Source organism: Donghicola tyrosinivorans, assembly GCF_003003355.1.
Lineage (GTDB): Bacteria > Pseudomonadota > Alphaproteobacteria > Rhodobacterales > Rhodobacteraceae > Donghicola > Donghicola tyrosinivorans.
In genome coordinates this window covers 57,672-170,018 of record NZ_PVTQ01000004.1, presented here as the reverse complement: position 1 = coordinate 170,018, position 112,347 = coordinate 57,672, and the positions used below count along the sequence as shown (strand labels likewise).

At 60.5% G+C, this 112,347-nt stretch carries 109 protein-coding genes and 4 tRNA genes (2 of these 113 running past the window's edge); 50 read left to right on the top strand and 63 right to left on the bottom strand.

Annotated features, from left to right (window positions below; translation table 11 throughout):
- From rpoD to CLV74_RS07760, 3 genes are all read right to left on the bottom strand, one after another.
- Positions 1–659, bottom strand: partial view of an RNA polymerase sigma factor RpoD gene (gene rpoD / locus CLV74_RS07770; RefSeq protein WP_106263669.1) — the beginning only. It extends 1,327 nt beyond the left edge of the window; 659 of the gene's 1,986 nt are visible here — the first part of the coding sequence; the start codon lies at positions 657–659; its stop codon lies beyond the left edge, outside the window.
- A 119-nt stretch (positions 660–778) separates the two neighbouring features.
- A complete protein-coding gene (dnaG, locus tag CLV74_RS07765) occupies positions 779–2,755 on the bottom strand; it encodes a DNA primase (RefSeq protein WP_106263668.1) in 1,977 nt (658 codons plus the stop codon).
- Positions 2,756–2,955: 200 nt separating this feature from the next.
- Positions 2,956–4,386, bottom strand: a complete 1,431-nt coding sequence (locus CLV74_RS07760; protein WP_106263667.1) for a Glu/Leu/Phe/Val family dehydrogenase — start codon at positions 4,384–4,386, stop codon at positions 2,956–2,958.
- A 284-nt stretch (positions 4,387–4,670) separates the two neighbouring features.
- Here CLV74_RS07760 and CLV74_RS07755 point away from each other — a divergent pair, with 284 nt between their 5' ends.
- From CLV74_RS07755 to CLV74_RS07745, 3 genes are read left to right on the top strand one after another with little or no spacing between them, the layout of a single operon-like run.
- Positions 4,671–6,368 carry a Tad domain-containing protein gene (locus CLV74_RS07755; protein ID WP_106263666.1) on the top strand — a complete coding sequence of 566 codons (1,698 nt, stop codon included), beginning with the start codon at positions 4,671–4,673 and terminating at the stop codon, positions 6,366–6,368.
- Positions 6,365–6,901 carry a TadE/TadG family type IV pilus assembly protein gene (locus tag CLV74_RS07750; protein ID WP_106263665.1) on the top strand — a complete coding sequence of 179 codons (537 nt, stop codon included), beginning with the start codon at positions 6,365–6,367 and terminating at the stop codon, positions 6,899–6,901. The genes CLV74_RS07755 and CLV74_RS07750 overlap by 4 nt, the downstream gene beginning before the upstream one ends.
- A 4-nt stretch (positions 6,902–6,905) precedes the next feature.
- Positions 6,906–7,529: a TadE/TadG family type IV pilus assembly protein gene (locus tag CLV74_RS07745; protein WP_170108004.1), complete on the top strand. Its 624-nt coding sequence runs from the start codon at positions 6,906–6,908 to the stop codon at positions 7,527–7,529.
- A 4-nt stretch (positions 7,530–7,533) separates the two neighbouring features.
- Here the strand turns inward: CLV74_RS07745 and CLV74_RS07740 are convergent, their stop codons facing one another.
- A complete protein-coding gene (locus tag CLV74_RS07740; protein WP_106263663.1) occupies positions 7,534–8,022 on the bottom strand; it encodes a hypothetical protein in 489 nt (162 codons plus the stop codon).
- Positions 8,023–8,449: 427 nt separating this feature from the next.
- Between CLV74_RS07740 and CLV74_RS07735 the strand changes: the two genes are divergently transcribed.
- Positions 8,450–9,361, top strand: a complete 912-nt coding sequence (locus CLV74_RS07735) for a pirin family protein (RefSeq protein WP_106263662.1) — start codon at positions 8,450–8,452, stop codon at positions 9,359–9,361.
- A 53-nt stretch (positions 9,362–9,414) separates the two neighbouring features.
- On the opposite strand, the gene CLV74_RS07730 is transcribed toward CLV74_RS07735, so the two are convergent.
- Entirely contained in the window at positions 9,415–10,002 is a 588-nt protein-coding gene (locus tag CLV74_RS07730; protein WP_106263661.1) for a TetR/AcrR family transcriptional regulator, read from the bottom strand.
- 133 nt (positions 10,003–10,135) lie between these two features.
- Between CLV74_RS07730 and CLV74_RS07725 the strand changes: the two genes are divergently transcribed.
- From CLV74_RS07725 to CLV74_RS07700, 6 genes are all read left to right on the top strand, one after another.
- Positions 10,136–10,357 (top strand): hypothetical protein, encoded by a 222-nt coding sequence (locus tag CLV74_RS07725; protein ID WP_106263660.1) that lies wholly within the window; start codon positions 10,136–10,138, stop codon positions 10,355–10,357.
- Between the two features lie 109 nt (positions 10,358–10,466).
- The gene (locus CLV74_RS07720) at positions 10,467–11,753 is read left to right on the top strand and encodes a homoserine dehydrogenase (RefSeq protein ID WP_106263659.1); all 1,287 of its coding nucleotides are present in this window, start codon (positions 10,467–10,469) and stop codon (positions 11,751–11,753) included.
- Positions 11,754–11,902: 149 nt separating this feature from the next.
- Positions 11,903–12,868, top strand: coding sequence for a class II fructose-bisphosphatase (gene glpX, locus CLV74_RS07715; protein WP_106263658.1), 966 nt, complete (start codon positions 11,903–11,905; stop codon positions 12,866–12,868).
- A gap of 6 nt (positions 12,869–12,874) precedes the next feature.
- Positions 12,875–14,623, top strand: coding sequence for a single-stranded-DNA-specific exonuclease RecJ (gene recJ / locus CLV74_RS07710; RefSeq protein ID WP_106263657.1), 1,749 nt, complete (start codon positions 12,875–12,877; stop codon positions 14,621–14,623).
- 116 nt (positions 14,624–14,739) lie between these two features.
- Positions 14,740–14,814: transfer RNA gene (locus CLV74_RS07705), tRNA-Glu, on the top strand.
- A 166-nt stretch (positions 14,815–14,980) separates the two neighbouring features.
- Positions 14,981–15,055: transfer RNA gene (locus CLV74_RS07700), tRNA-Glu, on the top strand.
- A 117-nt stretch (positions 15,056–15,172) separates the two neighbouring features.
- Here the strand turns inward: CLV74_RS07700 and CLV74_RS07695 are convergent.
- The 5 genes from CLV74_RS07695 to CLV74_RS07675 form a co-directional block, all read right to left on the bottom strand.
- Positions 15,173–15,778: a response regulator gene (locus CLV74_RS07695; protein ID WP_106263656.1), complete on the bottom strand. Its 606-nt coding sequence runs from the start codon at positions 15,776–15,778 to the stop codon at positions 15,173–15,175.
- A 139-nt stretch (positions 15,779–15,917) separates the two neighbouring features.
- Complete coding sequence (locus CLV74_RS07690) at positions 15,918–16,862, bottom strand: GGDEF domain-containing protein (RefSeq protein ID WP_106263655.1); 945 nt, start codon at positions 16,860–16,862, stop codon at positions 15,918–15,920.
- 6 nt (positions 16,863–16,868) lie between these two features.
- Entirely contained in the window at positions 16,869–17,441 is a 573-nt protein-coding gene (locus CLV74_RS07685; RefSeq protein ID WP_106263654.1) for a heme NO-binding domain-containing protein, read from the bottom strand.
- 147 nt (positions 17,442–17,588) lie between these two features.
- Positions 17,589–18,290 (bottom strand): HAD family hydrolase, encoded by a 702-nt coding sequence (locus CLV74_RS07680; RefSeq protein WP_211299021.1) that lies wholly within the window; start codon positions 18,288–18,290, stop codon positions 17,589–17,591.
- Entirely contained in the window at positions 18,287–18,565 is a 279-nt protein-coding gene (locus CLV74_RS07675) for a DUF3572 domain-containing protein (RefSeq protein WP_106263652.1), read from the bottom strand. The genes CLV74_RS07680 and CLV74_RS07675 overlap by 4 nt, the downstream gene beginning before the upstream one ends.
- An 84-nt stretch (positions 18,566–18,649) precedes the next feature.
- Between CLV74_RS07675 and CLV74_RS07670 the strand changes: the two genes are divergently transcribed.
- Positions 18,650–20,020, top strand: a complete 1,371-nt coding sequence (locus tag CLV74_RS07670; protein WP_106263651.1) for a diguanylate cyclase — start codon at positions 18,650–18,652, stop codon at positions 20,018–20,020.
- Here CLV74_RS07670 and CLV74_RS07665 read toward each other — a convergent pair.
- The 4 genes from CLV74_RS07665 to CLV74_RS07650 all read right to left on the bottom strand — a co-directional run bounded on the left by CLV74_RS07665 (position 20,007) and on the right by CLV74_RS07650 (position 22,168).
- Positions 20,007–20,522 (bottom strand): periplasmic heavy metal sensor, encoded by a 516-nt coding sequence (locus tag CLV74_RS07665; RefSeq protein WP_106263650.1) that lies wholly within the window; start codon positions 20,520–20,522, stop codon positions 20,007–20,009. The two genes, CLV74_RS07670 and CLV74_RS07665, sit on opposite strands and share 14 nt — an antisense overlap.
- Positions 20,523–20,524: 2 nt before the next feature.
- The gene (locus CLV74_RS07660) at positions 20,525–20,905 is read right to left on the bottom strand and encodes a hypothetical protein (protein WP_106263649.1); all 381 of its coding nucleotides are present in this window, start codon (positions 20,903–20,905) and stop codon (positions 20,525–20,527) included.
- Positions 20,892–21,476 (bottom strand): RNA polymerase sigma factor, encoded by a 585-nt coding sequence (locus CLV74_RS07655; protein ID WP_106263648.1) that lies wholly within the window; start codon positions 21,474–21,476, stop codon positions 20,892–20,894. Before CLV74_RS07655 ends, CLV74_RS07660 begins: the two co-directional genes overlap by 14 nt.
- A 110-nt stretch (positions 21,477–21,586) precedes the next feature.
- Positions 21,587–22,168, bottom strand: a complete 582-nt coding sequence (locus CLV74_RS07650; RefSeq protein WP_106263647.1) for an EF-hand domain-containing protein — start codon at positions 22,166–22,168, stop codon at positions 21,587–21,589.
- Positions 22,169–22,397: 229 nt separating this feature from the next.
- Here CLV74_RS07650 and CLV74_RS07645 point away from each other — a divergent pair, with 229 nt between their 5' ends.
- Positions 22,398–22,799 (top strand): DUF983 domain-containing protein, encoded by a 402-nt coding sequence (locus CLV74_RS07645; protein WP_106263646.1) that lies wholly within the window; start codon positions 22,398–22,400, stop codon positions 22,797–22,799.
- Complete coding sequence (locus CLV74_RS07640) at positions 22,754–23,503, top strand: NUDIX hydrolase (protein ID WP_106263645.1); 750 nt, start codon at positions 22,754–22,756, stop codon at positions 23,501–23,503. The genes CLV74_RS07645 and CLV74_RS07640 overlap by 46 nt, the downstream gene beginning before the upstream one ends.
- Here CLV74_RS07640 and CLV74_RS07635 read toward each other — a convergent pair.
- The 3 genes from CLV74_RS07635 to CLV74_RS07625 form a co-directional block, all read right to left on the bottom strand.
- Positions 23,500–24,390 (bottom strand): EamA family transporter, encoded by an 891-nt coding sequence (locus tag CLV74_RS07635; protein ID WP_106263644.1) that lies wholly within the window; start codon positions 24,388–24,390, stop codon positions 23,500–23,502. The two genes, CLV74_RS07640 and CLV74_RS07635, sit on opposite strands and share 4 nt — an antisense overlap.
- Positions 24,391–24,523: 133 nt before the next feature.
- Positions 24,524–25,564 carry an aldo/keto reductase gene (locus CLV74_RS07630; protein ID WP_106263643.1) on the bottom strand — a complete coding sequence of 347 codons (1,041 nt, stop codon included), beginning with the start codon at positions 25,562–25,564 and terminating at the stop codon, positions 24,524–24,526.
- A 108-nt stretch (positions 25,565–25,672) separates the two neighbouring features.
- On the bottom strand, positions 25,673–26,098 hold the full coding sequence (locus CLV74_RS07625) for a DsrE family protein (protein ID WP_106263642.1): 426 nt from the start codon (positions 26,096–26,098) through the stop codon (positions 25,673–25,675).
- A gap of 111 nt (positions 26,099–26,209) precedes the next feature.
- Here CLV74_RS07625 and CLV74_RS07620 point away from each other — a divergent pair, with 111 nt between their 5' ends.
- Complete coding sequence (locus CLV74_RS07620; RefSeq protein ID WP_106263641.1) at positions 26,210–26,827, top strand: ImuA family protein; 618 nt, start codon at positions 26,210–26,212, stop codon at positions 26,825–26,827.
- A 135-nt stretch (positions 26,828–26,962) separates the two neighbouring features.
- Positions 26,963–28,672: a methionine--tRNA ligase gene (metG, locus tag CLV74_RS07615; RefSeq protein ID WP_106263640.1), complete on the top strand. Its 1,710-nt coding sequence runs from the start codon at positions 26,963–26,965 to the stop codon at positions 28,670–28,672.
- A gap of 102 nt (positions 28,673–28,774) precedes the next feature.
- On the opposite strand, the gene CLV74_RS07610 is transcribed toward metG, so the two are convergent.
- From CLV74_RS07610 to CLV74_RS07600, 3 genes are all read right to left on the bottom strand, one after another.
- Positions 28,775–28,859 (bottom strand) — tRNA-Leu (locus tag CLV74_RS07610).
- Positions 28,860–28,922: 63 nt separating this feature from the next.
- Entirely contained in the window at positions 28,923–29,462 is a 540-nt protein-coding gene (locus CLV74_RS07605; protein WP_106263639.1) for a tetratricopeptide repeat protein, read from the bottom strand.
- A 32-nt stretch (positions 29,463–29,494) separates the two neighbouring features.
- Positions 29,495–29,971 (bottom strand): Lrp/AsnC ligand binding domain-containing protein, encoded by a 477-nt coding sequence (locus tag CLV74_RS07600; protein WP_106263638.1) that lies wholly within the window; start codon positions 29,969–29,971, stop codon positions 29,495–29,497.
- A gap of 212 nt (positions 29,972–30,183) precedes the next feature.
- Here CLV74_RS07600 and CLV74_RS07595 point away from each other — a divergent pair, with 212 nt between their 5' ends.
- Positions 30,184–30,951 (top strand): rhomboid family intramembrane serine protease, encoded by a 768-nt coding sequence (locus CLV74_RS07595; protein WP_106263637.1) that lies wholly within the window; start codon positions 30,184–30,186, stop codon positions 30,949–30,951.
- 59 nt (positions 30,952–31,010) lie between these two features.
- On the opposite strand, the gene CLV74_RS07590 is transcribed toward CLV74_RS07595, so the two are convergent.
- Together CLV74_RS07590 and CLV74_RS07585 are read right to left on the bottom strand one after the other, a co-directional pair.
- Entirely contained in the window at positions 31,011–31,802 is a 792-nt protein-coding gene (locus tag CLV74_RS07590; RefSeq protein WP_106263636.1) for an inositol monophosphatase family protein, read from the bottom strand.
- 71 nt (positions 31,803–31,873) lie between these two features.
- Entirely contained in the window at positions 31,874–32,779 is a 906-nt protein-coding gene (locus tag CLV74_RS07585) for a LysR family transcriptional regulator (protein ID WP_106263635.1), read from the bottom strand.
- 93 nt (positions 32,780–32,872) lie between these two features.
- On the opposite strand from CLV74_RS07585, the gene metF reads away from it, so the two are divergent.
- On the top strand, positions 32,873–33,739 hold the full coding sequence (metF, locus tag CLV74_RS07580; RefSeq protein WP_106263634.1) for a methylenetetrahydrofolate reductase [NAD(P)H]: 867 nt from the start codon (positions 32,873–32,875) through the stop codon (positions 33,737–33,739).
- A 55-nt stretch (positions 33,740–33,794) separates the two neighbouring features.
- Positions 33,795–34,253 (top strand): PaaI family thioesterase, encoded by a 459-nt coding sequence (locus tag CLV74_RS07575; RefSeq protein ID WP_106263633.1) that lies wholly within the window; start codon positions 33,795–33,797, stop codon positions 34,251–34,253.
- Here the strand turns inward: CLV74_RS07575 and CLV74_RS07570 are convergent.
- On the bottom strand, positions 34,245–35,336 hold the full coding sequence (locus tag CLV74_RS07570; RefSeq protein WP_106263632.1) for a DUF2235 domain-containing protein: 1,092 nt from the start codon (positions 35,334–35,336) through the stop codon (positions 34,245–34,247). The two genes, CLV74_RS07575 and CLV74_RS07570, sit on opposite strands and share 9 nt — an antisense overlap.
- A 416-nt stretch (positions 35,337–35,752) precedes the next feature.
- Between CLV74_RS07570 and CLV74_RS07565 the strand changes: the two genes are divergently transcribed.
- Positions 35,753–36,190 carry an Lrp/AsnC family transcriptional regulator gene (locus tag CLV74_RS07565; RefSeq protein ID WP_106263837.1) on the top strand — a complete coding sequence of 146 codons (438 nt, stop codon included), beginning with the start codon at positions 35,753–35,755 and terminating at the stop codon, positions 36,188–36,190.
- Between the two features lie 89 nt (positions 36,191–36,279).
- Here CLV74_RS07565 and folD read toward each other — a convergent pair whose 3' ends face one another.
- The 15 genes from folD to CLV74_RS07490 all read right to left on the bottom strand — a co-directional run bounded on the left by folD (position 36,280) and on the right by CLV74_RS07490 (position 51,097).
- Positions 36,280–37,182 (bottom strand): bifunctional methylenetetrahydrofolate dehydrogenase/methenyltetrahydrofolate cyclohydrolase FolD, encoded by a 903-nt coding sequence (gene folD / locus CLV74_RS07560; RefSeq protein WP_106263631.1) that lies wholly within the window; start codon positions 37,180–37,182, stop codon positions 36,280–36,282.
- Positions 37,183–37,186: 4 nt separating this feature from the next.
- Positions 37,187–37,462 carry a chorismate mutase gene (locus tag CLV74_RS07555; RefSeq protein ID WP_106263630.1) on the bottom strand — a complete coding sequence of 92 codons (276 nt, stop codon included), beginning with the start codon at positions 37,460–37,462 and terminating at the stop codon, positions 37,187–37,189.
- Positions 37,463–37,565: 103 nt separating this feature from the next.
- The gene (locus CLV74_RS07550) at positions 37,566–39,242 is read right to left on the bottom strand and encodes a formate--tetrahydrofolate ligase (protein ID WP_106263629.1); all 1,677 of its coding nucleotides are present in this window, start codon (positions 39,240–39,242) and stop codon (positions 37,566–37,568) included.
- 95 nt (positions 39,243–39,337) lie between these two features.
- A complete protein-coding gene (locus CLV74_RS07545; RefSeq protein ID WP_106263628.1) occupies positions 39,338–39,937 on the bottom strand; it encodes an MOSC domain-containing protein in 600 nt (199 codons plus the stop codon).
- A gap of 159 nt (positions 39,938–40,096) precedes the next feature.
- On the bottom strand, positions 40,097–42,019 hold the full coding sequence (gene ftsH, locus CLV74_RS07540) for an ATP-dependent zinc metalloprotease FtsH (protein WP_106263627.1): 1,923 nt from the start codon (positions 42,017–42,019) through the stop codon (positions 40,097–40,099).
- Positions 42,020–42,098: 79 nt separating this feature from the next.
- Entirely contained in the window at positions 42,099–43,340 is a 1,242-nt protein-coding gene (gene tilS, locus CLV74_RS07535; protein ID WP_106263626.1) for a tRNA lysidine(34) synthetase TilS, read from the bottom strand.
- Positions 43,337–44,185: a tol-pal system protein YbgF gene (gene ybgF, locus CLV74_RS07530; protein ID WP_106263625.1), complete on the bottom strand. Its 849-nt coding sequence runs from the start codon at positions 44,183–44,185 to the stop codon at positions 43,337–43,339. Before ybgF ends, tilS begins: the two co-directional genes overlap by 4 nt.
- 33 nt (positions 44,186–44,218) lie before the next feature.
- Positions 44,219–44,740: a peptidoglycan-associated lipoprotein Pal gene (gene pal, locus CLV74_RS07525; RefSeq protein WP_106263624.1), complete on the bottom strand. Its 522-nt coding sequence runs from the start codon at positions 44,738–44,740 to the stop codon at positions 44,219–44,221.
- Between the two features lie 65 nt (positions 44,741–44,805).
- Positions 44,806–46,140, bottom strand: a complete 1,335-nt coding sequence (gene tolB, locus CLV74_RS07520) for a Tol-Pal system beta propeller repeat protein TolB (RefSeq protein WP_106263623.1) — start codon at positions 46,138–46,140, stop codon at positions 44,806–44,808.
- A 45-nt stretch (positions 46,141–46,185) separates the two neighbouring features.
- Entirely contained in the window at positions 46,186–47,328 is a 1,143-nt protein-coding gene (locus CLV74_RS07515; protein ID WP_106263622.1) for a cell envelope biogenesis protein TolA, read from the bottom strand.
- A 15-nt stretch (positions 47,329–47,343) separates the two neighbouring features.
- Positions 47,344–47,805, bottom strand: a complete 462-nt coding sequence (tolR, locus tag CLV74_RS07510) for a protein TolR (RefSeq protein WP_106263621.1) — start codon at positions 47,803–47,805, stop codon at positions 47,344–47,346.
- A gap of 3 nt (positions 47,806–47,808) precedes the next feature.
- Positions 47,809–48,504, bottom strand: coding sequence for a protein TolQ (gene tolQ, locus CLV74_RS07505; protein ID WP_106263620.1), 696 nt, complete (start codon positions 48,502–48,504; stop codon positions 47,809–47,811).
- A 115-nt stretch (positions 48,505–48,619) separates the two neighbouring features.
- Positions 48,620–49,024: a tol-pal system-associated acyl-CoA thioesterase gene (gene ybgC / locus CLV74_RS07500; protein WP_106263619.1), complete on the bottom strand. Its 405-nt coding sequence runs from the start codon at positions 49,022–49,024 to the stop codon at positions 48,620–48,622.
- 113 nt (positions 49,025–49,137) lie between these two features.
- The gene (locus CLV74_RS07495) at positions 49,138–49,770 is read right to left on the bottom strand and encodes a hypothetical protein (RefSeq protein ID WP_106263618.1); all 633 of its coding nucleotides are present in this window, start codon (positions 49,768–49,770) and stop codon (positions 49,138–49,140) included.
- A gap of 130 nt (positions 49,771–49,900) precedes the next feature.
- The gene (locus CLV74_RS07490) at positions 49,901–51,097 is read right to left on the bottom strand and encodes a pyridoxal-phosphate-dependent aminotransferase family protein (RefSeq protein ID WP_106263617.1); all 1,197 of its coding nucleotides are present in this window, start codon (positions 51,095–51,097) and stop codon (positions 49,901–49,903) included.
- A gap of 124 nt (positions 51,098–51,221) precedes the next feature.
- On the opposite strand from CLV74_RS07490, the gene CLV74_RS07485 reads away from it, so the two are divergent.
- The 4 genes from CLV74_RS07485 to CLV74_RS07470 all read left to right on the top strand — a co-directional run bounded on the left by CLV74_RS07485 (position 51,222) and on the right by CLV74_RS07470 (position 55,208).
- On the top strand, positions 51,222–51,914 hold the full coding sequence (locus tag CLV74_RS07485; protein ID WP_106263836.1) for a tyrosine-protein phosphatase: 693 nt from the start codon (positions 51,222–51,224) through the stop codon (positions 51,912–51,914).
- Between the two features lie 52 nt (positions 51,915–51,966).
- Positions 51,967–52,719, top strand: coding sequence for a CAF17-like 4Fe-4S cluster assembly/insertion protein YgfZ (gene ygfZ, locus CLV74_RS07480; protein WP_106263616.1), 753 nt, complete (start codon positions 51,967–51,969; stop codon positions 52,717–52,719).
- Positions 52,720–52,853: 134 nt separating this feature from the next.
- A complete protein-coding gene (locus CLV74_RS07475; protein ID WP_106263615.1) occupies positions 52,854–54,341 on the top strand; it encodes a SulP family inorganic anion transporter in 1,488 nt (495 codons plus the stop codon).
- 12 nt (positions 54,342–54,353) lie between these two features.
- A complete protein-coding gene (locus CLV74_RS07470) occupies positions 54,354–55,208 on the top strand; it encodes a universal stress protein (RefSeq protein ID WP_106263614.1) in 855 nt (284 codons plus the stop codon).
- Between the two features lie 99 nt (positions 55,209–55,307).
- Here the strand turns inward: CLV74_RS07470 and efp are convergent, their stop codons facing one another.
- Positions 55,308–55,871 carry an elongation factor P gene (gene efp / locus CLV74_RS07465; RefSeq protein WP_106263613.1) on the bottom strand — a complete coding sequence of 188 codons (564 nt, stop codon included), beginning with the start codon at positions 55,869–55,871 and terminating at the stop codon, positions 55,308–55,310.
- 225 nt (positions 55,872–56,096) lie between these two features.
- Here efp and CLV74_RS07460 point away from each other — a divergent pair, with 225 nt between their 5' ends.
- Positions 56,097–56,420, top strand: coding sequence for a DUF6280 family protein (locus tag CLV74_RS07460; protein ID WP_106263612.1), 324 nt, complete (start codon positions 56,097–56,099; stop codon positions 56,418–56,420).
- A gap of 137 nt (positions 56,421–56,557) precedes the next feature.
- Here the strand turns inward: CLV74_RS07460 and CLV74_RS07455 are convergent, their stop codons facing one another.
- The 3 genes from CLV74_RS07455 to CLV74_RS07445 form a co-directional block, all read right to left on the bottom strand.
- Positions 56,558–57,589 (bottom strand): hypothetical protein, encoded by a 1,032-nt coding sequence (locus CLV74_RS07455; protein WP_146134915.1) that lies wholly within the window; start codon positions 57,587–57,589, stop codon positions 56,558–56,560.
- Between the two features lie 75 nt (positions 57,590–57,664).
- Positions 57,665–59,104, bottom strand: a complete 1,440-nt coding sequence (locus CLV74_RS07450) for a TolC family outer membrane protein (RefSeq protein ID WP_106263610.1) — start codon at positions 59,102–59,104, stop codon at positions 57,665–57,667.
- Positions 59,105–59,163: 59 nt separating this feature from the next.
- The gene (locus tag CLV74_RS07445; RefSeq protein ID WP_106263609.1) at positions 59,164–59,814 is read right to left on the bottom strand and encodes a protein-L-isoaspartate O-methyltransferase family protein; all 651 of its coding nucleotides are present in this window, start codon (positions 59,812–59,814) and stop codon (positions 59,164–59,166) included.
- A gap of 143 nt (positions 59,815–59,957) precedes the next feature.
- Here CLV74_RS07445 and CLV74_RS07440 point away from each other — a divergent pair.
- Positions 59,958–60,031 (top strand) — tRNA-Cys (locus CLV74_RS07440).
- Positions 60,032–60,092: 61 nt separating this feature from the next.
- Here CLV74_RS07440 and CLV74_RS07435 read toward each other — a convergent pair.
- Positions 60,093–60,710, bottom strand: coding sequence for a glutathione S-transferase family protein (locus CLV74_RS07435; protein ID WP_106263608.1), 618 nt, complete (start codon positions 60,708–60,710; stop codon positions 60,093–60,095).
- Positions 60,711–61,420: 710 nt separating this feature from the next.
- Between CLV74_RS07435 and CLV74_RS07430 the strand changes: the two genes are divergently transcribed.
- The 5 genes from CLV74_RS07430 (at position 61,421) to CLV74_RS07415 (ending at position 68,658) form a co-directional block, all read left to right on the top strand.
- Entirely contained in the window at positions 61,421–62,986 is a 1,566-nt protein-coding gene (locus CLV74_RS07430) for an OpgD/OpgG family glucan biosynthesis protein (RefSeq protein ID WP_106263607.1), read from the top strand.
- 26 nt (positions 62,987–63,012) lie between these two features.
- A complete protein-coding gene (locus CLV74_RS22765) occupies positions 63,013–63,159 on the top strand; it encodes a hypothetical protein (protein WP_170108002.1) in 147 nt (48 codons plus the stop codon).
- A 9-nt stretch (positions 63,160–63,168) separates the two neighbouring features.
- Positions 63,169–64,965, top strand: coding sequence for a glucans biosynthesis glucosyltransferase MdoH (gene mdoH / locus CLV74_RS07425; protein WP_106263606.1), 1,797 nt, complete (start codon positions 63,169–63,171; stop codon positions 64,963–64,965).
- Positions 64,952–66,208: an OpgC family protein gene (locus CLV74_RS07420; protein WP_170108001.1), complete on the top strand. Its 1,257-nt coding sequence runs from the start codon at positions 64,952–64,954 to the stop codon at positions 66,206–66,208. The genes mdoH and CLV74_RS07420 overlap by 14 nt, the downstream gene beginning before the upstream one ends.
- Before the next feature lie 158 nt (positions 66,209–66,366).
- Complete coding sequence (locus CLV74_RS07415) at positions 66,367–68,658, top strand: histidine kinase N-terminal 7TM domain-containing protein (protein ID WP_106263604.1); 2,292 nt, start codon at positions 66,367–66,369, stop codon at positions 68,656–68,658.
- Here CLV74_RS07415 and CLV74_RS07410 read toward each other — a convergent pair.
- The 10 genes from CLV74_RS07410 to CLV74_RS07370 form a co-directional block, all read right to left on the bottom strand.
- The gene (locus CLV74_RS07410) at positions 68,636–70,642 is read right to left on the bottom strand and encodes a sensor histidine kinase (protein WP_106263603.1); all 2,007 of its coding nucleotides are present in this window, start codon (positions 70,640–70,642) and stop codon (positions 68,636–68,638) included. The genes CLV74_RS07415 and CLV74_RS07410 overlap by 23 nt on opposite strands.
- Positions 70,635–71,996: a sigma-54-dependent transcriptional regulator gene (locus tag CLV74_RS07405; RefSeq protein WP_245888485.1), complete on the bottom strand. Its 1,362-nt coding sequence runs from the start codon at positions 71,994–71,996 to the stop codon at positions 70,635–70,637. Before CLV74_RS07405 ends, CLV74_RS07410 begins: the two co-directional genes overlap by 8 nt.
- A 41-nt stretch (positions 71,997–72,037) precedes the next feature.
- Positions 72,038–72,163: a hypothetical protein gene (locus CLV74_RS23365; RefSeq protein WP_281260647.1), complete on the bottom strand. Its 126-nt coding sequence runs from the start codon at positions 72,161–72,163 to the stop codon at positions 72,038–72,040.
- A gap of 18 nt (positions 72,164–72,181) precedes the next feature.
- Positions 72,182–73,420: a formate dehydrogenase subunit gamma gene (locus CLV74_RS07400; RefSeq protein ID WP_106263601.1), complete on the bottom strand. Its 1,239-nt coding sequence runs from the start codon at positions 73,418–73,420 to the stop codon at positions 72,182–72,184.
- Between the two features lie 104 nt (positions 73,421–73,524).
- On the bottom strand, positions 73,525–74,124 hold the full coding sequence (fdh3B, locus tag CLV74_RS07395; protein WP_106263600.1) for a formate dehydrogenase FDH3 subunit beta: 600 nt from the start codon (positions 74,122–74,124) through the stop codon (positions 73,525–73,527).
- 11 nt (positions 74,125–74,135) lie between these two features.
- Positions 74,136–77,030 carry a formate dehydrogenase subunit alpha gene (locus tag CLV74_RS07390; protein WP_106263599.1) on the bottom strand — a complete coding sequence of 965 codons (2,895 nt, stop codon included), beginning with the start codon at positions 77,028–77,030 and terminating at the stop codon, positions 74,136–74,138.
- A gap of 69 nt (positions 77,031–77,099) precedes the next feature.
- Complete coding sequence (locus CLV74_RS07385; RefSeq protein ID WP_106263598.1) at positions 77,100–77,294, bottom strand: ubiquinol-cytochrome c reductase iron-sulfur subunit N-terminal domain-containing protein; 195 nt, start codon at positions 77,292–77,294, stop codon at positions 77,100–77,102.
- Positions 77,295–77,380: 86 nt separating this feature from the next.
- A complete protein-coding gene (locus CLV74_RS07380) occupies positions 77,381–77,989 on the bottom strand; it encodes a TorD/DmsD family molecular chaperone (protein ID WP_106263597.1) in 609 nt (202 codons plus the stop codon).
- An 8-nt stretch (positions 77,990–77,997) separates the two neighbouring features.
- The gene (locus CLV74_RS07375; RefSeq protein WP_106263596.1) at positions 77,998–78,627 is read right to left on the bottom strand and encodes a DUF3306 domain-containing protein; all 630 of its coding nucleotides are present in this window, start codon (positions 78,625–78,627) and stop codon (positions 77,998–78,000) included.
- Positions 78,624–79,187 carry a DUF3305 domain-containing protein gene (locus tag CLV74_RS07370; protein WP_245888484.1) on the bottom strand — a complete coding sequence of 188 codons (564 nt, stop codon included), beginning with the start codon at positions 79,185–79,187 and terminating at the stop codon, positions 78,624–78,626. The genes CLV74_RS07375 and CLV74_RS07370 overlap by 4 nt, the downstream gene beginning before the upstream one ends.
- A gap of 340 nt (positions 79,188–79,527) precedes the next feature.
- Between CLV74_RS07370 and CLV74_RS07365 the strand changes: the two genes are divergently transcribed.
- Positions 79,528–81,480: a 4Fe-4S binding protein gene (locus CLV74_RS07365; RefSeq protein ID WP_106263595.1), complete on the top strand. Its 1,953-nt coding sequence runs from the start codon at positions 79,528–79,530 to the stop codon at positions 81,478–81,480.
- Here CLV74_RS07365 and CLV74_RS07360 read toward each other — a convergent pair.
- Complete coding sequence (locus CLV74_RS07360; protein WP_146134914.1) at positions 81,474–82,217, bottom strand: cytochrome c family protein; 744 nt, start codon at positions 82,215–82,217, stop codon at positions 81,474–81,476. The two genes, CLV74_RS07365 and CLV74_RS07360, sit on opposite strands and share 7 nt — an antisense overlap.
- A 65-nt stretch (positions 82,218–82,282) precedes the next feature.
- On the opposite strand from CLV74_RS07360, the gene CLV74_RS07355 reads away from it, so the two are divergent.
- The 6 genes from CLV74_RS07355 (at position 82,283) to CLV74_RS07330 (ending at position 87,370) form a co-directional block, all read left to right on the top strand.
- Complete coding sequence (locus CLV74_RS07355) at positions 82,283–82,480, top strand: DUF6494 family protein (RefSeq protein ID WP_106263593.1); 198 nt, start codon at positions 82,283–82,285, stop codon at positions 82,478–82,480.
- Positions 82,477–83,541 (top strand): iron-sulfur cluster carrier protein ApbC, encoded by a 1,065-nt coding sequence (apbC, locus tag CLV74_RS07350; RefSeq protein WP_106263592.1) that lies wholly within the window; start codon positions 82,477–82,479, stop codon positions 83,539–83,541. The genes CLV74_RS07355 and apbC overlap by 4 nt, the downstream gene beginning before the upstream one ends.
- A complete protein-coding gene (locus tag CLV74_RS07345) occupies positions 83,538–84,272 on the top strand; it encodes a biotin/lipoate--protein ligase family protein (RefSeq protein ID WP_211299020.1) in 735 nt (244 codons plus the stop codon). Before apbC ends, CLV74_RS07345 begins: the two co-directional genes overlap by 4 nt.
- Before the next feature lie 3 nt (positions 84,273–84,275).
- A complete protein-coding gene (locus CLV74_RS07340; protein WP_106263591.1) occupies positions 84,276–84,755 on the top strand; it encodes a DUF6505 family protein in 480 nt (159 codons plus the stop codon).
- Between the two features lie 100 nt (positions 84,756–84,855).
- Positions 84,856–85,119: a hypothetical protein gene (locus tag CLV74_RS07335; RefSeq protein WP_106263590.1), complete on the top strand. Its 264-nt coding sequence runs from the start codon at positions 84,856–84,858 to the stop codon at positions 85,117–85,119.
- 13 nt (positions 85,120–85,132) lie between these two features.
- Positions 85,133–87,370: a glycosyltransferase family 2 protein gene (locus tag CLV74_RS07330; RefSeq protein ID WP_106263589.1), complete on the top strand. Its 2,238-nt coding sequence runs from the start codon at positions 85,133–85,135 to the stop codon at positions 87,368–87,370.
- Here CLV74_RS07330 and CLV74_RS07325 read toward each other — a convergent pair.
- The 4 genes from CLV74_RS07325 to CLV74_RS07310 form a co-directional block, all read right to left on the bottom strand.
- Positions 87,354–88,154, bottom strand: a complete 801-nt coding sequence (locus CLV74_RS07325) for an ABC transporter substrate-binding protein (protein ID WP_106263588.1) — start codon at positions 88,152–88,154, stop codon at positions 87,354–87,356. The two genes, CLV74_RS07330 and CLV74_RS07325, sit on opposite strands and share 17 nt — an antisense overlap.
- Entirely contained in the window at positions 88,151–88,864 is a 714-nt protein-coding gene (locus CLV74_RS07320) for an ABC transporter ATP-binding protein (protein ID WP_106263587.1), read from the bottom strand. The genes CLV74_RS07325 and CLV74_RS07320 overlap by 4 nt, the downstream gene beginning before the upstream one ends.
- Entirely contained in the window at positions 88,858–89,562 is a 705-nt protein-coding gene (locus tag CLV74_RS07315) for an ABC transporter permease (RefSeq protein ID WP_106263586.1), read from the bottom strand. The genes CLV74_RS07320 and CLV74_RS07315 overlap by 7 nt, the downstream gene beginning before the upstream one ends.
- 128 nt (positions 89,563–89,690) lie before the next feature.
- Entirely contained in the window at positions 89,691–90,191 is a 501-nt protein-coding gene (locus tag CLV74_RS07310) for a DUF2478 domain-containing protein (protein WP_106263585.1), read from the bottom strand.
- 90 nt (positions 90,192–90,281) lie between these two features.
- Between CLV74_RS07310 and CLV74_RS07305 the strand changes: the two genes are divergently transcribed.
- Genes CLV74_RS07305 through CLV74_RS07290 form a run of 4 tightly spaced genes read left to right on the top strand, consistent with a single transcriptional unit; the run spans position 90,282 to position 94,344 of the window.
- Positions 90,282–91,151 carry a formate dehydrogenase accessory sulfurtransferase FdhD gene (locus tag CLV74_RS07305; protein WP_106263584.1) on the top strand — a complete coding sequence of 290 codons (870 nt, stop codon included), beginning with the start codon at positions 90,282–90,284 and terminating at the stop codon, positions 91,149–91,151.
- On the top strand, positions 91,144–91,752 hold the full coding sequence (gene mobA, locus CLV74_RS07300) for a molybdenum cofactor guanylyltransferase MobA (RefSeq protein ID WP_106263583.1): 609 nt from the start codon (positions 91,144–91,146) through the stop codon (positions 91,750–91,752). Before CLV74_RS07305 ends, mobA begins: the two co-directional genes overlap by 8 nt.
- Entirely contained in the window at positions 91,749–92,243 is a 495-nt protein-coding gene (gene mobB, locus CLV74_RS07295; protein WP_106263582.1) for a molybdopterin-guanine dinucleotide biosynthesis protein B, read from the top strand. The genes mobA and mobB overlap by 4 nt, the downstream gene beginning before the upstream one ends.
- Position 92,244: 1 nt before the next feature.
- A complete protein-coding gene (locus CLV74_RS07290; protein WP_106263581.1) occupies positions 92,245–94,344 on the top strand; it encodes a molybdopterin-binding protein in 2,100 nt (699 codons plus the stop codon).
- Here CLV74_RS07290 and CLV74_RS07285 read toward each other — a convergent pair.
- Entirely contained in the window at positions 94,341–94,568 is a 228-nt protein-coding gene (locus tag CLV74_RS07285; protein ID WP_106263580.1) for a sulfurtransferase TusA family protein, read from the bottom strand. The two genes, CLV74_RS07290 and CLV74_RS07285, sit on opposite strands and share 4 nt — an antisense overlap.
- A gap of 159 nt (positions 94,569–94,727) precedes the next feature.
- Here CLV74_RS07285 and CLV74_RS07280 point away from each other — a divergent pair, with 159 nt between their 5' ends.
- Together CLV74_RS07280 and fdhF are read left to right on the top strand one after the other, a co-directional pair.
- Positions 94,728–96,419 (top strand): NAD(P)H-dependent oxidoreductase subunit E, encoded by a 1,692-nt coding sequence (locus tag CLV74_RS07280; RefSeq protein ID WP_106263579.1) that lies wholly within the window; start codon positions 94,728–94,730, stop codon positions 96,417–96,419.
- A gap of 2 nt (positions 96,420–96,421) precedes the next feature.
- Entirely contained in the window at positions 96,422–99,190 is a 2,769-nt protein-coding gene (fdhF, locus tag CLV74_RS07275) for a formate dehydrogenase subunit alpha (protein WP_106263578.1), read from the top strand.
- A 95-nt stretch (positions 99,191–99,285) separates the two neighbouring features.
- Here fdhF and CLV74_RS07270 read toward each other — a convergent pair whose 3' ends face one another.
- Both CLV74_RS07270 and CLV74_RS07265 read right to left on the bottom strand, forming a co-directional pair.
- Positions 99,286–100,989, bottom strand: a complete 1,704-nt coding sequence (locus tag CLV74_RS07270) for a methyl-accepting chemotaxis protein (protein WP_106263577.1) — start codon at positions 100,987–100,989, stop codon at positions 99,286–99,288.
- A 263-nt stretch (positions 100,990–101,252) separates the two neighbouring features.
- A complete protein-coding gene (locus CLV74_RS07265) occupies positions 101,253–102,380 on the bottom strand; it encodes a sensor histidine kinase (protein WP_106263576.1) in 1,128 nt (375 codons plus the stop codon).
- A 423-nt stretch (positions 102,381–102,803) separates the two neighbouring features.
- Here CLV74_RS07265 and CLV74_RS07260 point away from each other — a divergent pair, with 423 nt between their 5' ends.
- Both CLV74_RS07260 and CLV74_RS07255 read left to right on the top strand, forming a co-directional pair.
- Positions 102,804–103,238 (top strand): universal stress protein, encoded by a 435-nt coding sequence (locus CLV74_RS07260; protein ID WP_106263575.1) that lies wholly within the window; start codon positions 102,804–102,806, stop codon positions 103,236–103,238.
- A gap of 17 nt (positions 103,239–103,255) precedes the next feature.
- Positions 103,256–104,800: an alanine/glycine:cation symporter family protein gene (locus CLV74_RS07255; protein WP_106263574.1), complete on the top strand. Its 1,545-nt coding sequence runs from the start codon at positions 103,256–103,258 to the stop codon at positions 104,798–104,800.
- 75 nt (positions 104,801–104,875) lie between these two features.
- Here CLV74_RS07255 and CLV74_RS07250 read toward each other — a convergent pair whose 3' ends face one another.
- Together CLV74_RS07250 and CLV74_RS07245 are read right to left on the bottom strand one after the other, a co-directional pair.
- On the bottom strand, positions 104,876–105,673 hold the full coding sequence (locus CLV74_RS07250) for a sugar phosphate isomerase/epimerase family protein (RefSeq protein WP_245888483.1): 798 nt from the start codon (positions 105,671–105,673) through the stop codon (positions 104,876–104,878).
- A complete protein-coding gene (locus CLV74_RS07245) occupies positions 105,673–107,364 on the bottom strand; it encodes an FAD-dependent oxidoreductase (protein WP_106263572.1) in 1,692 nt (563 codons plus the stop codon). Before CLV74_RS07245 ends, CLV74_RS07250 begins: the two co-directional genes overlap by 1 nt.
- A gap of 114 nt (positions 107,365–107,478) precedes the next feature.
- Here CLV74_RS07245 and CLV74_RS07240 point away from each other — a divergent pair, with 114 nt between their 5' ends.
- The 5 genes from CLV74_RS07240 to CLV74_RS07220 all read left to right on the top strand — a co-directional run.
- A complete protein-coding gene (locus tag CLV74_RS07240) occupies positions 107,479–108,405 on the top strand; it encodes a LysR family transcriptional regulator (protein WP_106263571.1) in 927 nt (308 codons plus the stop codon).
- Between the two features lie 118 nt (positions 108,406–108,523).
- Entirely contained in the window at positions 108,524–109,528 is a 1,005-nt protein-coding gene (locus CLV74_RS07235) for a Bug family tripartite tricarboxylate transporter substrate binding protein (protein ID WP_106263570.1), read from the top strand.
- A gap of 134 nt (positions 109,529–109,662) precedes the next feature.
- Positions 109,663–110,238, top strand: coding sequence for a tripartite tricarboxylate transporter TctB family protein (locus CLV74_RS07230; protein ID WP_106263569.1), 576 nt, complete (start codon positions 109,663–109,665; stop codon positions 110,236–110,238).
- Positions 110,235–111,749 (top strand): tripartite tricarboxylate transporter permease, encoded by a 1,515-nt coding sequence (locus tag CLV74_RS07225; protein ID WP_425430972.1) that lies wholly within the window; start codon positions 110,235–110,237, stop codon positions 111,747–111,749. Before CLV74_RS07230 ends, CLV74_RS07225 begins: the two co-directional genes overlap by 4 nt.
- Positions 111,746–112,347, top strand: partial view of a shikimate dehydrogenase family protein gene (locus CLV74_RS07220; RefSeq protein WP_106263567.1) — the 5' portion only. The gene runs 247 nt beyond the window's last position; 602 of the gene's 849 nt are visible here — the first part of the coding sequence; it begins with the start codon at positions 111,746–111,748; the stop codon falls past the right edge of the window. The genes CLV74_RS07225 and CLV74_RS07220 overlap by 4 nt, the downstream gene beginning before the upstream one ends.

The window sequence follows — 112,347 nt, the reverse complement described above, 5'->3', positions numbered from 1 at the left end:
TCATATTCCTGTTCGTTCGAGCGGTTCGCGCCGCCCTCACCCGAGACCGAAGCCGCGTCCACGACGGTCTCTTCTTCGTCTTCCTCGCCGTTGCCGCGACCGAAGGTGGTTTCCAGATCGATCACGTCGCGCAGCAGAATGTCTTCGGACAGAAGTTCGTCACGCCAGATGGTGATCGCCTGGAAGGTCAGCGGGCTTTCGCACAGGCCCGCGATCATCGTGTTGCGGCCTGCCTCGATGCGCTTCGCGATGGCGATCTCACCTTCGCGCGACAGCAGTTCCACACTGCCCATCTCGCGCAGGTACATGCGGACGGGGTCGTCCGTACGGTCCAGCTTTTCCTTTTCGGCGCCAGCCAAAGCAACCGCGCCACCGCGGTCGGTCGTCACCAGTTCGGTGCCGCCCTTGTCCTCTTCCTCGGCCTCTTCGTCGTCCTCGATCACGTTGATGCCCATTTCGGACAGCATCGACATAACGTCTTCGATCTGCTCCGAGGACACCTGATCCGGCGGCAGCACCTGGTTCAGCTGGTCATAAGTGATGTAGCCCCGCTCCCGCGCTTCGGCGATCATCTTTTTGACCTGGGCCTGGCTCATATCAAGCGAGACGTCCTGATCCTGATCGTCGTCCTTACGGTCTTCGGTATCTTTGGCTGCCATGTGGTCTTTGCTCCTTGGCGGGCGGTGATTCGCGAGGCGGATTGAAACGACTCAATAACCGCTCCAATTGATTCGCGCACCCTATGGGACGCTCTTTTTCGCCCGAATCACCTGTAAGATCAATCTTTGCCCGTTTTTGTGAGACGCGCCAGCAGGTCTGCGAACGCATCTTTCTCATCCCGATTGATTCGCACCCCGTTGGGCGCGGTCTCATATTCGGCCGTATCCTCTTGTTGGGCGCGCGTCGCCCGATCAAAGGTCAGCGCCGCCTGTCCCAGACGCCAGGTTACGGATTCACCGGCCTCCATCGACAATTCCTCACTGGCCTCATCGATTTCCGCCATGAGCCCCCGCTGAGCGGTCAGTTTGGCCGCCTCTTCCGCAAGGGTCATCACCGCAATGTCCTGATCGCCCGCCTGCCGCACGGACGGGCAAATGGTGATGTGGCGCTGCGCAAACAGGTTTTCAAGAGCCTCATGGCCGATTCTGCCCGCCACCTCGGCCCGCAAGTCGGCGCAATCGGTCTCACAATCCAAAAGAGCGTCGCGAATGCAGCGCAGATCGTGGTTCCGGCATTCCATCCGCTCAAGGATGTAGGCGAACCGTTCCAGCGTGCCGGGATTGGCGATCAGGGTCGCCAGAATGATCCCTTCGCGCAGGAAGACCTGAAAATCCTCATCGCCAGCCACCAGAGGTGACAGTTTCGTGCTGGCCAAAGGCACCGGTGCCGGCTGCCAGCGCCCGCCCCGTCCACCCGTCCGCGCACCGGGTTGGAACGCAGGACGCGCGCCCTGATTGCCGCCACCACGGTTACCACGGAACAGCGTCCAACGCAGTTCCTTGACCTCTTCGCCGTAATGGCCCTTCAGGCTGGGGTCCTTGATCTGGCCGATTTCGTCCCGCAGGCGCTTGTCCAGCATGGCTTTGCGTTCGGGGCTGTCAAAGACCTGCCCTTCGGTAGCCCGCTGCCACAAAAGGCTGACCAAGGGCATCGCCCCGTCCAGCAGCTCTTTCATGGCACCCGCGCCCTTGGCCTTGATCAGATCGTCAGGGTCCTGCCCTTCGGGCATCAAACAGAACCGCAAGGCGCGGCCGGTCTCAAGCAGAGGCAACGCCACGTCGATCAAGCGATAAGCCGCCCGCAGGCCCGCCTTATCCCCATCCAGTGCAATCACCGGCTCGGGGCTGATCCTCCACATCAACTCTAGCTGACCGGGTGTGATCGCAGTGCCCAAAGGCGCCACAGCGCCGCCGAAACCGGCCAGCGACAGGGCGATCACATCCATATAACCCTCGGCCACGATCAGCGGCTGGCCCTTGCCCACCGCTTCCCGCGCAGGAGCGTGGTTATAAAGACTGTGCCCCTTGTCGAACAATTCGGTCTCGGGGCTGTTCAGATATTTCGCCCGCGCATTAGGGTCCATCGAGCGTCCGCCAAAGGCGATGCAGCGCCCGCGCCCGTCGCGGATCGGGAACATGATACGGCCACGGAACCGGTCATAGGGCGCCCCGCCCCCTTCCGGCTCGGCGCATAGTCCGGCGGCCACCACCAAATCGGCTGCAATCCCCTTGCCGGTCAAATGGCGGAAAACCCCCTGACGGTCATCGGGCGCATAGCCGATCTCGAACCGGTCCTGCCCTGCCAGATCCAGACCACGGCGATCCAGATAGGCCCGCGCCTCAGAGGCCGCGCCGGTCCGCAACTGAAGACGGTAATATTTCACCGCCTCTTCCATCACCTCGACCAGTTGGCTGCGCCGGTCGGCCTTTTTGGCCGCTTGCGGATCACGGGCAGGCATCTGCAGTCCCGCCTCACGGGCCAGAATCTCGACCGCCTCCATGAACTCCACATTCTCGGTCTCACGGATGAATGAGATCGCATCCCCCTTCGCGTGACACCCGAAGCAGTAGTAAAAGCCCTTACGGTCATCCACATGGAAAGACGCAGATTTTTCCTGATGAAAAGGGCACGGTGCCCACATATCGCCCTTGGCCTGATTGGACTTGCGCGAATCCCACATGACTTTGCGCCCGACCACATGGGACAGGCTCACACGGTTACGCAGTTCATCCAAAAATCCGGGGGGCAGGCTCATGCCCTAAATATCGGCCCAGCCGCCGCCATTGTCCAGACGCCTCGAACACACTTGCGCCACCCCGCTCCGCCCAGAACTGCTTCCTTATTGCAAAAATACTCATAAAAAACGGCCCACCCAAGAGGGCAGACCGCTGTACTTCTTCTTGAGAAAAATACTCACTGCGCTGCCCCCTCCCAAGGGCGCAGCGCCTGAACAGATTACAACCCCTTCGCCACATAGCCCTTGGCGATCCGGTCGATCGAGACCAGATAGGCGGCTGTCCGCAGATCCTCTACGTCATCGCGGCCATGCCAGACCTCGCGCATGGACTGGTAGGCGATGCGCATGGTGTCATCCAAACCCGAGCGGACCAGTTCCAACTCCCCTGCCCCGCGCAGGTATTTCTCTTTGAAGTCCGGCGTCATCGACCAAGCATCGCCCAGATAGTGGTCCAGACGTTCCAGTTCCTTCACTATCAACTCGTGCCGCGCCTCTTCCTGACGGCGCTGCATGCGGCCAAAGCGGATGTGGCTCAGGTTCTTGACCCATTCAAAGTAGGACACAGTCACACCGCCTGCGTTGGCGTACATGTCGGGGATGATCACCGTGCCTTTCTGGCGTAGGATATCGTCAGCACCTGCGGTGACGGGACCGTTGGCGGCCTCGATAATCAGGGGCGCTTTGATGCGGTCGGCGTTGGACATGTTGATCACGCCTTCCATCGCCGCCGGAATCAGAATGTCGCATTCTGCCTCCAGCACCGCCGCGCCTTCGGCGTGGTGGGCTGCATCGGGAAAGCCCTTCACGCCCCCATGTTTGACGATCCAGTCGCGGACAGCCTGCACGTTCAGACCGGCTTCATTAAACAGAGCGCCATCGCGCTCGATGATGCCGATGATCTTGCAGCCATCCTCTTCCTGCAAAAACTTGGCCGCGTGATAGCCCACATTCCCGAGCCCCTGCACGACCACGCGCTTGCCATCCAGACTGCCGGTCATTCCCGCCTTGTCCATATCCCGCTGGTCGCGGAAAAACTCGCGCAGGGCGTATTGAACGCCGCGGCCTGTGGCCTCGACACGGCCCGCGATACCGCCTGCGTTCAGGGGTTTGCCCGTGACGCAAGCCTTGGCGTTGATATCAGTGGTGTTCATCCGCGCGTATTGGTCGGCGATCCACGCCATCTCACGCTCGCCCGTGCCCATGTCCGGCGCGGGGACGTTCTGGCTGGGGTTAATAAGGTCGCGCTTGATCAGCTCATAGGCAAAGCGGCGGGTGATCTGTTCCAACTCATGGGGCTCCCACTGGGTGGGGTCGATACAAAGCCCCCCTTTTGAGCCACCAAAGGGCGCCTCGACCAGCGCACATTTGAAGGTCATCAGTGCCGCCAGCGCCTCGACTTCATCCTGATTGACCGAGAGCGCGTAGCGGATACCGCCCTTCACGGGCTCCATATGCTCCGAATGGTTCGAGCGATAGCCGACAAAGGTAAAGATCTGCCCGCGCAGACGCACCCCGAAGCGCACCGTATAGGTCGAGTTGCAGACCCGTATCTTTTCCTCGAGACCCGGACTGAGATCCATCAGGGATACCGCACGGTTGAACATCAGTTCGACGCTCTGACGGAAACTTGGCTCATTCATTGGCTGCATAGGCTCGTTCCTCCGGTCACTTATGCACGGCACGGGCCTCCTCTGCCCTGCCTGTGGATAAAATCAGGGTTACACATTAACCTTTTCCGCGCATCGCACCTTTCGACAGAGGGGCTATCTCTTTGTGTATGTTATTGAAAATTACAGAAATCACATGTCCCTTCGGATAAAATAGTTACCAAAAGGCGATAATTTTCTTTGTATGCCATGGTGTTGCCCAATTCTCGCCACAGGACGACGCGATACGTCAATTTGAATATTAGTATCCTTTTTGGTGAACCCCTATGAAAACCAGCACGTCCCATAGGACAGACATCACGCACCCATTTACCAAGATCGTCCGCGACTTTCTTGTAAGTGAAGATGGTGTGATCTCGCTGCAGGTTCTGTGGCAGGTCCCCTTCATGCTGTGGTTCGGCTATGTCGGCATCGACGTGATGATGCACGAGTTCGAACGCACGCGCCTTCAGAACACCCTAGACACCGCTGTTCTGGCGGCGGCCGACCTGAGTCAGACGGGCGATCCTACAGAGGTGGTGAAAAGCTACTTTGACGCTGCTGGCGCTGCGGCCTCACTGACCAACGTCGAAGTGGTCGAAGGCCTGAACAAGCGCCGTGTGTCCGCAGATGCCTCAGTGTCCGTTCAGACCATCTTTCTGGGCGAAGATGGCAGCGGCTACCGTCGGGATGCGACCAACGTCTACAACGCAGTGGATAACAGGGGTGTCGAGAACTTCGTCAATTTCGGCTCTAGCCTGACGGCGCTGGCCTCGGGCGCGGCGGAAGAAGCCGTGAGCAACGTGGAAGTGTCTTTGGTGGTCGACGTTTCGGGCTCGATGGCGACGAACAACAAGATCGGCAAACTGAAGGATGCGGCAGAAGAGTTCATCGACGCGGTGGTGATGGAAGGCGAAGAAGGCCTGACCACGGTTTCGATCGTGCCCTACAGCGGCATTGTGAACCTTGGCACGGAGTTCGCGGCGAACTTCAATCTGAGCAAAGAGCACAACTATTCGAACTGCCCGCGTTTCCCCAACAGCGCCTTTTCCAGCGTGGCCATCAGCCAGACCGACGAGATCGAGCGACTGGCCCATTTCGACCCGACCAGCAACAGCCAGAACACAACCTCGATCCCTGCGCCCTGGTGCCCGACCGACAGCTATGGCGCACCCATGTATATGGCCAATGACATCAGCGGCCTGAAAGCCGAAGTGCGCAAGCTGGAGGCCAAAGGTGCGACCGCCATTGATATGGGGATGAAGTGGGGCGTGGGTCTGCTGGATCCGTCGATGGCCAATATCTCGGCCAAGATGGCAGCGGCAGGCAAGATCGACAGTCGCGCCGCCAACCGTCCCGCATCTTATAACGACCAGAACACCCTGAAAGTGGTTGTGCTGATGACCGACGGCGAGAACACCAGCCAGTACGACCTGAAGCAACAATTCAAGTCCGGAAAATCCCGCATCTGGATTGACCGTCGCGGCAACACTAACCCCAGCGACGACAACAGCTCGATCGATCTAAGCGACTATAACCGCTATGATATCTGGTACTGGCCCCGTAAGCGGAACGACAGATACCGTTACTACTACTATCCCGATGGCGGCAACGATGCCGAGCAGATGACCAACGTCGAGGCCTTCGCCCGCTGGCCCACCGTTGGGATGGCCTACCGGTTCTTTGAAAAGCCCTACTATGACAACCAGGCCCCTCTGAGCGCGTTCTATGAATATGCCTACGCCTATGAAGAGTTCATCAACGCAGGTCAGGCGGACTCCAACTTGTCCCGCATCTGTAGCGCGGCCAAAGGCAAGGATGTGGTGATCTTTACCGTCGCATTTGAGGCCCCCGCTGCCGGTCAGGCTGCCATGAAAGACTGCGCCTCAAGTGAGTCCCATTATTTCTCGGTGGAAGGGGCGGCAATCTCTGACGTGTTCGCTGCCATCGGCCGCCAGATCAACCAGCTGAGACTGATCCAATGATGAAGCACATCAGGCAGCATTTCGTCAGCTACCTGCGGAACGAAAACGCCACCGCGACCCTTGAGTTCGTGTTGGTGTATCCGTTCTTCCTGTTCATCTTTCTGTGGAGCGTCGAGATCGGCATCTGGATGCTGCGCGCCACCGCTTTGGAGCGGGGCCTGGATTTCGCCGTGCGCGAAATCCGTCTGAGCCCGGCGAATGGCCGCCCATCCGAAAAGGACTCCAAAGAGACAATCTGCGAATACGCAGGCTACTTTGAGGACTGCATGAGCAACCTGAAGCTGGAACTGCGCGAGTCCGACCCCCGCGCCTTCACAGGGTTCGCGGCCAACGTCGACTGCCACGACCGCGCTGAAGAGGTGAAACCGGCCCAACACTTTGTCCACGGTCAGGCCCATTCGCTGATGCTGGTGCGGGCCTGTATGATCGTTGACCCCCTGTTCCCCCAGTTGGCCTTGGGCGGCGCGATGGTAAACCAGACCGATGGCACCATGGGCATCTATGCGATTTCAACTTTTGTGCAGGAACCCTGATCCGATGAAAGCCTATCTGCTGAGGAAACTGCGCGCTTTCTACGACGAAACCGACGGTGTCGTCACACTGGAGGCCATCATCTACGCGCCGATGCTGCTGGGTTTGTTCATGATGATGATCACCCTCTTCGACGCGTTCCACACCAACAACCTGTCGCAGAAGGCCGCCTATGCGATTGCCGATGCCATTTCGCGCGAAACAACACCCATCGACGATGACTTCATCAACGGAATGGATAGCCTGTACCAGCTGATGACCCACACCAATGCGGGCAACGGTCAGGAATACGGGCTGCGCGTCACGGTGATCAGCCGCTCGCCCACGTCAAATGATCTGGAAGTGGATTGGAGTGTGTTGCGTGGCACCACCTTCACCCGCGAGATGCAGACCTCGGACGTGGCGGGACAAAGCGATAGCTACCCGATGCTGCAAACCGAAGAGCGCGTCATTCTGGTGGAAACCACCACTAAGATCGACGTGCCCGGCGGCCTGAAAGGCAGCCAGGACCGCGCCGTCAGTCAAGTCACACGAGAGCCGCGGTTCAGCTTTGACGATTTTACGATGAACGCTTTCGTCTTCAGCCGCCCGCGCTTTGCCCCGCAGGTCTGTTGGAAAAGATGCTCCTGACGCGTTAAAGCGGCAGGTCGCCTTTCCGGCGCGCCACGGCGATCGAGATCATGTCGGCGATGGCTTTATTCTCGCCGCCCGGCAGCACGCCGCCGATGGCAACACGGCGGCCCATGCGCCACCAGATGCCCGGAAACCACGCACGGGGTGCGGGTTGCGACAGGCGCAGCAAGAACCCGTGCGACGGCTTAAAGGCAAAGGCACCACGATCCACGGACTCGACTTCGGCGATGGTGGCGATGATGCGGCCTTCGCTGTCCTTAAGGTGGGTCTCGGTCAATTCAAGCGACAAGCCATTCACCGAGAACATCCGTGTTCCGGCCCACAGCGCCAATAGCCCCATCACCACCAGAAATCCGCGCAGCAGCAGACTGGCAGGCGGATAGGCCAGAGCCAGATACAGCAGGATCGCGCCCAGCCCGCTCATGGCGGCCACGCCCATAAACACGCGGAACGTCGACGGAGAAACGCGCGCAATCACCTCATCGGACACGGCAACACCCTTTCAATCTGGTATACGATCTGGCTTTGGAGGTGACATGTTGCTGAACGATGGTCAACAGATCAGACCAATTTCCCGCCCATGTCCTGCTGGGATCTCCCAAAAGCAACCCGGTACAATCGGTGACCCGAGACCGGGTTGCTTAGGGTGAGCGGCGTTCAGTTGGCCAGGGTGAATCTTCGTCCACTATCCTGCAACTCCAGCGATTCAGGGGGATAAGCCAATTATATTGATTTTTGAATGTCTGAATAAGTAAACCTGAGATTGCGTTCCTGCAAGCAATACACCCACCTCAGGAATCCAAGCTCACCTCACCTGTGCATCCGCGCACCGGCCCCATGTTTGCCCTCACATAGTCGCGCTTTTGCTTTCAGGCGAAACACCTCTATCTTCTGCGCAGATGAAAGGAGGGCCGCCTATGTCTCTCAGACCTACACTCGAAACCCGCAAAGCCACCCCCACGATGGAGGGCGCGGGCGTTCACCTGCACCGTGCGTTCGGCTTTCACGATCCGAGCGAACTGGACCCTTTCCTGCTGTTCGATGACTTTCGCAATGATATTCCCCAGCACTACATGCGGGGCTTTCCCTGGCACCCCCATCGGGGGATCGAGACCATCACCTATGTGCTGAACGGCACCGTAGATCACGGGGACAGCCTTGGCAATCACGGCACCCTTGGCGCAGGCGATGTGCAGTGGATGACCGCCGGATCGGGCATCCTGCATCAGGAAATGCCGAAGGGGAACGCAAAGGGCCAGATGCACGGCTTTCAGTTGTGGGCGAACCTGCCCGGCAGCATGAAGATGACCGCCCCCCGCTATCAGGACGTGAAGGGCAAAGAGATCCCCGAGATCATTGATGACGACGGCACCCGCGTAAAGGTGATCGTGGGCAGCTTCTGGGGCAAGACCGGCCCCGTTGATGGCATTGCCGCCGATCCCCAGTATCTGGATATCTTCGTGCCTGCGGGCGTGAAAAAGACCTTCAAGATCGACACTTACCGCCGCGCCTTTGCCTATATCTTCGAAGGCAGCGCCGCCTTTGCCGATGCCAGCACCCCCACCGGCGTGTTGCTGGAAAAAGAGATCGCGGGCGAAGAGGTGAACATCCGCGACATGTCGGGCAACCGCACTTTGGTCCGCTTTGGCACCGGCGATGAGATCACCATGCAAGCAGGCGAAGAAGGGGTCCGGTTCCTGTTGATCTCGGGCGCGCCCATCCAAGAGCCTGTGGCATGGCATGGCCCCATCGTGATGAACACACAGGCGGAAATCATGCAGGCGATGAAAGAGTTGCGCAACGGCACCTTCATCAAGCCGGCCCACTAACGCAACCTGTCAAAGGCGCCTATGGGCGCCTTTGTCCGTTTAACAACAGCAGATCAGCGGCTGACAGCTTTGCGGACCATGTTCCAGTAGACGGTCTCGACCTCGTCCAGCGACAGGCGCCCGCCGCGGCGGTACCACGTGGTCACACCGTTCAGCATCGAGATGATCGCCCGTGCGCTGACCTTAGGTTCGGCCAGATCAAAGACCCCTGCCCGCACACCGTCCGACAGAATGGCTTCAAGCTCGCCCTCATAACGGTCGCGCAGCTTTTCGATCACCACGAAGTTCTCGGGGCTAAGGTTGCGCAACTCCATATAGGCAATGAAGACCTCATCAGGGCGTTCTTCGTGGTAGCGGATGTGAAAGGCGGTGAACTCTTGCAGGCGGTCCATCGGATCGCCATTGGCCGAGGCATTGGCGCGGGCTTCCAGCAGTGCCTGAAGATGTTCGTTCATCAGATCGAACAGCAGACTTTGCTTGTCGGCGGTGTAATTATACAGCGCCCCCACCTGCAGGCCGACCTCGGACGCGATCTTGCGCATGGACACCGCCGCATAGCCCTGACTGGCGAACAAACGCAAAGCGGCCGCGCGAACGCGGGGGCCGGTGATGTCGGAATGGGAACCTTGGGTACGTGCCATGCTTCGTCATTATATGAACATGTGTTCACGGCAAACCCCTCCATTTTGGCTAGGGGGTGCAAAGGCGCTTGATGAGGGGCCGCGTGCAACCTATGCCTTTAATGACCCACGACCCCATACAGGAGCCTTCCCCGTGCGCGCCTTTACCCCTTTGCTGATCTGCCTGCCGCTTCTGGCGGCCTGCGCCGACATTCCCAGCACCGAGGTTCGGGAAAGCGCCGCGATTGAGGACGCCGCCTACCCTGCTTTGGTCCCGCAGGCGCAAATTCTGGATGGCCCTGCCCCGCGCACCAGTCAAGAAGACCTACACGCCCTACAAGTGCGGGCCGATGGCATTGACGCCAACGATATCTGAGGCAAGGCGCCCCAGACCCCTGTATTTCAGTGCAGGGCGGATTGCAGCGAGGCAAGAAAGCCGCTAGATCGCCTGCAACGCAGAATTACATAGAAAACTGGAGGCTCCGATGACCGAACCCTTACGCTTGGGGATCGCCGGATTGGGCACCGTCGGGATCGGTGTCATCAAGATCGTGCAAAAGCAGGCTGAACTGCTGACTGCACGCACTGGCCGCCAGATCACTATTACTGCTGTATCGGCCCGTAGCCGCGATAAGGACCGTGGTGTGAACCTGTCCAAATTCGCTTGGGAAGACGATCCCGTTGCGCTGGCAAAGCGTGACGACGTGGATGTGTTCGTCGAGCTGATGGGCGGCTCGGACGGACCTGCCAAGGCCGCAACCGAGGCCGCGCTGGCTTTGGGCAAGCATGTGGTCACCGCCAACAAGGCGATGCTAGCCGTGCATGGTCAGGCGCTGGCGCTTGAGGCAGAGGCACATGGCGTGCAGCTGCGCTTTGAAGCAGCCGTTGCGGGCGGCATTCCGGTCATCAAATCCCTGACCGAGAGCCTTGCCGCCAACCAGATCACCCGCGTCATGGGTGTGATGAACGGCACCTGTAACTACATCCTGACCCGCATGGAAAGCGCGGGTCTGCCCTATGAGACTGTCTTCGACGAAGCCAACGCTCTGGGCTATCTGGAAGCGGACCCGACGCTGGACGTGGGCGGCATTGATGCGGGCCACAAGCTGGCGATCCTTGCCTCTATCGCTTACGGCACGCAGGTCGATTTCAACGGGATCGAGATAGAAGGCATCGAGCGCGTCTCGATCGAGGATATCCGTTATGCCGGTGACATGGGTTACCGCATCAAGCTGCTGGGTGTCGCGCAGATGACCGGTCGCGGCATGGAAAGCCGGATGTCGCCGTGCCTCGTGCCTGCGAACTCGCCACTTGGGACGCTGGAAGGCCCGACCAACATGTGCATCCTTGAAGGGGACAGCGTGGGCCAGATCGTACTGCGCGGTGCCGGTGCGGGCGAAGGTCCGACCGCCAGCGCCGTGATGGGCGATGTCTGTGACATTGCGCGAGGCATCAATCTGCCCGTCTTTGGCCAGCCCTCCACCACTCTGCGTCAAGCCCCTGCGGCCCGCAGCACCGTGGCCGCGCCCTACTATCTGCGGATGGAACTGGCGGACAAACCCGGTGCGCTGGCCAAGGTCGCGACCCTTCTGGGCGAGGCCGGCATCTCGATCGACCGGATGCGCCAGACCGGACACACGGAAGGCAGCGCCTCGGTACTGATCGTCACGCACCGCTGCACCCGCGATGCGCTGGACAGCGCGCTGGACGCGATGCCCGGCACTGGCGTTCTGACCGGCACCCCTGTCGCGCTGCGGATCGAAAAGGTCTAAGCGCCGCTTGGGAATGTGAAAAGATGGTGAAACCATCCGAATGGGCGCCCTTGGGCGCCTTTTCTGTTACAAGGATCGGGTTGTGATGACGTGCGCCCACGCGTAAACGTGGCAGACCCGAAACACCCTATTTGCCTGAGTACCTTCTGATGTCCGAGCCAACCGAATTCGATGATCGCGCCTTGTCGCTGGCCTTGTCCCGCGTGACAGAACAGGCCGCCATCGCAGCCGCTGACTATATCGGTCGTGGCGACGAACGGGCCGCCGACACTGCCGCCGTAGACGCCATGCACCGCGAGCTGAGCCGTCTGGACATCCAAGGCACCATCGTTGTGGGCGAAGGCGCGGAAGGCGATGCGCCCAAGCTGTATCAAGGCGAAGTGGTCGGCGCCCTGAGCTGCCCCGAAGTGGATATTGCCGCCGACGCGCTGGAAGGGGTCACCCTGACCGCTAAGGATTCGCGCAACGCCATGTCAGTGATCTGTATCGCCCCGCGCGGCAGTCTGATGCAGGTGCCCGAGGTCTACATGGACAAGCTGGCTATCGGGCCAGGCTATCCCGCTGGCACCGTATCGCTGGACATGTCCCCCGCTGAACGCGTTCAGGCACTGGCCGCTGCCAAAGGCTGCGCCCCCCGCGATATCGTGGTCAGCATGCTAGAGCGTCCGCGCCACATGCCGATGCTGGACGAACTGCGGCAGACCGGTGCCTCGGTCCGGCTCTTGTCCGACGGGGATGTGGCGGGCGTTTTGAACGTGGCCGAACCTGATCTGACCGGCATCGATATGTTCATGGGCGCTGGCGGCGCATTGGAAGGCGTTCTGGCGGCAGCCGCTTTGAAATGTCTGGACGGCCAGTTCTATGGTCGCCTCTTGGCCCGCAACGATGACGAGCGTGTCCGCGCCGCAAGCGCCGGTTTCCGTGACCTCAGCCGTATCTATTCGCGGGATGATCTGGTCAGCGATCACGTCATTTTCGCTGCGACCGGTGTGACCGGAAATGCGATGATCCATGGCATTCGCCGCTCTCCCACGCATATAACGACTGAAACCCTGCTGATGCGCACGCGCACCGGCTCGGTCCGTCGCATGTCTTACCGTTTTCCCCGGAGCTGATCTGACTTGGCCTTTCTGGATGTCGAATACTCGCTGACCGGCCGCACTTGGCAGGGTCCCTCTGCCGAGACCGAGCGCCTTGGACTGGCCATGGCCCAAACCACCCAATTGCCCGAGGCCCTGTGCCGCGTGCTGGCCCGTCTTGGGGTCAGCGCCGATGCTGTCAGCCAATATATGGCGCCTACCTTGCGCGATCTGCTGCCCGATCCACGATCCATGAAGGATATGGAGAAGGCCACCGCGCGGTTCCTACACGCGGTGAAGCACCGCCAACGCGTTGCAATCTTTGCCGATTATGACGTGGATGGCGGCAGCAGTGCCGCCCTGCTGATCGCGTGGCTGCGCAGCATGGGCCGCGAGGCGACCCTGTATATTCCCGACCGGATCGACGAAGGTTATGGCCCTAACGTGCCCGCCATGCAGGCGCTGGCCCGTGACCATGACCTGATCGTCTGTGTGGACTGCGGCACCCTAAGCCACGAGCCTATCGCCGCCGCGAAGGCCGCCGATGTGATCGTGCTGGACCACCACCTTGGGGGCGAGACCCTGCCCGATTGCCATGCGGTCGTGAACCCGAACCGGCAGGACGAATCCGGCGATCTGGCCCATCTGTGTGCCGCCGCCGTGGTCTTTCTGATGCTGGTCGAGGCAGGCCGCCAGCTGCGCGACGACGGGGCGAAAGGCCCTGATCTGATGGCGCTGCTGGATCTGGTGGCGCTGGCCACCGTGGCCGATGTGGCCCCGTTGATCGGCGTGAACCGTGCCCTGGTCCGTCAGGGTCTGGCGGTGATGGCGCGGCGCGAACGGCCCGGTCTTGTGGCTTTGAGTGATGTCTCGCGCATGGATACCGCGCCGACCAGCTATTCGCTGGGGTTTGTGTTGGGGCCGCGTGTGAACGCCGGTGGCCGCGTGGGCAAAGCCGATCTGGGCGCACGCCTGCTGGCCACTGCCGATCCCCATGAGGCCCGCGCGCTGGCCGATATGCTGGACCATTTGAACACCGAGCGCCGCGAGATCGAGGCCGCCGTGCGTGCCGCCGCCATGGCGCAGGCCGAAGAACGGGGGCTGGACGCACCCTTGGTCTGGGCCGCGGGCGCGGGCTGGCATCCGGGCGTGGTGGGCATCGTCGCCTCACGCCTGAAAGAGGCCACCAACCGCCCTGCCGTGGTGATCGGTCTGGCCGATGGCGAGGGCAAGGGCTCGGGCCGGTCGGTCACCGGCGTCGACCTTGGCGCGTCGATCCACAAGGTCGCGGCCGAGGGGCTGTTGATCAAAGGGGGCGGTCACAAGATGGCGGCGGGCCTGACCGTGGCCGAGGATAAGCTGGAAGCGGCAATGGCGCGCCTGTCGGAACTGCTAGAGCGCCAAGGCGCAGGCCAGTCCGGCCCTGCAGTCCTGCGCATCGACTCACCCTTGATGCCCGGCGCCGCAACGCCCGAACTGATCGAACAGCTAGAGGCCGCTGGCCCCTATGGCGCAGGCGCACCGGGGCCGCGCTTTGCCCTGCCCTCGTGCAAGATCAACTTTGCCAAACGCATCGGCGAAAGCCATCTGAAGCTGACGATTTCCGACGGGATGAATGGCCGTTTGCAGGCGATTTGTTTCGGAGCCTACGATTCCGATCTGGGTCCACGACTGGAAGCCCACAACGGCGCCCCGTTCCATCTGGCGGGCCGGTTGGAGCTGAATCACTGGCAGGGACGTACATCGGCCCAATTACGTCTGGAAGACGCCGCGCCAGCCTCAGCCGGATAGGGTAAGCACTTGATTTTACAGGGGGAAATTATTTTGGCAGAAATGCTAATTTTTTGTGAATTTCCCCTTGCGCCTTCCCAGCGCAAGCTCTAAATACCCCCTCACACCGACAGAGTGGCCCGTTCGTCTATCGGTTAGGACGCCAGGTTTTCAACCTGGAAAGAGGGGTTCGATTCCCCTACGGGCTGCCACTTTTCTCTGGAAAGTATGAAATTCCATACCCAAGCAAACCATTGGTTTTGCGGGGTTTTCGCGTTTTGTACCGGTTTTTTCCACAGAAAAAATTCTTTCCATTTTCGTATTTTTTCCTCTTGCGCCCACCACAGCCAGAGACTAAACACCCTTCACCGACAGAGTGGCCCGTTCGTCTATCGGTTAGGACGCCAGGTTTTCAACCTGGAAAGAGGGGTTCGATTCCCCTACGGGCTGCCACTTTTCCCAAGATGATCAAAGCAATAAAGCTGTGATTGTAGCGGTGTTTTTACTATTTCATGGACACGAAAAAAGCGCCCCGCAGGGCGCTTGCTCAGACCAACGAAGGCTTTCCTGTCAGCACAAAAGCCGGTCGCGGGCGATCATCGCCGCATGGGTCCGGTTGCGCGCGCCAAGCTTGCGGCTAAGCGTTTTCACGTGCAGCTTGACGGTGACTTCTTGTAGCTCGTGATCGCGGGCAATCTCTTTGTTCGATTTACCCGCACAGATCCCGTTCAGCACCTGAAGCTCTCTGCGGGTGAGCGCGCTGGCTGCCGCATCCTCCTCATCGTCGACGAGGGTTTTGAAGGGGTAGAAGGTCTCACCCATATTCATCAGGCGTAGTGCCGAAATCATCGACACCGGCGCCATGCTTTTCGACAGAAACCCTGCGGCGCCACGGCTGATCGCCTCTTGCGCGAGCATCCGGCTAGAGGTTCCGGACAGAATCGCCACAGGCCGACCGCCGTTCACGGCGATCATCTCTTCCAAACCATCCAGATAATTCATCCCGGGCATTTCCAGATCCAGAAGCACCAGATCATATGTCCCGTTCGCCTTCACATCCTCGACAGCACTGCCTAGGGAATGGGCCACACTCACGTCACAGCGCATCTCTGCGCGCAGATATGCAGCAATCGTCTGAGCAACAAGCTCATGATCATCTGCAAGTAAAACTCTCATTCGCATCCCTCTCGAATGAACTGGCACGGCATTTTGAATGTATATTGCCCCATTGGACGGGGTCTCTCATCGAAAGGGACATTATGTTAGATTTAGTTTATCTTCCAGACTTTTAACTTCATGAAATAAATTACAATTTCTAGGAGATATGGTACTGTCGATGACAACCTCTTCCGCCCGATTTTGCAGCGTAAAGCGCGCTATCGGCGTGGCGCATCAGATCATCCGCGCGACAGTTTTGCGGCGGCTTCACAGCGATCCATCCGATAGATGCGCCAACATGATAGGCCTGTCCCTCATAGGAATCTGGCGTTGAAATCTTGGCAATAAGCGTTGTGAAACGCGCACCCAAAGCGGTGGGGGATGCGCAGTCCTCCAGCAACAGCACAAATTCATCACCGCCTAATCGGGCCACAAGATCGCCCCGCCGCACGCTGTTGCGCAGGATATCGGCGACCCGCACCAGAACCTGATCACCTGCCCCGTGTCCCAGCGTGTCATTCACCAGTTTGAAACGATCAAGGTCCATGATCGCCAACGTAAAGGGACTGGCCCGCTGCAACCGTTGCGCAAGCGCCAGATCAAAGGCGCGCCGGTTCGCAAGCCCGGTCAGCGGATCGGTCACCGATCTTTCTTCGGCCTCTTGTCGCGCCTGTTGTAGCCGCAGTGTCATATCCAGAGCCGAACCCATGGCCATTGCGTTTGCCTCTGCCAGAAACAGCAGTTCGATTGTTTGATCGGTCGGGGCGAAATCCGCCTCGGTCAGGTGAAAGCGGCGAACGGCATCACAGACCGATATCCCGAAGGAAAGGTTCAGAACCCCGCCTACACCTTCCGGCACCCAGCCGCCTTTCAGACGCAGATCGTTGGCAGAGCGCAGATGGCCGGTCACGCGGACAGGACCCATCCGCAAAAGATCAAGACCGGTATGAATGCCGCTTGGAGACTGGATTGTGACGAGGTCAGACAAATTCCGTCCCTGCCAGCCTTCCGGCAGCACCCGCTGCAGCGTTGGCCCGACCGAGGTGACACAGCCCGCCTGATCAATCCGGGCATGCATCGGGCAGAAGTGATCCAACAACATCGCCCGCTACCCGGCGCGTCCAAGCGCGAAAGCACGGCCAGAGGCAAACGAAACATCGATCAGTTGCACCTGAACCCCGTGCCCCTCGGGGCCGTGATCGATCAACGCCAACGCCCCGTATTCATCGGCCATGGCACGGATCACTCCGCGCAGGACATGTTCATATTCGGCAGAGGCAGGACAGCGGAACATGAATGTTCCGACATCCTGCTCGATCAAGGTCACGGGCGGCAGGATAAAATCAGGCACAGCCAAGGTTATTCGCCCTGAAAGCTCTGGCAGGGCGGAAAGAAAATCACTGAAGCTGGCGCCAGAAAACCGCAGCAGGCGCCTTGGCGCTGTAAAGGCATCAGAGGCGATCAGAGCCGCGCCAAAATCCTCCCACACGTCATCAGGGTGGCGGCGCAACACATGGCCCGCCGCAGAAACCAGCCGTGCGGCCAGATCGTCGGGGTATTTCAAGAACGGCTCATACCGGTCATCCCCCGCGTCGGCACGACCTCGGATTTGCTGCCAAATTGCAGCACCATATGTTTCAAGAAAAAACCGCGCCAAGGCGCAGATCACCAGACCATGCATTCAGAGCCCTCCTGCTGGGAAAGGGTCTATGCCAAAAGCGTTAGCAGTCGCCTAATAGCTAAAATGCGACCGATTTCCCCGAATATTAAGAAGGGATTTCCAAGAGGCCAGATCGCACCGTTTTGCGCGCGTCGGGGTGAGGTTTTCTTAACCGTTCCGCTCAGCCAGCCACTCTGGCAGGACGCCAATGTCGGGAAGTACCGCGTCGGCAAAAGGCGCAAGGATCGCAGCCTCTGCCAAGCCAGTCAGAACCCCTACCGCACGCATTCCAGCCGCCCGCGCCGCCATCAGATCATGCAAGCTGTCGCCCACCATGACCACATCGGCAGGCGCAAGACCCATCGCCTCGGCAAACGCCAAGAGCGGGCCGGGTTCGGGTTTAGCCCCGTAACCGCTATCAAAGCCCGCGACGAAATCCAGCAAGGGCAGCGCCCCTGCCGCATGCAAATGCGCACGTGCGGGGCCTTCACCGTCGTTGGTCACAACGCCGGTGCGCAGGCCAAGGGATTGCAAATTCTGGAAAAACGGCACCAAAGGCACAGCCTCGGCCTGAGGCGCGACGGCGGCCTCGTCATTCATCCGCGCGATCAAATCGGGCAGCGGCAGATCGACAAAGGGGCCGATCATCGAAGCGATTTCCTCAGGCGTGCCGGCGATCACGGGGCTTTCGGGATGGAAGGTTTTTTTGACGTAATCAAAGCCGATCGCTGCGCCCAGAAAGGCCGCTTTTGCCTCATCTCCAGCACAGAGCCCCGTCAAAAAGCTATGCGCCCACGCCGCCCAAGTGGCGTTGAAATCGAAAAGTGTGCCGTCTTTATCAAAGAGAACGGCCTTGATTTGCCTGCTCATGTCCAATGTACCTGCTCGCCTCCGGGCAACATGGCCCGCGCCCTCATGGGCTGATCGTAAGCGATCTCTTGGATATCACAAAAGGCCACAACCCACGCGTCATCCATACAGATAAAGTCCAGTACAGCCCCCAGAAATTCCGGATCACCCGCCTTTTCGCGCAGGGCATCCACGGACGATCCCGATGCACCTAGGAACACCCCCAAGAGGTCCTCTTGCCCGGCCAACCAGCCAAGCGCATTTATTGCCAAAACCTCAGCGGCTTCTCTGTTCATTGGAAATTCTCCGATCTTGGAAAGAAATCCTTAACCACCTGCACACATAATGAATGGAAAGAAATTCGCAGGAGATGGTGGTCCATGGCGGATCAAATCCTTGTCATTGATGATGTCGCGATCAACAGGATCATGTTGGAGGTCAGTCTGACACGCATGTCCTATCAGGTGCGCCTTGCGGGGGCTATCGGTGAAATCGATAGCACTGCCGCCAAGGCTGCAGAGGTGGTGATTGTCGCAAGTGCCGCGCTGGGGGACAAACCTGCGGCTGCGCTGGCGCGGCTGCGCGGATATCTGGCCAACCGGCATGTGCCGGTGCTTGTGATCACCGGCCCCGCCCCCGAAGACACGCCTGCCCGCGTGCTGCAAGCTGGCGCCGATGACGCCATGCGCTGCCCCGGCACAGAGGAAGAGTTGATGGCGCGGTTGCGCGCCCTGTTGCGCCGTCATCGCGATACGATGATGGCCACCGCGCTGGACGCCCTGCAACCCGAGGGGCTGGCCGAAGAGGCTGCAGGTTTTGACTATGGCGGCCATGTGCTGCTGCTCTCGGGCAGTGGCCAAAAGATCACCTCGCTCAGCTATGCATTGCGGGCCGAGGGGCCGATCCGTGTGACCACTGCCTGCCCTAACACTGCAAAGGCGGTGCTGGCCCATGAGCGGCCCGATGTGGTGATCCTGTCCGCCGATGAGGCCGAGAACCCGCGCATCAACACCCTATTGGCCGAGATTCGCGCCTCACGGCAGCCGGGAACCTGTGCGCTGCTGGTGGCCCATCCGATCAAGGCGCTAACCAGTGCCACGACGGCGCTGGATCTGGGGGCGGATGATCTGTTCTACGGCAGCTTTGACCCGCAAGAGATCGCCGTGCGCACCCGCGCCTTGCTGCGCCGACAGGCCAGTCTGAACCGGATGCACCGCAGCCTGCGCCGCAGCGTTGAGGCTTCGGTCACGGACCCGCTGACCGGCCTGCAAAACCGCCGCGCGGCGATGGCCGAGATGGCGCTGTTGCGCAAGCGGGCCAAGACCGAAGGGGCGCTGACGCTGGTGATGGTTGCGGATGTGGATCACTTCAAACGGATCAACGACGGCTATGGCCACGCCGCAGGCGACGCCGCCCTGATCGAGGTGGCCCGCCGTATGCGCACTGCCCTGCCCCATGCCCCTGTAATGGCGCGGATCGGCGGCGAGGAATTCCTTGTGGCTCTGCCCATCAACCAGACCGACGATGCCCACCAGATCGCCGAAAGCCTGCGCCTGAGTGTGTGCGAGAACCCGCTGGAAATCTCGAGCCTGCTGCCTGAACTGAATGTGACGATCTCGGTCGGGTATCACGTGTCGACCGACCCTTCCGGCCCGCTGGAGGCCGAATTGAAAACGGCGGACGCGGCCCTGTATCAGGCCAAGTCCGCCGGTCGAAATTGCACGGTCGCGATGCTGCTTAATGCGGCTTGAAGTCCTTGCCGCCTTTAGGGCCGTGGTCCGCGAACTCTTCCAGTCGCGCGGCGTAGGTGGCACGTGAGGCAGGGTCCAAAGTCTGCAAGGTCTGGATCAGCATCTGCTCGCCAAATTTGCGACCCTGTTCGAACCGGTCCGTTTGGGCGTCCAGATGGGCCTGAAGGGCAGCGACATCCAGCGGCTCGGCACGGACAAGCGCGGCAAAAGCGCGGGTGTTTGCAGCGAATTGCTCGCGCGAGGGACGCTCGCCCTTGAAGCTGTCACGCATCCGGTCGCGCAATTCGCGGCGGGTGCTTTTGTCGAAGGCACCGATATAGGCCCCCGCAGCGCCGGTGCGGAAATCCTTGTCAGGCGGCGGTCCGTCAAAGGTCAGCGCAAGGCCGACCACGCCACCGATCACGGCAAGGTTCAGGGCCAGCGATCCGGCCAGAACCACCTTGAGCCAGCGAGGGATATTCGGTCCGCTCTGGGGTGTTTCGGGGCTATTCACGTCGGCCATTCTTAGTTTTCCTCTTCCAGCATCAGCATAGAGTAGCTGTCGAGCTGCTGTATGTAGCTATCTTCGGTTGTGGTCTGCCAGTAGCTGCTGACCGATTGCAACGAGGTGGGCGGGCTGATCCCGATCCAGAGCCCCGCCATCGTCGCGGTCGTCAGTCCGACCATCCCCGACCAGCCGCCAATGGCGGACAGGAACTGGCGCAGGGCGCTGACAGGGCGGACAGTGGCACGGGCCGCAACGGGCAATCCCGGTGCCTCGGGTTGCAGTGCATCCGCATCCGCGAGTACCCGCGCCATGAGAGAGCTATCGGGCTGCAAGCTGTCCTTGCGCGCCGCGTCGAAAAACAGATCAAGGTCCAGATCTTCGGTTTTATTCATCGACATATCCCAACTCCTCTTTTCGCCCCGCAAGAATGGCAGTCAAAGCGCGCTTTCCGCGGGCGGTCAGACTTTCAACGGCTTCGGCACTGCAATCAAGAATTTCAGCAATCTCGGGGTTTGAAAGCCCCTCGATGTGGCGCAGTACCACGGCAGAACGCTGCCGTTCGGGCAATTGTAGCAAGGCGGCTTGCAGGGCATCGGCCCGCTCTGCCTCTTGCATCCGGTCACCGGCCGAGGGGGTTTCGTCCTCGGGCTCGGCGGCCTCATCAAGGCCGACACTGCGGCGGCGGCGCAGACGGTCAGTGCACAGGTTGGCCACCACGCGGTAAAGCCATGTGCTGACCTGCGCCTCGCCCGCACGCCAGTCGGGGGCGATTTTCCACAGGCGTAGCATCGCCTCTTGCGCGATATCCTCGGCCTCGGCCCGATCCCCCAACATACGATACGCATGGGCCAACACACGCGGCAGATGCCGCTGCGATAGCGTGCGTGCGGCGACACGGTCGCCATTGGAGTATAGCACAAGCAAGGACTCGTCCGAGAGCTCGCTTACTGCGTCATAGGGCATGGTCATAAAGCCTTGGCTACTCTGTGAACCTCGGTAAGTGCAAGTGGATGGCGTCGTGGCTGACGCCATCCTTGGGCGTACAGGACCGGCGGTGTCAGGTCCCGCACGGGGGAGCGTCAGTTTGCGCTGCGGCTGTCGTCATCCTGACCGAAGAAGCGGCGGTCTTTGCCGTGCTTGCCATGTTCGCCGTGATCGCCACGGTCACCAAAGCCGCCGTGCTTACCACCCATACGCATATCCATGCGCTCGGTCATGGCGGCGTATTCCTCGGCAGAGACGGTGCCGTCACCGTTGCTGTCGATCCGCTTGATCATGTCACCCGAGGGACGCTTGGCAGCCATTTCCTCGGCGCTGATCTGGCCGTCGCCGTCGGTGTCCATGCGCGACAGGATGCCTGCGCGCATACGCTCGACGCGCTGTGTTTCCATGTGGGCGATGATTTCATCGGGGCTCAGGGTGCCGTTGCCATCCGCATCGGTCGCCGCGAAGGATTTCAGTCGGAACGCCTCAAACTCTTCGGTCGAGATCTGGCCGTTCCCGTCCGTATCCAGTTCCGAGAATGCCGCGCCTTGCATCGGCATGCCGCCTTTGCCCATCGGGCCAAAGCCTTCGCGTGCCTGAACAGCGGTTCCTGCCAGCATCGCGGCGGCGGCTACACCCATCAGGCCCATCATGACTGTTTTGGTCATCGTCTTCATTTGGTTATCCTTCCTTATGTACCAGTAGAACCTGACGTGCGGCCTCAACGCGCGCCCTGTTCACTAAGACAAACGCGGCAGGATTAGACTTCCGTCGCGGGTTTGAAACTTTTCTGCTTAACCTTGCGGCATGTTGTCCGAAAGCGGGGCTTGCGACAAAACGGACACTTCCTGTTCGGGCGCTAACACACCATGTTGCAACTTTCTGCGCGCGAACCCGAGGAAACCCATGTCTGATAAGGCAACATCCGCTTTGCAAGATGATCGCCCCCTGAACCCCGCCCTGATCAAGGGCTGGCGGCGCAAGTGCCCGAACTGTGGCACCGGCCCGATGCTGAAGGGCTATCTTAAGGTGCGCGATACCTGTCCTGTCTGCGACGAGGAACTGCACCATCATCGCGCCGATGATGGTCCGGCCTATCTGACCATTCTGATCGTTGGCCACCTGATGGCACCGATCTTGCTGCTGGTCTTTGAGATGTACCGCCCAGAACCTCTGGTCCTGTTCACCATTTTTGCCGTTGGCTGCGTGGCACTCTCGCTTTACCTTCTGCCAAGGTTGAAGGGGGCGCTGGTCGCCCTGCAATGGTCCCGCCGGATGCACGGGTTCGGACACGTCAAAGGAAACTGATTTTGCAAGACACCCCCCAGTCCCCGCCCATTCGCAACGCAGCAACTGTGATCGTGGTGCGGGACCGCGGGGGAGCACCTTCGGTACTGATGGGGCAACGGGGCGCAAAGGCGGCCTTTATGGCCTCGAAATTCGTGTTTCCGGGGGGTGCGGTTGATCCCGAAGACGGGCTGATCCCCTTTGCTTCAAGCCTGCCGCAGCCCTGCGCCGCGCGTTTGGCCGAGGACAGCCCCCTTGGCACCGCCGAGGCCCTGATCGGTGCCGCTATCCGCGAGCTTTGGGAAGAAACCGGCCAGATCTTGGGCCGCCCCGGTGCGTGGGACCGACCCGTTCCTGCGGATTGGCAGACCTATGCGGATCGGGGCATGGTACCCAGTGCCGAGGGGCTGCAATTCGTGTTCCGCGCCATTACCCCGCCGGGCCGTCCGCGCCGCTTTGATGCGCGTTTTTTCATGATCGACGCAGATTATCTGGTCACCGACCCCGATGATTTCTCGGATGCGGGCGGAGAGCTGAGCCATTTGCAGTGGATCCCCCTGCCCGAAGTGCGCCGCTTTGATCTGCCCTTTATCACCGAGGTGGTTCTGGCCGAGATTGCCGCCGATCTGCGCAGCGATGCCCCGCCCGCCAGCGTCCCGTTCTATCGGGATCGGGACGAAGACATCCACTTTGCCCGTCTGGGTGGCAGCAGCCCGCTGGCCTAGGCACTGATCAACACCAAGGCCACAACGCTGGCGCCGATGGTCGCGATGCCGATGGCCTCGCGCTTGCTGAGGTGTTCGCCAAAGATCAGACGGCCTACAAGGATGCTGAGGATCAACTCGATCTGACCCACGGCTTTGACAAGTCCGACGGTTTGCAAGGTAAAGGCGGTGAACCAACTGAGCGAGCCGCCAAGGCTGGTCAGGCCAATCAGGCTGGCGCTGCGCCATGTTTTGAGAACACGGGTAATCTCTCCGACCTCGCGCCAGCGCAGGTAGAGGGCCATAACGAGCGCTTGGCTGAGCGTAACCATCGACAGCGCCACTGAGGCCCGCAGAAACGGATCATCACTGGCTATGGCCAATGTCGCCGCGCGGTAGCCCACGCCCGAAAAGGCAAAGAGCAGCCCAGACGCCAGCCCCAGAGCCACCGCCCCTTTGTCAAAGCCGCCGCCAATGGCATTGCGCGATAGCAGCAAAACGCCCATGAGGCCCAGAAGGATCGCGCCAAGAGCCGCAAAGCTGATAGTGTCGCCCAGCACCGCAATGCCGACGATGACCGAGAGGATCACCTCGGTCTTTTTGAAGGTGATCCCGACCGCAAAATTGCGCCGGTTCAGCAACATCACAGTGAAGACCGTGGCAAGAATTTGCGAGATGCCCCCGATCAGCGCGTAGCTCCAGAAAGACACCGTCAGGACGGGCCACGCCTGTTGGCTGATGCTTTGATAGGTGATCGCGATCAGGAAAGCTGCGGGGAAGGAATAGATAAATCGGGAAAATGTCGCACCCGCCGCCGTGAGGCGTTCGGCGCTAAGGCGTTTTTGCAGCAGGAAGCGTACCGTTTGGAAGGCCGCCGCTGCGAAAGTGATCAAAATCCATGGTTCCATGGATGATCAGTGCGCCCCGCGTGGGGCTCTGTCTAGTTTTATTTAGATGGGCAGGGCTTTCGCCTGCACAGGTTTGGCTCTGGCCCGCCTTGCGGCGCGCCAGAGCGGTTTAGGTATTTATGCCAAGATGAAATCAGAAGGGCATCGGGTGCTGTTTGTGGACCTGATCGATTTCTTTCAGCAGGTCTTCGGGCAGAACCAGATCATGGGCGCCGAGGACTTCTTCGAGTTGATCCATTGTGGTGGCCCCGATGATGATCGAGGTCAGACCCGGCCGTTCCCGCGCCCATGCCAGTGACATCTGCGTCAGGCTGAGGCCATATTTGTCTGCCAGATGCTGGTAGGCCGCGACAGCCGCAAAGGCGCGATCGGTCTTGCGGCCCCCCAGATCGCCATTGATCGCCATGCGCGAGCCTTCGGGGATCTGGCCGTTCTGGTATTTGCCCGTCAGGAGGCCCGCCGCAAGGGTGGTGTAGGACAGCAGGCCCACGTCTTCGTTCAGACAGGCCTCGGCCAGATCGGTGTCGAAGTAGCGGCACATAAGCGAGTATTCGTTCTGGATCGACGCAACGCGGGGACCGTGGCCTTTTTCCGCCTGACGCACCCAGTTGGTGGTGCCCCATGCAGATTCATTCGAGAGGCCGAAGTGACGGATTTTCCCTTGGTCGACCAGTTTTTGCAAAGCCCCCAATGCGTCGGCCATGTGCTGGTCAGTCTGGGCGCGGTTTTGGTTTGAGGGATCATAGTCCCAGATTTTTCGGAAGTGATAGCTGCCACGGTTGGGCCAGTGGAACTGGTAGAGATCGATCACATCGGTCTTGAGGCGCTTGAGCGAACCTTCGACCGCTTGCGGGATGCTGTCGGCAGTGATTGGGGCACCATCGCGGGAATGGGAGCCGACGCCGCTGTGCTTGGTGGCAAGGATCAGGTCATTGCGGCGACCGGTCTTTTCGAACCAGTTGCCGATGATTGCCTCGGTCACGCCGACGGTTTCGGCACGCACGGGGTTCACCGGATACATCTCGGCGGTGTCGATAAAGTTGATGCCGGCCTCAATTGCCCGTTCGATCTGGCTATGGCCTTCGTCTTCGGTGTTCTGGGTACCCCAGGTCATCGAGCCGAGGCAGAACACGGTCACGTCTAGGCCGGTGCGTCCAAGAGGTCTGGTTTTCATGGGAGAATGCCCTTTTCACAGAATGCTTTGGCTGCAAGGTCGCGTCTGCGGGGCGTAAAGGCAAGGGCCGATCCCGGCCTTTGCCATATCGCGGGAATGTCGGGCCGGTTACGGACGGATGTAAATGTAGCCTTGGGACTGAAGCTCGGCGATGCGGACAACACCGCCTTCATCGCGCCGTGTGAAATTGGGCATCAGGTCATCAAGGCCAACGCTTTGGGCGTTCATGGTGTTCCCGCAGGCCTCAAACCGTGCGCCATCCCCTTGCAGCGCGGCCAACCGTTCAGCAATCTTTGGATTGGCCTCAACACCATTGTGGAAGGCCTTCAGGGCGGGACCATGAACCACTAGCACAAGCTCAACGTTTTCGGGGCCGCCAACACCTTTGATATGGTTGGCCATATTGCCCAAGGCGAAGCCGACCTTTTCAATTTCAGAGACGTGATAGACCACTTTCAGCTTTTCGCCCGCGTGTGAGATTGTCGCGAACAGGGCCGCCATCGCGAAAGCCAGTGCGTAGATAATACGTGTCATGACGATTCCTCCCTAATGTCATGCCTTCAGCGTAAGCTGAAAGGTGTGTTTCACCTACTGCTTTGCAGGCAAGGATATTTACGGAACAAAATAAGAACATATAATTGCCGCATGGTGAATCAGAGCAATCTTCTGGACCGGCGCCCCAAGCGTCAGGGCCCGCGCGTGGTGTTGGGCGACACGCTGGCGCTGGCCCGTGCGCGGGTGCATGAGGTGTGCGGACCGGCGAAAGCCACGCTGGCGCTGGCCTTTGCGGGAAGTTGTGAAGGCCCTGTTCTATGGATCAGGCCCGCTTGGCAGACCGAGGCGCTGCATCCCACGGGCATTGCGCCGTGGTGCGATCCCACGCGGATATTGACCCTTCAGGCAGGACAAACCCGCGATATCCTCTGGGCAATGGAAGAGGCTTTGGGCAGCGGAGCAGTCGCGGCTGTCATCGCCGAAGTGAATGAAATTCCAGAGCTTACCCCTGTGCGCCGCCTTCATCTGGCCGCCGAGCGGGGTGCCCTGAAAACACCCGAGCCCCCCTTTGGCATTCTGCTGACACCCGGTCTGGGTAGCGCCCCCGGCGTGGAAAGCCGCTGGTACATGGCCCCCGTTTTCGCAGAAAACGGTCCCGCCTGGCACGTCGAGCGGTTGAGGGCACGGATGGCCCCTCTGGCCGCATGGACCATGACCCGCAGCACCGATAGCCCCACGTTCCAGCCCACCGCGCCACGGGTCGCATAATCTTCGCCGAAGATTATGACGGGGTAAAAATCTTCGGCGAAGATTTTTCACCTATGCCAGAGCGCCCCGAGATGCTGGCACAGCGGGGATTCATGCGCTAAGGGAGGCCGGACAACAGAATTCTGGGGGCACCTCATGGCACGGCACCTGATTACTTCGGCCATTCCGTATATCAACGGCATCAAACACCTAGGCAACCTTGTGGGCAGCCAGCTGCCGGCAGACCTTTTCGCCCGCTACCAGCGCGGTCGCGGCAATGAGGTTCTGTTCCTCTGCGCTACCGACGAACATGGCACCCCCGCCGAGCTGGCCGCTGCCAAGGCAGGCAAGCCCGTTGCCGAATACTGCGCCGAGATGCATGAGGTTCAGGCCAAGATCGCCGACGGCTTCCGCCTGTCGTTTGACCACTTCGGCCGCTCATCCTCCGAGGCCAACCACAAGCTGACCCAGCATTTCGCAGGCCGTCTGGCCGAAGCGGGTCTGATCCGCGAAGTCTCCGAGACGCAGATGTACAGCCACGCCGATGGCCGCTTCCTACCCGACCGCTATATCGAGGGCACCTGCCCCAACTGCGGCTTTGACAGCGCCCGCGGCGACCAGTGTGACAACTGCACCAAGCAGTTGGACCCCGTGGACCTGATCAACCCGCATTCCACCATTTCGGGCAGCACCGATCTGGAAATGCGCGAAACCAAGCACCTTTACCTGTGCCAGAGCCAGATGAAGGACCAGTTGGAAGAGTGGATCGACACCCGCGAGGGCTGGCCGGTTCTGACCACCTCGATCGCCAAGAAATGGCTGAACGATGGGGACGGTCTGCAAGACCGTGGCATCACCCGCGATCTGGACTGGGGCATTCCGGTCAAGAAGGGCGATCAGGATTGGGACGGCATGGAAGGCAAGGTCTTTTACGTCTGGTTCGACGCGCCCATCGAATACATCGCCTGTGGTCAGGAATGGGTCGATGCGGGCAAAGGCACCGACTGGGAACGCTGGTGGCGTACCGACAAAGGCGCGGATGATGTGACCTACACCCAGTTCATGGGCAAGGATAACGTCCCCTTCCACACCCTATCCTTCCCCGCGACCATTCTGGGCTCGGGCGAGCCGTGGAAGCTGGTAGATTACATCAAATCGTTCAACTACTTGAACTACGATGGCGGCCAGTTCAGCACCTCGCGCGGGCGCGGCGTGTTCATGGATCAGGCGTTGGAGATTCTGCCCGCAGATTACTGGCGCTGGTGGCTGCTGAGCCATGCGCCCGAATCTTCGGACAGCGAGTTTACTTGGGACAATTTCCAGGCCTCGGTGAACAAGGATCTGGCGGACGTGCTGGGGAACTTTGTCAGCCGCGTTACCAAATTCTGCCGTTCGAAATTCGGCGAAGAGGTTCCAGCAGGCGGCGACGATCTGCCCGTGGATCAGGCTTTCATGGACGCGCTGGAAGAAAACATCCGTGCCTATGAGCAGTTCATGGAGGACAAAGAGGTTCGCAAGGCCGCTGGTGCCCTGCGTGCGATCTGGGTCATGGGCAACGAATACCTGCAAGAGGCCGCCCCTTGGTCGACCTTCAAGGAAGACCCCGAAAAGGCCGCCGGTCAGGTGCGTTTTGCCCTGAACCTGATCCCGCTTTACGCGGTTCTGTCCGCCCCCTTCATTCCCGATGCGGCGGACAAGCTGCATGAGGCCATGAAGGTTGACGCCCAGTGGCCCGGCAGCGCCGCAGATGCGGTCAAGCGCCTGCCCGCAGGTCACGCCTTTGCGGTTCCGGACAACCTCTTTGGCAAGATCAGCGACGAGCAGCGCGAAGAGTGGCAGGGCCGCTTTGCGGGCACCCGCAGCTAAGCCGCAACACCCGTGCAACAAACACACGCCGCCCCGTAAAACGGGCGGCGTTCTTGTTTCAAGAACACGGCGAAAGTGATTGTTTTCGGAGAATAATTCCGGTGGTACCCGCGGCCGGACTCGAACCGGCACGGCACAAGGCCTAGGGATTTTAAGTCCCCTATGTCTACCATTCCATCACGCGGGCACGTGCGGTGTGTGGACCGGCACCATACCCATCGACGATCAAATTGCAACGCAGAATAGAGCGCTAAATGTCCTGACCTGGCGGCTCTGACAGCAGCGTGCGCTCCGAGAGCCACGGGTTCAAGGCCAGCGCCTGCTTCAGCGCCTTTTGGCCCTCTGCCTGACGGCCTAAAGCCAGCAGTGTCAAAGCCTTACCCGCAAGCGCCCCCACATGCGTAGGCGACAGACTAAGGGTCCGGTCCAGATCCGGCAGGGCAGCTTCAAAATCGTCGGTCAGGAAGGATACGAACGCCCGCTGGTTATAGCCCTCGGCATAGTCGGGACAGTAGTCAATCAAGGCGTTCAGCGCCTTATTGGCCCCGTCCCAGTCCGACATGCGGATACGCTCCATCCCCGCATCCAGCAGGTCTTGGGCTTGGCCGTCGGGGGCGTCGGTCCACAGCTCCCACATGCGATTTGCGGGCTCTGCACCTGCCGCAGGGCTGGTGGCAGCGCGCGCCTGATCGAACAGCCCCGCCAGCGCAGCCGAGTGATCGGGCGCCGTTGGGCATTCCGCCAGCGCCACGGAGGGCGCCAAAAGGGTAAGAGCAAAAAGCGTTCGCATGGCCCGATGGTGGGACCACGGGACGCTTTAGGTCAATTCACATCTCCGAGAATCGATTCCTTGACCGCCTCCATCACCACGAAGGTCGAGGTGTGGGCGACACAAGGCAGCGACGAGATTTTCTCACCCAGCACCTGACGGTAGCTGGTGATGTCGCTAGTGCGGACCTTGAGCAAATAGTCAAAGCTGCCTGCGATCAGGTGGCACTGTTCAATCTCATGAATAGTGGAGACCGCCGCATTGAACGCCCGAAGCGAGGCTTCGGTGGTGTCGTGCAGGCGCACCTCGACGAAGGCCACATGGTTCAGACCTAGCTGAACAGGGTCCAGCATGGCGCGATAACCTTTGATGATGCCCGCCACTTCCAAACGGCGCAGACGCGCCTGCGTGGGGGATTTCGACAGGCCGATCCGCTTTGCCAGTTCGGTGACACTGATCCGCGCTTCGCTGGCCAGTTCATTCAGGATGGCGTGGTCGAAGCGATCGAGTTCGATTTTTTCGGTCTGCATGGCAGCGTCCTTACCTAGAAGTAAACCGGTCAGCGCGGGCAGCCACAAAGCGCCCCGCAGCGAGAATTACAAATCTACATGAGCCAATTGTGCAGATGCGGCAATGGTGGAATATCTGTAAATCGCGGGAAACGGATCACTTTCGGGACAGTTTTTGAGCCCGAAACGCTCCGCGCCTTGACCTTACAGGACACTGCGTCAATCTGGGGGAAATGTTTCCGATCCGCGATCATAATCCCTCTGGCAGCATGCCTGTCATCACCTACACACTGATCGCGATGAACATCGGTGTGTTCTTTTTGCATTGGCCCCTGATCACCCCGATTGACCGGCTTGAGGAATTCTACAACGCGTGGGCCCTGTTTCCGGCGCGGGTGAGTTCCGGCAATCAGGTCTATACGCTGGTGACGTCCATGTTCATGCATGGATCACTGGCTCATATCGCGGGGAACATGCTGTTCCTTTGGATCTTCGGCGACAATATGGAAGACGCGCTGGGGAAGGCGCGGTTCGTGCTGTTCTATCTGGCCTGTGGCGTTCTGGCGGCACTGGCACAGGTGATCACGGCACCCTTTTCGCAAATTCCGATGGTGGGCGCATCAGGCGCAATTGCGGGGGTTCTGGGGGGCTATCTGCTGCTTTACCCCAAAGCCCGCGTTGATGTGCTGTTCATCTTCGTCATCTTTTTCAAGATTTTCACCATTCCCGCTTGGCTGATCCTTGGCCTTTGGTTCGCCATGCAGGTCTTTGGCGGCATTGGTAGCGTGGCGGATATGGGCGGCGTGGCCTATTGGGCGCACGCTGGGGGCTTTGTCGCGGGAGCCGCGCTGGCCTATCCCCTGTGGAAGCGCCTTGGCGGTCAGGGGTTCTGGCACCGCCACGAAGGCCACCCGCCCCATGCGGCGGCCAACTATCGCTGGCATGCGACCCGCGTGCCGGTCATCTCGCGCCGCAAACGGAAAAACCCTTGGGGCAACTAAGGTCCTGAAACGCAAAAACCGGCCACAAGGGCCGGTTTTCAAATTCGATCAGGGTCTGATCAAATCTCGCGGATGATCTTGGAAAAGCGATCGTAGACGTCGGGGTTCGACACCAGAATTTCGCCATCCACCAGCGGATCGCGACCTTCGCGGATCGGGCCGACCATGCCGCCTGCTTCGGACACCAGCAGCATGCCTGCCGCAAAGTCCCAGATCTTCATTTCGCGTTCCCAGTAGCCCTCATAGCGGCCAGCGGCCACATAAGCCAAATCTAGCGCGGCCGAGCCCCAACGACGCACGCCCGCGCATTCGGGCATCAGACGGCTAAGGTCACGGATGGTGGCAGGCAGCGTATGCTTGGTGCCCCACGGAACGCCGGTCGCGAAAACCGAGTCGACGATCTTCTGACGGCCCGACACACGCAGACGCTTCTGGTCGTTCAGCCAGCAGCCAGCGCCTTTTTCCGCGTAGAACATCTCGTCCTTGGCGGGGTCATAGACGACGCCCGACACGATCTGGCCCTTGTGTTCCAGCGCGATCGAGATCGCCCAGTGAGGCATACCGTGCAAAAAGTTGGTGGTACCGTCCAGCGGGTCAACGATCCAGCGACGGGTCGGGTCTTCGCCCTCAACTTCCTTGGTCTCTTCACCAAGGTAGCCATAGGTGGGACGGGCACCCAGCAGCTCTTCGCGCAGGATAGCTTCGGCGGCCAGATCGGCACGGCTCACGAAATCGCCCGCGCCCTTGCGCGAGACCTGAAGGTTTTCGACTTCGCGGAAGTCCTTGACCAGCGACCGGCCCGCCTTGCGTGCCGCCTTGATCATGATGTTCAGATTTGCGCTGCCCTGCATCCGTCCGGCTCCTTTGTCTCAAGAGGCTCGTTTACGCCGTGAAAGCCCTGTTGCCAAGGGCCGAATCCGTCTCAAACGGACTGGAGTTTATGTGCTTCCTGCCCTGCAAGACGCAGCAGATCAACCATGTAGGGCTTTTGCCGGTCATCTTCGCGTATAGCGGCATAAAGACGGCGGGTGATCCCGTGTTCTGTCAGCGGCAATGTCACGTAGTCACTATTGTACTTCACCTCACGCACAACCCAGTCGGGCAGCACCGCGACCCCGCGGTTCGAGGCAACCAGCAGCAGGATAACCGCCGTCAGTTCCGCCTGCCGCACGTTCGCGGGTTCCACCTTGGCGGGGATCAACAGCTGGTTAAAGATATCCAAACGCGAGCGTTCGACCGGATAGGTGATCAGTGTCTCGCCACGGAAATCCTGCGCATCAATATAGGGCTTTTGCGCCAGCGGGTTGTCCTTTGAAGCGACAAAGATCGGGTGATAGTCAAACAGCGGCTCAAACTGGATGCCCTTCAGCTCTTCTGGATCAGAGCTAACGACCACATCCACATCTTCCTTTTCAAGCGCGGGCAGCGCGTCGAAGGCCAGACCAGGGCGGATGTCCACATCCACATCGGGCCACAGCTTGCGGAACTGCTCCAACACGGGGAACAGCCACTCAAAACAGGCGTGACATTCGATGGCGATGTGCAGACGGCCCGATTTGCCCGCCCGCAATCCCATAAATTCATCTTGAATCGCTTCGACTTCAGGAAGAATCCGTTCCGCCGCCCGCAAAAGTCGCAATCCGGCGGCCGACAATTTCAGCGGTTTGGATTTGCGCACGAACAACTCAACCCCGCACTGCTCCTCTAACCCTTTGATCTGGTGGGACAAAGCGGACTGAGTGATGTTCAGGACTTCGGCAGCACGGGCCAGACCGCCCGCCTCATGGATCGCCTTGATACTGCGCAGGTGACGGAACTCGATGTGCATCTTGCTGTTCGGCTCATGTTGATCTTGAAGATAATGAGTTTGTTTCACAACGACGTTTGTGAGACAAGAGCGACATAGCAAAGGAGTTTATCCATGACCGCACCGCGCATCTCTTTCGAATTCTTCCCGCCCCAGTCGCTGGAAGCATCGTTCCGCCTTTGGGATACTGTGCAGGTGCTGGCCCCCATGGGACCCCGCTTTATCTCGGTCACTTACGGCGCTGGTGGCACCACCCGTGATCTGACCCATGAGGCGGTGACAACCTTGCACAAGACCACCGGTCTGCCTGTGGCCGCGCACCTGACCTGCGTCAACGCCACTAAGGATGAGACCCTGAACATCGCCAACAGCTACGCTGAAGCGGGCATCAACCAGATCGTCGCCCTGCGTGGCGATCCGCCGAAGGGCTCGGGCGGCTTCCAGAAGCACCCCGAAGGCTTCGCCGACAGCTGCGAGCTGATCAGCGCGCTGGCAGACACAGGCAAGTTCACCCTGCGTGTGGGCGCCTATCCTGAAAAGCACCCCGAAGCGACCGACCACAAAGCGGACGTGGAATGGCTGAAGCGCAAGCTGGACGCTGGCGCGACCGAAGCCCTGACCCAGTTCTTCTTTGAGGCCGAAACCTTCCTGCGGTTCCGCGATGCATGTGCCGATGCGGGCATCACCGCGCCGATCATCCCCGGCATCCTGCCGATCGAGAACTGGAAAGGCGTCAAGAAATTCTCGGCGGCTTGTGGCACCTCGATCCCCGCATGGCTGGATGAAGCCTTCGACAAGGCGATCCGTGATAATCGTCAGGACCTGCTGGCGACTGCCCTTTGCACCGAACTCTGCGACGAGCTGCTGCGCGAAGGTGTCGAAGACCTGCACTTCTACACCCTGAACCGTCCCGAGCTGACCCGCGACGTGTGCCACGCCATCGGCGTCACTCCTCAGGTCAAACTAGAGAACGTTGCCTGATCTTTCCGAACGGGGCATTGTGCAGGTGCAGAATGCCCCCGACGAAAGACCAGTGATGAACCCCTTGGATCACAATACCCCCATGAAGCCCGCCCTGAGCGGGCTTGATAGTTTGCGCGCCGTGATTGCGGGCGACAGCCCCTCGCCCACCATCTGGGCAGTGATGAATTTCACCATGACCCATGTAGAGCCCGGCAGCGTCACGCTGGAAGGCAGCCCGCAGGAAGAACACGGCAATCTGATCGGCATGACCCACGGTGGCTGGTACGCCACACTGCTGGACAGCGCCGTTGGCGGCGCGGTGAACAGCACCATGGACAAGGGTCAAAAGGCCGTCACGCTAGAGCTGAAAATCAACATCATGCGCCCGATTCCCGTGGGCGTCCCCGTGCGCGCCATCGGCGTGGCAGACCACGTGGGCCGCAGCACCGGCGTCGCCCGTGCCGAAATCCGCGGGATCGAGGATGGCAAGCTTTACGCCAACGCCTCGACCACGATGATGGTGCTAACTTAACCGGATTTCAGGATTGGGCGGCATCGGCGGCATAGCGACCTGAGAGGCCCATTGGAACTCAGGCTGCCGCTGACGAATGCTGTCGTGCAACCGCTCGGAGGGATCAGCCCCTACAATGCGGGGACTGCGCGACAGGAATATCTTGCCCCACCCGCGCCACGCGCCGACCGAAGGCGCCTTCATGCTGGTCGGAAAGCGCCGCCGCCAACCCGACGGCAGAGGCAAACCGCAGCCCTCAGCATTCTCCAGCATCCAGACCAGCGGGATATTGGACAGGGGACGCGCCTCAAGGAAACCGCCCAACTGCCCGCCCACGTCACCGTGGCTGCCGCGAAACCAGACCTGCTCTAGATGGGTGTCATGGTCCGGATTGCTCTCCCAAAGGATCGGCGCGAAGGCGGTGCGCGTCTCATCGAGTGCCAAGGCGTGATAGCCGTGGCGCACATGGCGACCCAGATGGTGACTGTGGAAATCGTGTTCCTTATCCGCATGGGCCGCCAGATAGGGCAAGCGGTTGCCCAAGGCCTTAACGGTGTCCCAAACGCCGATCATCTCGATCTCGACGTTTTGCAGGCAGACGCGATTCAGGAACGGCTGATCGGTCTCATGCACCCCGCGCCGATAGATGCGGTAAAGCTGCCGGATGTTGCGCACATTCGCGTCCGAGGCTTTCAGCAGCCCGATCCGGTCAATCACCCCTGCCAATGAGCGCACGGCAAAAGCGCCCCGCGAATAGCCGAACAGAAAGATCCGGTCTCCCGGTTTGTAGCGCGAGGCCAGATAGCCATAGGCCCGCCGGATCTGCCGGTTCAACCCGCGCCCGTGGGTCACATCCGACAGGCTGCGCCAGTCGTGCCACTGGATGCCCGCCTCATAGAACAGGGAAACCTGCGGCGACATCTCGGTCAGCAGACGGTAGGTCAGGCCCGCGTTGGTCTCCATTCCAAGGGTCAGCGTGGACATGGTGCCATCCAGAACAATCACATGGGTTGTCGGCGCCCGTCCCTTGCCCTTGGCCGAATGGCGGGACTGGGGCCGCAGACCCAGCCAGTCCAACACATGTTCCTTCCAAGGCAGTTCCATAGGCTCAAACTCCCGTTCTTGCCGCGACCTCTGGCACATCCTCCAACCAAGTCCACGTTAGCGCGTGTCGCGGCGCTCTCCGGAAATCAGGGCTGCAAGCTTCGCGCCAACCGTGCATCCATGACGGCATCACTCAGGACAGCGCGACCGGCCTTGCAACAATGAAATCCGGTCCATCCTATTGAGATTATAGCACAGTTCCCGCCTTTCAAGAGGACGCGCTTGGGCCGATGCACACTCTTAGTGATAGGCGGCTCCCTCCTGCCTTGAAAGAATGTAGCGCGGCACCGCACCCATTGCAGCAGCAGCGGTCAGAGCCGAGAGCGATCTACAAAAACCTCAGGTGGCACCTTGCATCAGATCGTGGCTTCACCCTAGAATTCGACAAGTTCCTTCGGCAAATGGACCAAACCCCCATGCAGCTTGACGCCACCGATCTGGCCCTGATCGCTTCGCTTTCCGAAAACGCCCGCCTCAGCGTGTCCACCCTAGCCCGCCGCGTCGGGCTGGCCCGCACCACGGTGCAGGCCCGTGTCGAACGTCTGGAAAAGAACGGAGTCATCGCCGGCTACGCCCTGCGGCTTGGTGAAGGTGCGCGCCCTGCCCTGCATGCGACCCTGCTGCTGAAGATCGAGCCGAAAGAAAGCACCTCGATCCAGTCGCGCCTGCGCACCTTGCCAGAGGTCCGCAGCATCACCACCGCCTCTGGGCGCTATGACCTGATCGCCGAGATTTCATGCGACAGCCCTGCGATTCTGGACCGCGTGCTTGAGGCCGTGACCAGCGCCAGCGGTATTCTGGAAAGCGAAAGCCTGATCCACCTCAGCACCCGTCTGGACCGGCGCAACAGCTAAGGATCGGGGCTCACCCCACCGATATCCCCAAAAACACAGCGCGCGGCCCAATGGGCCGCGCACCGCTTGATAACAGAAGACCAGATGGCTCAGGCGGTCAGACCCTGAGGCTCTGCCAAACCGTTGGCGCGGCAACAGGCCGTCACGGTGTTCGCCAGAAGACAGGCGATGGTCATCGGACCCACACCACCCGGAACGGGGGTGATGGCACCAGCAACTTTGGCGGCGCTTTCAAAATGCACATCGCCCACCAGACGCGTCTTGCCTTCACCCTTCTCGGGGGCATCGATGCGGTTGATGCCCACGTCGATGACAGTTGCGCCTTCTTTGATCCAGTCGCCGGGCACCATCTCGGGGCGGCCAACAGCGGCAACAACGATATCGGCGCGGCGGACAACCTCGGCCAGATCCTTGGTACGGCTATGGGCGATGGTCACGGTGCAGCTATCGCCAAGCAGCAGTTGCGCCATGGGCTTTCCAACGATGTTGCTGCGGCCCACGACCACGGCGTTCATGCCCGAGAGCGAGCCGTGATGATCGCGCAGCATCATCAAGCACCCCAGCGGGGTGCAGGGCACCATGGACTTTTGCCCCGTCCCCAGAAGACCCACGTTCGAGATATGAAACCCGTCCACATCCTTCGCCGGATCAATCGCGTTGATCACCAGATCGCTGTCCAGATGCTCGGGCAGCGGCAGTTGCACCAGAATACCATGAACGGATGGATCATTGTTCAGCTGGTCGATCAGCGCCAGCAGGTCGGCCTCGGACGTCTCGGCGTCCAGCTTATGCTCGTAGCTGTTCATGCCTACTTCGACGGTCTGCTTGCCCTTCGAGCGCACATAGACCTGAGAGGCCGGATCCTCGCCCACCAGCACTACCGCCAGACCGGGGGTGATGCCGTGTTCTTCTTTCAGGCGGCTTACGTGGCCGGCCACTTGTTCGCGCACCTTGGCCGCGAAGGCCTTGCCGTCGATGATCGTTGCGGTCATCCGATTACTCCTTACCGGGTCCCAAAACCTTCTCTTCGCGCTCGATCGACCAGTCGATCAGCTTGCGCCAGAGGCTCTCAGTCAAATCAGGATCAAGCCCTTGCGTTTCCGCCTTTTGCCGGACGTTTGCGACAACTTGCTCGACCCGATCCTCCAAGCGCGCAATCAGACCCTCTGCGGGTTTCAGCTGAATGGCGCGGTCGATATAGGTGCTACGCTCTTGCAACAGCGCGACCAGCTGCGCGTCCAGATCATCGATCTGACAGCGCAGTGTTGCCATGTCGGGACAATCGAGTGGGGCTTTACGGGCGTCGAGCACGTCATCTCTCCTGCGGGCAATGTTGTGCCCGCAGGTAGACCGTTCAGCGCCGAAGAACAACCCGTCAGAACAGGCCTTCGATATAGCCAAGGTCATTCAGGTAGATCGCCTCGGCCGAGGGAACGCGGGGCAATCCGGGCATGGTCATGATCTCACCGCAGATCACCACGACGAAACCGGCACCGGCGCTAAGCCGCACTTCGCGGATGGGCAGGCTGTGGCCCTTGGGCGCGCCGCGCAGGTTGGGGTCCGAGCTAAAGCTGTATTGGGTTTTCGCCATACAGATCGGCAGATTGCCGTAACCCTGATCTTCCCATTCACGCAGTTGGTCGCGGATCTTTTTATCCGCCAGGACCTCATCAGCGCGGTAGATGGATTTGGCAATCCGCTCGACCTTGTCGAAAAGGGGCATCTCGTCAGGGTAAAGGGGCGCGAATTGCGCGGCGCCACTGTCGGCAATCTCGGCGACGCGGCGGGCCAGAGCCTCGGTGCCAGCGCTACCTTCGGCCCAATGCTTGCACAGGATCGCCTCAGAGCCCTGCTGCGCCACGTAGGCTTGCACCGCAGCGATTTCCGCCTCAGTGTCTCCGTGGAAGTGGTTGATCGCCACCACCACCGGCACGCCAAAGGATTTCACGTTCGCGATATGCTGGCCAAGATTGGCGCAGCCGCGCTGGACGGCGGCCACATCCTCGGCGGCCAGATCGGCCTTAGCAACACCGCCGTTCATCTTCATCGCCCGCACTGTGGCGACCAGCACCACACAGTCAGGCGCAAGGCCCGCCTTGCGGCATTTGATATCCATGAACTTCTCGGCACCAAGATCGGCGCCAAAGCCAGCCTCAGTCACCACATAGTCCGCCAGCTTCAGCGCCGTTGTCGTGGCGATGACCGAGTTGCAGCCGTGGGCAATATTGGCAAAGGGGCCGCCGTGGACGAAGGCGGGGTTGTTTTCCAGCGTCTGCACCAGATTGGGCTGCATCGCGTCCTTGAGCAGGACGGTCATTGCCCCGTCCGCCTTCAGATCGCGGGCGTAAATCGGTGTCTTGTCGCGGCGGTAGGCCACGATGATGTCCCCCAGCCGCTTTTGCAGATCCTGCAAATTGCGCGAAAGGCAAAGGCAGGCCATGACCTCGGACGCAACAGTGATGTCAAAGCCGGTCTGGCGCGGAAAGCCGTTCGAGACACCGCCAAGGCTGGTCACGATATCCCTCAGGGCACGGTCGTTCATGTCGACCACACGGCGCCATGTGACGCGACGCTCATCGATGGCCAACTCATTGCCCCAGTAGATGTGGTTGTCGATCATCGCCGACAGCAGGTTGTGTGCGCTGGTGATGGCATGGAAATCGCCAGTGAAATGAAGGTTCATCTCTTCCATCGGCACCACTTGGGCATAGCCGCCACCGGCGGCGCCGCCTTTCATGCCGAAACACGGGCCAAGGCTGGCTTCGCGGATGCAGATCGCGGCCTTTTTGCCGATCCGGTTGAGACCATCGCCAAGACCCACGGTGGTGGTTGTCTTGCCCTCGCCTGCGGGGGTCGGGTTGATGGCCGTGACCAGAATCAGCTTGCCGTCAGGGCGGTCCGAGAGAGAATTAATAAAGTCTTGTCCCACCTTGGCCTTGTCATGGCCGTAGGGCAGCAGATGTTCGGACGGGATGCCCAGTTTCGCGCCAATCTCTTGGATCGGCTGCTTTTGCGCCTCGCGCGCGATTTCGATGTCGGACTTGAAAGACATTGGACCTCCCCTTCCTTGTCATGAAGGAAGAATAGGTCCGAAGTGCGCCGGATTCTTTGACCAAATACGACCTATTCCAGCGCGCGAGCGGCGGCTTAGTCGCCGAGTGCATCCTCAAGGTGCGGCCAGACCGGCTGGTCAGGGATATGCAAGCGCACTGTATCGCCGATGCGCAGGGTACCGGGGCGTTCGACCCAAGCGGTCACGCCGCGACGGTGCTTTGCGGCGGCTTTGAATTTGCCCCCTGCCCCTTCAGCGTCTTTTTCAATCTCGCGCGCGGGCAGATGACAGGGGCGGTTCTCCATATCGATGACAATGGTGGTGCCATGCTCGGACTGCAATCGGGACGAAGGCGGCACGCGGGTGAAATCGGGAATGCCTTCAATCACGATGCTGACACCGGCCCAAGCAGGATTAAAGCTATCAACGCCCATCTCTTCAGCGATCAGGGCCAGCTCTTCCGCGGACATGATGGTCAGCTGGCGCACATTGGCGATGGTCGTGTCGCGCGGATGCTGCGAGATCACGCGGCTGCAAGAGGGACGTGTGACACCGGCATGGGCCTCGGTCGCGACGCCGCCGAAATCAAGCGTCATCTCTTCAAGCGGCTGAGAGGCCAAGGCTGCCTCACGATCAGGGACATGGCCAAGCCAGGTGATCTTTGCGGTGAAGGCTGTGGGTTTTAGTGCGGGCATCAGACAGCGCCTCAATGACAGGTTTCAACTTACCAAACGCGCTGCGACTTGAGTATTTACACAATAAAGAAGCAGCGATTTCCAACCTTTAGCCGGAAAGATATCTGGTGAAAACGGAAAACGCCCCGCGGATCAGGCGGGGCGTTTTCTTTGATTGGCTTATGCCGAAGGTTCCGGTTCCAGACCGCCGTCACCATCGGTGTTCTTGGTCTTGCTGCGGGTCTTCGGGATCGACGTCAGCGAAGAAGCGTTGCCTTCGTCATCGTCTTTGCCGTTCGGCGCCTGCGGAGGCTCGCCCCGCATGACACGGGCAATCTCTTCGCCGGTGAGGGTTTCATATTCCAGAAGCCCCTTGGCCAGACGTTCCCATTCCTCATGCTGCTGGGTGAGGATTTCAAACGCACGGTCGTAGCCGCGCTGGATGAAGTTACGCACCTCTTCCTCGATCAGCTCTTTGGTGTGGGCCGAGACCGACAGGCCTGCGGTGTTGCCCGAATAGCCTTCGTGCGCCTCGGAGTAGTCGATGTTGCCGACCTTGTCCGACATGCCCCAGCGCAGGACCATGGCACGGGCCAGCGCCGATGCCTGCTGGATGTCACCGGCAGGTCCGTTCGAGACGTTCTCGGGGCCGTATTTGATGATCTCGGCGGCTTTGCCCGCCATGGTCATCGCCAGCTTTTCCTCACATTCGGACTTGTGCCAGTTCAGGCGGTCGATTTCAGGCAGACTGACAACCATCCCAAGGGCACCGCCACGGGGAATGATGGTGGCCTTATAGACCGGATCACACTGGGGCAGTGCCAAACCAACGACGGCATGGCCAGCCTCATGGTAGGCGGTCTTTTCCTTTTGGTCGGCAGTCAGCACCATGCTGCGGCGCTCGGCGCCCATCATCACTTTGTCCTTCGCGTTCTCGAAGTCTTCCATGGTGATGAAGCGGCGGCCCACACGGGCGGCCATCAGCGCGGCCTCGTTCACGAGGTTCGCCAGATCCGCACCCGAGAAACCGGGGGTGCCGCGCGCGATGATGCGCAGGTCCACGTCAGGACCCAGCGGGGTCTTGCGGGCGTGGACGCCAAGAATTTTTTCGCGCCCTTTGATATCTGGGTTCGGCACGGTGACCTGACGGTCGAAACGGCCAGGACGCAGCAGAGCGGGGTCCAGAACGTCGCGGCGGTTGGTGGCCGCGATAATGATCACGCCTTCATTCGCCTCAAAACCGTCCATCTCGACCAGAAGCTGGTTGAGGGTCTGTTCACGCTCATCGTTGCCGCCGCCGATGCCGACACCACGGGCGCGGCCCACAGCGTCAATCTCGTCGATGAAAACGATACAGGGCGCGTTCTTTTTCGCCTGTTCGAACATGTCACGGACGCGGCTTGCGCCCACACCCACGAACATTTCCACAAAGTCTGAACCCGAAATGGTGAAGAAGGGAACGCCCGCCTCACCCGCGATCGAGCGGGCCAGCAGGGTTTTACCAGTACCCGGAGGGCCCACAAGCAGGGCGCCTTTGGGGATCTTGCCGCCAAGACGGCTGAACTTCTGCGGGTTGCGCAGGAATTCCACGATCTCTTCCAGTTCTTCCTTGGCTTCATCGATGCCCGCCACGTCATCAAAGGTGACGCGGCCATGCTTTTCGGTCAGCAGCTTGGCCTTCGATTTGCCAAAGCCCATCGCTCCGCCGCGGCCACCGCCGCCGCCTTGCATGCGGTTCATGAAGAAAATCCAGACGCCGATCAGCAGCAGGAAGGGCAGCAGCGAGACCAAGAAGGTCTGCAAGCCACTTTGTTCCTGACTGCGGGCTTCAAAGGGGATGCCCTTGGCCAGCAGTGTCTGGGTGATTTCCGCATCGCCAGGTTTCACGGTCGAATAATCGCGACCGTCGTTGCCCTGAAAGCGGACGTTCTCTCCGTCCAGTGTCACCCGCGCAACGTTGCCGCTGTCGACGGATTGCACGAACTCGGAATAACTGACCGTCTGGCTCTGCATGTTGGAGCCGCTGCCGCTGAACAGATTGAACAGGGCAAGCACCAGCAGAAACAGGACGACCCAGAATGCGATGCTACGCGCGTTTTGCAAAAGTCATCTCCTTGAAAGTCGGAGGCCGTGTGGCAACCACACCGCCGTTCCCCACAAAATAGACAGTAAAGTCGGAGGTTCAATGCGATAAGATACCGGCGCAGTTGTCGCACCACGTCTTTTTACATTCAATTTGCCAATCGGGGTGCGGAACAACCGTTGGCGCGGCCACCAGACGGGGGCCTTGCCACAGAGATGGCTCGACCATCAGGGCGCGGCGCAACCGATATTTTTCAGGGGTTTGCGGCAATTGGGCCAGTCCATCGGGTCCTAAAGCGCGCATCGTCAGATCGTGGGCGTGGGACGTTTCGGTTGACAAAGAACGAGCCAGCCATTTTTCGCCCCAAATTTCAGTTGCGGGACATTTCAGATCCGAAACGCTCTCTGGTGTGCGATAAAGCCACAAGGCCCGCTGTCTGGGACGGGCCAGAACATTTGCCAGACTGGTCGCGCGGCCTGCCTGCAAATCGGCAAGCGCCTGTGCAACCGACGTGCCGCGCGGCGCATAACCAACCGGATCAAGCCAATCCAAAGCCATCAGGAACAAGCGGCGACGCAATTCGGGTGGGGCCTGCCAGAACGGAGCCGACTGCACCACCAAGGCCGCGCCATTTTGCTGCACAATTTGCTGCCCCAAGGTGGCTGCTGCATGGTCGAGCGCGGCGCGGGCCTCGGACATCTGAGTAGCGACTTGGGCCAATGCCTCGCCTGACAGGCCAGCCTGTTCTAGCGCGGGCGAAAGCTGGCGCATTCGGACACGGGCGTATTTGGCGTCTTGGTTGCTGGGATCACTGACCCAGTTCACGCCCTCTGCCCGCAAGACTCGTTGCAACGTGGCGCGGCGCACCCCAAGCAGCGGCCGCCACCATGTCATCCCGTGGTCAAATCGTCTCGCGGACATGGCCGACAGGCCATCCACACCAGCGGCGCGGGACAAGCGCATCAGAACCGTTTCGGCCTGATCATCCAGCGTATGGCCTAATAAAACGGTGCTGATCCCACGCTCGGCAGCCCAAGCAGACAGCAACCTGCGACGGGCGCGGCGGGCCGCGTCTTGCAGGTTCCCCTGCCCGTCCCAACCGGTCCAGACCAGCGTATCGTGGGAATAGCCCAAACGGGCGGCCTCTTGCGCGACATGGCGTGCCTCATCAGCCGCCTCGGGACGCAAACGATGATCCACAGTTGCCACATGCGCGCGGACACCGACCTTAGCGGCCAAGATCATCAGGGCCATAGAATCAGAGCCCCCCGAGACCGCGATCCCGAGGGGCTGCTCTGCAGCGCGAAGCTGCTCTAGCACATTTTCAATTTCTGGCGTCACGAGCAGCCAAGGCTGCTCATTTCCGAAGCAGCGGTTTGCTCTGCATCGCTACCGGGGAAACGCATGCCCACTTCCGAGAGGGTCAGGCAGGCTTCGCTTTGCTGGCCAAGCGCGCCAAGGGCGGCGCCCAGACCGGTCAGCGCCTCGGGTGCGTCAGGGCCTTCGGGATCCGCCGAGAAAGCCGCCAGATAGGCACGGGCAGATTCGCGGGAATCGCCCACAGCCTTCAGGGCCTGCGCACGGCCAAGCTGAGCCTGTGCCGTCAGCGGACTACCGGGATAGGTTTCGACAAAGCGACCAAAGGCGCTGGCTGCATCCTCGTAGCGCTGTTCCGACATCGCCAAACTGGCGTTGTCAAAGTCATCCTGCTCGCCCACGGCCAGTTCAGAAGCATCGGGTGCCACCTGCACCGGCGAGACCGGCGCAGAGGGCGCAGTGATCTGGGTGCCGCCGCCCGCCGCAGGTGTACCACCCAAGCGGGGCATATCTTCCAGCGTGGCGATGTTGCAGTTCGGCTCCAATTCGCACAGGCGGAAGTTCAGATCGTTCACACGGTTCGATCCGGTTTCCACAACTTGTTCGACCCGAAAGCCCAGTTCCTCAACGCGGCCTGTGAGGGTCTGCAATTCCGCCTCGATCGCATCGACGCGGGCCAGAACCGATCCCCCTTGGGCCGAGCCACCGGGAGCACCGGTGGTCGACAACTCGCGCTTGAGGCGCTGGATGTCCACGTGCAGGACCGACAGTTGCTGACGGATATCCGCCAGTGTTTCGCCTTGATCCTGCGCCACGGCGGGAACTGCCAGCATGGCCGACAGCAGCAATGCACCCAGACTGCTACGCATCACACACTCCTTCGAATTTACGTCACCCCAGCCTTAGCTGGACAGACCGCCAGCAATCACGGTCACAGCGCGGCGGTTCTGCGCGTAGCAGCTTTCCTCGCTGCAAACGGCGATGGGGCGTTCCTTGCCGTAGGACACGATCTCGATCCGTGCGGGGCTAAGGCCCTTGGCGATCAGGTAGTCGCGGACCGAGGTCGCACGACGTGCGCCAAGCGCGATGTTGTATTCACGGGTGCCCTGTTCGTCCGCGTGTCCTTCGATCACAGCGCGGTAATCGTTATTGGTCATCAGCCAGTTGGCCTGTGCGTCCAGCGTGCTTTGTGCCGCTGCGGTCAGGGTCGACTGATCCACCTCGAACAGCACACGGTCACCAACCGCCTGCTGGAAGTAACCAACACTGCTGGGGTCGCCATAGGCCCCATTCGCGCCATAGGCGTCATTGGCACCGTAAGCGCCATCTGCACCTTCCGCGCCGAAACGGTCCGCATTGGTTTTGGCACAAGCCGACAGGGCCAGCGCCGAGATGATCAGAGCGATTTTGCCATAATGTTTCATTGTGAGTTTGTCCTGCTCTTTCATTTTTGAGCTATATAACACGGGTCAGCGTTTCGGGGAACGTTTTAGCGTTGTAGCGGCGACCAAGCGGGGTCCGAACCACCACCGGGGGTCGTGACGCGCTTAAGATTGCGGCCAGAAATATCCACCGAGTACAGCGACGACGAGCCCCCTGCCCCTTGGGTTTCACGAGTGAACATGATCACGCGGCCATTTGGCGACCAAGTGGGGCCTTCATCCAGGAACGAGGCGGTCAGAAGACGCTCTTCGCTGCCATCAGTGCGCATCACGCCAATGTGGAACCGGCCCTTGTTCTGTTTGGTGAAGGCGACCAGATCGCCACGGGGCGACCAGACGGGTGTGCCATAGCGGCCAGCGCCAAAGCTGATGCGGGTCGGCTCACCGCCGCCAGCGGACATGATGTACAGCTGCTGGCTTCCCGAGCGGTCCGATTCAAACACGATCCGGCTGCCATCAGGGCTAAAGCTGGGAGCCGTCTCAATCGAGGGCGCACTGGTCAGACGGGCACGCTGGCCGGTCGCAAGGTTCAAGCTGTAGATGTCGGTGTTACCGCCTTCGGTCAGCGAGAAGATCACCGTGTTGCCATCGGGCGCGAAACGGGGGGCAAAGCTCATGGTGCCGGGCTGCTCTTCCAGCGCACGGCGGGTCGCACTGCCCACATCCATCACGTAGATGCGCGGAAAGCCCGTCTCATAGCTGGTGTACAGTACCCGATCACCCGTGGGCGAGAAACGCGGTGCCAGCACGATCGAGTTGCCACCCGTCAGGTAACTGGTGTTCGCACCATCATAATCCATGATTGCCAGTCGCTTCTGGCGGTTATCCTTGGGGCCTTGTTCAGCCACGTAGACCACGCGGCTGTCGAAATACGGGCCTTCGCCGGTGATGCGGCTGTAAACCTGATCCGAGACCTTATGGGCCATGCGGCGCCAGCCATCGGTGGTGCCCGCAAATTGCAGACCATCACCCATTTCGGTGCTGGCAAATACGTCGTGCAGGCGGAACTTCACGATCAGGCGGCCACTCGCGTCGGTCGAGACCGCGCCGGTGATCAGCGCCTGCGCGTTGATCGCTTTCCAGTCCGCATATTGCACCGGCGCGCCAAAGTTCGACACGCGGCTGATGTGCGCTTCACGGGGAATTTCGCGGAACAGACCCGTCCCCACCAGATCATCAGCAACCACTTGCGTCAGCTGCGCCGCCAGCTCTGCAGCCGAGGCGGTCTCGGCCACAAATTGCGGTATCGCGACGGGCATCGGCTCGATCACACCTTGGGTGATATCGATCCGAAGCGGGCCACCCTGCGCCAGCGCGGAAGTTACGGGTGCCGCGAGCGCAAAGGCTGTCACAGCGGCGATCTTGGCAAAAGTATTCAACATTACTTGGTCCCTAGCCTTTCAGGCATCATTCCATTCGCACTCACCCTAACGCGAACGCATCTGCGATGGGTCAAAGTTCATTTCAATTTGTTTCCAGTGCTCGTATTTGTCTTCAGGCAGCGGATATCCGCCTTTTTGACAACGCAAGATTGCACGACGCGCGGCCTGGAAAGCGGTCTCGACCGCTGCACCGTCACCGCCCGAAGACGATTGCATCTGGATACTGCCCTCGACCACGGTGCCGTCGCGATTCATGTCCATCGACACAACCACGGTCACGTTGGCGGCCTGAGAGCCGATATCGACAGACCAGCAAGTGTTTACCGCCACCCGCAAACCGTCCTTTTCACCCGCAGTCAGCGGCGGTCCTGCCGCACGACTGGGGGCGAGTTGTTCGGTCAGGGCCTCAGCGACAGCACCGGCCAGCGCCTCGGCCAGCGCGTCCGTTTGCTCGGCTGGGGCTTCGGCGGGCGCAGGCTTGGTTTCAGCTTCGGGCTTCGCCTCTGGCTTAGGTTCTGCTGCTGCAGTCTCGACCGGTTTGGGGGCCGGACGGTTCGGACGCACCATCGGGCGCACCGCAGTGGTCATGCCCGCAGCCGGTTTCTCGGCCTCGGTGACAATCTCGGTGGTTGCCGCTTCCGGTGCCGTCGGCTTGGTCTCTTCCTGTACCGGTTCGGGGCTAGCGACCTCGGCGTCGGCGGCCTCGGCCACTTCAGGCGCGATCTCGGCTTCCAGCGGCGGTGGCGGCACAACCTCATCGGCCACGCGCGGCGCAGCTTCAGGCGCGGGCGTGTCGCTTGGAGGAGCCTCGGGCGAGCCAACCTCTACAGGAGGCTGCACAGGCACGGGTTCCGGCTCGGGGGCAGGTTCCGGCTCAGGCGTCGGCTCTGGTGTCGGCTCAGGTTCGGGCGCGGGTTCAGGTTCCGGCGCCGGATCGGGTTCCGGCACAGGATCAGGAGTTGGCAAAGGCCGTTCGGGCACCTCGGGCGGGCGCACGGACTGGGGCACGATCTGTTCGGCATTCTCTGCGGTCTGCGCCACAAGCTGCGCGAAATCCTCGGGCGAAATGAGGCTCACATCCGTTGCGGTATCGATCGGCAGCGGTTCACTTTTGAACACACCGCCGAACAAAGCCCAACAGATCAGCAGGAAGTGTCCTGCTCCGGAAATGTAGGTGCCGGTCTTCACCGCGCGTCCCTATCCTCAGTTACCATCAAGGCGCGGCCCGCCGGTATCGGTCACCAGACCGATATCGGGGAATCCGCCTGCGCTCAGCGCGCCCATGACCTGCATGACGGTCGCATAGGGCACAGCCCCATCGGCCCGCAGAAATACCTTGCGGCTCTTGCGTTCCGCCGCAATCGACTGCAGCCGCACAACCAGTTCGTTCATGGGAACATCCGTCTTCTGGATCATCACCCGCCCATCGGCGGTCATGGTGACAGTCAACGGCTCTTCCTGTTCGCCCTGCAACGCGCCAGCGGCGCTTTGGGGCAATTCCACCGGCACACCCACGGTCATCAGCGGTGCCGAAACCATGAAGATAATCAGCAGCACCAGCATAACGTCCACAAAGGGCGTTACGTTGATTTCCGCCATGGCCTGTGTCCGGCTGCGTCTGCGACGACTGCCACCGGAGGCCTTTTTGATCACACCTGCGCCCATGGATCAGCCGTCCAACTGGCGCGACAGGATGGTCGAGAATTCGTCCGCAAACGCCTCGTAGCCGCCGATCAGGCGATCGGACATGCTGCTAAGCTGGTTGTAGAAAATCACCGCAGGGATCGCGGCCAGAAGGCCCAGACCGGTGGCCAGCAGCGCCTCGGCGATACCGGGGGCCACAACGGCCAGCGAGGTGTTCTGGCTTTCGGCAATCTCGATGAAGGCGTTCATGATACCGACAACGGTCCCGAACAGCCCCACGAACGGGGTGACCGAGCCGATGGTGGCCAGAAACGTCAAGTTGCTTTGCAGGTCTTCGGCCTCACGGGCGATCACCACGCTCATGTTCCGCTCGATACGGCTTTGAGCATTGGGGATCAGCTTGCCCTCGGTGTCATGGCTGCGGCGCCATTCGGTCATCGCCGCTGCAAAAATCCGCTCGGACCGGCCAGAGGGATCGGCCCCCAGACTGTCATATAGTTCATCCAGCGGCTCGCCCGACCAGAAGGCCTGATCGAACTTCGCAGCCTCACGGCGCGCAGCGCGATAGATGATGAATTTCTGAATGATGATCGACCAGCCCCAGAACGATGCCGCCGTCAGCAGGATCATCACCAGCTTCACGACAAATGTTGCACGGGCGAATAGGGCCCACAGCGAGAAATCAATCTGCTGTGCGACAGCCAGGGTTTCAGCTTCCATAAGTGCCTGCTCTTGCCAAAGTTCCTGCGCGTTTGCGCTTGTTATGACGCGATTCTACAGCAGTTGCCGCACAAACGCCATCTTTCCCTCATCAACAGGCAGTGATTGACTGTAATCAATGCAAAAGCAGGCGGATGTTTGCTGGCAAACGGGCCGGATGACCGGTGTCAGACAGGGCAACAAGGGTGACATGGGCCGAAAACAACAACTCTTCGCCGCGCCTCACATCCTGTTTCAGCACGATCCGCGCACCTGTGACCAGTTCCGGAGTTGTTTCTATAACTAACTCATCATCGAATTTGGCAGGGCTCAGGTAATCCGCCTCCAAACGGCGCACGGCAAAGACGATACCCTCATCCTCTTTCAGCCGTTTCTGGTCGATGCCCATGCCCCGCACCCACTCGGTCCGCGCCCGCTCGATAAAGCGCAGGTAATTGGCGTAATAGACAATCCCCGCCAGATCGGTGTCCTCATAATAGACACGGCAGGCAAAACGATGGGCGAGCGTTTTCTCGGGCATAGGGGAACGTCCTTAACGTCAGTTTGCACACCCTGCATAGAAGGCCAAAGCCACAACGCAAGGCAATTCGTTGCCCCCATCATATGGCACCTCTCATGCGGGTCGAAACGTCCTCAGTTCGCGCTATTTCCAGCAGATGCGCGGGCGAACAGACGCAGCGCATGGCTGGCATCCTGCGCCACGGGCGGCATCACCGGATCATAGGCCGCACGGATGACCGCGCCGATCTCGGGGTGCAACAACATATGCCCCTTGGCCTGCGCCAAAACGGGGCGGCTCTTGAAGGCCTCATCCGACCACAGCAGCATGATCTGCGCCACCTGCCCCAAAGCCAGAGCCTCTGCGGGCAAGGATGACAAAGCCTTATCCATCCGCAAAAAAACAAAGGCCGCCTTGATCGCACCTGCCTCATCAAAGCGGAAAATCCGGTACTGGTTGGCATCGACCGATTTCAGCCGTGCCACCAACGGCACCAGATCGGGCACCAGTTGATCCAGATTGGGAACCTCCGGCAACTCGTCCCACTCGCGGAAGAAAAAGAATATCAAGTTGCTGCCAAGCTCGGGATCGGTCTCGGCCATCTGATGACCGGCCATAGCGCAAACCGCTTCCAGCGCGCCTTTGACCACCTGCAAGGTCTCATCCTCGACCCCGAAAACAACCGGAGCCAACGGGCGTCCCCAACGGGCAAAGACATAGTCTCCGCTGCTGCGGGTAAATAGCGCTTCGATCTCCTGCGGTGTCATGGCGGCCTCCGATCTGTTCCGGTCGCCCTCTTACCGCGCCGGAGCCTGCAAAGCCAACCCCGGCTTCTTTATTGCATAAATACTCAACGGCGCGACGCCCGCCAAAGGCACCGCGCCTTGAATACCGCGATCACCCTTTAGCAATCACCTCGGCAGCCGCAGCCACCGCGCCGCCCCCATGAGGAATAGAGAGGGCCTGCAATCCGGCTTCGATCACACCGATGGTCCCAAGCATCCCGTGGGCGTTCAGATGCCCCATATGCCCCACGCGAAAGAAGCCGTGGAATGCCGGATCACCAGGTTCAGCCATACCCAGACCGATCCCCAAGGTCACACCGGCATTTGCCGCAACCCAGTCACGCAAAGCCGTGCCGTGGGGGCTGCCAATCCGCAGGGCCGTCACCGCACGGCTGCGATGGGCGGGATTGTCGATATTCAACTCGAGCGGACCGCCAACGCCCCAAGCGTCACAAGCCGCCCACAAAGCACGGGCCAGCACATCGTGACGACGCCAGATCGCCTCCATGCCCTCTTCATTCATCATGTTCAGCGCCTCGCGCAGGGCGAACAGATGATGGGTCGGCGCGGTGCCGCCAAAGAACTGATAGAACATCTCGGGGAAGGCCCGCTCTTGCCAGTCCCAATACTTGGGGATCACGCCAAGCCGGTCCCGCGCCTCTTTCGCTTTCGGCGAAAAGAACACAAAGCCCATTCCGGGCGGGGTCATCAGACCTTTCTGGCTGGCGGTGATCGCCAGATCAACGCCCCATGCATCCATCTCGAACCGGTCGCACCCCATCGAGGCCACGCAATCCGCAAACAGCATCGCCGGATGATTCAGGTCATCCAGCAGCTTCCGCATCGCAGGCACATCATTCAGAACGGAACTGGCGGTGTCCACATGGGTCACCAGAACGGCCTTGATCTTGTGATCTTTGTCCGCCTCTAGTGAACGGGCCACAACCTCCAGATCCATCGGAGAGCGCTTGCCGAAGTCGATCAACTCGACCTCGATCCCCCGCGCCTTTGCGGTCTCGGCCCATCCGTGACCGAAACGGCCACAGGACGGCACCAGAACTTTTTCACCAGCGGCAATAGTGTTGGCAAGGGACGCATCCCAGACCCCGTGACCGTTGGCAATATACATCGCCACGTGATGTTCGGTCTGCGCCACCCGCTTCAGATCGGGGACCAGACCAAAGGTCAGTTCGACCAGCGCCCCCTCATAAATGTTCGGCGCCGGCTGATGCATCGCCTGCAAGACCCGATCGGGCATGATAGAGGGACCGGGGATGGCCAGATGGGAACGACCGTTGGCAAGACTCATGCGTAGCTCCGTAGTAACACGGGGGCGACCTTAACGGGGTGCGACGCGCCGTCAATCGGTAGGGCGCACTTGCTCTTTGACGGGCAAGACGGTACGGGCAGTGCACAAAAAATGGGATGACAGTATGCTGAAAGAAATCCGCAAATGGATTTTCCGCTTGGAAGTCCGCATGCGCCGCTCGTTCGGCGAGGATATCTCGACCCCCAAAGGGCGGATCGGCGCAGCCATCCACTTCCAACTGATGGACCATGCGATCCTGCGGTATCTGTGGACCAATGAGGCAGAAATCGCCCCCGGTGTCTTCCGCATGAACCAGCCCTATCCGGCCCGTATTCGCGCGCTAAAAAAGCGTGGGATCAACAACATCCTGAACCTGCGCGGACCCGATACCTTTGCCCATTACCTCTATGAAAAGAAGGTGACGGAAGAAGAAGGCATCACCCTGTGGGACCGCAAGCTTTACGCCCGCAAAGCCCCCAAGCCCGAACGTGTGGCCGCCGTTTTCGAGGCTTTTGACGAAATCCCCCGCCCCTTTGCATTGCACTGCAAGTCGGGCGCAGACCGCGCGGGGTTCGCCAGTGCACTATTCCTGATCGATCAGGAGAATGTTCCAGTGGCTGAGGCGAAAAAACAACTGTCCCTGCGGTTCGTTCACCAGCGCTATACCAAAACCGGTATTCTGGACCACATTCTGGACACCTACGAAAAGCGCCTGAACGAAAAAGGCCCGATCCCGATCCGAGACTGGTTCGCGACCGAATATGACCACAACGCGATGCAAAAAGAATTCGACGCAACACCGATGCTTCAACGCTAAGGTCTTTATCTGGCGCAGCTTTGCCCCTACCTCTGGGGCAAAGGAGCCTTCCATGACCGAGCACGCGCGTAAAATCTTTCGCATCACGGGGGCAGATGCCCGCCATTTCCTGCAAAACCTTGTCACGAATAACGTGGACGGGCTGGATAAAGGCGCGGTTTACACGGCGATCCTGACCCCGCAAGGAAAGTATCTGGCCGATTTCCTGTTGATCCCCGAAGGTGATGCGATCCTGCTGGATGTAGCCGAACCTCTGGCCGCTGCGCTGTTCCAACGCCTGAACATGTACAAGCTGCGCGCCGATGTTCAGATCACCGAGACCGATCTGCAAGTGCGCCGCGGCACGGGTGAGGCACCCGAAGGCGCCCTGACCGATCCCCGCCACCCTGCCCTTGGCTGGCGTCTTTATGGCGCTGAGGGCGGCGATGATGGCAGCGATTGGTATGCGATCCGCGTTGCGCATTGCATCCCCGAAACCGGCGTTGAGCTAACCCCCGACACCTTCATCCTTGAGGCAGGCTTTGAACGCCTGCACGGGGTGGATTTCCGCAAGGGCTGCTATGTGGGCCAAGAGGTCACCGCCCGCATGAAGCACAAGACCGAATTGCGCAAAGGCTTACTGACCGTCGATGTGGAAGGCGCGGCCCCCGCTGGCACCCAAATCCTGACCGAAGACGGCAAAACCGCAGGCACCCTGTTCACCCAAGCGGGCGGCAAAGCCATCGCCTATGTGCGCTTTGACAGGGCAAATGGGCCTCTCACGGCCGATAACGCGCGGGTTTCTGTGCCACAGGTTACAGGATAAGCTGCACTGCGGTTGTCCCTTCATCTCGTTTCTCTATAACGCGCGGCTAAGGACGTGGCCTGTTAGCGCCACCTTTCTGCCACCGTCCGCCCCTGCCCCGCCGCAGGGCCGGACCTGAAAAATGCGGACACGAGATGAATCTAGCTGCCTATCGCCAGCAATGGTTTGGCAACGTGCGCGCCGACCTTCTGTCGGGCCTTGTTGTCGCCCTTGCCCTGATCCCCGAAGCCATCGCTTTCTCGATCATCGCCGGTGTGGACCCCAAAGTGGGTCTTTACGCCTCGTTCTCGATCGCCTGTATCACCGCCATCGTTGGTGGTCGTCCGGGTATGATCAGCGCGGCCACCGCCGCGACAGCGGTTCTGATGGTCACATTGGTCCGAGACTACGGTCTTGAGTACCTGCTGGCCGCCACCGTGCTGGCCGGTGTGCTGCAGGTTCTAGCAGGTCTTGCGAAGCTAGGATATGTGATGCGCTTTGTGTCGCGCTCTGTGATGACCGGCTTTGTGAATGCGCTTGCGATCCTGATCTTCATGGCGCAGCTGCCCGAGCTAAACCCTGATGTGGTGCCGTGGCTGACCTTCCCGCTGGTGGCCGCAGGCCTAGGGATCATCTACCTCTTCCCCTACATCACCAAAGCGATCCCTTCGCCGCTGGTGAACATTCTGGTTCTGACCGCTGCCGCCGTGGCATTTGGCTGGGACGTACGCACCGTTTCGGACATGGGCGCCCTGCCCGACACCCTGCCGGTGTTCCTGCTGCCTGATGTCCCCCTGAACCTTGAGACCCTGAAGATCATCTTCCCCTACTCGGCCGCTGTCGCCGCTGTGGGCCTGCTGGAGTCCCTGATGACCCAGAACCTCGTAGATGACCTGACCGACACCACCTCTAGCCGCAATCAGGAATGCATCGGTCAGGGCGTGGCCAACTTTGCCACCGGCTTTATCGGCGGCATGGCGGGCTGTGCGATGATCGGCCAATCGATGATCAACGTGAAGTCGGGCGGCCGTGGCCGTCTGTCCACCTTCTTTGCAGGTGGCATGCTGCTGATCTTCTGCGTGGTGCTTGGGGACTGGGTCGGCCTGATCCCGATGCCCGCGCTGGTGGCGATCATGATCATGGTCTCGGTCGGCACCTTTAGCTGGTCGTCGCTGAAAGACCTGCGCAGCCATCCGAAGTCCTCGTCCGTTGTGATGGTCGCAACCGTCGTGATGGTTGTCTGGACCCACAACCTTGCCATCGGCGTGCTGACTGGTGTGCTGCTGTCGGGCATCTTCTTCGCGTGGAAGATCGCGCAGCTCTTCGCTGTGCGCTCGGAGCTAAGCGCAGATGGCCGCCACCGAACCTACCATGTGGAAGGCCAGTTGTTCTTTGCCTCGTCCGAGGACTTCATGAAGGCCTTCGACTTCCGCGAAGCGCTGGAGAAAGTCACCATCGACGTGAGCCAAGCGCACATCTGGGACATCAGCTCGGTTGCCTCGCTGGACATGGCTGTGCTCAAATTCCGCCGTGAGGGCGCAGAGGTCGAACTGATCGGCCTGAATGAAGCCTCGCAAACCATCGTCGACCGTCTGGCCCTGCACGACAAGCCTGGCGGTATGGACAAACTGATGGCCCATTAAGGAGCGGCAGAGATGACAAACACCATCCTCACCCTGATCGACGGCTCGGCCTATTCCGAGAGCCTCTGCCACTATGTGGGCTGGATCGCCAAGCGCACCGGCGCGGACGTAGAGCTGACACACGTGCTGGGACGCCGCGAAAGCAGCACCTCGCAGGACCTGTCGGGCTCGATCCGTTTGGGTGCCCGTAGCGCCCTGCTGGCCGAGCTGAGCGCCTTGGACGAACAACGCGCCAAGCTGGCCCAAGCCACGGGCCGTGCAGTGCTGGACGACGGCGCTGCGATCATCCAGCAGCACGGCGAGATCACCGTGAACGCCCGCCTGCGCACCGGCGACATCGTCGACACGGTATCAGAGCGCGAGGCCGGCGCCTCCATGCTGGCCATCGGCAAGCGCGGCGAGGCCGCCGATTTCGCCAAGCTGCATCTGGGCTCGAACCTTGAGCGGATCGTTCGTGCCACCTCAAAGCCCGTCTTTGTGGCCAACCGCGCATTCAAAGAGCCCAAGAAGGTGCTGATTGCCTATGACGGCGGCGTGTCGTCCATGAAGGCCATCGACATGGTCGCCCGCGATCCCCTGTTTGCAGAGCTGGACTGCACCATCGTGACCGTGGGCACCAGCAACGACGATCTGGAGCAGGACATGGCCAACGCCACCGCAACGCTGGCAGCAGGTGGCCACAAAGCGGAAACCAAGGTCGTCCAAGGCAGCCCCGAGAATGTGCTTGGCGAGATGACCGATCACGATGGCTATGATCTGCTGGTGATGGGGGCATATGGCCATTCCCGTATCCGCAGCATGATCATCGGCTCGACCACCACCGAAATGATCCGCAGCTGCAAGGTGCCGATTGTTCTGGTGAAGTAACGAAAAAGCCCCCACCGTTTCCGGTGGGGGCGTAAAAACTTTCGCAGAAAGTTTCTGAAACCTAAAATTCTTCGGCGAAGAATTTTATCGCGTCAGCGATCAGGCGCGTTCGACGTATTCGAAGGTTTCGGTGTTCACGATGATTTCTTCATCCTGACCAACGAAGGGGGGCACCATGACCTTCACGCCGCAATCCAGAATAGCGGGCTTGAAGCTGTTGGCAGCTGTCTGACCCTTAACAACCGGCTCGGTCTCGACGATCTTGCACTGCACCTTCTGGGGCAGGGTCGCGTTCAGAGCCTCGGCATCGTGGAATTCCACAACGATGGTCATACCATCCTGCAGGAAGGGGCGACGCTCGCCCAGCAGATCAGCGGGCAGTTCGATCTGGTCATAGGTTTCCGCGTCCATGAACACCAGCATACCGTCGGTCTCATAGAGGAACTGCTGGTCCTTCTGCTCCAGACGCACACGCTCCACTTTGTCGGCGCTGCGGAAGCGTTCGTTCAGCTTGGAACCGTTACGCAGGTTTTTCATTTCGACCTGAGCAAACGCGCCGCCTTTACCGGGCTTCACGTGGTCGACTTTGACGGCGCTCCACAGGCCACCGTTATGTTCCAGCACGTAGCCGGGACGGATTTCGTTTCCGTTGATCTTGGGCATAAGACACCTTGAAGAGCGGTTGAAGGATGGTTTGCGCGTTCCTATATCCGTCAGACAACAACAAGGCAAGTACGGGCAAAAGGCAGACGCGAGCGGAATACCAGACGACAAGCCATGCACTCAGCGCATAGGAGGCATTCCTAATAAGGGACCCCGAATCGTCGCAAATCCGTCATAAAGCGCGCCACGCCCTAAACACAAGATCGAAAACAATAAGGACGAAACATGAAAGATTTCGTTGACGGCACGGCCTACAGCAATGAACAGGGCAACCGTGCACGCAAACTTTTCGCCGCGGTTGTTTTGGCGGCTCTGGATGACGCGATCGCAGACGACAAGAAATACGGCAATGGCCCCGAGCAGATCGCTCGTTGGGCACGCAGCCGTGACGGTCGCGAAGTTCTGACCTGCGCCGGTATTGACCCCAGTGAACGGGTTGTCTCCGGTTTGATGGAGTTCGTCGCCAAAGGCGTTCGTACCTCTGTCGCACTCTCCCGCGAGGAAAGCGAGCGTCGCAACGCCGCTATGCTGGAACTCGACGCCGCCTGAGCACTCACCTCAGGACGACAAATTGAAAAGGGTGCGCTCTGGGGGGCGCACCCTTTTTCTATGCCTGCATCTGTTTGCAGCCGTGTCCCGAGAGCGGCCATGAAAAAGGGGGCCGCAGCCCCCCTACCCTAATCCAGTTATTCCAGCTCTTGCAGGGCCAGCGCCCTGTTGATCTCTCGGCGGATCAGCTTGCGGACATTGCGGGTGATCCGCTCGCCCAACTCGCCTTGCAGCTCTTCGCGAACCAAACGCGCAACCACTTCGCGCAGCGCATCTTCATTCAGTGCAGTCGCAATGGCCGCAGTCACCGGAGCCTCTATTGCCTCGTCATCAGGCCCGCCTTCCATCACTGCGTCCACGGTAAAGGCCTTACGGGCATCAAAGTTCGGGCGGGTCACCTTATCAACCACTTCGTCGGTCACGGCCTCTGCCACGCCTTCAGTGATCTCTGAGGCCATATCCTTGCGACGGCCTTCATGGACGCTCATTTCCTCATCAGGCGTAGATTCGGCCCAGGGCAAGGATTTCAAGACCGAGGTCTCAGCAAATGAGTCGCCCTCTTCCGCTTCCCAATCGGACGGATCCTGATCGACGGCCGCGGAAAGGTCGTGAATGGCTTGCTGCAGCGAGACCGTGTCATGCGCCTCGGAAGCCTCACTCTCTTCGGGCGCGTCCTCAGTCACGGCGTCCGACACAGCCTCGATCATAGCGGCCACATCTTCATCAGCGATGTCATCACCGGTAACTTCTTCGGCAGCGTCTTCTTCGTCAGCGTCTTCTTCGGCAAGGGCTTCAACGTCGACGTCAACTTCTTCGTCCGCTTCCACCTGCGTTTCAGGCGCGGCAAACGGGGTCTCAAGGACCAGCGCCTGTTCAGCCTCGGCCATCGCTGCCACGTCCGGCTCAACCTCGGTGAAGGGTGCCTCATCCACGTCCGCGATCTCTGCGGCTGCTTCTGTCTGCTCTGCCACCGCTTCGGGTTCAGAGATTCGCAGCGCAGGGGTCAAGACCAGTCGTTCGCCCTGATTGACGGGCGGGACTGGCGACGGTGCCTGCCCCTGAACCGAGGCCAAAGCGGCGTTCTCGGCCTTGCGCGCGTCTTCAGAAACAAGGCGGCGGATCGACGACAATACGTCTTCAATATCCAGATTTCTATTAGCTTCGGACATAGTGCCTCCGAATGAAAAACTGCGACCAGCCTAGCGGTTGGTCGCAGTCCACTCAACAGTTACGGAAGTATAACCTTACTTCTTTCCCGTCGCACCCAGAATCCGCTGCAGCTTATCGCCTTGGATGCTGATCGCCGGAGGTGCGTTTTTCACCAGGTTATACTGTCCCTCTACATCGTAGCGGGGCACGTTCAGGTTCAGGTAATCCGCATCCAGCAGGCCCATCGCCGACAGCAGCGCGTAAGCCTGAATATATTCCTGCGCATTGGCCGAGATTTTCACCGCGCGGGCATCTAGCAGATCCTGCTCGGCGTCCAGCACATCCAGCGTGGTCCGCGCCCCAAGCGAGGCCTCTTCGCGCACGCCTTGGAAGGCCACGGTGTTTGCACGGATCAACTCGTCCGCCGCTTCAGATGCAGCGCGGGCTTCGCGCAGAGCCGCAAAGGAGGTGCGAACCGACTGTTCGACAGTCAGCTGCGCCACGTGCAGACTGGCACGGCTGGCATCACGGTTGGCCTGTGCCCGACGCACGGTCGAGGCCAGCGCCCCACCGCGATAGATCGGGCCACTGACTTCAATCCCCAAAGAGCCGGTGGTCACATCGCGACCCTCGTCATAGGACGGGTTGTTTTCTGCCAGATAGCGCGACTTGGACGCCGAAGCGGTCAGATCAACCGAGGGCTTCATCGTAGCTTCGGCGATCTTGATGTTCAGTTCAGAGGCCGCAACGTTGTGCTGCGCCTCGATAATATCGGGGTGCTTACGCATCGCCACTTCCAGCGCCTCGGCGAGGTTGCTGGTGACCGAAGGAACTTTGCCCGGCTGGTTGATGCTGTTCGACAGCTCGCCGGTGACAGCGATGTAGAACGCCTGCGCGTCGGTCAGGTCGCCCTGTGCCGCAACCAGATCGCTGCGCGACGAGGCAACCTGCGCCTCGGCCAGAGCCACGTCAGTGCGGGTGATTTCGCCCACTTCGAAACGCTCGCGCGCGGCGCGCAGTTCTTCGGTCAGAACACGTAGGTTGTTTTCCTGAAGATTCACGATCTGCGCAGTCGCCTGCACCTGCATATAGGCGCTGACCGCGTTCAGCAGAACGGTTTGTTCGATGCCGCGCAGGGCCTCGCGGGTGGCAAGGACGCTCTCCTTGGCCGCTTCAACGCCCATACGGCCCGAACCGAAGTTGTAGATCGTCAGCGAGCCGGTCAACGCGATGGTCGCAGTGGTCTGGCTGACCGAGGTGTCCACAAGGCTGGAAGGACGACCGGCAACCACATAGGTGTCCTGCTGATCAATCGATGCACTGTAGGAAAGGATGGGACGCAAGGAAGCAACCGCCGAGGCTACATCTTCGTTGGCCGCATGAAGCAGCGCACGGTTCTGCGCCAGAAGGCCGCTGTTCAGATACGCTTTTGCCAAAGCATCCCCCAGCGTATCTGCAAATGCGCCGGTGGCAGTCACAGCACTAAAGGCCAGTGCTGCGACAGAACTCTTAAAAATATTCGATAATCCAGCCATCGTCTCTCCTGAGCCCCTGCATGGGGGCCGCTTTCTCACCCACCAAGCAGAACGCCCAATCAGAGCGCGAAGCTGGCTTCTTTCTTGAAGCCGGGCAGCACGGATGCACCGGCATTGAACGAATAGCGCCAATTCACGCGCCCATCGATTTTGTAGCCGATGCGCACGACACCCAGCGCATCTTCCTGGAAGAGGCAGCCGATTCGACCGCCCTCTTTCAGTTGATCCAACAGAGCAGCAGGCACTTCTTCAACCGCGCCCTCGATCACAATTACATCATAGGGGCCGTGTTTTGCAGCACCGGCGGTCAGTTCGCCTTCGATCACGGCGACGTTGTCGACGCCGTTCTGCGACAGGTTCGCCTCTGCTTCATTCGCAAATTCCGCGCTTTCAACAGCGATCACCGCTTCGCACAGATGGGCAATCACCGCGGCCGAGTAGCCATAGGCACAGCCCAGATCCAGAACCATTTCATTGGGCTGGATATCCAGCGCATCCAGCATTTTGCCCAGAGTACGGGCTTCCAGCACCACGCGACCACCAGATAGCTCGATGTTTTCGCCGACATAAGCGACTTCTTGCATCGACTCGGGCAGGTAGACTTCGCGAGGGATCGCCAGCAACGCCTCGATGACGTTGAACTTGGTGACATCGGAGGGGCGGACCTGAGTGTCCACCATCATAGTGCGGCGCGCGGCGAAATCAGTCATGACTAAACTCTTTCGTTCAGTGGGGTTGGTAGTGTCTTGCCACAGAAGAAAAGGCGCGGCAACGCTTCCTTGGCACTTTGCTGTCAGAAGAGGTCTTGCAGCCCCACACACGATAGGCTAATCAGCGCGAACCACACCACGGCGGCGAGTTGGCGGAGTGGTGACGCAGCGGATTGCAAATCCGTGTACACCGGTTCGATTCCGGTACTCGCCTCCACCTTTTACCCGAAATCGATGATGTCAGCGCCACCGCGAACCGGCGGCGCTGTTGTGTTGTTTCAGCCTTGCGGGAATAGCATTTTGGGATCGGTGTCCACGGGCAATGCGCGCATCCGCTCCAGCCATGCGCTCATGGTATCGGTCGGGGTCATCCCCGCCTCTTTCACCCATTGGGTATAGCCCCAGATCGCGCAATCCCCGACGCCCGGCTCTTCACCATGAAAAAATGGCGCATCCCCCAGCCAGCGGGCAAAGTTCCGGCTGTCCACCTCAAACCGGCGGGTCAGCCATTCGATCGCCCCGTCGGCGAACCCTTCTCCGTTGACGCGTTTGGCCTCTTTTAACTGAGGCAAACACATGCCGATCCGGTTGGCCTCCCACATCAGCAATTCGCGCATACGGGTCAGTCCGGCTTCGCTCTGACCACCCAGCACCTTATACTTGGAGGCAATCGCAAGCAGGATGGCACCCGACTGTACATGAGGTACACCGTCGATCATCAGCAGCGGCACTTCGGCCAGCGGGCTGGCGGCCAGAAAGTCGGCGGGACGGGTTTCCGGCGCGGCCCAGATATCCACATAAACAGTATCATGGGGCAACTTCGCCAGTCGCAACCCCAAGGCGACCTTGCAGGCGTGACCGGAATCGGGATGCCCATAAAGAGTCAGTTGGCTCAAATCAGTTCTCCTAGAAAGATGGGCAAAGCCTGCGTCTGCTCGGTGTGCTCTGTCAACAACCCCGACTTGCCCTTGAAATCGCCTGTCGCGATTGTTTCTAAATCTACATGTCACCCCTGCAATTTTGCACTTTTGAGATGGATTAATTGCAACAACCAACTGATCACTCCAGTTGAAAGGTCCATTTCACCCCGACGACAGCACGAATCGAATCCCGCAATCCAGCAAACAGGCACTCGCAAAGGCTCGGGTTCCCTATGGCCTCGGGGGTCCAGAACGCACAGCTAAAGCGAAAAGCTGCCCAAATAGGCTAATCGTGCACAGCGAATTCCCGCCACTTGTAACCCACAAATCACATGATGGTTACTGCAGTGCAGCACGTTTGCCCCCACGAAAACGTTTACTTGTTAGGCAAGCACACACTTTCCTTAAACTTCCATGCGCTCCTTGGGCCGAATCCCTCATTTCACCTGCATAATAAGGATGTTACAGCGACCTTTTTCCCGAATATCGCTCTTTTCCAATCCGGAAACCGCTGCTATCTGCCACTAAATTCATCTTCGCGCGCAAGGGAGCGGTTTCTGCCGTGCAGCGTGAGACACGGGGCTTGCCTGCAGCGAGGATGACGCAAAGATTAACGATGTCACATCGCCTGTGATTTACCGGAGTAGCACTTGCAAAATTCTAAGACAGCCCTTGCGGTTCCCAGCATGAATACCCGCCTTGACCGTCGCCATTTCCTGGCCGCGCTTGGCGCTTCTGTGGCCGTATCCGCATTGCTATCCAACCATCCGGCAGCCGCCGAAGAACCCGTCGGTACGCCCTTTAGTTTTGAAAAGCTCACCGAAGATATGCGCGTGGCTGCACAGCAGCCCGAACCCGCGCCCGAAACAATCGAGGGCTTTCTGACCGACCTGCACTACGACGACTATAACCGCATCCGCTTCAAACCCGGTCGGTCCCGTTGGCAGGACGACAGCGCCTTCCGTGTGCAGGCCTTCCATCTTGGGTGGCTGTTCAAACAACCTGTGCACGTAAACGAAGTGGTGAACGGCGAATCCCGTCCCATGGCGTTCTCGACCACGGACTTCGAATATTCCGGTGGACTGGCGGACAAAGTGCCTGCCAACGCGGAAATGCCCGGCGTTGCGGGCTTCCGTCTGGGCAACCAGTTGAACCGTGCCGATATCTTTGACGAGCTGATCGTCTTCCTTGGTGCCAGCTACTTCCGCGCGCTGGGTCAGGGCAACGGCTATGGCCTGTCGGCCCGTGGCCTTGCGGTGAACACCGGTCAAAGCCGCGCCGAAGAATTCCCGCGCTTCTCCGCCTTCTGGCTGGAGCGTCCCGCCCCCGGTGCCGCCAGCGCCACCGTTTACGCGGCTCTGGAAAGCAAATCGGTCACCGGCGCGTACCGTTTCATTATCACTCCCGGCAAGGAAACCATTGTCGAGGTCACCACACGCCTGTTCCTGCGCGACGACGTCGAGCAGCTTGGCATCGCGCCGTTGACATCAATGTACCTCTTTGCGGGCAACGACATGGGCGAATTCCATGACTACCGCTCGGCTGTGCATGACAGCGAAGCGCTGGTGATGAACACCCGCGGCGGCGAGACCTTCTATCGTCCGCTGAACAACCCGCCCCGTCTGGCCAGCAGCTATTTCGGTGCCGAGAACCCCAAATCCTTTGGTCTGGTTCAGCGCAACCGCGATTTTGACCACTATCTGGACGCGCAAGCCCACTACGAAAAGCGTCCCTCGCTGGTCGTAGAGCCCATTGGCGATTGGGGCAAAGGCACCGTGCGCCTTGTGGAAATCCCGTCGGATCTGGAAACCAACGACAACATCGTTGCCTTCTGGATCCCCGAGAAAAGCGCCACCGCCGGTGATGCGATCGAACTGTCCTACCGCCTGCGCTGGGGCATGACGCCCGAAGGCGACGGCAGCACCGACCGTGCCCGCATCCTGCGCACCCGTCTGGGCGCTGGCGGCGTTTCGGGCGTCGAAGGCACCAATGGCCGTCAGAAATTCGTGATCGACTTCCGCGGCGGCCTGCTGTCGGAACTTCCCGACGATGCAGACGTTGAAGCAATGGTCACCGCCACCCGTGGCGAGATCGCGGAAACTGTCCTTAGCAAGATCAGCGGCACCGACATGTGGCGCCTTGTGATCGAGGTGAAGGGCGAAACGGGCTCGGTGATCGAGCTGAAGGCAAATGTCGAAGGGTACGATCGCGTACTGACCGAGACATGGTTGTATCAATGGATGGTCGAGTAATGTTGGATTCTCTCGGAACTCAGGCAATGACTGATTTTGACCCCCGAACCGAAGCCACCTGGGCGCCCCCTGTGGCTCCGATGGACATGCCTATGCAGATTCTCGAGGCAGCCCCGCGCGTGCGCGAGCTGCCCGCCTTCCTGCGTTTCCTGATGCCCCGTGAGTGGGCCTGACCCTAGACCATGAAAACCCTGCCCCGTGCCTCGATTGGCACTTATGCTCTTCGTATCCTGTGTATTTCTTTCGCTCTTGCTGCGGCTTTCGGTGCATCCGGGCTTATGGTGGATGCGACCATTCAGGACGGGGTGGATTTCTGGGACATCGTCCGTGCGGCACTGATCCTGATCACGACCGCATGGTTGTCTTGGGGCGCGGCGCAGGCCTTGTTGGGTCTGACACCGCGCCTTTCGGCCCCCAAACGGCCCGCCCTGCCAACACCCCATAGCCCGACTGTCGTCTTGGTCCCGATCTGTAACGAAGATCCGGTCACGACCTTCGCCCGCATTGCGGCGATGGATGCCTCGATCCGTGCAGCGGGTGTGACAGCGGACATCGCGATCCTCTCTGATACGCGCAACGAAGAGAACGCCGCGCTAGAACGCGCCACTTACCTGCGTCTTCTGAAAGAGACCAACGGCAAGGGCCGCATCTTTTACCGCCGCCGTTCGGACAACCGTGGCCGCAAGGCTGGCAACATCGAAGAGTTCTTCCGCACCTCTGGCGGCGCCTATGAGTTCGCCGTCATTCTGGACGCCGACAGTCTGATGGAAGGCAGCACCATCCGCACCATGATCGCGCGGATGGAGGCTGACAAAGACATCGGCCTGCTGCAAACCCTGCCCCGCATCATTCAGGGCCAGTCCTTCTTTGGACGAGCGATGCAATTTGCCGCCAGCTTTCACAGCCCCGTCTTCAGCCGCGGCCTTGCCCGCATGCAGGGCTCGACCGGTCCGTTCTGGGGGCACAACGCAATTGTCCGCGTCCGCGCCTTCACCGAAAGCTGCGGCCTGCCCGAACTGTCCGGCCCGCCCCCTTTTGGCGGCCATATCCTGAGCCATGACTACGTCGAGGCTGCCCTGCTGGCCCGCGCTGGCTGGAAGGTCGAAGTAGATGAGACCATCGACGGCAGCTTTGAAGAAGGCCCCGAGAATATTCTGGCCTACGCCCGCCGTGACCGCCGCTGGTGTCAGGGCAACCTGCAACACAGCCGCCTGCTCATGGCCCCCGGCATGCCCGGCTGGAGCCGCTTTGTCTTTGTGCAGGGCATCTTCTCTTATCTGGTCTCGCTGGTTTGGGCGGCCTTTCTGGTCACCTCTTTTGTGGCGACCGTGATGGCCCCTCTGCCCAACTACTTCCCCGAGCCCTACCAGCTGTTCCCCGTCTTCCCCGACGACCGGACCAAAGAGATTACCGCGCTGGCGCTTGGCATCGTTGGCCTGCTGATCTTCCCGAAATTCGCCATTCTGGCCGAGGCCGCATATGTTGGCCGCGCACAGGGTTTTGGTGGTGTGAAACGGGCCTTCTTTTCGGTTCTGACCGAGATCTTGCTGTCCTCGCTGCTGGCACCGATCATGCTGATGTACCAGACCCGCGCGGTGCTACAGGTGCTGTCGGGCCGCGATGGAGGCTGGCCCGCGAACCAACGGGGTGATGGCCGTCTGACACTGGCGCAAGGCTTTGCTGCTAGCGCTTGGATCATGGCGACTGGCGGCGCGACCCTATCGCTGGTGCTCTATGTGGCCCCCGATCTGGTGATGTGGCTGCTGCCTGTGTGCGTTCCGATGCTGCTAGCGCCCTTGCTGATCACCTTCAGCTCTTGGCCCCTGACCCACAGCGTCTTTACCATCCCCGAAGAGGCCGAGCCCGCCCCCGTCGCCGCTGCCTATGCGCGCGTACTGGATCGCTGGCTGTCCCAACCCGCCCAGACCGGCGCTCAGCCGCAGGGCTCTGACGAGACCGCAAAACATGCCGCAGCCTGATCCCAAGCTGGTGCCCTTTCCCAACACTGGCGGAAGTGTACAGACAAAGTCCGTCCGTGATCCCCGTCTGGATGCGCTGCGCGGTCTGGCGCTGGTGATGATCTTTATCAACCACGTGCCCGGCAACCCGTTCGAAGGGTTCACCAACCGCAACTTCGGTTTCTCTGACGCGGCCGAGGGCTTTTTCGTCCTTTCCGGAACCGCTGCCGGTCTGGCCTATTCCTCGCGCCTGACGAACAAGTCTGTTGCCTCCGGCGGCCTCTGGGCCGGTGTGCGCCCCATGTGGGCGCGGGCGTGGACGCTTTATCTAGTGCAATTGTTCCTGACCGCTTGGGCGATCGCGATCTTTGCCCTTGGCGCAAGCTACTTCGGCCTGCCCCAACTGCTGACCCAGATTAACCTCAAGCAGGTTTTCCTGAACACAGGCGAAGCACTTGCAGGCATTCCAATGCTTGGTCACCAACTTGGCTATGTGAACATCCTGCCCGCCTATACGACCCTGCTGCTGGTCGGCCCTCTGATGATCTATGGTGCCCTGCGCCGCCCCGCGCTGGTCATGCTGGCCTCGGTCGCGGTGTGGTTCGTGGCTGGCGTCTTCCGGCTGAACTTTCCGAACTTCCCCAATCCAGGCGGTTGGTTCTTCAACCCGTTCGCTTGGCAGTTGATCTTTACCGTAGGCCTGCTGATCGGCGTGAAAATGCGTCAAGGCGAACGCTTGGTGCCCAAGTCCAAACCCCTGCTCTATCTAACCGCAGGCTATCTGGTGTTTGTGCTGCTATGGATGAAGATCCCGCCCCTTGCGTCCCTTTTGAACAATGGGCTGGCCTATCTGGGCCGCAACGGCGTGCCGTTCCACATTATCTCGCATGACAAGACCTTCGTGGCCCTGCCCCGCCTGCTGCACGTGATGGCCCTGGTCTATGTGCTGTCCTATTTCGAAGGCGTCACCCGCGCCGCTGGCAGCGCTATTGCCGGCCCGTTCCGCATGATGGGCCGTCAGGGTCTGCTGGTGTTTTCGGGTGGCACCCTGCTGTCGCTGGCGTTCCAAGTGCTGATGGCAGGCGTTGATCACCCTGCCCTGCCGTGGCTGCTGCCCGCCGCAGGAATCGCGATGATGATCACCATCGCCTATCTGGCCGAAGCATCGTCCAAAAAGCGGGTGCACAGCATTGTCGTGACCGAGGCCGATCCCGCAGCGAATCCGGCAAATCCGGACCTGCCCAAACGAAGCCAAGGCCTCTAATCGACTGCCCCCACCCCATACCTTGGTGTGTAAGGTTATCGAATTGCAGACCCCGCAGGCCGGATGTCCACCTCAATTTTTCCGTGAATTTCTGCGAAAACGATCCCGTCCTGACGCCCCAAAGCGCAGGACGGTTTTGTTTCGGAGCGGGTTCACACATGATCAATTGCTTCGCCTTTGACCCGATCGGCCCGCAAAGTAGTCTGGCCTTTCTGGTCGCTCTTGGCGTCTTCATCGTTGCACTAACCGTAATCCGGAAAAACTTTTTCGGGCGGCTCTATTTCATCATCGGCTTCGTTGCGATCGAAGGCTGGCTGGCGCTGGTGTTGCTGGAACTGCTGACCTCCGACCCGATGTGCAAAATGACTTGGGCCGAGACCGCCTACTTCTTCATTGCCCTGCTTCCGACCACATGGGCGTTTTTCCTTTACGACTACTCGCGGTCACGCAACGCGCCCATCGGGCTTTTGCGCCTTCTGGCTTTGCTGGTTGCGCCCGCGATCATCATGGCAATGGCGGTCACTAACGAATTCCATCACCACTTTTATCTGGCCGAAAGCCATGAGTTCAAAGTCGGCGAGACGACCCTTGTGGAATACCACCACGGCCCGCTGTTTTACGTGGCCTCAGCATATCTCTATGCCTTCATGACCGCCGGCTTTGTGATTGCCCTGATGGGATGGGCAAAATGCCATGAGGCCTATCGGGGCTTTTTCACGGCCCTTGTGCTGATCACATTGCTGCCATCGGCGGGAAACATCGCCTATGTGGCCTTTGGCGTGACGTTCCTCGGATTTGACCCGACACCGTTCCTCTTTGCCGCCGTGATGATCATTCTGGCGCTGATGATCGTGTCGAACCGCGTGTTCGATGTGACCACGGTGGCCAAGCACTACGTCTTTCACAACTCGGAACGGCCCAAGCTAGTGGTCGACACCCAGTGCAATATCTCGGTCAGCAACAGCGCTTTTCATGAACTGGCGCGGGCGGCCGGACGACAGGGCATTACCAACCTGCGCGAATGGCCGGAACTGCGCGAAGCCATTCAAGGGCGCCACGAACCCGGCAGCCATTTCAAGATCGCTGACCGCTATTTCCAGATCACCGCCATCCGGATCGACAAGCCTATCGCCAACGATGACGCCCCTCTTGGCAACGCCGTCATCCTACACGATGTCACACCTTTGAAAGAGGCCAACACCGCCTTTGAACGGGCGCTGGAGCGGGCCGAAGAGGTCAACCGCCTCAAATCCCAGTTCCTTGCCAACATGAGCCACGAAATCCGCACACCCCTAAACGGTGTGCTGGGGATGGCCGAGGTCCTGTCCCATGAACTGACCTCGCGCGAGCATCGCAAGATGGTGGAGGTGATCCGTTCGTCCGGTGACGTTCTGTTGAACATCCTGAACGACATTCTGGACCTGTCCAAGATCGAGGCAGGCAAGATGGAGATCCAGCCAGAGCCCTTCTCGCCCGCGGAAATCGTCCGCCGTGCCTGCACCCTGCATCAGATTGCGGCCGAGGCGAAGAACGTCTCCCTGCATGTCCGCATTCCTCAAGAAGCCGGCCCGATGCGGATCGGCGATCCCATGCGGATCATGCAGGTGCTGAACAACCTGCTCAGCAATGCGACCAAGTTTACCGAAGAGGGCTCGATCAACGTGTCGCTCAGCAACATCTCGGGCAAGGCGATGCAGATCGAGGTTTCGGACACCGGCATCGGCATGAGCCGCGAACAGACCGAGCGTATGTTCGAGGATTTCGAGCAGGCCGATGGGGCGATCACCCGCCGCTATGGCGGCACCGGTCTGGGGATGGCCATTGTGCGCCGCCTGATCGACATGATGGCAGGCCGAATTGATGTCAGCAGCCGCAAAGGCATCGGCACCCGCATCACCCTCTTGCTGCCCCTAGAAGAGTGCGAGCAGACTCACATCAGCGACGACACCTTTCGTGCCAGTGCCGAACGGGCCTGCCGCAACAAGACGGTTCACAGCCCCGCCCCGCCTGCGCTGAAGCCCTCAAACAGCTCAATCAAGGGTCTGCGCATTCTGGCCGCCGATGACAACGCCACCAACCGTCTGGTTCTGGGTAGCCTCTTGAAACGCGCAGGTGCAGAAACGGTGCTGGTCGCAAATGGCCGTGAGGCTGTCGAGCGGTTCCCCGAACAGCGCTGGGACGTTGTCCTGCTGGACATCAACATGCCTGAGATGGACGGCGTGCAAGCTCTGCAAGCCATCAACACCATGTCTGGCAAGACAGGCCGTCCGCGCCCACCGGTCATTGCGATCTCGGCCAATGTTCTGGAGAAGCAAATCACCCAGTACAAAGCCGCAGGCTTTGACGGACATGTGGGCAAACCCTTCAAGGGGGCCGATGTACAGAACTGCATCTCGGACACGCTGGCCGCCTACTATCAGCGCCGCCTTACGGTGCTACCTCATCCATAACAGGCAGGCGCAGGGTAAAGATCGTGCCCTGCCCTTCAACGCTTTCTACATGAATACTGCCACCAACACGGCGCACCAGATCACGGGTGATCGATAGCCCCAGCCCGGTCCCTTCGCTTTTCTTGGTGGTGAAGAAGGGCTCAAAGATTTGCTTTTGCACATCGCCCGACATGCCCTTGCCGGTATCGCGCACCTCAAGCACCACCAGGGGGCGCGCCCATCCTTCATCCATGTAGCTGCGCAGATACAGATGGCCGCCATCCGGCATCGCCTGCGCGGCGTTCACCATGAGGTTCACCACCACCTGCTGCAACTCGGTCTCGTTCATCGCGACCTCGCCGCCCGCCTGTAGGTCCAACACAACCTCAACGCCCGCGCGGGCCATCACATGTTGGACCAGCGGCAAGGTCGCACGGACCACCGCATCCGGCACAAGCCCGTGTTCGGGGGCATCGAATTCTTCCGGCCGCGTGAATTTCAGCAGCTTGGTCACCAAAAGGCTGATCGCCTGTATCTGCTCTTGGATCAGGCTGAACTCGGTCGCGAAGGGCTTGGCGTTCGGGCCAAGTTCGTCAGAGATCACATCCAGATTTCCCTGAATGACCGCCAACGGATTGTTGATCTCATGAGCGACACCTGCAGTCAGTTCCCCCACGGCGGCCAGCTTTTCCGACAGGATCAACTGGCGCGAGGTGATCTCTAGCTGGCGGTTCGCCTCTTGCAGGTCTTGGGTGCGGGCATCGACGCGTTTCTCCAGTTCTTCGTTCAGGGTGCGCAGACGCTGGTCCCGTTCCTGAATCTGGTCCAGCAAGCTGTCCAGATGGGCCGCAAGACGCGAGATTTCATCGTCCCGACCGCCGATCCCCGACCGCGCGCCCAGATTGCCGCTTTCCACGCGGGCAATGGTACGGTTCATCCGTTCCAGCGGTTTGAAAATACCCCGCGCAAAGCGCAGCAGAACCGGCACAGAGACAAGAATCACCACCAGAAAGCTGGCCCAGATGATCATATGGGTGCGCTGTTCGGCCTTGCGGAAAGGCTCTTCCAGAAACCCTACATAGAGCATCCCGATGCGCCGACCAAAACTGTCCGTGATCGGCTCATAGGCCGAGATGTACCAGTCGTTCACCACAAAGGCGCGGGCGGTCCAGACGCTGCCACCATCCAGCACTTTGTCGCGCACCTCTTCCGACACGCGGGTGCCGATGGCGCGCACCCCCTCAAAGAGGCGCACGTTGGTGCTGACCCGCACGTCATCCAGAAACAGGGTCGCCGTGCCAAGGCCGCCGCCGGTCAGGCTGCCCTCGGGGTAGACCAGATCGTTGATCTCATCGATGAAACCAAGGTTGCGGTTCAACAGCAGCCCGCCCACCACGGCCCCACCGGGCGCAGGCGCTGCCGCGTGAACCACCATGCCTCGGGTCTCTTCGGTGCGGGTTGAGGGCGCAGCCCCTTGGGTCGGGATCAGTTCCACCGCCGCACGGGACGCCATCGCAGGCGACAGCGCCAGCATATCACGTTGGTTCATTACATCGATCGCCGCCCGCATTTGCCCGTTCAGCGCCGCATTCACCACCGGCCAATTCCGCTGATCGGGTAGCGCCATGTACGAGCCCCCCTGAACCACATTCCCGTATGGCGTCACGTAGTACAGAAAGTCGAACCCCAACCGGATGCGCTGCCCTTCCAGATAGTTGGACAGCACGGCGGTATCGTTCATCAACTTGCGAAACTCGGCCGAGCGCGCCAGCGCTGAAATTGCCGCACTGCGCCGCTCGGTCAGCCCGTTCAGGTGTTGGCGAGCGACGGTCAGTTCATTGCTGACTTTGGCGGTCAGTACCTGATTCAGCTGCTCTTTCCAGTTGGTCACCGTGGTCGCCAGAAACAGCGGCAACAGGATCAGGATCGGCAAAAGCGCGATGATCAGCAGGCGCAGGCGAACCGTGTTGCGCGGATTGACCGGAGTACGCGGTGCCTCAGACATTCCACATGCTGCACTTGCGGTCGATGGTCTTGCGGCTGACACCCAGACGGCGGGCCGCCTCGGCACGGTTGCCGCCACACGCCTCCAGCACCGTCAGAATGTGCCGCCGTTCCACCGCGTGCAGGCTTTCCACCGGCTCATTATCCTCACCATCAGGCAGGCCCGCAAATTCCGGCGGGAACTCTCCAAGGATCAGGGACCGTTCGATCAGGTTCTTCAATTCACGCACGTTGCCGGTCCAGTCATAGCGGGCAAGGCTCAGAAGGACCTGCTCGGTCAGGGCCAAAGGCTCGACCCCCAACTGGCGCGAGAATTTACCCATGAACAATTCTGCCAATTCAGGAATATCCCCCACACGGTCGCGCAAGCGGGGCATGTGAATATTGACCACATTGATCCGGTGATAAAGGTCCTGCCGGAAGGTGCCCGCCGACATAGCAGCGCCAAGATCGGCGTTGGTGGCAAAGACAAAGCGCAGGTTCAGGGGCATCTCACGCTCTGACCCTTCGGGGCGAAGACGGCCATCCTCGATCACGCGCAGCAGTTCAGCCTGCATGGGCAGGGGCAGTTCGGCCACCTCATCCAGAAACAGCGTGCCACCCGAGGCATGAACCAACAGCCCGTCCTGCGAGGCATCCCCGAACAAATCCTTCGACAGTCGCGCAGGTGAAACGCTGGCGCAGTTGATCGGCACAAAAGGCGCATTGGCGCGGTCCGACATGGCGTGCAATGTGCGGGCCGCGATCTCTTTACCGGTGCCGCTGGCGCCGGTGAACATCACAGGGGTCGGCATGGGCGCAACCCGTTCCAGCGTCTTGCGAACGCTTTCGATCCCCGGCGAGGTGCCGATCAAACGCCCGCGGGCCGCCAGACTGTCTGCCTGCAATTCGTACTTCAGCAAGAAATTCTCGCGCCGCAGGTACTTTTGCACCATGCAGCGGTTCACCGCGTTCAGGATCTGGTTGGACCGGAAGGGCTTAAGTACAAAGTCCGAGGCCCCCACCCGCATCGCATGGATCGCCGTTTCCAGATCCGCATAGGCGGTCATCAGGATCGCCTCGGCGAAAAGGCCCACGCGGCGCTGTTCCTCTAGCCAGTCCAGACCGGATTGGCCGGGCATCACATTGTCCAGCAGAACCAGATCAAAGTGGTGGGCATCCAGCAGCTGGCTGGCCTCTTCGGCGCTGGCGGCAGCCATCACCTTTTTACAGCGCGGCTCAAGGGTCCGCGTCAGGTAATTTCGCATCCCCGGTTCGTCATCGACCACAAGGATCGAGACATGCCGGATCGCCCGGTCGATATGATGCTGAGAGGCCCCGCTGGCGGGGCCCTGCTGCGCATTTGAGTCAGCCATAGTCATCGCGTTTGCTTTCACCCCTAAGCGGGCGGTTCGGTCTAGTCTAACCGAACCGACGGCGCGGATGTAACCTCTTCAATCGAGAACCCCGCGCTATGCAGTGCCTGATCGGCGCCGATTGCGATTACGACAATTGCCAGAAAGGCCAGAAACATTGTTTTCATCTGATCACTGTCCTTTCTTTATTCAGCCGGATGATGATCATGGGCGGGTTTGCCGGTGACCTCTTCGTACCACAGACCGTGGTGCTCTTTGGCCCATTGCTCATCCACCTGCCCGCTACCAATCGCATCGAAGGCGCCTTCCATGCCAACGGTCCCGATGTAGATATGGCCAATGATCATCGCCATAAAGACAAAGGCGATGATCGTGTGCCACGCCTGTGCCAGCTGCATTTCGGTGTGCGGTTGAAGCGAGGTGGGCAACTCGCCAAAGCCCAGCATTTGCGGCAGACCCAGATCGTTCAGATGGGCAAAGGTTGCGGCGAACATCGGCAGTTCGAACGGGAACAGCAGCGACAGTCCCGAGACCGAGATCGAAATCCCCAGCACCACAACGCCCCAGAAGATCACTTTCTGACCCGCGTTGAACTTTTTTGCAGGCGGGTGGACGTTCTTGCTGAACAGGCCCCCTGCCACGGCGAACCACTTGAGATCGTGCTTGTTGGGGATGTTGTGCGCGATCCAGAAGACGATCACCATCACCAGCCCCAGCATGAACGCCCACGAAACGTTGTTATGCACCCATTTTCCAGCGATGGCTGCGGGGGCAAAAGCCTCATGCCCGATCAACGGGATCAGGAAGAAACGTCCGAACAGCTGGACCAGCCCCGTCACAGCCAGCAGCATGAAGCTACCCGCCAGAAGCCAATGAGCAAAACGCTCGATCGAGGGGAAGCGTTCAATTGTCCGGCCTGATTTCTCGCCATCGATGCGGATTCGGCCACGGAACAGAAAAAACAGCAGCAGCACGCCGATGGTCCCCAGCAGCAGATAGCCACCATAGTCCTTCATCGGCCCTTTGCGAAACTCTAGCCACGCCATGCCCGTGTCCTGAATGACCACTTGCGTGACATCGCCCGTACCATCGGGTCCTTTGGCCGAAACGCGCAGATCCCCCAATTGGTCCAACTCACCATAGCGGTAAGCCCGCCAGAGTTCGGAATCCGATACACCGCCCAGTGTCCCGAGCGAGCCGTTCTCACCCGCCACATTCGCCGGATCGCCGATGTTGTCGCTGCGGAAGCTATCATCCACCTTCAGCCCGTCCTGACGGCGAAGGATATCCTCAAGGGTCTGCGCCCCGCCTGTGGACGTGCGGTCCACTGCGGGCGCCTCTTGCGCCCATGCGCCCTGCCCCGCCCCGATGGACAGAACCAGCGCTAAAATCATGCCGAGAAGTTTGACGGTCAGCCGCGTCATTTCTGAATGCCCCCGATTTCAGAAGGGATACCCGCGACCGTGGCCGCGGGCGTCTGTTGGGTCAAAGGGTGCGCCGCATAGGGCAGCGCACCTTGGGTTCCGGATTACTGGACGCCCGCTTTCTGATCGTAAGCTGTGCCCCAACCCCAAGCGCCGGAACCGAAGCCGCGGGCCACCACACGTTCGCGGTAGATCGCGGAAACGATGTCTCCGTCACCGGCCAGCAGCGCCTTGGTCGAGCACATTTCGGCACAGATCGGCAGCTTGCCTTCGGCGATACGGTTGCGACCGTACTTCTGGAACTCTTCCAGCGAGTTGTCGGCCTCGGGACCACCGGCGCAGAAGGTACACTTGTCCATCTTGCCACGGCTGCCAAAGTTGCCCGCTTGCGGATACTGCGGCGCGCCGAAGGGACACGCATAGAAGCAGTAACCACAGCCGATGCACAGGTCCTTGGAGTGCAGCACCACACCTTCATCGGTCTGGTAGAAGCAATCAGTCGGACAGACGGCCATACAAGGCGCGTCCGAGCAGTGCATACAGGCGACCGAGATCGAACGCTCACCCGGTTTGCCGTCGTTGATGGTGATCACGCGGCGGCGATTGATGCCCCACGGAACCTCATGCTCGTTCTTACAAGCGGTGACGCAGGCATTGCATTCGATGCAGCGCTCGGCGTCGCAGAGGAATTTTGCTCGTGCCATGTCTGATCTCCTTAGGCTGCGCTAATCTTGCAGAGGGTGGCTTTGGTTTCCTGCATCAAGGTCACCGAGTCGTAGCCGTAGGTCTGTGCCGTGTTGGTGGATTCACCCAGCACATACGGATCGGCCCCTTCGGGATACTTGGAACGCAGGTCTTCGCCCTGGAAGTGACCGCCGAAGTGGAAGGGCATGAAGGCCACGCCATTGCCTACCCGTTCGGTCACCATTGCCTTGACCTTGACCTTGCCGCCTTCCGGACCTTCGACCCAGACCATGGACCCGTCGCGCACACCAAGGTTGTTGGCGTCACGGGGGTTGATCTCGACGAACATCTCTTGCTGCAGTTCGGCCAGCCACGGGTTCGAGCGTGTCTCGTCCCCGCCACCTTCATATTCGACCAGTCGGCCCGAGGTCAGAATGATCGGATAATCATTGCTGAAGTCCTTGGACTGGATCGACGCATAAAGGGTCGGCAGACGGTACAGTTTCCGGTCCTCATAGGTCGGATAATCCGCAACCAGATCGCGACGGTTGGTGTACAGCGGCTCGCGGTGCAGCGGGACGGGGTCCGGGAAGGTCCAGACCACGCAGCGTGCCTTCGCGTTGCCGTATGGCGCACAGCCATGTTCGATCGCCACACGCTGGATGCCGCCCGACAGGTCGGTCTTCCAGTTGGTCTTCTCGGCAGCGATGCCCATGATGGTGTCACGCTCTTCTGCGGTCAGATCGCCATCCCAGCCCAGATCCATCAGCATCTGCATGGTGAATTCGGGATAACCGTCCTGAATTTCCGACCCCAAGGTGTAGGTGCCTTCGGCCAGCAGGTTCTCGCCATTACGCTCGACACCGTAGCGGGCGCGGAACGGCATACCGCCATCCTTCACATGCTTGGAGATGTCATAGAGGTTGGGCGAGCCCGGGTGCTTCATCTCGGGCGTACCCCAGCAGGGCCACGGCAGACCGTAGTAGTCACCATCACAAGGCCCGCCGTTTGCACGCAGGGTGGTCTTGTCGAAGGTGTGCTGGTTTTGCATGTGCAGCTTGATGCGCTCGGGGCTTTGACCGGTATAACCGACCGTCCACATACCGCGGTTGATTTCGCGCAGGATGCTTTCGATGTTCGGGGTTTCCGCATCGTCCATCTCGTAGTTGCGGAACAGGCGGTCGGCAAAGCCGAACTTGTTCGCAAACTTGGCGATGATGACGTGATCGGGCTTCGACTCGAACAGCGGATCGACAACCTGTTCACGCCACTGGATCGAGCGGTTCGACGCGGTGACCGAGCCGGTGGTCTCGAACTGGGTGGTGGCGGGCAGCAGGTACACGCCATCGGTGCGATCGTGCAGAACAGCCGAGACAGTGGGGAACGGATCGATCACGACCAGCATGTCGAGCTTTTCCATCGCCGTCTTCATCTCGGTCATACGGGTCTGCGAGTTGGGCGCGTGGCCCCACAGAACCATCGCACGCACGTTATCGGGCTGATCGATGTTTTCCTTGTCTTCAAGAACACCGTCGATCCAGCGCGACACCGGAATGCCCGAGAAGTTCATCAGGTTGATGTCCTTACCGTCGGCGTCCTTGCTTTGCTGGAAGCGGCCTTTCAGCCATTCGACGTCTTCACCCCAAACGCGGCTCCAGTGAGCCCACGCGCCGTCGGTCAGGCCGTAGTAGCCCGGTAGATCGTGCGAGAGAACGCCAAGGTCGGTCGCGCCCTGCACGTTGTCGTGGCCGCGGAAGATGTTGGTGCCGCCGCCCGAGGTGCCCATGTTGCCAAGGGCCAGCTGCAGGATGCAGTAGGCGCGGGTGTTGTTGTTACCGTTGGTGTGCTGGGTACCACCCATACACCAGATCACGGTGCCGGGACGGTTATTGGCCAGCGTGCGCGCAACGCGCTCCATCTGGGTGCCGGGAACGCCGGTCACACGCTCGACCTCGGCGGGGTTCCACTTGGCAACCTCGTCCTTGATCTGGTCCATGCCCCAAACGCGGCTGCGAATGAACTCTTTGTCTTCCCAACCGTTTTCGAAGATGTGCCACAGCAGACCCCAGATCAGCGCCACGTCCGAGCCGGGACGGAAGCGGACATATTCGTCTGCGTGGGCCGCCGTACGGGTGAAACGCGGATCGCAGACGATCAGCGGTGCGTTGTTCTCTTCCTTGGCCTTCAGCACGTGCAGCAGCGACACGGGGTGTGCCTCGGCAGGGTTGCCGCCGATGATGAAGATCGCCTTGGAGTTATGGATGTCGTTGTAGCTGTTGGTCATGGCGCCGTAGCCCCATGTGTTCGCAACGCCCGCCACAGTGGTCGAGTGGCAGATACGTGCCTGATGGTCCACGTTGTTCGTGCCCCAATAGGCGGCGAACTTGCGGAACAGGTACGCCTGTTCGTTGTTATGCTTTGCCGAACCCAGCCAGTAGACGCTGTCGGGGCCGCTTTCTTCGCGGATCGAGAGCATCTTGTCGCCGATCTCGTTAATGGCGTCTTCCCAGCTGATGCGGGTCCATTCGCCATTCACTTTCTTCATCGGGTACTTCAGGCGGCGTTCACCATGGGCATGCTCGCGGACTGCGGCGCCCTTGGCGCAGTGTGCGCCCAGGTTGAACGGGCTGTCATAGCCGGGCTCCTGCCCGATCCAGACGCCGTTATCCACCTCTGCCACGACGGTACAGCCGACAGAGCAATGGGTGCAGACGGTTTTCTTGGTATCAACAGCGCGGGCCACGGCCTCTTGCGCGTTGGCGCGGGTGACAGTACCGCCGGTCACGCCCAGCGCAGCAAGGCCGCCCACTGCCAGACCCGATCCGCGCAGGAATGCACGACGGTCTACGGTTTTCTCTGCCACTGCGGACAGAAGGGGTGTGCGATGCGAACGCTGCGCGACCCCGTTAGTCTTTTTCCTTAGCATTTTTCCCTCCCTAGCGTGTCGCGGGTTGGCCCGCTTGACTTGCTTGGTCCGTTAAAAATTGGTGGCCGCTCAGAAACGAGCGGATGCGTAATAGGCGCGGGTCTGCGCGGTATCTTTCATGCCCTCTTTCTGAAGACCGGCCTCTGCGGCTTCGGCCTCGGACGTACCGGCGGCGACGGCCACAACGGCGGCCGGCGCGCTGGTCGCGGCCAGCTTCAGAAAGTCGCGGCGACTGCTGGTTTCGCTTTTCGGCGTCTTAGACATACTCGCTGTCCTCCTCTTGGCGGCACCTCTGCCGCGCTTGATCTGGAACCACGGCCCCCCGCGGCCCGTGGCACTGGCTTTGCCCGTTAGTTTCCGCCCAAACGGAAAGCTTCGCGCTCGATCTCCATGAAGTGGCGTCCGATCGTGCCAACCGGCACGAAGAACACCGATGTCTTTGCCCCCTCAAGATCGGCAAAGAAATGTCCCGCCCACGGAGAGATGTGGCGAGAGAAAAACGTCTGCTGCTGGCTCAGGCTGGCCGGTTCGCCAAAGCGCCCGTCGATCAGGCCCGCCATCATCTCCATCAGGCTGGCGATGTTGTCTTCGGGCTCATAAACGTTCGGTGCGCGCTTGATGCTGTATTCGGCCATGTCGCGGCGCAGCTGCGCCAGCGGCTTTTCGTTCAAAAAGCCGGTCATGTAATAACTGGCGTAAGGCAGTAATTCACCGCGGCCCATACCGATGAAAAGGTTGTTGAACTCACGCTCTGCGGTGGGCGCGGTGGTCTTGCCTGCCAGTTTCGACAGAAGGCCGATCGCCTCACCCAAAAGGGTCGCATCGCCGGTCAGCTTGGCGCACTGGCGCAGCAGACCGTCCAAGGGCGGCGCGGCCAGCAGCGCGGCAAGGAAGTCATAGAGTTCCACACGCATCCGGTCTTCGGCGGAAATCTCGGTCTTGAGAGCAGCTTCGGTCATTCGGATCCTCAGTGGCTATCTGCAAAAGAAAAGCGCATGTGGCGCGGTTGGATCATGGCGGGCGCGTCGTCCTCGGCCATGTCCTCGGAATGGGTGGTGCGAGCGGGCATCGCCGCTTGGGCCGCCTCAACCGGAGCCTCTTCGAGAGGTGCCGCATCGATCAGGACTTCGGGCGCGGCGTCATCAGTGGACACTTCAGCACCGCCCTCTTTCGCCTCAGCCGCCTTGGCCAGCGCCTCGACATGGGCCAACAGGCCTTTGCCCACCTGATAGGTGGTGTTCAGCACGTTGGGCACGGTGGCAGCGTTGGTGTAATCCTCGCCGTGGTCCACCAGACCATCAAGGTTCGCCAGTACCGGATTGCTGCGCCACAGGGTACGCAACGCGCGGCGGCGCAGACGCTCGGGAACCGCATTTTTCATAAAGGCGCTGAAATCGTCGCCCTGAACCAGCGTGTCGGGATCGGGCAGGCCCAGTTCTGCCAGAAGTTCTTCGTCGGTCTTTTCGGCCTCAACCTTGGCACGCTCGGCTGCAGCCTCTGCCTCGGCACGCTGCTGCACCGCCAGCGCCTCGGCTTCTTCCTCGGCGCGGACGGCGGCCTTGCGGCGCGACCAGAAGGATTGGCGCATCTCGGTCATTGGTTGTTTTCCCGAATGCTGCGCGGCGCACGGAAGACATCGGCGGTCTGGCGAATACGCGCATCACCCTTGCCGTCTTCGTGCAGGTCCACACGCTTCTTGTCGCGCTTGCGCTTCACGAAAGCTTCTTCCACGTGATGGGCTTCGACAAACTCATGCACCCAGCGGATCAAGGTCAGAGGCATCGGGACCAGCTCGACAAGGTTCGAGCCGCTTTCCGCATAGCCCTGCCCCTCATAGGCGTTCGCGGTGACCATCTTGATGTTGTAGGGCATGTCCGTAGGCGCGTCAGCCTCTTGGTCCAGCACCACATAGAGGCTGGGAGTGCGCGACATTAGCGTCACGCGGTAACCGTCGGTGTCGCTGGAATGCAGTTCAAGCGTCACGGTGCCTGCGTGGTATTCCACCGCCTCACCTTCGCGGCGCAGCTCGCGCCAATCGGCGGGACCGGCACCGGGCAACAGAGCAACCGCACGCCATGACCATTTCGCCCACCGGGTCACCCCGGGGGTGCGCCGGATCACAACGCCCATCGGCATGGTGTCGCGTACAACGGTCATGAATGTGCATTCTCCCTGTTTGGTGCACTTGGGTACACCGTTACTCCAGATGTGACGTGGCACGCCCAGAGGGCCAACAAAAATCGACGGGATTCGCGTCATTTCCAAAACTTGCCGCAGCGCGACGGACAAAATGTCCACTTCCATGAATCGGGCGGATTTTTTGGCGGGACGAATTGTCCAGAACCGCAATTCCACCTTTTTTTGTCAGCCATTTTCCCATTGTTTTTGCGCCGAATCGCTCCAATTCCGGGTTTACGGGTGCGCCTGTTTCGTGCCTAGCTGCCGAACGCGCGGGACCGTGCAACGGCCCAGATGGCCGTCACGTGGGGAGGACGAAATGGCTAAGCAACTGATTTTGTGCGATTGTTCTGGATCACAACAGATTGATGCGGACGGGCTATCCAAGGCCACGGGGCTGGTCTGCTCCAAAGTACATAGCGCACTGTGCACATCGCAGATCGGCGCGGCAGCACAAGCGATTGAAGCCGGTGACGCGGTGATTGCCTGTCAGCAAGAGGCCCAAAGATTCGAAGAACTGGCAGCCGAGTTGTCAGCGGACGCGCCCCTTTTCGTCGATATCCGCGACCGCGCGGGTTGGAGCGACGGAGCCGACGCCACCGCAAAAATGTCAGCCCTGATATCCGAAAGCCTACTGCCCGCACCTGCTGTCAAAACCATCGACGTGACTTCTCAAGGAGCCTGTCTGGTGATCGGGAAAGGTGCGGTAGCATTGCCGGTGGCCGATACTCTGGCCGATACTCTGGCGGTCACCGTCCTGCTGACCGACGATGCCGAGCCCCCCCTGACCCGCGCCTATGAGGTCGTGCGTGGCACCCTGCGCCGCGCCTCTGGCACCATGGGACATTTCTCGGTCCGGATCGACGCGCTGCAAATGCTGGAACCGGCGGGACGCGGTGGCTTTACCTTCAGCGCCCCCCGTGACGGAGCCGAGACCCAGTGCGATGTGATCGTCGACCTTTCCGGTCAGACCAGCCTGTTCCCTGCGCCGCACAAGCGCGATGGCTACCTGCGTGCTGATCCGGGCAGCCAGCCTGCCGTGGCCGAGGTGATCCGCCAAGCCAGCGAGTTGATCGGCACCTTTGAAAAGACCCTCTACCTGTCGCTCGAGACCCACCTCTGCGCCCATTCCCGCGCGGGTCAAACCGGCTGTACCCGCTGTCTGGACATCTGCCCCACTGGTGCGATCCTGACCGCAGGCGATCATGTGGACATCGATCCGTTGGTCTGCGCAGGCTGCGGCGCGTGTTCGGCGCTGTGCCCGTCTGGTGCGATCAAATATGACGCGCCGCCCTTCCAGCACATCCTGACCCGCCTGCGCACTTTGGCGGAAACCTACGCCAAGGCAGGCGGTACTGCCCCACGCCTTCTGGTGCATGATGACACCCACGGGGCAGAGATGATCAGCCTTGCAGCCCGCTTTGATCGCGGCCTGCCTGCGGACGTTATTCCCTTTGGTGTCAGCGCCTTGACCGGCTTTGGTCATGCAGAAATTCTGGCCGCTCTGACCTTTGGCTTTGCCAGTGTCCAGATCCTGCCCGGCCCCAAGACCGAGCGTGATCCGGTGCAGCGCGAATTGGATCTGGCCAACGCTATGGGGGCCGATGGACGTGCAAGCATGCTGGACGTGGACACCCCCGACGGGATGAGCGCCGCGCTTTGTGGCGCCACGGCGCAGCCTGTGACCGTGACGCCAAAGCTGCTGATGGGGGATCGCCGTCAGGTGGCCCGCGTGGCTGCCAAGGCATTGATCAGAAACGAAGACATGCGCCCCCTGCCCGCAGGCGCACCCTATGGTGCGACGGTGGTGAACACCGACACCTGCACCCTGTGCCTAAGCTGCGTGTCGCTGTGCCCCTCGGGCGCATTGGTGGACAACCCCGATAAGCCGGAACTGCGTTTCCAAGAGGATGCCTGCCTGCAATGCGGCATCTGCACCACCATCTGCCCCGAGCAGGCCATCACTCTAGAGCCGCGCTTCAACCCCACAGATGAGGCGATGAAGCTTCAGACCCTGAACGAGGAAGAGCCCTTCTGCTGCATCGAATGCAGCAAGCCCTTCGGCGTCAAATCCACGGTCGAGAAGATCATGGAAAAGCTGGCAGGCAAGCACGCCATGTTCCAAGAGGGCGGCGCGGGTCGTCTGATCCAGATGTGCGACGACTGCCGCGTCAAAGCCCAATTCCACGGCACCTCAAGTCCATTCCAGATGGGCGAGCGTCCGCAGGTGCGCACCACCGACGACTACCTTAGCAAGCGACGGGATCACTGATGCTGGATCTCTGCCCCCAGATCAGCGGGGGCCACGCTTTGCACATAGGCCAGAAGGTTATCGACCTCGTCCAGCGTCAGCAGGACGGGGGGGATTGTGGGCGGGCGCGACACGTCAAAGGGCGCACTGATGCCATCCACCTGCAAAAAGGCCGGATGGGGGTTCAGGGCGTAAAAGGACACGAACCGCGCCGCCCAATCGGGCAGCGCCCGCATCGCCATGAACGACGGGGTCGAGCCGATACTGCTGCGATCCTCGGGGCTGACTTTGTGACAGCGGGTGCAGTGAGTCTCGGCCACAAGGCGGCCTGCGGGAATGTCCCCTTCGAAATAGTCCTCTTCCACGACCTCTTCGATGACCACAGGGCCATAGGGATCGCCGGTTTCGGGGGCAAAGGTGCTGATGGTGTTTTGCCCTACCTCGGACAGCAGCCAGTCGCGGAAGCGCATGGCAGCATCACTGTCAGTCAGCAGATCAACCCCGTAAACCACATCGCCCCGCTGCGCGAAGGGCGCGCCCTGCCCCGCGGCCAAGGACAAATCCGCAGCCATTTCAGGGTCAAAGCGTCGTCCGGTCTTGAGGGCGAAGCGCGGCAAGATATAGTCCAGCAGACCCGAGGTGCTCAGCCCCTCGTCAAACGACATGCCGAAGGTGCGTGGCACCTCCTCGGCGGCAACCGGAGAAGCCATGACCGCGACCAGCGCGATCTGTCGCAAAAGTTCAGTGATCCGTCCCATACCCATCACGGTAGGGCCGGTGTGCGCGGGCGGTCAACGCGAAACCCACATACAGGAGACCACCCATGGATGACGAACTGAACATGTCCGTCCGCAAATTTCTCAAGCAGGTCGGCGTGACCTCGCAGAAGGCGATCGAAGACGCCCTGCGGGCCGAAGGGGTGGATCCGGCCAAAGCCCGTCAGGTCAAGATGGTCCTGACCATCGACGATCTGGGCGTCGAACATGTTGTCACCGGCGAGATCAAAGGATCGCAAGAATGAGCGTAAGCCGCGAAGACGTCCTGAACGCCCTGAAGACCATTGCGGACCCCGTGTCCGGCAAGGATATGGTCGAGGCCGGCTTGGTCCGCGCCCTGAACGTGGAAGAAGGCAGCGCCCGCTTTGTGATGGAGATCGACCCCGCCAAGGCGCAGGTGCTGGAACCCGTGCGGGCCGCCGCCGAAGCCAAGCTGAAAGAGATGGGAATCGACAAGGTCTCGGTCGCGATGACCGCACATGCAGCGGCGCCCAAGGCCCCCGATCTGAAAGGCGCGGCAAAGCCCAAACCCCAAGGCCCCCAATCGGTGCCCGGTGTGGCGCGGATCATCGCTGTGGCCTCGGGCAAAGGCGGCGTGGGCAAGTCCACCGTTTCGGCCAACCTTGCCACCGCGCTGGCCGCGGAAGGGCGCAAAGTCGGTCTGCTGGATGCGGACGTTTACGGTCCGTCGCAACCGCGGATGCTTGGGGTCTCGGGCCGTCCGGCCTCACCCGATGGCAAGACCATCCTGCCCCTGCGCAACCACGGCGTCACACTGATGTCGCTGGGTCTGATGACCCAAGAGGACGAAGCCGTTGTCTGGCGTGGTCCCATGTTGATGGGCGCACTGCAGCAGATGCTGTTTCAGGTGCAATGGGGCGCGCTGGACGTGCTGATCGTGGATCTTCCGCCGGGCACCGGCGACGTGCAAATGACGCTGGCCCAGAAGACCCACCTGAACGGCGCCATCGTGGTTTCGACCCCGCAGGACGTGGCTCTGCTGGACGCCCGCAAGGGCATCGACATGTTCAACAAGCTGAACGTGCCGATCTATGGCCTGATCGAGAATATGAGCACTCACATCTGCTCTAACTGCGGCCATGAAGAGCATATCTTCGGCCACGGCGGCGTCGCGAAAGAGGCGCAGAAAATGGGCGTTCCCCTGATGGGCGAAATCCCCCTGCATCTGGACATCCGCACCGCAGCCGATGGCGGCGCACCGATTGTGGTCTCGGCTCCGAATTCGCCGCAAGCGCAGGTGTTCCGCGACATCGCGAAAAAGCTGATTGCGGACGGTCAGGCATGATCACCCTCAGCCCGCAATTCCCGCCGCTGATCAAAGGCTTGGCAGCTGGTCCTGCCAATCCTCTGACCATCGCAATGACCGAGGCCGAGAAGGGCACCGACGCGGGGTTGCTGGTCTGGTCCATCAACGACCAGCGCCTGCGTGCGGCGCTGGTTCTGGCCCCTGAAGAGCCTTTGTCCCGCGCCACGGCAGGCTATATCGCCTGCAGCGTGGGGCTGCAGAACGCCCTTGGGGTACAGGCCCCGCCGGAAACGGCGGTACATCTGGAATGGGCAGGCGGCGTGCGCCTGAACGGCGCCCATGCCGGTGCCCTGCATCTTTACGCCAGCACCGCCAACTCGGACGAAATTCCTGCGTGGATGATCGTCTCGGTCGAACTGTCGATCAGCCTGCCCGATTCCGTTGTAGTCGAGCCCGGTCAAACACCGGATTGGACCGCGCTAGATCAGGAAGGCTGCGGCGACGTTAACGCGGTCGAACTGCTGGAAGCATGGGCGCGCCACACGCTGGTATGGATCAACGAATTGGACGAACCCAACGGCCGCGCCACCCTTTACCGTGAATGGAAAGGACTGGTGTGGAAACTGGGCGAACAGACCTCGGCCCATTTGCCCGGTGAACGGGTTGCGGGCACCTTCCTTGGGGTCGACGAGAATTTTGGCATGCTGATGAAGCTGGACGATGGCAAAAGCCGCCTAATCCCCCTCACAGCGCTGGTAGAAAGGGCCTAAGACATGCTTCTGGCACGAGCGATCCACTTCGATGAGAGCGACCGCAATGTCTTTCATTCCCCTGCGCGGACCGGCGAATGGTGCATCAGCGGCGGCTTCGAGTTCTCGAACTGGACCGAGGCCGACCTGACCGGCAAGGCCCGTCAGGCCTTTTCCAACGGCTGGCTGGGAATCGAAACCTTTGGCCGCGTGACCTTTGTTGCCGTCACCCAGATCGAAGTCCCCGAGTTCGAGCAACTGGCCCGCGATCTGGCCCAACATTTCGTCACCGTCTATGGCGCACCGTCGGTCGAGGCCGCCCTGCCCGTCGCAATTGAAGAGCTGACCCACATGTCGGAACTCTGCGAAGAACACGCGCCAAACACCGTCCTCACCATAATGCGCGAATTGACCGAGGCAGGCGTGCGTGAACAGTATCGCTTTATCGAAGCCAATGATGCGGCGCTGGATCAATTCGCGATTCATAGCATTCCCGAAGAATAAAGCCCGTTTGGCGGCATCGGTTGTTTACATACTGGAAACCAAGGTGCTAAATTCGCCTTAAAGTTGATATTTTCTAGTTTGTTTTTGCGTGTGAGTAAACATGTCTACTTTTCTGATGCTGCTGTTCGCAGCGATGGGCGGGGGTATTCTTGCCTCGATCGATTTCGACGTTCTGGGCAAGCTGAATGACTTGCGTGATGAATGGAACGGCGATGATGACGACGACGACGAGACCGCCGCCAGCGATCTTCTGGACGATTTGACATCGGATGACGATGAAACCGATGAAGACTCGACTGTTGATGAAGAAGACGAAGATCTGGACAGCAGTGAGCAGAACAACACCGACATCGACAGCTTCTAACGGAACTTTCTGAATGACCGTCACGATCATCGTTCCGTTTTACGATGAAACGGCCTTTCTGCGCTCGGCCCTGCGGTCGATCCGAAGTCAACCACAAGTAGACGCACAGATCATCGTCGTGAATGACAACCCCGAGCGGTTCTCGGCCGCCGAGGTCGAGGATTTGTGCGCGGGATTCGACGTCACGATTCTGCATCATGCTTCGAATCAGGGGCTGTCTGCAGCGCGCAACACCGGCATGGCGCAGGCCACCGGCACGCTGATCGGCTTTCTTGATTCGGACGATTACTACACGGATGGCGGGCTTGCGCAGCAGGTCCGCTACGCGAATGAGACCGGCGCCGATGTCACCCATGCCTGCTGCCTTCTGGGACTGGAAGGCCAGCAGCGCCACAGCGTGTTGCATCGCGATGCCTTGCTGCACACGGAACAGCGGGTTCTGGACGGGCCTTTGACCGCCGAAGAGGCGCAGTTCATTGTCTCTAGCTGGTCCAGCCTCTATCGCGCTGATTTCTTGCGGGAAAACGGCCTGCAATTCGACACCGAACAGCGCAAATTTGAAGATCGCCTGTTTGTGCTGCAAGCCGTCACGGCGGCCAAGCGTGTGGCCTTTCTGGGCCAGCCGGTGCGGGTCTGGCGGCGGCGCGCGAACTCGATCTCGACCTCGAAGACAACGCCCGAGATCCACACCCTTCAGGTTCAGCTGCTGGAAAAATGTCTGGACCACATGCGGGCCGCCGATCTGCCGCCGCGCTTTTACAAGCGCGAGCTGTTCAACTGTGTGGCGCGGATCATCTGGGACATGGACATCATCCCCATTCTGGCCAGCACCGATCATGCGCCCTATCCGGAACTTGGCCGCCGCATCCAGTATCTGCTGGGGGATGACAGTTTTGGCCACCAGATTTTCGAAGACCCGATGGTCAGCCTGACGTCGCGGGTGGGCTTGCCCTCTCGCAGGGGCAAGATCTCGCGCACCACCTTTTTTGCCTTGCATAAGGCCCTGCGTGACGGCGACTTTGCCGAAGCCCATACCCTGATGCAGCAGGTTCAGGAAGACAGCAGCGATCCCCTGCCCGCGCCTGTCCGCCATCAAGGCCGGACGCTGATCCTGCATCTGGGCATGCACAAAACCGGCAGCACCTTTATCCAGCACCACCTGCTGCACCATCGCAAAGCCCTGCTTGGCACCGGCATTCTGGTGCCTCAGACGGGGTTTGAAATGACTTCTCCCGGCGCGACCCGTGACGGGGCGATCTCGGGCCATCAGGGACTGCTGCGGGCCTTACGCAAGAATGACGATGCGGTTTTTGACGCCCTGCACGCTGAAATTTCTGGAACCACAGCAAAGACGGTCCTGATCAGCGCCGAGAACATGCTGTTCCCCACAGCCGAGGATCGGGACACCCTGATCCAACGCCTGCTGCGCCGATTGGGCCAGTTCGACAGCACCGAGGTGATCGCCCTTGTCCGTCGCCCCGATACCTACCTTGAGCGGTTCCATGCGGAATGGGTCACCACCGGCCACCCCGCAGGCAGCCAAAGCCTTCCCGAATTTCTGGTCCAGCATCAGGCCGGCCTTCTGGACCTTGAGGCTCTGTTTGCCCCGTTCGAGGCCGCGACTGGCGCCCAAGTGGTACTGGGGGACTTTGACCTGCTTCGGGTGCAAGGCGCGGTCTGGCGCGGCTTCTGCCATCTGGCAGGCCTACCGCCCCTGCAAACGATCGAGGCCCCGCGCTATCCCACCCCATCGCGTGAGGCGGTGCAGGCCTGTCTGCTGGTGAACCGCATGATGCGCAGCAGCGACAGACGGCGCGCCGTGCTGCGCACGCTGATCGCCACGGCACCGGACAGCACCCGCCATAGCCTGATGTCGCCAGCGCAGCGGGTGCAGATCCTGAACAGCTTTCGTGAAACTTCGGGCCTCTTCGCAGCCCTACGCGGCTATGCGCCCGATTGGGACGGGCAGAAAATGCGGATCGAACGGGCCGAGTGGCAACCGTGGTCCGGCGTGAGCGCCGACATGCATGCTGCCGTGATCGATGCAGTCGCCCAATGCGAAACGCCGATGATGGAGAAACACGCAGCGGCGCCCCTTCAGCCCGCAATTTCTGCGGCAACCGCCAAAGCCAACGAAAAAGCCCCCCGACCCCAAGAGGCCGAAGGGCTGACGATCCGGATCAGACCGAAACCGTGGGTGCGCAAACTGATTGCTCGGATTGCGCGGTCGCGGCTTATTGCTCGGCGTTAAAGACGAACAGGGTCTGGCCGTCAATGGTGTAGCCGTTGATCAGCTCTTTCGCGGTATCGCTGACCAGCCAGTCTTCCAGCTGCATGGCCAGATCGTTGCGCACATGGGGGTGCTTTTCGGGGTTCACGGGCAGGAAGGCGTATTGGTTGAACAGAACCGGATCGCCTTCAAACACGATCCCCAGATCGCCCTTGTTCGCGAACTTCAGCCAGCTGGCGCGGTCCGACATGATGTAGGCGTTCATGCCCGACGCGGTATTCAGCGCCGCACCCATGCCTTGGCCCACTGCGCGGTACCAATCGCCCGCAGGCTCAACCCCAGCCGCTTGCCACAGACGTAGTTCCATTTTGTGCGTGCCGCTGTCATCACCGCGGCTGACGAAAGGCGCCTCTTGCGATGCAATCGCCTGCAACGCGCCGGTGGCCGCCTCTGCCGCGCCTGCCTTTGCGGGGTCTTCCTTGGGGCCGATGAACACGAAATCATTATACATGATCTCGCGGCGATGGGTGCCGTTGCCAGCCGCCAGCCACTTTTCTTCGGCGGCTTTCGAGTGGACCAGAACCGCGTCCACATCGCCCGCTTCACCCAGTGCCAGCGCCTGACCAGTCCCAACGATCAGAAGCTGCACGTTGATGCCCGTATCTTCGGCCACTTTGGGCAGCAGCACTTCGGCCAGACCCGAGTTTGCAAAGGATGTGGTCACCGCCATCTTCAGGTCTTCGGCCATTGCCGCTGTAGAAATGACAGCGGCGACCGCTCCTAGAAGCAAAGTTTTGAAGTTCATAAAAGGATCTCCCCCTTCAAAAACGCACGTCCCGCTTCTGTACGCGGGGTGCTAAAAAATTCGCGGCCCTCGGTCTGCTCGACCAATTGGCCTTTGTGTAGAAACAGGACGCTGTCCGCCAACCGGCGGGCCTGCCCCTGATCATGGGTGGACATCAGAATGCGGGTGCCGCCAGCGCGGACCCGATTCAGAATTTCTTCGATCTCGATGATGGCGTGGCCGTCCAGATTGGCGCAGGGCTCGTCCAGAAACAGAATGCGCGGGGCGCGTACCAAGGCGCGGGCCAAGGCCATCTTTTGCTTTTCGCCGCCCGACAGCAGGAAGACCGGCTGGTCCAGATTGACCCGCAGTTGGACCTCATCGGCGGCTGCGCGGGCAGCCTCGCGTGCTTGCACGGCGCTTTGGCCGTCCAAGCGCAAAGGATAAGCGATGCAATCCAGAACCGAGCGGCGCATCAGCACCGGCTGCTGGAACACAAACCCCTGCGCCCGACCATCCGCGTCCTGAGGATCATGCCATTCGATCCGGCCATCGTTTAGCCGTTCAATCCCGTGGATGGCACGTAACAGAGTGGTCTTGCCCGCCCCGTTCGGCCCCATCAGGATCGTCAGCCCGCTGCCGTTCAAGGCAAAGCTGACCGGACCCAACAGGGTCTTGCCCCGTCTGCGGACAGTCACATCGGTCAGTGTCAGCCAATGCGCCCCTACCATCTTGCGCCCCTTTCGGTCCGGCTGAGGAAGTGCAGCGCAAGGTTCACCGCAATCGCCAAGCCGATTAGGACAAAGCCCAAGGCCAGCGCCATCTCAAACTCGCCCTTGCCGGTTTCCAGCGCGATGGCAGTGGTCAGAACGCGGGTCGCGTGGTCAATATTGCCGCCGACAATCATGATCGCGCCCACCTCGCCAATCGCGCGGCCGAAGCCTGCCAGCGAGGCAGTCATTAGCGCCCGCCGACCATCCCAAAGCAAGGTCCGGATACGCTGCCACCGCGTCGCCTGAAGCGAGATCAGCAGGTCATGATAATCGGCCCAAAGCTCGCGTATCGCTTGATGGGCGACCGAGGCGATGATCGGGGTGATAATCACCACCTGCGCAATCACCATAACGGTGGGTGTGAACAGCAGCCCCAAAACCCCAAGCGGACCCGAGCGGGAAAAAATCACATAGACCATGAGGCCCACCACCACCGGCGGCAGACCCATCAGCGCGTTCAGCAGCGCAATCACCAAGCGCCGCGCCGGAAAGCGGTTCACCGCCAGCCACGCCCCCAACGGCAGGCCGATGGCAGAGGCCACAATCGTGGCTCCAAGGCTGACGCGCAGGGACAGGCTGGTGATCTCGACCAGATCGGAATCAAGCTGCACGATCAGTTGTGCTGCCTGCCAAAGTCCCTCACCGATCGAATTCATACCCGCCTACGTGTTCTTAATGTCGTGGAGTGAAGTGCTAACATCGCCAGAAACAACACAAAACCGGACAAATTGGGCATCATCGAAAATGACGTGGACAATTTGTCCATGCTGCCCCACGCCAAGAGTCACATGACTTGCTGGTCAAACCAGTCAATCACGATTTCGGGCTTTGGTTGCAACCGTGTTGCCATGCCTTCGGCGAAGACCTCGAACCCATCCACGTTGCCCCGCGCAACGGCGGTGACCACGGGAATGCCGCGCCCCAGCGCCTCGCCAATCAAGGGACGGAAACCGCGCCCGTCCACCTCTTGTTTGCCGAATTTATTGATGATCAGCAGGTCCGCCCCCTGATCCAGCGCCGCGCCCACAAGGCCCACGGCCCGCTCTAGCCCCTCGGGGTCCAGACGGCATCCTTGGGACAGCGCGCCCAGATCCTGAGAGATGCGCACCACATCCGAGCCATTCAGGATTTCCAGATCCATCTGGCATTTGTACTCGGCCTGAAGCTCGATATTGAACTGCACCGCACCGGCCAGTTTGACGCCTCGGGCGCGCAGGTCCTCGGACACTTTGACCAGACAGCGGTCCGCTTCGCCACGCCCTTCGGCGACGATGTATGCCAGCATGTTCCCCTCCCCCTTGCAAATCACTCAGGCGACATAAATGATGCCCGACAATTGCCTAGCCAACGCCACTCTGCAAGGACCACTGGCCCGATGCCTGAACTGCCCATCCTTCCGAACCCGCATGACAGCCGTTTGACGCGGCGGATCAAAGGGCAGGATCACACCGGCGCCGATGTCGAGATTTCGGTGGTCGAAGAGCGCCCCCTGACCATCTACCTGAACAGCCAAGAAATCGTGACCGCCATGACGATCGGGGACTACCCCGAGTATCTGGCGCTGGGGTTCCTGCGCAATCAGGGCATGCTGCGGGATGATGACGAAGTGACCGGCGTCGATTTCGACGAAGAGATCGAAACCGTGGTCGTCCGCACCACCCGCCAGACCAGCTACGAAGAGAAGGTCAAGAAAAAGACCCGCACGTCGGGCTGCGCCGTGGGCACCGTGTTCGGTGACATGATGGAGGGGCTAGAAGGCCTGACCCTGCCCGAAACACAGGTGCGCACCAGTTGGCTTTACGCACTGGCGAAAGAGATCAACACCACCCCGTCGCTGTACCTTGAGGCTGGCGCGATCCACGGCACCGTGCTGTGCCAAGGCGACCGCCCACTGGTCTATATGGAAGATGTAGGGCGTCACAACGCGGTCGACAAAATCTCGGGCTACATGTTCCAGCATCAGGTCGATGCGGCGGACAAGATCCTCTACACCACGGGCCGCTTGACCTCGGAAATGGTGATCAAGACGGCACTGATGGGCATTCCAGTGCTGGCCTCGCGCAGCGGCTTCACCGCGTGGGGCGTTGAAATCGCACAGCAGGTCGGCCTGACCCTGATCGGCCGGATGCGCGGCCAGCGGTTTGTCTGCCTGTCGGGCAATGAGCGTCTGGTGCGCGACGTGGACCCCACGATGATCCCCGAGGAAGACCGCAAAAGCCGCCGCAAAGGATCGGGCGATGACTAAGCTGCCCGCCGTTATTCTGGCCGGAGGCCGCGCAACCCGCATGGGCGGCGGCGACAAGGGTCTGCGTCAGGTGGGCGGCAAGCCTCTGCTGGATCACGTGATTGACCGCCTGCGTCCGCAAGTCGGCGCGATTGCCTTGAATGCCAATGGCGATCCTGCGCGGTTTGCGGCTTACGGCCTGCCGGTGATTGCAGACAGCCTGCCTGACTGGCCCGGCCCTTTGGCGGGCGTTCTGGCCGGTCTTGATTGGGCCGCATCGCAGGGGCATGAGGCGATCATCACGGCTGCCGCCGACACGCCGTTTTTCCCGACCGATCTGGTGGCGGAACTACAGGCGAATGCTGGCCCCTCGGGCCTTTGCCTTGCGGCCACCCGCGAAGGCGACAAGATCTGGCGTCAGCCCACCTTTGGCCTATGGCCTGTGGCCTTGCGCGATGATCTGCGCACGGCCCTGAAAGACGGACTGCGCAAGATCGTTCTCTGGACCGATCAGCACAACGCAGGGCTTGCGTTTTTCGACACCCACCCCGTTGATCCCTTTTTCAACGTGAACACCCCCGAAGACATCGAAGAGGCCGCGCGCCAGATGGAGGACCTGTGAAGATCTACGGCGTCACCGGCTGGAAGAACTCTGGCAAAACCGGCCTGATGGAGCGACTGGTCGCTGAATTTACCCGCCGTGGGTTGAAGGTCTCGACCATCAAGCACGCCCACCACACGACGGATGTGGACCAACCGGGGCGCGACAGTTTCCGCCACCGCGAGGCTGGCGCATGCGAGGTCATGCTGGCCTCGCCCAATCGCTGGGCCCTGATGCATGAGCTGCGCGATGAAGAAGAGCCGCCCTTGCACGAACTGCTGGCCCGTATGTCCCCAGTGGACCTGATCCTGATCGAAGGGTTCAAGCGCGATGCCCACCCCAAGGTGGAATGCTTTCGCGGTGTAAACGGCAAAACGCCCTTGGCGTTGGACAGCACCACCATCCGCGCCATGGCCAGTGACACCGCATTGCCAGATGTGACCCAGCCAGTGTTCGATCTGGATGACACCGCCGCGATTGCCGATTTCATCGCGGCCGAGGTAGGTCTCTGACATGTTCGACCGCATCGCCATTCTGGACTGGTCCGCAGCGGGTCGCCCCAAGACGGGCAAGGATTCGATCTGGCTGGCGGTCGCGGATGCGGAAGGTGTGCGGGCAACTAACATCCCCACGCGGACAGAGGCCGAAGGCGCGGTAGCCGCGCTGATGAAACAAGGCCGGACACTGCTGGGGATCGACGTATCACTGGCCTATCCGGCAGGCTTTGCGGAACAGATCGCGGGCGGCCCGCTGGATCTTTGGGGATGGCTGGCGCAGCACATCTCCGACGCCCCCGACAACAGCAACAATCACCGCGAAGTGGCTTCGCTGATGAACAGCCACTTTCAGGGCGAGGGCCCGCTTTGGGGCAATGGCGCGAAGGCAGAAATCGATGGCCTGCCGCGCCTGAAACCGGCGCATGCCCTGCCCGAATGGCGCGCCTGCGAAAAAGCGATGCGCAGTGCAGGTGCGCAGCCCTCTAGCTGCTGGCAACTGGCGGGCGTTGGCGCTGTTGGCGCACAAATGCTGACGGCTCACCCCATGCTGCACCGTTTGCAACACAACACGAACACATCCGTGTGGCCCTTTGAAAAACCGTCAGAAAACGTGATCGCCGAGGTCTACCCCTCGCTACTGTCAGCCGAGGTCAAAGCCCACTTGGCCCGCCACCCCGCGATGGTTCCCGATCAGGCGCAAGTCACACTGCTGGCGCAGGCTCTTTGGACGCTGAACGGCAATGGCACGCTAGCTCAGATGCTGCACGCGGACTTGCCCGAAGCTGCCAAGATCGAAGGCTGGGTCTTGGGTCAGGATGATCCTATCGCCCTGCGCCGCGCCCTGCCGCCCGTGCAAGAGCCGCCGCGCCTGCGGGACGATTGCTTTGCCATGCCGCAAGGGGTTTCGTGGGTGCCGGTGGATGAGGCGTTGGAGCGTCTGCGCGCCGCCCTAACCCCGCTGGCGCAGGTGCAGGCCTTGCCCACCCACATGGCCCACGGGCGCATTCTGGCCGCTGATACTGTGGCCCGCCGGTCGAACCCGCCGCGCCCCAATTCCGCTGTCGATGGCTATGGCTTTGCCCACGCGACTACTGGCGCAGGCGTGCAAACCTTGCCGCTGGTCAAAGGCCGCGCCGCCGCCGGTCAGCCCTTTGACGGCGCAGTCCCCGCTGGGGCCGCCGTGCGCATCCTGACCGGTGCGATCCTGCCCGATGGCGTCGATACCGTCGTGCTAGAGGAAGACTGCGCCGTGGATGCGGCCTCGGTCACCTTTGACGGCCCCGTAAAGCCCCGCGCCAACACCCGCAAAGCTGGCGAGGATGTTGAGGCGGGCGTCACCGCCCTGACCCAAGGCACCAAGCTGCGGGCACCGGAGATCGCCCTACTCTCGGCACTTGGCGTGCCAGAGGTGCAGGTCTACGCCCCCTTGCGCGTGGGTGTCCTATCCACAGGGGACGAGATCATCAACCGACCCGACCAAGACGCCCTGCCCCATCAGATCTACGACGCGAACCGCCCCATGCTGCTGTCCTTGCTGGATCGCTGGGGCTACACGCCCGTTGATCTGGGACATGTGAAAGACGACCCCAAACGGATCGAAAAGGCACTGGATCGCGGCGCGGATAGGGCCGATGTGATCCTGACCTCAGGCGGCGCTTCGGCGGGGGATGAGGATCACACCTCGCGCATCTTGCGGACCAAAGGCACCCTCTCTAGCTGGCGCATCGCCCTAAAGCCGGGGCGGCCGCTGGCGCTATCCCTATGGAACGGGGCACCAGTCTTTGGCCTGCCCGGAAATCCCGTAGCGGCGCTGGTCTGCGCTTTGGTTTTTGCCCGCCCTGCCCTGTCACTGATGTCCGGCGCGGGCTGGCTAGAGCCGATCGGCTTTACCGTCCCCGCCGCCTTCGAGAAGAACAAGAAACCCGGTCGCCGCGAATACCTGCGCGCCCGTCTGAATGCCAAGGGCGAGGCCGAGGTGTTCAAGTCCGAAGGCTCGGGCCGGATCAGCGGACTTGCGTGGGCGGATGGTCTGGTCGAGCTGGACGACGGCCCCGCGCAGATCACCCACGGTGCCCCCGTGCGCTATATCCCCTACGCGATGCTTGGGCTGACCTAGGTTTTGCGGATCAGATAAATCTGGGTTTCGCCTTCGTCGGTCTGGCTGACCAGCTCATTCCCGCTTTCAAAACAGAAATGAGGCACGTCCACCACCGCCGCTGGGTCGGTGGCGATAAGGCGCAGGATTTTCCCTGCCTCCATGCCTTTCAACCGCTTGCGCGCCTTCAAGACGGGCAGCGGGCACAACAGGCCAATTGCGTCGATTTCTTGATGCCATTCCATGGGCCAAGATGTAGGGCGCGGCAGGGAAACTGTCCATTGGAATTCGTTGTGCGATTGATAGGAGATTTCTATCGCGAAACGGATATTCAATATTGATTAACCACCCAATTTACAGGCACAACATGCGGCAACCCACCCGTTTTCGATGGAAGGCAGCCCATGGCACTTGATCACAAAAGCATCCCTTGGACCTCGGGCCGTAGCGGCAACAAAGGCCGCGCGCATACCAAGGGCCGACCGCTGGACGATGCCGCGCTGTCGGATGTGCGCACCTTGCTTGGGGACCGCCCCCGCAACCGCGACCTGCTGATCGAGTTTTTGCACCTGATTCAGGATGCTTACGGCCACCTGTCGGCCCCGCATTTGCGGGCCTTGGCCGAAGAAATGCGCCTCTCAATGGCCGAGGTTTGGGAAGTGGCCAGCTTTTACGCCCACTTCGATCTGGTCAAGGAAGGCGAGGCCCCGCCACCCGATCTGACCATCCGCGTCTGCGATTCCCTTTCGTGCGAACTGGCTGGGTCGGAGGCGCTTTATGAGGCGCTGGACAAAGGCATGGACCCTGCCAAGGTCCGCGTGTTGCGTGCGCCCTGCATGGGCCGCTGCGACACCGCCCCTGTGGTCGAGATCGGCCACCGACATGTGCATCAAGCCACCACCGACAAGATCGACCAGATCATCAGCGGCGGTGACTTTCACCCCGTAATGCCCGAATACGAAGACCTGTCCGATTACCGCGCCCGTGGCGGCTATGACAAACTGACCCAACTGCGTGCGAACGGCGATTGGGCGCAGGTGCAGGACACGCTGCTAGAGGCAGGCCTGCGCGGCCTTGGCGGTGCAGGTTTCCCGTCTGGCAAGAAATGGGGCTTTGTCCGCGCCAACCCCGGCCCGCGCTATCTGGCCGTCAACGGCGACGAGGGCGAGCCCGGCACCTTCAAAGACCGTGTACACCTAGAGCGTGAACCCCATGTCTTCCTTGAAGGCATGCTGATCGCCGCTTGGGCGGTCGAGGCGGAAAAGTGCTTTATCTACATGCGCGACGAATACCCTGCGATCCTGAAGCTGCTGCGCAAAGAGATCGCCGCCTTAGAAGAGGCAGGCATCGCCCCCAAGGGCTACATTGATCTGCGCCGCGGCGCGGGGGCCTATATCTGCGGCGAAGAAAGCGCGATGATCGAAAGCATCGAAGGCAAGCGCGGCATTCCCCGCCTGCGTCCGCCTTATGTGGCGCAGGTTGGCATCTTTGACCGCCCCACCTTGGTGCACAACGTGGAAACCCTGCACTGGGTCGCCATGATCTGCCGCGAGGGGCCAGAGGTCATGAACGCCACGGTGCATAATGAGCGCACCGGCTTGCGGAACTATTCGGTCTCGGGCCGTGTGGCGAAGCCGGGCGTTTACCTGCTGCCCGCCGGATCGACCATCACCGATGTCATCGCCGCCGCCGGTGGCATGGCCGAAGGGCACAGCTTCAAAGCCTACCAGCCGGGGGGACCGTCGTCTGGGCTGCTACCTGCCCATATGAATGACGTGCCGCTGGACTTTGACACGCTGCAACCGCATGGCACCTTTATCGGCTCGGCCGCTGTAGTGGTGCTGTCAGATAAGGACAGCGTGCGCGATGCGGCTCTGAACATGCTGCGCTTCTTTGAGGCGGAAAGCTGCGGGCAATGCACACCCTGCCGCGTGGGCTGTGAAAAGGCGGTCAAACTGATGCAGGCTAAAACTTGGGACCGCGAATTGCTGACCGACCTCTGTCAGGTCATGGGCGATGCCTCGATCTGCGGTCTCGGACAGGCCGCGCCGAACCCGATCAAACTGGTGATGAAACATTTCTCGGAGGAGGTGTGACCATGGACGGCAACAACATCGAACAGGTCACCTTCACGCTGGACGGGCAGGAAGTCACCGCAGTTGGCGGCGAAACCATTTGGGAGGTCGCACAGCGCCACGGCAAGACCATCCCCCACCTCTGCCACAAACCTCAGACCGGCTACCGCCCTGACGGCAACTGCCGCGCCTGCGTGGTCGAGATTGATGGCGAACGGACCTTGGCGGCCTCTTGCTGCCGGAACCCTTCAAACGGGATGACAGTTAAAACCGACAGCGAACGGGCGGTGAAATCCCGCGCCTTGGTGATGGAACTGCTGCTGGCCGACCAGCCCGAGCGTGACGCCGCCCATGACGCAGGAAGCCACCTGTGGGACATGGCCGACGCGCAGAACGTCAGCGAAAGCCGCTTTCCCACCCTTGAGGCCGAGCGCATCCCATTGCTGGACGACAGCCACGTCGCCATGCGCGTCAACCTTGATGCGTGTATCCAGTGCGGCCTGTGCGTGCGCGCCTGCCGCGAGGTGCAGGTGAACGATGTGATCGGCATGGGCGGGCGCGGTCACGATGCCTACCCTGTCTTCGATCTGGATGACGACATGGGCGCAAGCTCTTGCGTGGCATGCGGCGAATGCGTTCAGGCCTGCCCCACCGGCGCGCTAATGCCCGCCACTGTTCTGGATGCGGACCAGCAAGGCGACAGCAAGGACTTTGACAGCGAAGTGCAATCGGTCTGCCCCTTCTGCGGCGTCGGCTGTCAGGTCAGCCTGAAGCTGAAAGACGGCAAGGTGAAATTCGTTGAGGGCATCAACGGCCCCGCCAACGAAGGGCGCCTGTGCGTGAAGGGCCGCTTTGGCTATGACTACATCCACCACCCCCACCGCCTGACCAAACCGCTGATCCGTCTGGAGGGCGCACCCAAAGAAATGGCTGTGGACCCCGCGAACCCCTTCACCCACTTTCGCGAGGCAACTTGGGAAGAGGCGCTAGATGCTGCCGCTGGCGGCCTTGGCGGTCTGCGATCCGCAAACGGGGGCCGCAGCGTCGCCGGTTTTGGCAGCGCCAAATGCACCAACGAAGAGGCCTATCTGTTCCAGAAGCTGATCCGTCAGGGCTTTGGCCACAACAACGTGGACCACTGCACCCGTCTATGCCATGCCAGTTCGGTTGCGGCCCTGATGGAGAACGTGGGCAGCGGTGCCGTCACCGCTACCTTCAATGAGATCGAGAATGCGGATGTGGCGATCGTCATCGGCTCGAACCCGACCGAGAACCACCCCGTCGCCGCCACCTATTTCAAGCAATTCGCCAAGCGCGGCGGCAAGCTGATCATCATGGACCCGCGCGGCACTGCGATGAAGCGCCACGCTGAACATATGGTCCAGTTCCGGCCCGGCACCGACGTTGCCCTGCTCAATGCGATCATGTGCGTGATCGTCGAAGAGGGGCTTTACGATCAAAGCTACATCGACCAGCACACCGAAAACTGGGAAGCGGAAAAACAGCATCTGGCCGGTTTCGCCCCCGAAAAGATGGCAGCGGTTTGCGGCATCGACGCAGAAACCATCCGCACGGTTGCCCGCGATTTCGCGACTGCCAAGGCAGGGATGATCTTCTGGGGGATGGGCGTGTCGCAGCACATCCACGGTACGGACAACTCGCGCTGTCTGATCTCGCTGGCCTTGATGACGGGCAATGTGGGCAAACCGGGTGCCGGTCTGCACCCCTTGCGCGGTCAGAACAACGTGCAGGGCGCATCCGACGCGGGTCTGATCCCCATGTTCCTGCCCGACTACCAAAGCGTGACGGATGACAAGATCCGCGGCCACTTCAACAAGATCTGGGGGACCGAGGATTTCAGCGCCGAAAAGGGCCTGACCGTGACCGAGATTCTGGATGCGGTCCATGCGGGCGACATCAAGGGGATGTATGTGCTGGGAGAAAACCCCGCCATGTCCGACCCCGATGTGACCCACGCCCGTGAGGCGCTGGCCAAGCTGGAATGCCTTGTGGTGCAGGACATCTTCCTGACCGAGACCGCCAACTACGCCGACGTGATCCTGCCCGCCGCAGCGTTCTATGAAAAGAACGGCACCGTCACCAACACCAACCGTCAGGTGCAGATGGGCCGCGCCGCCGCCACCCCGCCGGGTGAGGCACGTGAGGATTGGGCCATCACCGTGGCGCTGGCGCAAAAACTGGGGTTGGACTGGACCTACACACATCCCAGCGAAGTCTTTGCCGAGATGAAGCAAGGCATGAAGTCGCTGGACAACATCACGTGGGACCGTCTGGCTGGTGAGAATGCCGTCACCTATCCCAGCCTCTCGCCCACAGATCCTGGTCAGGCGATTGTGTTCGGCGATGGCTTTCCCCGCGCGAACCAGCGGGCGCGGTTTACCCCTGCCGATGTGATCGCACCGGATGAGGCGCCCGATGCGGATTACCCGATGATCATGACCACGGGCCGCCAGCTAGAGCATTGGCACACCGGATCGATGACCCGCCGCAGCACCGTACTGGACGCGATCGAGCCAGAGGCGAACTGCTCGCTCCACCCCTCGACCCTGCGCAAGCTTGGTGTTGCGGAAGGCGGCAAGGTCACGCTGGAAACCCGTCGCGGCAGCATCACTTTGCTGGCCCGCTCGGACCGCGCGGTCTCGCCAGATATGGTCTTTGTACCCTTTGCCTATGTTGAGGCAGCGGCGAACGTGCTGACCAACCCTGCATTGGACCCCTATGGCAAAATCCCCGAGTTCAAATTCGCCGCCGTGCGCGTCACGGCGGCCTGAACAGCGGCCACAAAGCCCGAAGAAGATAAAGGCAGCACCGGAGCGATCCGGTGCTGCCTTTTCAATCTGACTGCCCACGCGGGGGGCTTGTGGGATCAATCAAGATTGAAGCTAAAATCCTTGGACTTGTTGCCATCGTTCCCGCGCGCATCGGGTGCGGGCATATCGACCACCTCGATGATGTCTGATCGGGAATTGGCTGCAGTGGCGCGTGTAACCTCGGCCTTCACGGCGTCCTCAGTCTCGCCCGCCGATGCACCAACAACATTAAAGCCGACCAGATCGGCCGGAAGATCGACATCTTTGGTTTTGAAGAAACCCACTGCCTCGGCCAGCGCCTGCGCCTGACTGGACAGCTCCGTTGCTGCAGACGACATCTCTTCCGACGCAGCCCCGTTGCCTTGGGTCACGTAATCCAGATCCTGAATGGATTTGTTGATCTGATGCGAGCCTTCCGCCAGATGACGTGAGGCGGCACTGATGTCGGTAACCAGTTCAGAGGTGCGTTCAATATCGGGCACCAGCGCGGCCAGCACTTTGCCTGCTGCGACCGCAGATTTCACAGTGTTCGCCGACAGGGCCGAAATCTCGGACGCGGCTTTCTGGCTGTTCTCAGCCAGTTTGCGCACTTCCGATGCGACCACAGCAAAACCACGGCCATGCTCGCCCGCACGGGCAGCCTCGACCGCAGCGTTCAGTGCCAGCAGATCGGTCTGACGGGCAATCTCTTGCACAACCATGATCCGTTCCGCGATGCGCTGCATATCACTGACCGCTTCTGCCACCACTTTACCCGACTGGGTCGCGCCTTGGGCTGACTTGCGAGCGATCTCTTCGGTTTGCGCCGCATTGTCCGAGGTGTTGGTGATATTGGCCGCCATCTCATCAACAGCCACCGACACGCGCTCGGTCGTGGTGGCTTGCTGCGAGGCACCAGAGGCTAGATCTTCCGAAGTCGACGCCATCTGGTTCGCCCCCGCCGCCACGTTACGGGCCGCTTCAGCCACCTGCCCTACGGTCTCGCGCAGACGCAGCACCATGTCGTTCTGGCACTTCAGCAGATCACCGATCTCATCCTTCCGGACAAAGGTCGCAAGCTCGCGCAGATCGCCTTCCGACACCCGCACCGCAAGCTTGATCGCCTTGTTCAAACCACGGCTGACCGAGCGGATCATCACAACAGACGATGTGCCTGCAACCACTAGGATACCCGCGATAATGATCAGCAAAGTCATCTGAGTTTGCTGGAATTCGGCGTTTACCTTCGCGACCGAAGCATTCATGCCCTCACGCATCCGATCGCGAATTTGATCGGCCATAGCCAGAACCTTTTGGGTCTGTTCCTTGCCATCAGTGTGAAACAGGTCGTTCGCCTGATCGCCGCGCCCCGACACATCAAGATTGATAGTCCGCGAGTTCGTCGCCGCCAGCATGTCATGATACAGAGTCATCTTGTTCATGAGCTTGCGCGTATCATCGTCAAGACGGGGCATGACATCGTTTACGACCGAATAGAAGTTATTGGTCAGCCCTTCGATCTTGACGCGAAGGTCGGGGATACGCTGGGGGGAGTCATCGCTTGGGGACACCAACGCCTCGGCCACGGTCGAGCGGATTTGCAACTCGGCTTCGGTCAGACCGTCAATGATCGACAGGTCATTCGCATCATATTTCACAACGCCGCCGAAATGTACGTTCACATCGCGGAACTCTTTCATGGCATAGGCCAGAATGCTTCCCATCAGGATGAAAATGAACAGAAAATTACCCGCCATTTTGGCTTTGAGCGTAATACGCATCGTGTCTCCTTCCCTTCCACGGCACTGCTCCGCAATCTGACTGCAGGTGCAAAAACCGGTCAGAAACTGGCGAAATCAGGCGCGTACCCCCATCAAAGCCCAGATTTTTCCGTGGCTTTTCCATGGACGGTAATACGCCGGAACGGGACGCGGATTTAGATGACCTAGGCGAAGGATGACCAACCTATCCCTAATGAGCAGAAAGCTCTCGCTAGGAGATGAACGGAAGGGTCACATTTTCCGGCTGAAAAACCGCACTGAAATCAAAGTGTGAACGAGATCGCATACCGCATGCCCGACGGGTCCGCGACCGAGGTCACCTGCCCGCCAAGCTGACCCTCGATACACATCTGGATAAGGCGCGTACCAAAGCCTTTATGAGCGCTGGGTTGCAGACTGCCGCAGGGCAGATATTCGTGCCACTGCAAAGAAAGCGCGCCATCCTGAACGCTCCAACGGACGTGCAGAGTCCCCTCCAGACCGGATAGCGCACCGTATTTCGCGGCATTGGTTGCCAGTTCATGGACCGCCAGCGCCAGATTGGTAATCCGTTGCGCCTCAAGCTGTACGTCGGGACCCTCCAGTACCAGACGATCCGAGCCAATCGGCACATGGGGCCGCAACACAGTTTCGAACAGCGCCCGCAGCGAAACCTCTGGGATAAAATTGCGGGTGGCGGTGACCACGGGAACAATCAACTCATGCGCACTGGCCAGCGCGCTGATCCGGTCTTCCAACGCATCGGCCAAAGGACCAACCTCGGTGTAGTTGCGCCGGTTCATCCTGATAAAGCCGCTAACCAGCGCGAAAAGGTTTTTCAGACGGTGGTTCATCTCGTCCAGCAGGATCTGCCGTTCCGAAAGTACCGCACGTAGCATCAGTTCTGTCTCGACCATGTTGCGCAGATCGGTGAGGCTCTGGACATCCTGCTGGGTCCATTCGTGCGGCTCATCATGAATGGCGCAGAATGACCCCAAAGCATGCCCCGCCGCGTCATGAACAGGCACGCCAAGATAGGCGATCACATCCAGATCACGAATGGCAGGATTGTCTTTCAGCAGATCATGTTCGCGGGCGTCGGTCACCGCCAAGGCATCGCGCGTCGTGACCACATACTGACAGAACGAACTGCACAAAGGCGTTTGGCGGTCCGCTTCGCTGGCGATCGGAAGGCCGTGACTGGCCTTAAAGAACTGCCGTTCGCCGTCCACCAAGGACAGCAAACCGACCTTCACCCCCGTCACAGTAGTGGCCAACCGAACGGCCCGATCAAATATCTCCTCCTGCGGCGTATCCATAAGCGCCGCCATATCCAACGCGCGCAGACGCAGGACGTCCTGTAGGATTTCCAGATGCTCTGGAGGGACGGATAAGGGGAACGGTTTTGCCATCAGATCTTTACTACTTTTCAACCTACAGCGCTGAAATTAGAGCGCACTGGCACATGCCTCAAGAGATTTGCAGTCGTAAACCGATCGCTAAGCGCATATAAATACATGCAAATTTCAGAAGGTGTCTTGAAAGAGCGGCTTTTTAAGGCGAAGTCAGACAGTTTCGCAGATCACCTGCATCAGAAAACTTGATCGATTCACCATTTTGCCTGTTAAACTATAAAAATTAGCGCCTTCTGGATTGCGTTAGGGCGCTTTTCGGTCAGATCGACTGAGCACTTTTCTATAGACCAACCGCCCATGCCACCACGCCTACGGTGGCACAGGCACCCGCTCAGGTGCCGCACTTAAGTCGAAAGCCAAAGAAAAAGGACCGGGCCTGGAACCCGGCCACTCTGGAGTCGCAACGGAAGGAAGCGTCTTATGTCCAACACGATTGTTGTCGCCTACGACGGCAATGACAGCGCCAAGCGCGCGCTGGCATTCGCGGTCGAACGCGCGAAAGTTATCTCTGGCAATGTTATCGTTGCCCACGTCCTTGAATGGTCCCCCTACAAATTCCTGACCCCTCAGGAAATCGAAGAGCGTCACGCCCGTCGTCAGGACGAATTGTCCCGCGCCGAAGCCGCCCTTCTGGCCCCCGTGAAAGAGGAATACGCAAGCAGCGGCGTTCCGATCTCGACCGTCATCAAATACGGCCACGTGTCCGAGACCCTGATCAAGCTGGCCACCGCCGAAGGCGCGGTTCAGTTGATCATCGGCCGCACCGGCGAAGGTGCCCTGTCCAGCCGTCTGTTCGGCTCGGTCGCGGGTACGCTGGCGCAGACCTGTCCCATTCCCGTGACAATTGTCCCCTAAGCGGCCGGAGAGATTTCATGAAACGTATCGCACTGACAACTGCGGCCTCCGCCGCAGCGACTGCTGCATTTGCAGCCCCCGCTCTGGCCCAGTCGCTGGATGAAAGCATCAACGCCGCTTTCGCCAGCAGCACCGGCTGGTTCGTGAACCTGATCTTCAGCCCCTTTCCCGGCACCAGCTTTCCCTGGATCGTCGGCTGGCTGGTGGTCGCAGCAACCATCTTCACCGTCTACTTCGGTCTGATCCAGTTCCGCGCCTTCCCCCATTCCATCGGGCTGGTGAAGGGCGACTATTCGGACCCCAATGACGCGGGCGAGGTCAGCCATTTCCAAGCGCTGGCCACGGCTCTTTCGGGCACCGTGGGTCTTGGCAACATCGCAGGTGTGGCCGTGGCGGTCAGCATCGGCGGCGCAGGCGCAACCTTCTGGATGATCCTTGCGGGCCTCATGGGCATGGCATCGAAATTCACCGAATGTACGCTGGCCGTGAAATACCGGAACGAGCTGGCAGACGGCACCGTTTCGGGCGGCCCCATGTACTACATGACCAAAGGCTTCAAAGAGCGCGGCCTGCCCGGCGGTAAAATTCTGGCGGTCTTGTTTGCAGTCTTCACGATCCTTGGCTCGCTGGGTGGCGGCAACATGTTCCAAGCGAACCAGGCCCATGCACAGCTGACCAACGTCTTTGGCGATTTCCCCGGCGTGATCACCGGCGTGATCTTTGCGGCGATCGTCTTTGCCGTGATCGTCGGTGGCCTGAAGTCCATCGCAAGCGTGACCGAAAAAGTCGTGCCGATCATGGGCATCCTCTATGTTCTGACCGCACTGGTCATTCTGGGCATGAACGCGGACATGATCGGTTGGGCCTTTGGCCAGATCATTGACGGTGCCTTCACCGGCATGGGTGTCGCGGGCGGCATCGTCGGCGCGCTGATCCAAGGCTTCAAACGTGCGGCCTTCTCGAACGAGGCGGGCGTTGGCTCGGCGGCAATCGCCCACGCAGCCGTGCGCACCAAAGAGCCGATCACCGAAGGCTTTGTGTCGCTGCTTGAGCCCTTCATCGACACCGTTGTGATCTGCACCATGACTGCACTGGTGATCATCATCACCGGCCAGCTGATCACCGACCCCGCAACCGGCAACTACGTTCTGAACGAGGCTGGCAGCGCGATCCAGACCGTTGACGGCAACACCGGTGTGGCGCTGACCTCGGCGGCCTTCTCGTCAGCCTTCGGTTGGTTCAGCTACATCCTAGCGATTGCGGTGATCCTCTTCGCCTTCTCGACCATGATCAGCTGGAGCTACTACGGCCTGAAGGCGTGGACCTTCCTCTTTGGCGAAAGCAAGGCTTCGGCCCTGACCTTCAAGGTCATCTTCTGCCTCTTTGTGATCATCGGTGCAGCGGCCAGCCTTGGTCCGGTCATCGACTTCTCGGATGCGGCGATCTTTGCCATGGCTGTGGTCAACATCATCGCGCTCTATCTGCTGATGCCGATCGTGAAAAAGGAACTGAACAGCTACCTCACCCGTCTGAAATCGGGCGAGATCCGCAAGTTCCAGTAAGTCACCTGAGACTTTTGAAAATAGAAATGCCGGGCCTTTCTTGGGTCCGGCATTTTCATTTTCTCGGGGCGATCTTCAGAGGCCCGCCAGCAAAGTGCGCGTCGCCTGCGCGATATGGGCCAGTCCCTGCGGCAGCATCTCGGGCGGTACAGGGCGCGGCACCTCTAGACCAAGAGGGATGTCCTTGGGCAAAGCACGCAGGTAAGCGGCCAGATCGATCTGCCCGTCTCCGGGGGCGAACCGTTCCGCCCGCGCGTTGTGCATCAACTCATCAGTCGAATAGCTTGGCTGAACCGGCGCGTCGCACAGATGGGCAAAAGGCAGACGTTCTGCCGGAATGGCGGCCAGCAGGGAATGGCCGGAACCCGAGCGGTCAAAGTGCAGGCTATCCACCAGCATCCCCGTATCGGGACCGGCGGCCTGCACCAGATCCCAGCACGCAACCAGATCGGGGACTACGGTCCACGGAAAAAACTCCATCACCGTGCCAAGGCCACGCTCTTTCGCAGCCTCGGTGATCGCCCCCAAGGTCTGAGCCAAACGGCCAAGATCAGGATCATAAGGCGCGGTGATCACCTGCCCCGCCCCCAGTTCTGCCCCCGCATCAAGGAAGGGCAACAGGTCTTCGACGCGGGTTTCAGGCTTGATCTGCACAAACTCGATATCGCCCACGTAAAGGCCGGTGTCCTTCAGGGCCGCCTTGGTCTGGGCCATTAGCGCAGGATCGTCCATCAGGGGATAGCCGGCAGAGGTCGGCGTCACTTGGATCAGCCGCAAACCCACCCCGTCAAAACCCGCCTCGGCGGCGGCCGAGATGAACGCAGGCGGCGGCAGGTCCAGCGCCGACAAATGGGCCAAAGTCAGTTTGCGCATCAAACGCTCTCCCCTGCGGTGGCGGCATCGCGCCCCGCGATAAATCCAAAGGTTAGCGCAGGACCAAGGTTGATCCCCCCCGCCGGATAAAAGCCGCCAAAGACGCTGGCGCTGTCGGTGCCTGCCGCATAAAGCCCGCCAATCGCGCTGCCATCCTCGCGCAGCACGCGGGCGCGCGCATCGGTGGCCAGCCCCGCAAAGGTGCCAAAGCTGCCGGGTACCACCTGCACCGCATAGAACGGCCCCTGCCGGATCGGTGCAACGTTGGGGTTGGGCTGCTGCTCGGGATCGCCCTGCAACCGCATGTAGGGAGAGGTCCCGCGCCCAAAGGCGCTGTCCACGCCTTTATCGGCATCCGCGTTCCATGCATCCACGGTAGTGCGCAAGCCCTGCGGGTCGATCCCGCAGGCTTGCGCCAGCGCCTCGATCGTCTTGCCGGTTTTCAGATAGCCGCTGCGGACCCACTGCCCAAAGGGGACCGGTGTCGGACGCACCACGCCCAGACCAAAGCGGCGAAGGAAGCGATGGTCGCAGACCATCCAACTGACCGCAGGCTGATCATCGGGGATCGCTTGCAGCATCGCCTCGACATAGTCGTGATAGCCAAGCCCCTCGTTGCAGAACCGCTGACCGTTCGCCAGCACGCCGATCACACCGGGCTTGCCCCGATCAATGATGTGCGGGAACTGCGCCTCGCGCCCGTCAGGCCAGCGCACGGTCGACACAGGGCAAAAGGCTGCCGGTCGGGCCGTGTCCAGACGCACCGCGCCGCCCACAGCCTCGGCCAGACGCAAACCATCGCCCGTGGCGCTATCCACCGCCAAAGTCCGGTGCTGATCTTCGCGGGGAAAGCTCTGGGTCCGCCGCGCCGCATCATGGGCAAAGCCGCCGCAAGCCAGCACAACGCCTTTCGCGGCCTGCACCTCTTCGCCATCCCCCAAAACAACACCGACCACACGGCCATCTTCTGCAATCAAACGCTCCACTGTGGTCGAGGTTCTGATCTCGACCCCCAAATCCAGCGCGGATTTCACCAGACGGGCCACCAAGGCGTTGCCGTTCCGCAGGTCCATCCCCCGCCGATACAAGGCCAGATCACGGAAATGACGCAGCACCCGCTTGGTGGCATAGGCAAAGCTGCCAATGGATCGGGTCATGGTCATAAAGGCCTTGAGGTCAGGCCCCGCCTGAATGGTCATCCCGAAAAAGGTCGTCTCGCGCACTGGCTTGCGCACCAAGTCGATGTTCTTGCCCAATGCCCGCCCGTCAAAGGGCTTGGCAATAACCGAGCGCCCGCCGGTCCCTGCCCCATCCAGATGCCCGTAGGTGTCGGGGATCACCAGACCGCCATCAAAGCTGAGGGCCGTGTTCTCTTCAAAGAACCCGACCATTTCCGGCGCGGCCTGCAAAAAGGCCTCGACCCGCGCGGGATCAAAGTGGTTGCCCAGAACATTGCGCAGATAGGTGCGGGGGGCCTCGATATCCTCATCAATACCGGCACGGATGGCGACGGGGTTGCGCGGGCTCCAGATCCAGCCGCCCGACCAAGCGGTCGTGCCGCCAAGCACATCAGTCTTTTCGATAAGGGTGACGCGCAGCCCGTGATGCGCTGCTGTGACGGCTGCGGCCAATCCGGCGGCCCCTGATCCCAGAACGATCAGATCGCTGCCATAGGTGACTGTGCTTTTCATGACCTCGCCTCCCCCTTGCGTTCGCCCGCAACCTGACGCCCCACAAAAATAACGTCAATTACATGTTTGCCAGATTTCATAACTCCATGTTAATCAGAACGTGGAGGAGACATCATGCGTGAAATTACTTTGCGCCAAATCGAGGTAATCCGTGCAGTTATGTTGCGCGGCACCATCAGCGGCGCGGCGGATCATCTGGGGGTATCTGCCCCCGGCATCAGCAGATTGATCAAACATACCGAAGACAGCCTAGGCATTCGCCTGTTCGAACGGCGCGCGGGGCTATTTGTCCCCTCGGTCGAGGCAGGCACCGTCTTTGACCAGATCCGAGAGGTCTATAAAGGCGTCGAGAACCTGCAAAGTGCGCTGGAATCCCTGCAAAAAGGCGAGGACGTCCATCTGGCCTTTGCCTCGGCCCCGTCTATTGCGCAGTTCGTGGCCACCCGCGCCATCCGCACCATGCGCGGGCGCTATCCCGATCTTTATGTGGACCTGAACATCCTGAAGATCGAAGAGACCGTCGATTACCTGCTGCTGGAACGAGGCGAGTTCGTCATCATGTCCTCGCCCGTCAACAACGCAGGCATCGCGAACGAACAGATCGCCGAAGGGCGCGTGGTGGTGATTCTGCCGGAAGGCCATCCCTTAAGCGAACGGGACGAAATCTCGGTCCATGATCTGGTGAATGAACCTTTGATCGGGATTGATCCCTCGGACCCCTACGGTAAGATCGTGGCACAACCCTTCGAGGATGCGGGCCTGAAGGCCAAGCACGCCATGCGTGGCCGCTTTGCGCAGACTCTGGTCAGCTTTGTGCGCCACGGGTTGGGTGTCGCTTTGATTGACGAGTTCTCTGTTGCCGAAGTCTACATGCCGGGTCTGGTGCGCAAGCCCCTGAAAGAACCGGCAGTTGTGAAAACCTATGCGGTCACAAAGAAGGGCCGCGTTCTGTCCTCGTTTGCCGAGCAAACCATTCGGCAAATTCGCAAGGAATTGTCGTTGTCTGGGTCAAATTGGGCAGAGCACACCGATGGAACATAACACAAAGTTAATGCTTCATCACTTTTAGCATTTGACGTTATGGTATACCCGCGTCATTTTGGCACTCGATCGGCGGAAAATCTTTCGTCGTGGACATAATCTCACTGGGAGGAGAGACATGAAACGCTTCGCTTTCGGCGCTGTTTCCGCGCTTGTACTGGCAGCAACCGGCGCACTGGCCGCTGACTACCCCGCAAAAGAAATTCAGGGCATCATCCAATGGGGTGCCGGTGGTTCGACCGACACCGTGATGCGCTCGGTCACCCCCCACGCTGAAGAAGTTCTGGGCGGCACCGTTGTCATGCAGAACATGACCGGCGGCGTTGGCGCAATCGCGCTGAACCACGTGGCAAACCAGGACGCAGACGGCTACAGCCTGCTGATGGGCGCAGAAAACCCGCTGCTCTACAAAGTGATGGGTCTGGGTGAGAAAGACTACACCGACTTTACCCCCATCAACCTGCTGGCACGCGGCACGCCCGTTCTGGTGGCAAACCCCGATGCGCCCTTCGATGACTACGCAGGTCTGATGAAGCACATCGCCGAGAACCCCGGCGAAGTCCGCTTTGGCGCGACCGGCCCCGGCGGCCTGCCTTCGGTGATCACCGCGATGATCGAAACCGTTGAAGGCGATCTGGACGTGATCTCGGTTCCCTACGACGGTGACGGCCCCGCGCTGACCGCTCTGCAGGGTGGCGCCATCGACGTGATGCCCGCCGTTCTGGGTGCAGCCATCGAAGGCATCCGCGCAGGCAACATGAAAGTTCTGGCGATCATCGATAACGCCAAGAACGAAAAGCTGCCCGAAGCGCCGATCGTGACCGACTTCAACGCGGCCTATGACGGCTTCCTGCCTTGGGGTCCCTTCTTCGGTGTGTTCGTGAAGAACGGCACTCCTGACGATGTCGTCGCGAAACTGTCGGACGCCTACGCTCAGGCAGCAACCAACGCTGACTTCGTCGAGCTGATGGACAACCGTGGCTTCACCATGATGAACATCTCGGGCGCCGAAGCGCAGGACTTCCTGACCAAGTGGCAGCAGAACACCACCTGGCTGCTGCAGGACGCAGGTCTGACCAAAGCGTCGCCGGAAGATTTCGGCATCGCACGTCCCGCGAAGTAATCCACTGAATTGACAGGACAGACCTGTCCTGATCGAAGCACACGCGCCGCCTGTCCCCCCGATGGGCGGCGCTCATCGTTTATGCCGTAGGCCATTCCCCTTCCGCGCCCGCCCTACGGCAATAGGAGGAAGCCATGGACGCAGATTTCCGAGGCGACGCCGACCACCACGACGGCACGTCTGACGCCACCCCCGGCGGTTACGCCGACAAACGCCGCCCTGGCGAAGCGGTCTTTGCCTTATTGATGACCATCGGCAGCGCTGTGCTGCTGTGGAACGCCTATGGCATTTCGGGCTTTGAGGCGCTGTCCTCGCCCGGTTCGGTGCCCATGGCCACCTCTGCTGTCATGCTGATCAGCGCTTTGGTCATTCTGGCCAAAACCCTGCGCATGAAAACCGCCGAGAACGAAAGCCTGTTGAAAGACATCATCCCCGTTGTGGTGATGATCATGATCGTTCTTCTCATCGCCTTCGGTATCCTGCTGACACCGCTGGGGTTCATCCCGACCGCCGCCCTGTTCCTGATCATCTCGATCAAGCTGCTGGCCCGCCGAGGCTGGCCGATGACCCTAGCTGTCGCGCTGGGATCGCTGGTGGTGATCTGGCTGGTATTCCGCATCATCTTCACCGTGCTGCTGCCCTCGGGCATCGTTCCGGAAGGTGAGATGATCCAGTACTTCCGCAATATTTTCGCTTCGGGAGCCGCATGATGAGCGTCCTTCACGATTTCTTTACAGTCTTTTTGCAGCCGCAGCTGTTCCTGCTGGTCGGTCTGGGCACCTTTGCGGGCGTCTATGTGGGCGCAATCCCCGGGTTGTCGGTCACGATGGCCGTGTCGATCCTGATTTCCTTTACCTTCTCTTGGGATGTCTATCCGGCGATCTCGCTGATGATCGGCATCTATATGGGTGGCGTTTACGGCGGCTCGCGCACTGCGATCCTGCTGAACATCCCCGGTGCGCCTTCAGCGATTGCCACTGCGATGGACGGCTATCCCATGGCCAAACGAGGCGAGGCTGGCACCGCCATCGGTGTGACCACGGTCATGTCGTTCTTTGGCGGTCTGGTCGGCATCGCCGTTCTGGCACTGGCCGCGCCCTTCGTGTCCGACTTTGCGCTAAAGTTCCAACCCCGCGACTACATGTTGCTGGCAGTGCTTGGCATTCTGCTGGTGGGCTCGCTTTCGTCGGGTTCGCTGATCAAGGGCATCTTCTCGGGCGCGCTTGGCATCGGCATCGGTGCTGTGGGTATGGACCCGCTGACATTTACCCAACGCTTCACCTTCGACATTCCGCTGCTGACCCAAGGCATTTCGTTCATCGCCGTGATGATCGGCATGTTCGGCGTCTCCGAGGCCCTGCTGCAACTGCACAACATCGACCTTCCCGCCGTGCGCCAGAAGATCGACAAGATTGTTCCCAGCTTCGGAACCGTCAAAAAGCACCTGCCCCTGTCGCTGCAAACCTCGACCATCGGGGTTCTGATCGGCGCTCTGCCCGGCACCGGCGGCGATATCGCGGCGCTGATGGCCTATGACCACGCCAAGCGCGTGACCAAGAACCCCGAGCGGAAATTCGGTGAAGGCGCGATTGAGGGCCTAGTTGCCCCCGAGACCGCAAACAACGCCGCCGTGGGCGGGGCCTTCATTCCGATGATGACCCTTGGCATCCCCGGTGACGCGGTGACCGCGATCATGATCGGTGCCCTGTTCATCCACGGACTGAACCCCGGCCCGATGCTGATGATCGACCAGCCCCATATGTTCTGGTTCATCGTGGGCGCTCTGGTGACGGCAAACTTCTTTATGCTGCTGTTCGGCCTGACCGGCATCAAGCTGTTCACCAAGATCGTGGAAATCCCCCGCGCTTTCCTGATCCCGCTGATCATGCTGCTGTCGATTGTGGGTGCTTATGCGGTGAACAACTCGATCACCGATGTGTACTGGATGCTTGGCTTTGGTGTCTTCGGCTACTTTATGCGCCACTATGGCTATCCGCTGGGTCCGGTCATTCTGGGCGTGATCCTGTCGCGCCTGCTGGATGACAACTGGCGCCGCGCGATCATCAGCGAACGCGAAGATCTGGGCCGGTTCTTCGGCGGCATCTTCAGCAGCCCGCTGTCGACTGTCCTGCTGATCACCGTCGTCCTGATCTTTGTCAGCCAGACCCCCCTGTGGACCAAGGCCAAAGCCCGCCTCTTCAAGAAGGAAGCCACCGAATGACCACGCCCGACCTGCAACTGGGCCTGATTGGCGACAACATCAAAGCCTCGCGCTCGCCCCTGCTGCACCAACTGGCAGGCAAGCAGAACGACATGGTTGTCGCCTATGATCTGCTGATTCCCCACGAGATGGGCCTGCCCTTCGAAGACGTCTTTGCCCACGCAAAGGACAACGGCTTTAAAGGCAGCAATATCACCTACCCCTACAAAGAGCGGGTCACCGCCTTTGTAGAGGTGGACGATCCGCTGGTGCGCGGGATTGGTGCCTGCAACACAGTGATCTTCGGAGACGGCAGTGCCAAGCCCAAGGGCTATAACACCGACTACAGCGGCTTTATGGCCGCCTACCGCGGTGTACGTGGCGACAAGGCCCCCGGCACGGTTCTGATGATCGGAACCGGCGGCGTAGGCCGCGCGGTGGCCTTTGGTCTGGTGGGTCTTGGCGTGACAGAACTGCGCCTGGTGGACCGCGATCTGCCCAAGGCCGAGGCGCTGGCCGCAGACATCCGCAAGGCCGCCCCTGCGGTAACCGTTACCTGCGGTGACGATGCCGTAGCAGCTGCCAAAGGGGCCACCGGCCTGATCAACTGCACCCCTGT

Excerpts from the sequence above, each read along its gene's own strand:
- mdoH (WP_106263606.1), top strand. The coding sequence starts at position 63,169 with ATGAAAACCCTGCCCCGTGCCTCGATTGGCACTTATGCTCTTCGTATC.
- CLV74_RS07730 (WP_106263661.1), bottom strand. The coding sequence starts at position 10,002 with ATGGCACGTACCCAAGGTTCCCATTCCGACATCACCGGCCCCCGCGTT.
- CLV74_RS07475 (WP_106263615.1), top strand. The coding sequence starts at position 52,854 with ATGAATCTAGCTGCCTATCGCCAGCAATGGTTTGGCAACGTGCGCGCC.
- CLV74_RS07690 (WP_106263655.1), bottom strand. The coding sequence starts at position 16,862 with ATGTTGTTGGATCACTTCTGCCCGATGCATGCCCGGATTGATCAGGCG.
- CLV74_RS07570 (WP_106263632.1), bottom strand. The coding sequence starts at position 35,336 with ATGGAACTGCCTTGGAAGGAACATGTGTTGGACTGGCTGGGTCTGCGG.
- CLV74_RS07595 (WP_106263637.1), top strand. The coding sequence starts at position 30,184 with ATGTTTCCGATCCGCGATCATAATCCCTCTGGCAGCATGCCTGTCATC.
- CLV74_RS07555 (WP_106263630.1), bottom strand. The coding sequence starts at position 37,462 with ATGGCAACACTGCGCTGTCAGATCGATGATCTGGACGCGCAGCTGGTC.
- CLV74_RS07325 (WP_106263588.1), bottom strand. The coding sequence starts at position 88,154 with ATGAACTTCAAAACTTTGCTTCTAGGAGCGGTCGCCGCTGTCATTTCT.
- pal (WP_106263624.1), bottom strand. The coding sequence starts at position 44,740 with ATGAAACATTATGGCAAAATCGCTCTGATCATCTCGGCGCTGGCCCTG.
- CLV74_RS07285 (WP_106263580.1), bottom strand. The coding sequence starts at position 94,568 with ATGGAATGGCATCAAGAAATCGACGCAATTGGCCTGTTGTGCCCGCTG.
- CLV74_RS07230 (WP_106263569.1), top strand. The coding sequence starts at position 109,663 with ATGGACGCAGATTTCCGAGGCGACGCCGACCACCACGACGGCACGTCT.
- CLV74_RS07745 (WP_170108004.1), top strand. The coding sequence starts at position 6,906 with ATGAAAGCCTATCTGCTGAGGAAACTGCGCGCTTTCTACGACGAAACC.
- CLV74_RS07550 (WP_106263629.1), bottom strand. The coding sequence starts at position 39,242 with ATGTCTTTCAAGTCCGACATCGAAATCGCGCGCGAGGCGCAAAAGCAG.
- CLV74_RS07760 (WP_106263667.1), bottom strand. The coding sequence starts at position 4,386 with ATGCAGCCAATGAATGAGCCAAGTTTCCGTCAGAGCGTCGAACTGATG.
- apbC (WP_106263592.1), top strand. The coding sequence starts at position 82,477 with ATGAGCGTAAGCCGCGAAGACGTCCTGAACGCCCTGAAGACCATTGCG.
- CLV74_RS07405 (WP_245888485.1), bottom strand. The coding sequence starts at position 71,996 with ATGGCTGACTCAAATGCGCAGCAGGGCCCCGCCAGCGGGGCCTCTCAG.
- CLV74_RS07495 (WP_106263618.1), bottom strand. The coding sequence starts at position 49,770 with ATGACACCGCAGGAGATCGAAGCGCTATTTACCCGCAGCAGCGGAGAC.
- CLV74_RS07665 (WP_106263650.1), bottom strand. The coding sequence starts at position 20,522 with ATGGCCGACGTGAATAGCCCCGAAACACCCCAGAGCGGACCGAATATC.
- CLV74_RS07345 (WP_211299020.1), top strand. The coding sequence starts at position 83,538 with ATGATCACCCTCAGCCCGCAATTCCCGCCGCTGATCAAAGGCTTGGCA.
- CLV74_RS07385 (WP_106263598.1), bottom strand. The coding sequence starts at position 77,294 with ATGTCTAAGACGCCGAAAAGCGAAACCAGCAGTCGCCGCGACTTTCTG.
- CLV74_RS07485 (WP_106263836.1), top strand. The coding sequence starts at position 51,222 with ATGCTGAAAGAAATCCGCAAATGGATTTTCCGCTTGGAAGTCCGCATG.
- CLV74_RS07545 (WP_106263628.1), bottom strand. The coding sequence starts at position 39,937 with ATGCCCGCACTAAAACCCACAGCCTTCACCGCAAAGATCACCTGGCTT.
- CLV74_RS07635 (WP_106263644.1), bottom strand. The coding sequence starts at position 24,390 with ATGGAACCATGGATTTTGATCACTTTCGCAGCGGCGGCCTTCCAAACG.
- CLV74_RS23365 (WP_281260647.1), bottom strand. The coding sequence starts at position 72,163 with ATGAAAACAATGTTTCTGGCCTTTCTGGCAATTGTCGTAATCGCAATC.
- CLV74_RS07655 (WP_106263648.1), bottom strand. The coding sequence starts at position 21,476 with ATGACCATGCCCTATGACGCAGTAAGCGAGCTCTCGGACGAGTCCTTG.
- CLV74_RS07365 (WP_106263595.1), top strand. The coding sequence starts at position 79,528 with ATGGCTAAGCAACTGATTTTGTGCGATTGTTCTGGATCACAACAGATT.
- CLV74_RS07360 (WP_146134914.1), bottom strand. The coding sequence starts at position 82,217 with ATGGGACGGATCACTGAACTTTTGCGACAGATCGCGCTGGTCGCGGTC.
- CLV74_RS07680 (WP_211299021.1), bottom strand. The coding sequence starts at position 18,290 with ATGAGCAGGCAAATCAAGGCCGTTCTCTTTGATAAAGACGGCACACTT.
- CLV74_RS07310 (WP_106263585.1), bottom strand. The coding sequence starts at position 90,191 with ATGCTGGCATACATCGTCGCCGAAGGGCGTGGCGAAGCGGACCGCTGT.
- CLV74_RS07260 (WP_106263575.1), top strand. The coding sequence starts at position 102,804 with ATGTCCAACACGATTGTTGTCGCCTACGACGGCAATGACAGCGCCAAG.
- CLV74_RS07590 (WP_106263636.1), bottom strand. The coding sequence starts at position 31,802 with ATGCAGGGCAGCGCAAATCTGAACATCATGATCAAGGCGGCACGCAAG.
- CLV74_RS07685 (WP_106263654.1), bottom strand. The coding sequence starts at position 17,441 with ATGCATGGTCTGGTGATCTGCGCCTTGGCGCGGTTTTTTCTTGAAACA.
- CLV74_RS07650 (WP_106263647.1), bottom strand. The coding sequence starts at position 22,168 with ATGAAGACGATGACCAAAACAGTCATGATGGGCCTGATGGGTGTAGCC.
- CLV74_RS07330 (WP_106263589.1), top strand. The coding sequence starts at position 85,133 with ATGACCGTCACGATCATCGTTCCGTTTTACGATGAAACGGCCTTTCTG.
- metF (WP_106263634.1), top strand. The coding sequence starts at position 32,873 with ATGACCGCACCGCGCATCTCTTTCGAATTCTTCCCGCCCCAGTCGCTG.
- CLV74_RS07340 (WP_106263591.1), top strand. The coding sequence starts at position 84,276 with ATGCTTCTGGCACGAGCGATCCACTTCGATGAGAGCGACCGCAATGTC.
- CLV74_RS07565 (WP_106263837.1), top strand. The coding sequence starts at position 35,753 with ATGCAGCTTGACGCCACCGATCTGGCCCTGATCGCTTCGCTTTCCGAA.
- CLV74_RS07430 (WP_106263607.1), top strand. The coding sequence starts at position 61,421 with ATGAATACCCGCCTTGACCGTCGCCATTTCCTGGCCGCGCTTGGCGCT.
- CLV74_RS07270 (WP_106263577.1), bottom strand. The coding sequence starts at position 100,989 with ATGCGTATTACGCTCAAAGCCAAAATGGCGGGTAATTTTCTGTTCATT.
- CLV74_RS07750 (WP_106263665.1), top strand. The coding sequence starts at position 6,365 with ATGATGAAGCACATCAGGCAGCATTTCGTCAGCTACCTGCGGAACGAA.
- CLV74_RS07605 (WP_106263639.1), bottom strand. The coding sequence starts at position 29,462 with ATGCGAACGCTTTTTGCTCTTACCCTTTTGGCGCCCTCCGTGGCGCTG.
- CLV74_RS07670 (WP_106263651.1), top strand. The coding sequence starts at position 18,650 with ATGGCGGATCAAATCCTTGTCATTGATGATGTCGCGATCAACAGGATC.
- tolR (WP_106263621.1), bottom strand. The coding sequence starts at position 47,805 with ATGGGCGCAGGTGTGATCAAAAAGGCCTCCGGTGGCAGTCGTCGCAGA.
- CLV74_RS07225 (WP_425430972.1), top strand. The coding sequence starts at position 110,235 with ATGATGAGCGTCCTTCACGATTTCTTTACAGTCTTTTTGCAGCCGCAG.
- CLV74_RS07305 (WP_106263584.1), top strand. The coding sequence starts at position 90,282 with ATGCCTGAACTGCCCATCCTTCCGAACCCGCATGACAGCCGTTTGACG.
- CLV74_RS07245 (WP_106263572.1), bottom strand. The coding sequence starts at position 107,364 with ATGAAAAGCACAGTCACCTATGGCAGCGATCTGATCGTTCTGGGATCA.
- mobA (WP_106263583.1), top strand. The coding sequence starts at position 91,144 with ATGACTAAGCTGCCCGCCGTTATTCTGGCCGGAGGCCGCGCAACCCGC.
- dnaG (WP_106263668.1), bottom strand. The coding sequence starts at position 2,755 with ATGAGCCTGCCCCCCGGATTTTTGGATGAACTGCGTAACCGTGTGAGC.
- CLV74_RS07355 (WP_106263593.1), top strand. The coding sequence starts at position 82,283 with ATGGATGACGAACTGAACATGTCCGTCCGCAAATTTCTCAAGCAGGTC.
- ygfZ (WP_106263616.1), top strand. The coding sequence starts at position 51,967 with ATGACCGAGCACGCGCGTAAAATCTTTCGCATCACGGGGGCAGATGCC.
- CLV74_RS07575 (WP_106263633.1), top strand. The coding sequence starts at position 33,795 with ATGAACCCCTTGGATCACAATACCCCCATGAAGCCCGCCCTGAGCGGG.
- CLV74_RS07235 (WP_106263570.1), top strand. The coding sequence starts at position 108,524 with ATGAAACGCTTCGCTTTCGGCGCTGTTTCCGCGCTTGTACTGGCAGCA.
- CLV74_RS07460 (WP_106263612.1), top strand. The coding sequence starts at position 56,097 with ATGAAAGATTTCGTTGACGGCACGGCCTACAGCAATGAACAGGGCAAC.
- CLV74_RS07755 (WP_106263666.1), top strand. The coding sequence starts at position 4,671 with ATGAAAACCAGCACGTCCCATAGGACAGACATCACGCACCCATTTACC.
- glpX (WP_106263658.1), top strand. The coding sequence starts at position 11,903 with ATGTCCGAGCCAACCGAATTCGATGATCGCGCCTTGTCGCTGGCCTTG.
- CLV74_RS07315 (WP_106263586.1), bottom strand. The coding sequence starts at position 89,562 with ATGAATTCGATCGGTGAGGGACTTTGGCAGGCAGCACAACTGATCGTG.
- CLV74_RS07455 (WP_146134915.1), bottom strand. The coding sequence starts at position 57,589 with ATGTCCGAAGCTAATAGAAATCTGGATATTGAAGACGTATTGTCGTCG.
- CLV74_RS07370 (WP_245888484.1), bottom strand. The coding sequence starts at position 79,187 with ATGACCGTTGTACGCGACACCATGCCGATGGGCGTTGTGATCCGGCGC.
- CLV74_RS07390 (WP_106263599.1), bottom strand. The coding sequence starts at position 77,030 with ATGCTAAGGAAAAAGACTAACGGGGTCGCGCAGCGTTCGCATCGCACA.
- CLV74_RS07410 (WP_106263603.1), bottom strand. The coding sequence starts at position 70,642 with ATGTCTGAGGCACCGCGTACTCCGGTCAATCCGCGCAACACGGTTCGC.
- CLV74_RS07675 (WP_106263652.1), bottom strand. The coding sequence starts at position 18,565 with ATGAACAGAGAAGCCGCTGAGGTTTTGGCAATAAATGCGCTTGGCTGG.
- CLV74_RS07380 (WP_106263597.1), bottom strand. The coding sequence starts at position 77,989 with ATGACCGAAGCTGCTCTCAAGACCGAGATTTCCGCCGAAGACCGGATG.
- folD (WP_106263631.1), bottom strand. The coding sequence starts at position 37,182 with ATGACCGCAACGATCATCGACGGCAAGGCCTTCGCGGCCAAGGTGCGC.
- CLV74_RS07375 (WP_106263596.1), bottom strand. The coding sequence starts at position 78,627 with ATGACCGAGATGCGCCAATCCTTCTGGTCGCGCCGCAAGGCCGCCGTC.
- CLV74_RS07320 (WP_106263587.1), bottom strand. The coding sequence starts at position 88,864 with ATGGTAGGGGCGCATTGGCTGACACTGACCGATGTGACTGTCCGCAGA.
- CLV74_RS07450 (WP_106263610.1), bottom strand. The coding sequence starts at position 59,104 with ATGGCTGGATTATCGAATATTTTTAAGAGTTCTGTCGCAGCACTGGCC.
- CLV74_RS07290 (WP_106263581.1), top strand. The coding sequence starts at position 92,245 with ATGTTCGACCGCATCGCCATTCTGGACTGGTCCGCAGCGGGTCGCCCC.
- CLV74_RS07255 (WP_106263574.1), top strand. The coding sequence starts at position 103,256 with ATGAAACGTATCGCACTGACAACTGCGGCCTCCGCCGCAGCGACTGCT.
- CLV74_RS07640 (WP_106263645.1), top strand. The coding sequence starts at position 22,754 with ATGGTCCCGCCGGATGCACGGGTTCGGACACGTCAAAGGAAACTGATT.
- tolB (WP_106263623.1), bottom strand. The coding sequence starts at position 46,140 with ATGTTGAATACTTTTGCCAAGATCGCCGCTGTGACAGCCTTTGCGCTC.
- CLV74_RS07280 (WP_106263579.1), top strand. The coding sequence starts at position 94,728 with ATGGCACTTGATCACAAAAGCATCCCTTGGACCTCGGGCCGTAGCGGC.
- CLV74_RS07420 (WP_170108001.1), top strand. The coding sequence starts at position 64,952 with ATGCCGCAGCCTGATCCCAAGCTGGTGCCCTTTCCCAACACTGGCGGA.
- CLV74_RS07400 (WP_106263601.1), bottom strand. The coding sequence starts at position 73,420 with ATGACGCGGCTGACCGTCAAACTTCTCGGCATGATTTTAGCGCTGGTT.
- CLV74_RS07630 (WP_106263643.1), bottom strand. The coding sequence starts at position 25,564 with ATGAAAACCAGACCTCTTGGACGCACCGGCCTAGACGTGACCGTGTTC.
- CLV74_RS07720 (WP_106263659.1), top strand. The coding sequence starts at position 10,467 with ATGACCGAACCCTTACGCTTGGGGATCGCCGGATTGGGCACCGTCGGG.
- CLV74_RS07250 (WP_245888483.1), bottom strand. The coding sequence starts at position 105,673 with ATGCGCAAACTGACTTTGGCCCATTTGTCGGCGCTGGACCTGCCGCCG.
- CLV74_RS07695 (WP_106263656.1), bottom strand. The coding sequence starts at position 15,778 with ATGAGAGTTTTACTTGCAGATGATCATGAGCTTGTTGCTCAGACGATT.
- CLV74_RS22765 (WP_170108002.1), top strand. The coding sequence starts at position 63,013 with ATGACTGATTTTGACCCCCGAACCGAAGCCACCTGGGCGCCCCCTGTG.
- CLV74_RS07415 (WP_106263604.1), top strand. The coding sequence starts at position 66,367 with ATGATCAATTGCTTCGCCTTTGACCCGATCGGCCCGCAAAGTAGTCTG.
- CLV74_RS07660 (WP_106263649.1), bottom strand. The coding sequence starts at position 20,905 with ATGTCGATGAATAAAACCGAAGATCTGGACCTTGATCTGTTTTTCGAC.
- ybgF (WP_106263625.1), bottom strand. The coding sequence starts at position 44,185 with ATGCGTAGCAGTCTGGGTGCATTGCTGCTGTCGGCCATGCTGGCAGTT.
- metG (WP_106263640.1), top strand. The coding sequence starts at position 26,963 with ATGGCACGGCACCTGATTACTTCGGCCATTCCGTATATCAACGGCATC.
- CLV74_RS07490 (WP_106263617.1), bottom strand. The coding sequence starts at position 51,097 with ATGAGTCTTGCCAACGGTCGTTCCCATCTGGCCATCCCCGGTCCCTCT.
- CLV74_RS07625 (WP_106263642.1), bottom strand. The coding sequence starts at position 26,098 with ATGACACGTATTATCTACGCACTGGCTTTCGCGATGGCGGCCCTGTTC.
- CLV74_RS07735 (WP_106263662.1), top strand. The coding sequence starts at position 8,450 with ATGTCTCTCAGACCTACACTCGAAACCCGCAAAGCCACCCCCACGATG.
- ybgC (WP_106263619.1), bottom strand. The coding sequence starts at position 49,024 with ATGCCCGAGAAAACGCTCGCCCATCGTTTTGCCTGCCGTGTCTATTAT.
- tolQ (WP_106263620.1), bottom strand. The coding sequence starts at position 48,504 with ATGGAAGCTGAAACCCTGGCTGTCGCACAGCAGATTGATTTCTCGCTG.
- efp (WP_106263613.1), bottom strand. The coding sequence starts at position 55,871 with ATGCCCAAGATCAACGGAAACGAAATCCGTCCCGGCTACGTGCTGGAA.
- CLV74_RS07445 (WP_106263609.1), bottom strand. The coding sequence starts at position 59,814 with ATGACTGATTTCGCCGCGCGCCGCACTATGATGGTGGACACTCAGGTC.
- CLV74_RS07335 (WP_106263590.1), top strand. The coding sequence starts at position 84,856 with ATGTCTACTTTTCTGATGCTGCTGTTCGCAGCGATGGGCGGGGGTATT.
- fdh3B (WP_106263600.1), bottom strand. The coding sequence starts at position 74,124 with ATGGCACGAGCAAAATTCCTCTGCGACGCCGAGCGCTGCATCGAATGC.
- CLV74_RS07645 (WP_106263646.1), top strand. The coding sequence starts at position 22,398 with ATGTCTGATAAGGCAACATCCGCTTTGCAAGATGATCGCCCCCTGAAC.
- CLV74_RS07600 (WP_106263638.1), bottom strand. The coding sequence starts at position 29,971 with ATGCAGACCGAAAAAATCGAACTCGATCGCTTCGACCACGCCATCCTG.
- CLV74_RS07585 (WP_106263635.1), bottom strand. The coding sequence starts at position 32,779 with ATGCACATCGAGTTCCGTCACCTGCGCAGTATCAAGGCGATCCATGAG.
- fdhF (WP_106263578.1), top strand. The coding sequence starts at position 96,422 with ATGGACGGCAACAACATCGAACAGGTCACCTTCACGCTGGACGGGCAG.
- CLV74_RS07620 (WP_106263641.1), top strand. The coding sequence starts at position 26,210 with ATGGTGAATCAGAGCAATCTTCTGGACCGGCGCCCCAAGCGTCAGGGC.
- CLV74_RS07470 (WP_106263614.1), top strand. The coding sequence starts at position 54,354 with ATGACAAACACCATCCTCACCCTGATCGACGGCTCGGCCTATTCCGAG.
- CLV74_RS07240 (WP_106263571.1), top strand. The coding sequence starts at position 107,479 with ATGCGTGAAATTACTTTGCGCCAAATCGAGGTAATCCGTGCAGTTATG.
- CLV74_RS07265 (WP_106263576.1), bottom strand. The coding sequence starts at position 102,380 with ATGGCAAAACCGTTCCCCTTATCCGTCCCTCCAGAGCATCTGGAAATC.